113 protein-coding genes and 1 riboswitch (2 of these 114 only partly in view) are annotated in these 111,675 nt (G+C 69.5%); of the genes, 70 read left to right on the top strand and 43 right to left on the bottom strand.

The window, feature by feature from the left end; translation table 11 throughout:
• The 28 genes from AA0Y20_RS12125 to AA0Y20_RS11990 form a co-directional block, all read left to right on the top strand.
• A protein-coding gene (locus AA0Y20_RS12125; protein WP_412939448.1) for a hypothetical protein crosses the window boundary here: on the top strand, positions 1–560 show its 3' portion. It extends 349 nt beyond the left edge of the window; the window shows 560 of its 909 coding nt (coding positions 350–909); the start codon falls outside the window, past its left edge; it ends in the stop codon at positions 558–560.
• 58 nt (positions 561–618) lie between these two features.
• Positions 619–1,674: a DNA cytosine methyltransferase gene (locus AA0Y20_RS12120; RefSeq protein ID WP_412939447.1), complete on the top strand. Its 1,056-nt coding sequence runs from the start codon at positions 619–621 to the stop codon at positions 1,672–1,674.
• Positions 1,671–3,947: an ATP-binding protein gene (locus tag AA0Y20_RS12115; RefSeq protein WP_412939446.1), complete on the top strand. Its 2,277-nt coding sequence runs from the start codon at positions 1,671–1,673 to the stop codon at positions 3,945–3,947. Before AA0Y20_RS12120 ends, AA0Y20_RS12115 begins: the two co-directional genes overlap by 4 nt.
• A gap of 364 nt (positions 3,948–4,311) precedes the next feature.
• On the top strand, positions 4,312–4,608 hold the full coding sequence (locus AA0Y20_RS12110; protein ID WP_412939445.1) for an HNH endonuclease: 297 nt from the start codon (positions 4,312–4,314) through the stop codon (positions 4,606–4,608).
• A gap of 22 nt (positions 4,609–4,630) precedes the next feature.
• Entirely contained in the window at positions 4,631–4,882 is a 252-nt protein-coding gene (locus tag AA0Y20_RS12105) for a LysM peptidoglycan-binding domain-containing protein (RefSeq protein WP_412939444.1), read from the top strand.
• Positions 4,883–4,884: 2 nt separating this feature from the next.
• The gene (locus tag AA0Y20_RS12100) at positions 4,885–5,235 is read left to right on the top strand and encodes a hypothetical protein (RefSeq protein WP_412939443.1); all 351 of its coding nucleotides are present in this window, start codon (positions 4,885–4,887) and stop codon (positions 5,233–5,235) included.
• Between the two features lie 119 nt (positions 5,236–5,354).
• Positions 5,355–5,828, top strand: a complete 474-nt coding sequence (locus tag AA0Y20_RS12095; RefSeq protein ID WP_412939442.1) for a hypothetical protein — start codon at positions 5,355–5,357, stop codon at positions 5,826–5,828.
• A complete protein-coding gene (locus AA0Y20_RS12090; protein WP_413331569.1) occupies positions 5,770–7,323 on the top strand; it encodes a hypothetical protein in 1,554 nt (517 codons plus the stop codon). The genes AA0Y20_RS12095 and AA0Y20_RS12090 overlap by 59 nt, the downstream gene beginning before the upstream one ends.
• Entirely contained in the window at positions 7,316–9,187 is a 1,872-nt protein-coding gene (locus AA0Y20_RS12085) for a phage portal protein (protein WP_412939440.1), read from the top strand. Before AA0Y20_RS12090 ends, AA0Y20_RS12085 begins: the two co-directional genes overlap by 8 nt.
• Positions 9,188–9,195: 8 nt before the next feature.
• Entirely contained in the window at positions 9,196–9,786 is a 591-nt protein-coding gene (locus AA0Y20_RS12080) for an HK97 family phage prohead protease (RefSeq protein WP_412939439.1), read from the top strand.
• A gap of 60 nt (positions 9,787–9,846) precedes the next feature.
• Positions 9,847–11,076 carry a phage major capsid protein gene (locus AA0Y20_RS12075; RefSeq protein WP_412939438.1) on the top strand — a complete coding sequence of 410 codons (1,230 nt, stop codon included), beginning with the start codon at positions 9,847–9,849 and terminating at the stop codon, positions 11,074–11,076.
• 131 nt (positions 11,077–11,207) lie between these two features.
• Positions 11,208–11,792, top strand: coding sequence for a hypothetical protein (locus tag AA0Y20_RS12070; protein ID WP_412939437.1), 585 nt, complete (start codon positions 11,208–11,210; stop codon positions 11,790–11,792).
• Entirely contained in the window at positions 11,789–12,112 is a 324-nt protein-coding gene (locus AA0Y20_RS12065; protein WP_412939436.1) for a hypothetical protein, read from the top strand. Before AA0Y20_RS12070 ends, AA0Y20_RS12065 begins: the two co-directional genes overlap by 4 nt.
• A gap of 9 nt (positions 12,113–12,121) precedes the next feature.
• Positions 12,122–12,442 carry a hypothetical protein gene (locus tag AA0Y20_RS12060; RefSeq protein ID WP_412939435.1) on the top strand — a complete coding sequence of 107 codons (321 nt, stop codon included), beginning with the start codon at positions 12,122–12,124 and terminating at the stop codon, positions 12,440–12,442.
• On the top strand, positions 12,435–12,866 hold the full coding sequence (locus AA0Y20_RS12055) for a minor capsid protein (protein ID WP_412939434.1): 432 nt from the start codon (positions 12,435–12,437) through the stop codon (positions 12,864–12,866). Before AA0Y20_RS12060 ends, AA0Y20_RS12055 begins: the two co-directional genes overlap by 8 nt.
• Positions 12,851–13,612 carry a phage tail tube protein gene (locus tag AA0Y20_RS12050; RefSeq protein WP_412939433.1) on the top strand — a complete coding sequence of 254 codons (762 nt, stop codon included), beginning with the start codon at positions 12,851–12,853 and terminating at the stop codon, positions 13,610–13,612. The genes AA0Y20_RS12055 and AA0Y20_RS12050 overlap by 16 nt, the downstream gene beginning before the upstream one ends.
• Before the next feature lie 88 nt (positions 13,613–13,700).
• Positions 13,701–14,093 carry a hypothetical protein gene (locus AA0Y20_RS12045; RefSeq protein WP_412939432.1) on the top strand — a complete coding sequence of 131 codons (393 nt, stop codon included), beginning with the start codon at positions 13,701–13,703 and terminating at the stop codon, positions 14,091–14,093.
• A 137-nt stretch (positions 14,094–14,230) separates the two neighbouring features.
• The gene (locus tag AA0Y20_RS12040) at positions 14,231–14,410 is read left to right on the top strand and encodes a hypothetical protein (protein WP_412939431.1); all 180 of its coding nucleotides are present in this window, start codon (positions 14,231–14,233) and stop codon (positions 14,408–14,410) included.
• Positions 14,410–17,748 carry a phage tail tape measure protein gene (locus tag AA0Y20_RS12035; protein WP_412939430.1) on the top strand — a complete coding sequence of 1,113 codons (3,339 nt, stop codon included), beginning with the start codon at positions 14,410–14,412 and terminating at the stop codon, positions 17,746–17,748. The genes AA0Y20_RS12040 and AA0Y20_RS12035 overlap by 1 nt, the downstream gene beginning before the upstream one ends.
• Complete coding sequence (locus tag AA0Y20_RS12030; RefSeq protein ID WP_412939429.1) at positions 17,745–18,536, top strand: hypothetical protein; 792 nt, start codon at positions 17,745–17,747, stop codon at positions 18,534–18,536. Before AA0Y20_RS12035 ends, AA0Y20_RS12030 begins: the two co-directional genes overlap by 4 nt.
• 10 nt (positions 18,537–18,546) lie before the next feature.
• Positions 18,547–22,359, top strand: coding sequence for a hypothetical protein (locus AA0Y20_RS12025; protein WP_412939428.1), 3,813 nt, complete (start codon positions 18,547–18,549; stop codon positions 22,357–22,359).
• Positions 22,359–24,248 (top strand): DUF859 family phage minor structural protein, encoded by a 1,890-nt coding sequence (locus tag AA0Y20_RS12020; protein ID WP_412939427.1) that lies wholly within the window; start codon positions 22,359–22,361, stop codon positions 24,246–24,248. The genes AA0Y20_RS12025 and AA0Y20_RS12020 overlap by 1 nt, the downstream gene beginning before the upstream one ends.
• Before the next feature lie 8 nt (positions 24,249–24,256).
• Positions 24,257–24,493 (top strand): hypothetical protein, encoded by a 237-nt coding sequence (locus AA0Y20_RS12015; RefSeq protein WP_412939426.1) that lies wholly within the window; start codon positions 24,257–24,259, stop codon positions 24,491–24,493.
• Positions 24,493–24,828 carry a hypothetical protein gene (locus tag AA0Y20_RS12010; protein ID WP_412939425.1) on the top strand — a complete coding sequence of 112 codons (336 nt, stop codon included), beginning with the start codon at positions 24,493–24,495 and terminating at the stop codon, positions 24,826–24,828. Before AA0Y20_RS12015 ends, AA0Y20_RS12010 begins: the two co-directional genes overlap by 1 nt.
• Before the next feature lies 1 nt (position 24,829).
• A complete protein-coding gene (locus AA0Y20_RS12005) occupies positions 24,830–25,771 on the top strand; it encodes a M23 family metallopeptidase (protein ID WP_412939424.1) in 942 nt (313 codons plus the stop codon).
• Positions 25,771–26,136: a hypothetical protein gene (locus tag AA0Y20_RS12000; protein WP_307221859.1), complete on the top strand. Its 366-nt coding sequence runs from the start codon at positions 25,771–25,773 to the stop codon at positions 26,134–26,136. The genes AA0Y20_RS12005 and AA0Y20_RS12000 overlap by 1 nt, the downstream gene beginning before the upstream one ends.
• Complete coding sequence (locus AA0Y20_RS11995; protein ID WP_412939423.1) at positions 26,133–26,744, top strand: hypothetical protein; 612 nt, start codon at positions 26,133–26,135, stop codon at positions 26,742–26,744. Before AA0Y20_RS12000 ends, AA0Y20_RS11995 begins: the two co-directional genes overlap by 4 nt.
• 10 nt (positions 26,745–26,754) lie before the next feature.
• Entirely contained in the window at positions 26,755–27,288 is a 534-nt protein-coding gene (locus tag AA0Y20_RS11990) for a holin (protein WP_412939422.1), read from the top strand.
• Positions 27,289–27,446: 158 nt separating this feature from the next.
• On the opposite strand, the gene AA0Y20_RS11985 is transcribed toward AA0Y20_RS11990, so the two are convergent.
• Complete coding sequence (locus tag AA0Y20_RS11985; RefSeq protein WP_412939421.1) at positions 27,447–28,751, bottom strand: hypothetical protein; 1,305 nt, start codon at positions 28,749–28,751, stop codon at positions 27,447–27,449.
• A 609-nt stretch (positions 28,752–29,360) separates the two neighbouring features.
• On the bottom strand, positions 29,361–30,266 hold the full coding sequence (locus AA0Y20_RS11980; protein ID WP_412939420.1) for an EamA family transporter: 906 nt from the start codon (positions 30,264–30,266) through the stop codon (positions 29,361–29,363).
• 41 nt (positions 30,267–30,307) lie between these two features.
• On the opposite strand from AA0Y20_RS11980, the gene AA0Y20_RS11975 reads away from it, so the two are divergent.
• From AA0Y20_RS11975 to ilvA, 4 genes are all read left to right on the top strand, one after another.
• Complete coding sequence (locus AA0Y20_RS11975; protein WP_412939419.1) at positions 30,308–30,787, top strand: MarR family winged helix-turn-helix transcriptional regulator; 480 nt, start codon at positions 30,308–30,310, stop codon at positions 30,785–30,787.
• Between the two features lie 78 nt (positions 30,788–30,865).
• On the top strand, positions 30,866–31,432 hold the full coding sequence (locus tag AA0Y20_RS11970; RefSeq protein WP_412939418.1) for a LemA family protein: 567 nt from the start codon (positions 30,866–30,868) through the stop codon (positions 31,430–31,432).
• A 64-nt stretch (positions 31,433–31,496) separates the two neighbouring features.
• Positions 31,497–32,678 carry an AI-2E family transporter gene (locus AA0Y20_RS11965; RefSeq protein ID WP_412939417.1) on the top strand — a complete coding sequence of 394 codons (1,182 nt, stop codon included), beginning with the start codon at positions 31,497–31,499 and terminating at the stop codon, positions 32,676–32,678.
• Entirely contained in the window at positions 32,675–33,901 is a 1,227-nt protein-coding gene (ilvA, locus tag AA0Y20_RS11960) for a threonine ammonia-lyase (RefSeq protein WP_412939416.1), read from the top strand. The genes AA0Y20_RS11965 and ilvA overlap by 4 nt, the downstream gene beginning before the upstream one ends.
• Positions 33,902–33,925: 24 nt before the next feature.
• Here ilvA and greA read toward each other — a convergent pair whose 3' ends face one another.
• Together greA and AA0Y20_RS11950 are read right to left on the bottom strand one after the other, a co-directional pair.
• A complete protein-coding gene (gene greA, locus AA0Y20_RS11955) occupies positions 33,926–34,417 on the bottom strand; it encodes a transcription elongation factor GreA (protein WP_120262442.1) in 492 nt (163 codons plus the stop codon).
• An 84-nt stretch (positions 34,418–34,501) separates the two neighbouring features.
• Entirely contained in the window at positions 34,502–34,897 is a 396-nt protein-coding gene (locus tag AA0Y20_RS11950; protein WP_412939415.1) for a DUF4307 domain-containing protein, read from the bottom strand.
• A gap of 80 nt (positions 34,898–34,977) precedes the next feature.
• Here AA0Y20_RS11950 and AA0Y20_RS11945 point away from each other — a divergent pair, with 80 nt between their 5' ends.
• Positions 34,978–35,223, top strand: coding sequence for a hypothetical protein (locus AA0Y20_RS11945; protein ID WP_412939414.1), 246 nt, complete (start codon positions 34,978–34,980; stop codon positions 35,221–35,223).
• A gap of 15 nt (positions 35,224–35,238) precedes the next feature.
• On the opposite strand, the gene trhA is transcribed toward AA0Y20_RS11945, so the two are convergent.
• Positions 35,239–35,931 (bottom strand): PAQR family membrane homeostasis protein TrhA, encoded by a 693-nt coding sequence (gene trhA / locus AA0Y20_RS11940; RefSeq protein WP_412939762.1) that lies wholly within the window; start codon positions 35,929–35,931, stop codon positions 35,239–35,241.
• Between the two features lie 96 nt (positions 35,932–36,027).
• Between trhA and AA0Y20_RS11935 the strand changes: the two genes are divergently transcribed.
• Positions 36,028–36,804: an isoprenyl transferase gene (locus AA0Y20_RS11935; protein ID WP_412939413.1), complete on the top strand. Its 777-nt coding sequence runs from the start codon at positions 36,028–36,030 to the stop codon at positions 36,802–36,804.
• A gap of 192 nt (positions 36,805–36,996) precedes the next feature.
• Entirely contained in the window at positions 36,997–38,352 is a 1,356-nt protein-coding gene (locus AA0Y20_RS11930; protein ID WP_412939412.1) for a PhoH family protein, read from the top strand.
• A 45-nt stretch (positions 38,353–38,397) separates the two neighbouring features.
• Here the strand turns inward: AA0Y20_RS11930 and AA0Y20_RS11925 are convergent, their stop codons facing one another.
• Genes AA0Y20_RS11925 through xseA form a run of 7 tightly spaced genes read right to left on the bottom strand, consistent with a single transcriptional unit; the run spans position 38,398 to position 44,326 of the window.
• Complete coding sequence (locus AA0Y20_RS11925; RefSeq protein WP_412939411.1) at positions 38,398–39,051, bottom strand: response regulator transcription factor; 654 nt, start codon at positions 39,049–39,051, stop codon at positions 38,398–38,400.
• Complete coding sequence (locus tag AA0Y20_RS11920; RefSeq protein WP_412939410.1) at positions 39,048–40,022, bottom strand: sensor histidine kinase; 975 nt, start codon at positions 40,020–40,022, stop codon at positions 39,048–39,050. Before AA0Y20_RS11920 ends, AA0Y20_RS11925 begins: the two co-directional genes overlap by 4 nt.
• A gap of 10 nt (positions 40,023–40,032) precedes the next feature.
• Entirely contained in the window at positions 40,033–41,427 is a 1,395-nt protein-coding gene (locus AA0Y20_RS11915; RefSeq protein WP_412939409.1) for a class II fumarate hydratase, read from the bottom strand.
• Between the two features lie 29 nt (positions 41,428–41,456).
• A complete protein-coding gene (locus AA0Y20_RS11910; RefSeq protein ID WP_412939408.1) occupies positions 41,457–42,134 on the bottom strand; it encodes a carbonic anhydrase in 678 nt (225 codons plus the stop codon).
• On the bottom strand, positions 42,131–42,772 hold the full coding sequence (locus AA0Y20_RS11905) for a DUF4245 family protein (protein ID WP_412939407.1): 642 nt from the start codon (positions 42,770–42,772) through the stop codon (positions 42,131–42,133). Before AA0Y20_RS11905 ends, AA0Y20_RS11910 begins: the two co-directional genes overlap by 4 nt.
• The gene (locus tag AA0Y20_RS11900; protein ID WP_412939406.1) at positions 42,772–43,005 is read right to left on the bottom strand and encodes an exodeoxyribonuclease VII small subunit; all 234 of its coding nucleotides are present in this window, start codon (positions 43,003–43,005) and stop codon (positions 42,772–42,774) included. Before AA0Y20_RS11900 ends, AA0Y20_RS11905 begins: the two co-directional genes overlap by 1 nt.
• Before the next feature lie 10 nt (positions 43,006–43,015).
• Positions 43,016–44,326, bottom strand: a complete 1,311-nt coding sequence (xseA, locus tag AA0Y20_RS11895) for an exodeoxyribonuclease VII large subunit (RefSeq protein WP_412939405.1) — start codon at positions 44,324–44,326, stop codon at positions 43,016–43,018.
• 58 nt (positions 44,327–44,384) lie between these two features.
• On the opposite strand from xseA, the gene AA0Y20_RS11890 reads away from it, so the two are divergent.
• Entirely contained in the window at positions 44,385–45,446 is a 1,062-nt protein-coding gene (locus AA0Y20_RS11890) for a 4-hydroxy-3-methylbut-2-enyl diphosphate reductase (RefSeq protein WP_412939404.1), read from the top strand.
• Positions 45,443–46,024 (top strand): DUF6264 family protein, encoded by a 582-nt coding sequence (locus AA0Y20_RS11885; protein WP_412939403.1) that lies wholly within the window; start codon positions 45,443–45,445, stop codon positions 46,022–46,024. Before AA0Y20_RS11890 ends, AA0Y20_RS11885 begins: the two co-directional genes overlap by 4 nt.
• A 69-nt stretch (positions 46,025–46,093) precedes the next feature.
• Here the strand turns inward: AA0Y20_RS11885 and fbaA are convergent, their stop codons facing one another.
• The gene (gene fbaA / locus AA0Y20_RS11880) at positions 46,094–47,122 is read right to left on the bottom strand and encodes a class II fructose-bisphosphate aldolase (RefSeq protein ID WP_412939402.1); all 1,029 of its coding nucleotides are present in this window, start codon (positions 47,120–47,122) and stop codon (positions 46,094–46,096) included.
• A gap of 210 nt (positions 47,123–47,332) precedes the next feature.
• Between fbaA and glpX the strand changes: the two genes are divergently transcribed.
• Both glpX and AA0Y20_RS11870 read left to right on the top strand, forming a co-directional pair.
• Entirely contained in the window at positions 47,333–48,322 is a 990-nt protein-coding gene (gene glpX, locus AA0Y20_RS11875; RefSeq protein WP_412939401.1) for a class II fructose-bisphosphatase, read from the top strand.
• Between the two features lie 125 nt (positions 48,323–48,447).
• Positions 48,448–48,636 (top strand): UDP-N-acetylmuramyl pentapeptide phosphotransferase, encoded by a 189-nt coding sequence (locus AA0Y20_RS11870; RefSeq protein ID WP_412939400.1) that lies wholly within the window; start codon positions 48,448–48,450, stop codon positions 48,634–48,636.
• A 39-nt stretch (positions 48,637–48,675) separates the two neighbouring features.
• On the opposite strand, the gene AA0Y20_RS11865 is transcribed toward AA0Y20_RS11870, so the two are convergent.
• A complete protein-coding gene (locus tag AA0Y20_RS11865; RefSeq protein WP_412939399.1) occupies positions 48,676–49,923 on the bottom strand; it encodes a DNA recombination protein RmuC in 1,248 nt (415 codons plus the stop codon).
• A gap of 96 nt (positions 49,924–50,019) precedes the next feature.
• On the opposite strand from AA0Y20_RS11865, the gene AA0Y20_RS11860 reads away from it, so the two are divergent.
• Positions 50,020–50,685, top strand: coding sequence for a DUF6226 family protein (locus tag AA0Y20_RS11860; protein ID WP_412939398.1), 666 nt, complete (start codon positions 50,020–50,022; stop codon positions 50,683–50,685).
• Positions 50,686–50,880: 195 nt separating this feature from the next.
• On the opposite strand, the gene AA0Y20_RS11855 is transcribed toward AA0Y20_RS11860, so the two are convergent.
• Positions 50,881–52,371 carry a DUF222 domain-containing protein gene (locus tag AA0Y20_RS11855; RefSeq protein ID WP_412939397.1) on the bottom strand — a complete coding sequence of 497 codons (1,491 nt, stop codon included), beginning with the start codon at positions 52,369–52,371 and terminating at the stop codon, positions 50,881–50,883.
• 73 nt (positions 52,372–52,444) lie between these two features.
• Positions 52,445–53,041, bottom strand: coding sequence for an exonuclease domain-containing protein (locus AA0Y20_RS11850; protein ID WP_412939396.1), 597 nt, complete (start codon positions 53,039–53,041; stop codon positions 52,445–52,447).
• Between the two features lie 109 nt (positions 53,042–53,150).
• On the opposite strand from AA0Y20_RS11850, the gene ychF reads away from it, so the two are divergent.
• Positions 53,151–54,230, top strand: coding sequence for a redox-regulated ATPase YchF (gene ychF / locus AA0Y20_RS11845; protein WP_412939395.1), 1,080 nt, complete (start codon positions 53,151–53,153; stop codon positions 54,228–54,230).
• A gap of 1,085 nt (positions 54,231–55,315) precedes the next feature.
• A complete protein-coding gene (locus AA0Y20_RS11840; protein WP_412939394.1) occupies positions 55,316–55,855 on the top strand; it encodes a Dps family protein in 540 nt (179 codons plus the stop codon).
• Positions 55,856–55,942: 87 nt separating this feature from the next.
• Here the strand turns inward: AA0Y20_RS11840 and AA0Y20_RS11835 are convergent, their stop codons facing one another.
• Together AA0Y20_RS11835 and AA0Y20_RS11830 are read right to left on the bottom strand one after the other, a co-directional pair.
• Entirely contained in the window at positions 55,943–56,983 is a 1,041-nt protein-coding gene (locus tag AA0Y20_RS11835; protein ID WP_412939393.1) for a zinc-binding dehydrogenase, read from the bottom strand.
• Positions 56,984–57,047: 64 nt separating this feature from the next.
• Positions 57,048–57,407: a hypothetical protein gene (locus tag AA0Y20_RS11830; RefSeq protein ID WP_412939392.1), complete on the bottom strand. Its 360-nt coding sequence runs from the start codon at positions 57,405–57,407 to the stop codon at positions 57,048–57,050.
• 190 nt (positions 57,408–57,597) lie between these two features.
• On the opposite strand from AA0Y20_RS11830, the gene AA0Y20_RS11825 reads away from it, so the two are divergent.
• Positions 57,598–57,858: a hypothetical protein gene (locus tag AA0Y20_RS11825; protein ID WP_412939391.1), complete on the top strand. Its 261-nt coding sequence runs from the start codon at positions 57,598–57,600 to the stop codon at positions 57,856–57,858.
• 27 nt (positions 57,859–57,885) lie between these two features.
• On the opposite strand, the gene AA0Y20_RS11820 is transcribed toward AA0Y20_RS11825, so the two are convergent.
• Together AA0Y20_RS11820 and AA0Y20_RS11815 are read right to left on the bottom strand one after the other, a co-directional pair.
• The gene (locus AA0Y20_RS11820; RefSeq protein ID WP_412939390.1) at positions 57,886–58,011 is read right to left on the bottom strand and encodes a hypothetical protein; all 126 of its coding nucleotides are present in this window, start codon (positions 58,009–58,011) and stop codon (positions 57,886–57,888) included.
• A 238-nt stretch (positions 58,012–58,249) separates the two neighbouring features.
• Entirely contained in the window at positions 58,250–58,651 is a 402-nt protein-coding gene (locus AA0Y20_RS11815; RefSeq protein WP_412939389.1) for a glucose-6-phosphate dehydrogenase, read from the bottom strand.
• A gap of 167 nt (positions 58,652–58,818) precedes the next feature.
• Between AA0Y20_RS11815 and AA0Y20_RS11810 the strand changes: the two genes are divergently transcribed.
• On the top strand, positions 58,819–59,733 hold the full coding sequence (locus tag AA0Y20_RS11810; protein ID WP_412939388.1) for an alcohol dehydrogenase catalytic domain-containing protein: 915 nt from the start codon (positions 58,819–58,821) through the stop codon (positions 59,731–59,733).
• Between the two features lie 53 nt (positions 59,734–59,786).
• Here AA0Y20_RS11810 and AA0Y20_RS11805 read toward each other — a convergent pair whose 3' ends face one another.
• Entirely contained in the window at positions 59,787–60,335 is a 549-nt protein-coding gene (locus AA0Y20_RS11805; RefSeq protein WP_412939387.1) for a type 1 glutamine amidotransferase domain-containing protein, read from the bottom strand.
• An 89-nt stretch (positions 60,336–60,424) separates the two neighbouring features.
• On the opposite strand from AA0Y20_RS11805, the gene AA0Y20_RS11800 reads away from it, so the two are divergent.
• On the top strand, positions 60,425–60,550 hold the full coding sequence (locus AA0Y20_RS11800; RefSeq protein ID WP_258524557.1) for a hypothetical protein: 126 nt from the start codon (positions 60,425–60,427) through the stop codon (positions 60,548–60,550).
• An 87-nt stretch (positions 60,551–60,637) separates the two neighbouring features.
• Here AA0Y20_RS11800 and AA0Y20_RS11795 read toward each other — a convergent pair whose 3' ends face one another.
• From AA0Y20_RS11795 to AA0Y20_RS11765, 7 genes are all read right to left on the bottom strand, one after another.
• The gene (locus AA0Y20_RS11795; RefSeq protein WP_412939386.1) at positions 60,638–62,146 is read right to left on the bottom strand and encodes a DHA2 family efflux MFS transporter permease subunit; all 1,509 of its coding nucleotides are present in this window, start codon (positions 62,144–62,146) and stop codon (positions 60,638–60,640) included.
• A 144-nt stretch (positions 62,147–62,290) separates the two neighbouring features.
• The gene (locus AA0Y20_RS11790; RefSeq protein WP_412939385.1) at positions 62,291–63,247 is read right to left on the bottom strand and encodes a glycosyltransferase family 2 protein; all 957 of its coding nucleotides are present in this window, start codon (positions 63,245–63,247) and stop codon (positions 62,291–62,293) included.
• A complete protein-coding gene (locus AA0Y20_RS11785; RefSeq protein WP_412939384.1) occupies positions 63,244–64,374 on the bottom strand; it encodes a cysteine desulfurase family protein in 1,131 nt (376 codons plus the stop codon). Before AA0Y20_RS11785 ends, AA0Y20_RS11790 begins: the two co-directional genes overlap by 4 nt.
• Complete coding sequence (gene nadC / locus AA0Y20_RS11780; RefSeq protein ID WP_412939761.1) at positions 64,374–65,231, bottom strand: carboxylating nicotinate-nucleotide diphosphorylase; 858 nt, start codon at positions 65,229–65,231, stop codon at positions 64,374–64,376. The genes AA0Y20_RS11785 and nadC overlap by 1 nt, the downstream gene beginning before the upstream one ends.
• Positions 65,231–66,814, bottom strand: coding sequence for an L-aspartate oxidase (gene nadB / locus AA0Y20_RS11775; RefSeq protein ID WP_412939383.1), 1,584 nt, complete (start codon positions 66,812–66,814; stop codon positions 65,231–65,233). Before nadB ends, nadC begins: the two co-directional genes overlap by 1 nt.
• Positions 66,811–68,124: a quinolinate synthase NadA gene (gene nadA / locus AA0Y20_RS11770; RefSeq protein ID WP_412939382.1), complete on the bottom strand. Its 1,314-nt coding sequence runs from the start codon at positions 68,122–68,124 to the stop codon at positions 66,811–66,813. Before nadA ends, nadB begins: the two co-directional genes overlap by 4 nt.
• 10 nt (positions 68,125–68,134) lie before the next feature.
• Positions 68,135–68,830: an NUDIX hydrolase gene (locus tag AA0Y20_RS11765; RefSeq protein WP_412939381.1), complete on the bottom strand. Its 696-nt coding sequence runs from the start codon at positions 68,828–68,830 to the stop codon at positions 68,135–68,137.
• A gap of 108 nt (positions 68,831–68,938) precedes the next feature.
• Between AA0Y20_RS11765 and AA0Y20_RS11760 the strand changes: the two genes are divergently transcribed.
• The 4 genes from AA0Y20_RS11760 (at position 68,939) to gcvP (ending at position 74,791) form a co-directional block, all read left to right on the top strand.
• Positions 68,939–70,111, top strand: coding sequence for a MarP family serine protease (locus AA0Y20_RS11760; protein ID WP_412939380.1), 1,173 nt, complete (start codon positions 68,939–68,941; stop codon positions 70,109–70,111).
• A 75-nt stretch (positions 70,112–70,186) separates the two neighbouring features.
• A riboswitch (glycine riboswitch) is annotated at positions 70,187–70,278 on the top strand.
• A 141-nt stretch (positions 70,279–70,419) separates the two neighbouring features.
• Positions 70,420–71,535, top strand: coding sequence for a glycine cleavage system aminomethyltransferase GcvT (gene gcvT, locus AA0Y20_RS11755; protein WP_412939379.1), 1,116 nt, complete (start codon positions 70,420–70,422; stop codon positions 71,533–71,535).
• A complete protein-coding gene (gcvH, locus tag AA0Y20_RS11750; protein WP_412939378.1) occupies positions 71,532–71,915 on the top strand; it encodes a glycine cleavage system protein GcvH in 384 nt (127 codons plus the stop codon). The genes gcvT and gcvH overlap by 4 nt, the downstream gene beginning before the upstream one ends.
• Entirely contained in the window at positions 71,912–74,791 is a 2,880-nt protein-coding gene (gene gcvP, locus AA0Y20_RS11745; RefSeq protein ID WP_412939377.1) for an aminomethyl-transferring glycine dehydrogenase, read from the top strand. The genes gcvH and gcvP overlap by 4 nt, the downstream gene beginning before the upstream one ends.
• A gap of 97 nt (positions 74,792–74,888) precedes the next feature.
• Here the strand turns inward: gcvP and AA0Y20_RS11740 are convergent, their stop codons facing one another.
• Entirely contained in the window at positions 74,889–75,644 is a 756-nt protein-coding gene (locus AA0Y20_RS11740; protein WP_412939376.1) for a CPBP family intramembrane glutamic endopeptidase, read from the bottom strand.
• Between the two features lie 215 nt (positions 75,645–75,859).
• Between AA0Y20_RS11740 and AA0Y20_RS11735 the strand changes: the two genes are divergently transcribed.
• From AA0Y20_RS11735 to AA0Y20_RS11725, 3 genes are all read left to right on the top strand, one after another.
• Positions 75,860–77,662, top strand: coding sequence for an ABC transporter family substrate-binding protein (locus AA0Y20_RS11735; RefSeq protein ID WP_412939375.1), 1,803 nt, complete (start codon positions 75,860–75,862; stop codon positions 77,660–77,662).
• Positions 77,663–77,803: 141 nt separating this feature from the next.
• Complete coding sequence (locus AA0Y20_RS11730) at positions 77,804–79,348, top strand: ABC transporter permease (protein ID WP_412939760.1); 1,545 nt, start codon at positions 77,804–77,806, stop codon at positions 79,346–79,348.
• Positions 79,349–79,382: 34 nt separating this feature from the next.
• Positions 79,383–80,393 (top strand): ABC transporter permease, encoded by a 1,011-nt coding sequence (locus AA0Y20_RS11725; RefSeq protein ID WP_412939374.1) that lies wholly within the window; start codon positions 79,383–79,385, stop codon positions 80,391–80,393.
• 14 nt (positions 80,394–80,407) lie between these two features.
• Here the strand turns inward: AA0Y20_RS11725 and AA0Y20_RS11720 are convergent, their stop codons facing one another.
• Complete coding sequence (locus AA0Y20_RS11720) at positions 80,408–81,016, bottom strand: PH domain-containing protein (RefSeq protein WP_412939373.1); 609 nt, start codon at positions 81,014–81,016, stop codon at positions 80,408–80,410.
• Positions 81,017–81,078: 62 nt separating this feature from the next.
• Between AA0Y20_RS11720 and AA0Y20_RS11715 the strand changes: the two genes are divergently transcribed.
• Both AA0Y20_RS11715 and typA read left to right on the top strand, forming a co-directional pair.
• Positions 81,079–82,818, top strand: a complete 1,740-nt coding sequence (locus AA0Y20_RS11715) for a dipeptide ABC transporter ATP-binding protein (protein WP_412939372.1) — start codon at positions 81,079–81,081, stop codon at positions 82,816–82,818.
• 108 nt (positions 82,819–82,926) lie between these two features.
• The gene (typA, locus tag AA0Y20_RS11710) at positions 82,927–84,840 is read left to right on the top strand and encodes a translational GTPase TypA (RefSeq protein ID WP_412939371.1); all 1,914 of its coding nucleotides are present in this window, start codon (positions 82,927–82,929) and stop codon (positions 84,838–84,840) included.
• An 84-nt stretch (positions 84,841–84,924) separates the two neighbouring features.
• Here the strand turns inward: typA and AA0Y20_RS11705 are convergent, their stop codons facing one another.
• Complete coding sequence (locus AA0Y20_RS11705) at positions 84,925–85,266, bottom strand: DUF2200 domain-containing protein (RefSeq protein WP_412939370.1); 342 nt, start codon at positions 85,264–85,266, stop codon at positions 84,925–84,927.
• Between the two features lie 49 nt (positions 85,267–85,315).
• Between AA0Y20_RS11705 and AA0Y20_RS11700 the strand changes: the two genes are divergently transcribed.
• The 6 genes from AA0Y20_RS11700 (at position 85,316) to AA0Y20_RS11675 (ending at position 89,596) form a co-directional block, all read left to right on the top strand.
• Positions 85,316–86,041: an AzlC family ABC transporter permease gene (locus AA0Y20_RS11700; protein WP_412939369.1), complete on the top strand. Its 726-nt coding sequence runs from the start codon at positions 85,316–85,318 to the stop codon at positions 86,039–86,041.
• The gene (locus AA0Y20_RS11695; protein ID WP_412939368.1) at positions 86,038–86,352 is read left to right on the top strand and encodes an AzlD domain-containing protein; all 315 of its coding nucleotides are present in this window, start codon (positions 86,038–86,040) and stop codon (positions 86,350–86,352) included. Before AA0Y20_RS11700 ends, AA0Y20_RS11695 begins: the two co-directional genes overlap by 4 nt.
• Before the next feature lie 9 nt (positions 86,353–86,361).
• Positions 86,362–86,763, top strand: coding sequence for a histidinol dehydrogenase (locus tag AA0Y20_RS11690; RefSeq protein ID WP_412939367.1), 402 nt, complete (start codon positions 86,362–86,364; stop codon positions 86,761–86,763).
• A 9-nt stretch (positions 86,764–86,772) separates the two neighbouring features.
• Positions 86,773–87,099 (top strand): ferredoxin, encoded by a 327-nt coding sequence (fdxA, locus tag AA0Y20_RS11685; protein ID WP_094261453.1) that lies wholly within the window; start codon positions 86,773–86,775, stop codon positions 87,097–87,099.
• Entirely contained in the window at positions 87,096–88,202 is a 1,107-nt protein-coding gene (dapC, locus tag AA0Y20_RS11680; protein ID WP_412939366.1) for a succinyldiaminopimelate transaminase, read from the top strand. Before fdxA ends, dapC begins: the two co-directional genes overlap by 4 nt.
• A 101-nt stretch (positions 88,203–88,303) precedes the next feature.
• A complete protein-coding gene (locus tag AA0Y20_RS11675; RefSeq protein ID WP_412939365.1) occupies positions 88,304–89,596 on the top strand; it encodes a citrate synthase in 1,293 nt (430 codons plus the stop codon).
• A 734-nt stretch (positions 89,597–90,330) separates the two neighbouring features.
• Here the strand turns inward: AA0Y20_RS11675 and ppk2 are convergent.
• Positions 90,331–91,131 (bottom strand): polyphosphate kinase 2, encoded by an 801-nt coding sequence (gene ppk2 / locus AA0Y20_RS11670; protein ID WP_412939364.1) that lies wholly within the window; start codon positions 91,129–91,131, stop codon positions 90,331–90,333.
• A 92-nt stretch (positions 91,132–91,223) separates the two neighbouring features.
• On the opposite strand from ppk2, the gene AA0Y20_RS11665 reads away from it, so the two are divergent.
• Positions 91,224–92,831, top strand: coding sequence for an L-lactate permease (locus AA0Y20_RS11665; RefSeq protein WP_412939363.1), 1,608 nt, complete (start codon positions 91,224–91,226; stop codon positions 92,829–92,831).
• A gap of 51 nt (positions 92,832–92,882) precedes the next feature.
• On the opposite strand, the gene dapD is transcribed toward AA0Y20_RS11665, so the two are convergent.
• Complete coding sequence (gene dapD, locus AA0Y20_RS11660) at positions 92,883–93,833, bottom strand: 2,3,4,5-tetrahydropyridine-2,6-dicarboxylate N-succinyltransferase (RefSeq protein ID WP_412939362.1); 951 nt, start codon at positions 93,831–93,833, stop codon at positions 92,883–92,885.
• 44 nt (positions 93,834–93,877) lie between these two features.
• Between dapD and dapE the strand changes: the two genes are divergently transcribed.
• The 3 genes from dapE (at position 93,878) to AA0Y20_RS11645 (ending at position 96,416) form a co-directional block, all read left to right on the top strand.
• Positions 93,878–94,954, top strand: a complete 1,077-nt coding sequence (dapE, locus tag AA0Y20_RS11655; protein ID WP_412939361.1) for a succinyl-diaminopimelate desuccinylase — start codon at positions 93,878–93,880, stop codon at positions 94,952–94,954.
• Between the two features lie 10 nt (positions 94,955–94,964).
• Entirely contained in the window at positions 94,965–96,170 is a 1,206-nt protein-coding gene (locus AA0Y20_RS11650) for a hypothetical protein (protein ID WP_412939360.1), read from the top strand.
• Between the two features lie 72 nt (positions 96,171–96,242).
• Entirely contained in the window at positions 96,243–96,416 is a 174-nt protein-coding gene (locus AA0Y20_RS11645) for a DUF3117 domain-containing protein (protein ID WP_023950528.1), read from the top strand.
• Between the two features lie 69 nt (positions 96,417–96,485).
• On the opposite strand, the gene AA0Y20_RS11640 is transcribed toward AA0Y20_RS11645, so the two are convergent.
• The gene (locus AA0Y20_RS11640) at positions 96,486–97,121 is read right to left on the bottom strand and encodes an O-methyltransferase (RefSeq protein ID WP_412939359.1); all 636 of its coding nucleotides are present in this window, start codon (positions 97,119–97,121) and stop codon (positions 96,486–96,488) included.
• A 71-nt stretch (positions 97,122–97,192) separates the two neighbouring features.
• Between AA0Y20_RS11640 and AA0Y20_RS11635 the strand changes: the two genes are divergently transcribed.
• Complete coding sequence (locus AA0Y20_RS11635; protein ID WP_412939358.1) at positions 97,193–97,588, top strand: Sec-independent protein translocase TatB; 396 nt, start codon at positions 97,193–97,195, stop codon at positions 97,586–97,588.
• On the opposite strand, the gene AA0Y20_RS11630 is transcribed toward AA0Y20_RS11635, so the two are convergent.
• Genes AA0Y20_RS11630 through AA0Y20_RS11620 form a run of 3 tightly spaced genes read right to left on the bottom strand, consistent with a single transcriptional unit; the run spans position 97,589 to position 100,526 of the window.
• Positions 97,589–98,725, bottom strand: coding sequence for an Mrp/NBP35 family ATP-binding protein (locus AA0Y20_RS11630; RefSeq protein ID WP_412939357.1), 1,137 nt, complete (start codon positions 98,723–98,725; stop codon positions 97,589–97,591).
• Positions 98,722–99,255, bottom strand: a complete 534-nt coding sequence (locus tag AA0Y20_RS11625) for a DUF1003 domain-containing protein (RefSeq protein ID WP_412939356.1) — start codon at positions 99,253–99,255, stop codon at positions 98,722–98,724. The genes AA0Y20_RS11630 and AA0Y20_RS11625 overlap by 4 nt, the downstream gene beginning before the upstream one ends.
• Positions 99,255–100,526, bottom strand: coding sequence for a magnesium transporter MgtE N-terminal domain-containing protein (locus AA0Y20_RS11620; protein WP_412939355.1), 1,272 nt, complete (start codon positions 100,524–100,526; stop codon positions 99,255–99,257). The genes AA0Y20_RS11625 and AA0Y20_RS11620 overlap by 1 nt, the downstream gene beginning before the upstream one ends.
• A gap of 51 nt (positions 100,527–100,577) precedes the next feature.
• On the opposite strand from AA0Y20_RS11620, the gene AA0Y20_RS11615 reads away from it, so the two are divergent.
• Positions 100,578–101,306: a general stress protein gene (locus AA0Y20_RS11615; protein ID WP_412939354.1), complete on the top strand. Its 729-nt coding sequence runs from the start codon at positions 100,578–100,580 to the stop codon at positions 101,304–101,306.
• On the top strand, positions 101,303–101,974 hold the full coding sequence (locus AA0Y20_RS11610; RefSeq protein WP_412939353.1) for an alpha/beta family hydrolase: 672 nt from the start codon (positions 101,303–101,305) through the stop codon (positions 101,972–101,974). The genes AA0Y20_RS11615 and AA0Y20_RS11610 overlap by 4 nt, the downstream gene beginning before the upstream one ends.
• 16 nt (positions 101,975–101,990) lie before the next feature.
• Here AA0Y20_RS11610 and AA0Y20_RS11605 read toward each other — a convergent pair whose 3' ends face one another.
• The 3 genes from AA0Y20_RS11605 to AA0Y20_RS11595 all read right to left on the bottom strand — a co-directional run bounded on the left by AA0Y20_RS11605 (position 101,991) and on the right by AA0Y20_RS11595 (position 106,294).
• A complete protein-coding gene (locus AA0Y20_RS11605; RefSeq protein ID WP_412939759.1) occupies positions 101,991–103,712 on the bottom strand; it encodes a gamma-glutamyltransferase family protein in 1,722 nt (573 codons plus the stop codon).
• A gap of 62 nt (positions 103,713–103,774) precedes the next feature.
• Entirely contained in the window at positions 103,775–105,235 is a 1,461-nt protein-coding gene (locus tag AA0Y20_RS11600) for an aminopeptidase P family protein (protein WP_412939352.1), read from the bottom strand.
• Between the two features lie 39 nt (positions 105,236–105,274).
• Complete coding sequence (locus tag AA0Y20_RS11595) at positions 105,275–106,294, bottom strand: endonuclease/exonuclease/phosphatase family protein (protein ID WP_412939351.1); 1,020 nt, start codon at positions 106,292–106,294, stop codon at positions 105,275–105,277.
• 58 nt (positions 106,295–106,352) lie between these two features.
• Here AA0Y20_RS11595 and AA0Y20_RS11590 point away from each other — a divergent pair, with 58 nt between their 5' ends.
• The gene (locus AA0Y20_RS11590) at positions 106,353–107,231 is read left to right on the top strand and encodes a PHP domain-containing protein (protein ID WP_412939350.1); all 879 of its coding nucleotides are present in this window, start codon (positions 106,353–106,355) and stop codon (positions 107,229–107,231) included.
• 32 nt (positions 107,232–107,263) lie between these two features.
• On the opposite strand, the gene AA0Y20_RS11585 is transcribed toward AA0Y20_RS11590, so the two are convergent.
• A complete protein-coding gene (locus AA0Y20_RS11585; protein ID WP_412939349.1) occupies positions 107,264–108,745 on the bottom strand; it encodes a DEAD/DEAH box helicase in 1,482 nt (493 codons plus the stop codon).
• A gap of 130 nt (positions 108,746–108,875) precedes the next feature.
• Between AA0Y20_RS11585 and AA0Y20_RS11580 the strand changes: the two genes are divergently transcribed.
• Complete coding sequence (locus AA0Y20_RS11580) at positions 108,876–109,592, top strand: ferritin-like fold-containing protein (RefSeq protein ID WP_412939348.1); 717 nt, start codon at positions 108,876–108,878, stop codon at positions 109,590–109,592.
• Positions 109,593–109,625: 33 nt separating this feature from the next.
• Here the strand turns inward: AA0Y20_RS11580 and AA0Y20_RS11575 are convergent, their stop codons facing one another.
• Complete coding sequence (locus AA0Y20_RS11575) at positions 109,626–109,916, bottom strand: hypothetical protein (RefSeq protein WP_412939347.1); 291 nt, start codon at positions 109,914–109,916, stop codon at positions 109,626–109,628.
• 2 nt (positions 109,917–109,918) lie between these two features.
• Entirely contained in the window at positions 109,919–110,143 is a 225-nt protein-coding gene (locus AA0Y20_RS11570) for a DUF3107 domain-containing protein (RefSeq protein WP_412939346.1), read from the bottom strand.
• 140 nt (positions 110,144–110,283) lie between these two features.
• On the opposite strand from AA0Y20_RS11570, the gene AA0Y20_RS11565 reads away from it, so the two are divergent.
• Positions 110,284–111,675 carry the beginning of an ATP-dependent helicase gene (locus tag AA0Y20_RS11565; RefSeq protein WP_412939345.1) on the top strand. The gene runs 1,680 nt beyond the window's last position, so only the first 1,392 of its 3,072 coding nucleotides appear in the window; it begins with the start codon at positions 110,284–110,286; the stop codon falls past the right edge of the window.

Genomic DNA, 111,675 nt, shown 5'->3' with positions numbered 1-111,675 from the left:
TGATGCGATCGCTGCGGTCGTGGGCTGTGTTCGTGGACCCGCGGTCCGGCATCGTCGGCGGGATGCCCGCGGGCGCCGGCTCGCTCGCGGCGTACGACTACGCCCGCAGCTGCGCGAACGTCATCCTCGGCGACTTCGATCGCATCGCAAACCACGCCGGCGACGTGCAGCAGCTCGCCGAGGCCGTGCTCGTGCGGCATCCGGTCGACGGGGACGGCGTGCGCCCGTTCTGGTCGATCGTCGATGCGGTGAGCCGATACCGCCTCGAGCGGCCGGATGCCGCGCGCGTCGCGGACGCAGACACGGACGAGGAACTCGAGGTGTCGGCTGTAGTCGAGTGGCGTGACCGGCTGATCACGAGAGCGGAGGCCGTGAGCAAGGCATACGCGGGGTCTGAGTCAACGTTGCTTCGCTGGCGCAAGTCTGAGGGGCTCGTCCCACGCGCGATCACATCAGGCCCTCTGGGCCACGTCACCTGGTTCCGCGAGTCAGAGGTCCTGGCTATCAAGGAGGCGATGCGCAAGCGTGTGGGCGGTCGGCCCAGGAAAGGGCAGGGCTGACCAAACATCTCAGGTCGCTTCGTCGACGGCGGAGCGATGATCGAATACTGTGAGTGCTATGGTGACCGCCCCTGCCCAGATCAGCGCCGTCGACTTGTTTTGTGGGGCCGGGGGCCTTTCGCAGGGGCTGCAGGAGGCTGGAATCCTCGTGGTCGGCGGCGTTGACGTTGACCCCTCGTGCACCTATGCGTTCGAATCGAACATCGAGGCTCCGTTCATACTTCGTGACGTCCGGGAGGTGACCGGCGCCGATCTTGAATCACTGTGGATCCCAGGCACCGTTCGGATGCTCGCCGGGTGTGCGCCCTGTCAGCCGTTTTCGCCCTACCGGCGCGGCGTTGACACGTCTGCGGAGGAGCAGTGGCCACTCTTGCGCGAGTTCTCCCGTCTGGTCAGGGAGACCAATCCAGAGCTCGTCACCATGGAGAACGTGCCGCGGATTGGCACCGCAGCGGTGTTCGAAGAGTTCGTGCGGGATCTGAAGAGCTACGGGTACTCGGTCGACTGGCGCAGTTGCTATGGGCCGAAGTATGGGCTTCCGCAGCATCGTCGCCGTCTCGTCCTTCTGGCCTCGCGGCTCGGTCCGATCTCAGTGCCGGACGGGCCTCTCGACGAGGAGCACTACCGCACCGTTCGAGACGTGATCGGTGGGTTGCGACCCGTCGCCTCTGGTGGTGTTGATGAGAGTGACCCCCTGCACGTTGCGCGTAAGCTCTCCCCACTGAACAAGAAGCGCATCGCAGCTTCACGCCCTGGGGGTACCTGGGCAGACTGGCCCGAGGAGCTTCTCTCGCCCTGCCACCGCAAGGCGAGTGGGGCGTCATTCAAGAACGTGTATGCGCGGATGGAATGGGACGCGCCCTCACCGACGATCACCACCCTTGCTCACAACTTCGGGGCTGGCCGCTTTGGCCACCCCGAGCAGGACCGGTCCATCACTCTCCGGGAGGCGGCCCTACTACAGGGCTTCCCACCCGGATACCGCTTGGTGAGACCGGGGCAACGTGTCCTCATGTCCCACATCGGACGATTGATCGGGAACGCTGTGCCGCCGCCCATTGCCGCCGAAGTCGGTAAGGCCGCCATGCGCCACGTGGAAGAGGTCGCCGCATGATTGCCGCCGACGGCGCCGCCCAGGGGGCCGAGCCGCCAGAGGACACCACCTACAAGATGACAGTGGAGCTGTCCGTCTTGGAATCGCTCGGCATCAACCTCTATAGCAACGCCGCAGCCGTTCTCTCGGAGCTCGTCGCTAACGCTTATGACGCGGACGCCGGGAAGGTCAGTATCCGCTGGCAACCTGAGACCCAGCCAGACGGGTCCACCACCGGACTGATGCGAGTGATCGTGTCCGATGACGGAGCTGGGATGGGAGTCTCGGAGCTGAACAGACGCTTCTTGAAGGCCGGCTATAAGAAGCGAGAGAACGAGGGAACCGTCTCGCCACGCTGGGGCAGAGCTTTCATGGGCCGTAAGGGCATCGGCAAGCTCTCTGTTTTCTCGCTCGCGCGTGAAGTCGAGGTGTACAGCAAGCTCGAAGGAGGAGAGGCATGTGGCCTCCGAATCCGGGTTTCGGATTTGGAAGAGCGGATCAAGGCCGAGCGGGACTACTACCCCCAGCCGGTTCCGGTCCCTCCCGACTACGACCGACAGGGAACGACGCTCGTCCTCTCCGACCTCAAGAGCAAGCGCGCTGACCTGACCGCGTCCGCACTTCGGAAGCGGCTAGCTCGGCGCTTCGATGTGTTGGACGAGACACCGCCGGGCGCGGGCGGCTTCCAGATTCTCGTTAACGACAAACCGATCACCTGGGCGGACCGGCAGGAGCTGAAGAAGCTCCAGTTCATCTGGGAGTTCGGGAGCCAACAGCTTGAGGACAAGGTGCTTCCGCGCGGGATCCAGCGCTTCGTAATACCTTCGAGCTATGTGGACGAGGGCCGCGGGTGGCGTATCAAGGGGTGGTTCGGGACAACTGAGACCCCAACGGACCTAACTGACGACGACGAGGCTGGCTCCCTCAAGAACATCATCGTGTTGGCACGTAAGCGCCCGATTCAAGAGGGGATCATCGAGAAGCTCGACTTCAGTCGGCTTTTCGGCAATTACGTGACGGGGCAGGTGGAAGCAGACTTTCTCGATCTGGACGAAGAAGGTTACGACGATATCGCGACGAGCGACCGTCAGCGTCTGATTGAAGATGATGAGCGTGTAGTCGCACTGCAACGGTTCCTCCGCTCAGCGTTCGTGCGAGCGGCCGAGCAATGGAGTGAGGCGCGACCGAAGAAGGCATCGGTCAACGCACTGGATCGCTATCCGCGGCTCCAGGAGTGGATCACCGATCTCCCTCCGTGGCAGCAGGGCAGCGCGACAGCCATGGTTGGCACCATCGCTGGCTTGGAGCTCGAAGGAAAAAACGCGGAGTCCGATCGTGCGGCGCTGTTCCGTTCTGGCGTGCTCGCCTTCGCTCGAGTGGGACTGCGCAAATCTGCTGACGACCTCGAGAAGTTGAGTTCGGTGAACGCGGTGGACCTTCTCCCGCTGCTCGGTCAGCAAGACGTATACGAGGCGGGGTTGTGGGTGGACATCCTGCGATCGCGGATCGACGCAATCGAGAAGCTTCAGACGCTCACAGACGATGATGAGAAGGAACAGGTGCTGCAGCAGCACCTGTTTGATCACCTCTGGTTGCTTGATGCGTCCTGGGAGCGAGCTACCGGTAGCGAGACCATGGAGGAGAACCTGCGGAAGATCGCTTCGCCGCTCTTCGCGAAGGAACACTCGGATCTCGACGAGGAGATCACAGGGCGGATCGATATTCGTTACCGGACTCTGAACAACCGCCACGTCATCGTCGAGCTGAAGCGGTATGGGCTGACAGTTGACGCGAAAAAACTCGCGGACCAGGGCGCTAAGTACGCTCGTGCGCTTGCGAGCATCCTCGCCCAGCAGCAACGGCAGAACGAGATCCCCAACATCGAGGTGATCTTCGTGCTTGGGCGGAAGCCGGGGGATCGTGATCGCGTCGAATATATGCAGACCGAGGAGCAGTACTTCGCAAGCGAGTTCCAATCCTTCAACGGCAGCTTCCGGCTCTACGACGAGCTGGTTGACCGCGCCAGGAATCAGTATCAGCAGTACTTGGATGCGAGCACGCAAGCTCGAGCGCTCGACGAACTGATGGAAGTCCTTGACGAGAGGGTAGACGCAGGGGAAGACGTAGCGAGCGAGGTGACACCTGCGTCGGAGGTGCCCGTCGCGTCGGCATCGCCAAGAACGTCGATAGCGCGGGCGCCAGACCAAGCCGCAACGCCGGCGCAGGCACCCCGAGCGCTCCCTGGGCCGCCGCCAGCCATGGCGCCTCGACTCGGCAAGAACAACACGCCGTAGCGCGAGTCTAAACACTGGCGGAAATCGCGAGTAGGCTGTGCCTTGCACAAGAACTATGACCGGAAGCCTCACCCCGAGCGGGTGGGGCTTTCGGCGTTCTCGGGGTCGCGTTCGCCTCTCGCGCATCGGGCGCGACCCCGCCTGATCCTCGGGTCCGACTGGCCGGGATCTCGCCTCACCGTTCACGCGACGCTCGCACTTCCAGCCAGACGGCGCCCGGCCACCCTGCAGCGGTGGAGTCGAGGAGCGCTGATCATCTTGCATCGGGGGCGATCGCGGCCGCGTGAGGCGCAGACGTAACCGGCGAGCGCCCGAGTGTGGATGACCTCGAGCGTTCGCCGACAATCCTGCATCGGGGGATCGCATGGCTGCCGGCGTCCCGGGGCGCACGACTGCGGCCCATCGGAAGAACCGAGCTGACCTGAAGGCGCTCACCGCCGAGCACGGTCTGCCCTGCGCTCTCTGCGGTCAGCCGGTCGACACGACGCTGAAGCACACGGACAAGTGGGCGTTTGCGTACGACCACATCAAGTCGATCAAGGTCTATCCCGAGCTCGCCGACGATCCCTCGAACGGGCAGCCGTCGCACAAGATCTGCAACGAGAACAAGGGCGAAGGAGATCCGAAGCCCGGGCTCGGCGATCCGTCCGAAGTCTGGTGACCAACCACCGAGAGGAGCCATGATGGCGAACACTCAGAGCACGAAGCAGACCGCGACCGCGAACCGGCCGCCCTCTCCCGAGGACCGGGGCGCCGACCACGGCAACGAGACGCACGAGGTCAAGGAGGGGGAGACCCTCGACGACATCGCGAGCGCGCATAAGGTCGAGCCCCGCACCGTGCAGCGCCTGAACGGCATCAAGCGACCCGACCTCATCTGGCCCGGCATGGTGATCCGCATCCCTCGCCGAGAGCCGCACGAACCGAAGGGCTGAGCATGGACCGCTTCACCGCTGCTGGCCTGATCCTGCAGGCTGCGCTCCACGGGCACCACGTGCACGTAGTCGTGGCATCCGGCCACCAGGTGAGCGACGCGATCGGCGCGCTCACCCGGGCAGCCGACGACATCGCCCACCCCGCCGAGGTATCACGCCGCAACGGGGGTTCGTTCGTCCGCCTGCTCACTGGGGGATGCGTCACGGTCGAGAACGCTCACGCATCTGTCCGTGGTCGTTCGTTCGACTGGGTGTACCTGACCGAGGGGCTCGCCCGTTCCCTCTCCGACCGTCAGCTCGACGACCTGCGCATCAGTGTCGCCGCCGGCGCAGGCGACCTCGTCAGCGCCTGACCCGCACAGGGGTAGGGGGGTTCGATCCCTACCCCTGGGGGCTCCGCACACCGCCGGGGGTGATCTGTCCCCCTCCGCACGGTCGTGTCCCGTGTCCCGCCCCGTTGGAGGTGGTCGTGATGGCCATGACGCCCGAGGAGCGACGAGCGAAGGAGCGCGAGCGAAAGGCCCGGCAGCGCGCGGAAAAGCGCAAGGCTGCCGGGCTCGAGGCGCTCCCGCGGATCGGCCCCGGCGGGCGGGACACGGCCGGGACAGAAAACGGGACAGACGGCGGGACATCCGAGCCGCCGCTGATCTCGAACGAGCACGCGGCGCGCGCGTTCGTCGAGGCTCTGCAGGTGCCGCCGTCGGCGATGCCTCGTGTCGCGCTGCTCTACACCCTGGCCCGCGACCTCGACTCCGGCGCGGTGGCCCAGCGGTCCGCGATCGCGCAGCGCTACGACGAGACGATGGAGAAGCTCATCGCGGCCGCGAAGCCGCGTGAGCGCGACGAGCTCGACGATATGCGCCGCGCCTTCTACACGGGGAGCGTGGATGACATCGACGACGACCCGGAAGCGTCCCAGCGGCGCCCAGTCCGCAAGAAGGCGTAGCGCGCGGCCGCGGCGGGTGTACGGGCACACCGTCCCGCGTGTGTTCACCCCGCCGCGCCGCAAGCTCACGCCGCAGACGAGCGCCGGCTACGCAGCGGTGCATTTCGCCATGTGGCTGCACGTGCAGCTAGCTGGCACACGGTTCGCCGAGCTGGCTCCGAAGCTAAACCCGTGGCAGCGCTGGTTCCTGATCCACGCGCTCGAGCTGAACCCCGACGGGTCGTACCGGTTCAAGACGGTGCTGCTGTGGGTCGCTCGCCAGAACGGCAAGACGTTCATCGCGGCGCTGCTGATCCTGTTCCGCATGTTCGTTGACGGCGATGCACAGATCATCGGCGTTGCGCAGAAGCTCGCCACGGCAAAGAAGACGTGGGAGCACGCGCAGAACATCATCGACGCGATCCCGCGGCTGCAGCAGGAGCGCGGCGGATTCTCGAACACGAACGGCGAACTCTGGTTCGAGCTCACCGGCGGTCAGCGTTACTGGGTCGACTCGGCCGAAAACGGCGGCCGCGGTCTGACGTTCGACCTCGTGTTCGTCGACGAGATCCTCAAGCACAAGACGTTCAAGGCGTGGTCGGCGCTGTCGAAGACCACCGCCGCTCGTCGCCGCTCGCAGCTGATCGCCGCGTCGAACGCCGGTGACATGGAAGCGATCGTCCAGCGTCACCTGCACAAGATGGCGATGGATGCGATCGAGTCCGGCGACACCGAGACGAGGATCGGGTTGTTCTGGTGGTCGCCGCCGCCGGGGATGCCGCTGGACAGCGCCGAGGCGTGGGCGTACTCCAACCCGTCGATGAACTACAACCTCCCGCAGGAGAACCTCGCGGCGTACTGGGTGTCAGACCCCGCGCCCGTGTTCGCCTCCGAGGTCGGAAACGTGTTCGTCGACTCCGCCACCGGCGGCCCGTTCCAGCCGGGCAAGTGGGCGGCCGGGTTCGACCGCCTTTCCAAGCGTGCCGACGGCGCCCCGGTGTACATCTGCATCGAGGTCTCCCACAACCGCGAGATGGCCTACATCGGGTTCGCCGCTGAGCGCGCCGACGGTGCGGCGCACGTCGGCATCATGGCCAAGGCGCCCGGCACCGACTGGATCATCCCCTGGCTGACCTCGCCCGACCGGACGTTCACGCCGGCCGCGATCACGTTTCAGACCAACGGCGCCCCGGTGTCGTCCCTCGTCGCCGACTTCAAGGCCGCCGGCCTGGATGTCACCGAGTGGGGTGGCCCGGACCTCGGGCGCGCTACCGGCATGATCCTCGACGGCGTGAACCTCGGCCGCGTGTTCCACCGCGCACAGCCCGTGCTCGACGTGCCCGCCGGCGCCGCCGTGATGAAGGCGCTCGGAAACGCGTACGTGATCGACCGCATCAAGTCGCCGGGCGATGCCGCGCCGCTGTCCGCCGTCACCGGCGCGCACTGGCTGTTGAAGAACCCGCCGGAGGCTCCCGAGCCCCGCATCCGCACACTCAAGAGGAGGTCACGTGGCTAAGTTCACCGAGCGAGTCACCTCTGCGTGGTGCGCCCTCGTGCGTCGCGCGAACAGCCGGCTCCCGTCGCTGCGGGGTACCCGCACCTCGGCGGGCGTGAACGTCACGCCCGAGCAGTCGCTGCAGGTCATGGCCGTGCTCACCTCGGTGCGCCTGGTCGCCGAGGCGATCGCGACCCTGCCCGTCTCGGTCGTGGTGCGCCGCGGCCGAGACCGGGTCGCCCCGAGCCCGAAGTACCGCAAGCTCGTGAAGCTGCTCACGGTGCAGGCCAACCCGGTGCAAGACGCCGCCGAGTTCTGGCGCGTCGTGGTGACCTGGCTCCTCATCCGCGGCAACGCGTACGTGTTCGTCCAGCGCAACGGCGCCGGCGAGGTCGAAGCCCTGTGGCCGGTCCCGCCCACCGATGTGACCGTGCTGCGCACCCCGACGGGGCAGCTGGCCTACAAGCTCAACCACGACGGCCGCGAGACGTGGCTGCCGGTCGAAAAGGGCTACACCGCGACCGACCTCGAGATCCTGCACTACCGCTGGTTCGGCACCGGCCCCGAGGCGCTCTCGCCGATCGGGGTCGCCCGCCAGCAGGTCGGGATCTCCGTCGCCGCGACGTCGTACATCGGCGGGTTCTTCGAGCGCGACGCGACACCGGAGACAGTGCTCACCACGGCGAACAACCTCAGCGACAAGCAGTGGGAGCGCCTCGTCGCGCAGATGGAAGACCGGCACCAGGGGTTCGAAAACTCGCACCAGATCGCCGTCTTCGAGGGCGGCGCGAAGCTCGAGCGGGTGTCGCTGTCGCCGGCGGACGCGCAGTTCCTCGCGATCTACAAGCTCACCGAGGGCAAGATCGCGTCGATGTACGGCGTCCCGCCGCACAAGATCGGCGACCTCGAGCGCGCCACCTTCTCCAACATCGAGCACCTGAGCATTGAGTTCGTCCAGGACGCGCTGCTGCCTCCGATCACTCGCCTCGAGAAGGTCACGCAGCGGCTGTTCGACGACGAGGAGATGCGGCTGAAGTTCGACCCGAAGGGGCGGATGCGCGGCGACACCGCAGCGCAGACAGCGGCCTACGCTGCCGGCCGCCAGTGGGGGTTCTACTCCGCGAACGACATCCGGGCGATGGAGGACGAGCCGCCGATCGAGAATGGCGACGTCTACCTCGAGCCGGTCAACATGATCCCTGCCGGGTCGTCGCCGGTGCAGCGCGACGGGCTCCCGCCCGTCAGCATCCCGCAGCTGCAGCCCAAGCATTACCGCGCGCTCGAGCAGACCCGCCGCAGCGCCGTCGAAGACGCGCCCGCGTGGGTCACCCGCGTCGAGCGCACCCTCGCCGACTTCCTCGGCGACCAGCGCGAGCAGGTCGATGCGGCACCGTCGGACGAGGAACGGGCGGTGTGGGACGAGCTGCTCGCTGAGCAGCTGGCGCCGGTGCTCGCGGGCGTGGTGGGGGAGTTCGGGTCACGGCAGGCTGAGACCCGCGGCGACGTGTTCATCGCGGCGCAGGCGGCTCACTGGGTCGACGCGGTCGCGGCATCCGAGGCGCGAGCGTTCAACTTCGCCGCGATCCGCCTGCTCGACAAGATCGGCGACGTGACTGCGTTCGACGTGATGCTCGAGTCCGCCGCCGTCTGGGCGGGCCGCATCGTCACCCGCGGCGGCGCATTCGGACGCCACGAGGGTGCGGTGCAGACCGGCGCCACCGGCAAGCGGTGGCGTTCGGGCGACGACGGGATGCACGACACGATGCACGGCGAGACCGTCGCGATCGACGCGCCGTTCTCCAACGGCGCGCAGTGGCCGGGCGACCTCGCCGCCGGCGCCGACAACGCTGCAGGGTGCACCTGCGGCGAGGACTTCGACTACTAGGAGCAGACATGGAACGCACCTTCGAGCGCCGCGTCTTCCCGCTCACGGATATCCAAGTCCGCGCGGCGAACGACGACGAACGGCGCCTGCACTTCACCGGTCGGGCGGTCGTCTACGACCAGCTGTCCGAGGATCTCGGCGGCTGGCAGGAAGTCATCCGCCCGGGCGCTGCGACCCGCACCCTCGCGGGAACGCCGGACGTCCGGTTCCTGATCAACCACGACGCGAACCTGCTGCTCGCCCGCACGCGGTCGGGAACGCTGACCCTGTCCGAGGACAGCGACGGCGTGCTCGTCAACGCGGACATGGCCGACGTGTCCTACGCCCGAGACGCCGCGGTGTCGCTCGAGCGCGGCGACCTGTCGCAGATGTCGTTCGGGTTCTGGGTCGTCTCCGACAGCTGGTCGGGGAACCTCCACGAGGTCCGGGAATTTGACTTCGACGGCGGCGACGTCTCGGTGGTCACCTACCCGGCGTACACGCAGACCTCCGCCGAGCTGCGCGCGATGGCGAAGCGGCACCTCGCCGCCGAAACCGGCTACCCGCTGCAGCGCGCGAAGCACCGACTCAACGAACTCGAGCTGCTCTCGCAGCTCTGACACACACGTGCCCGTCCGCACGGTGCGGGACACCATCCAGAAAACGAAAGGGGAGCGGCTATGGCCACTTCTGTTCAGCTCCGCCAGGAGCGAGCTCGCACCGTCGAGGCGATGCGAGAGATCACCGACCGCGCCGAGGCCGAGAACCGGAACCTCACGGCCGAGGAGCGCACGTCCTACGACCGCGGCGAAACCGAGTTCCGCGACTACTCCGAGCGCATCGAGCGCCAGGAGGCGCAGGAGCGTCGCAACGCCCAGCAGGGCCAGACCATCGGCGGCGGCGGCGACGAGCTCGGCGGCACCGGCACCGAGGCCGAGCGCCGCTCGGCCGCGAAGCGCTCCGCGTTCCTGCGGTTCGTGCGCGGCGGCCACATGGCCCCCGAGCAGCGCGCGCTCGTCGAGAACGCCGCCGGTGAGATCCTCGTGCCCGAAGACCTCGAGGCCGAGATCATCCGTGAGGTGCCCAAGATCAGCGGCATCCGCCCGATCGCCGGGCAGCGCAACACCGGCTCCAACCGGGTGCGCCGCCGTTCGCTCGACGAGGTCTCGGTCGGCTGGGGCAAGCTCGAGACGAACGAGCAGGAGCTCACCGACTCGATGCCCGACACCCCCTCCGAGGAGTGGACCTACATCGAGGATCTCTACGGTCTGGCCAAGATCGGCGAGGACGAGCTCGACGACACCGACATCAACCTCGAGGCGTTCGTCCGCGACAGCTTCGCGCGCGCCGCGGCCGAGGCCGAAGACCAGGCGTTCACCATCGGCTCGGGCCACACCGCGCACATGCCCGTCGGCATCTTCTCGACCGCCGGCGGCGTCTCCGCTCGCGTGTCGGGTGCCAGCACCTACGCTGGCACCGGCGCGAACGGCTCGAACGTGCTGCTCGACGACCTGCTCGGGCTGATCTACGACGTGCCCGCGCAGTACCGCCGAAACGGCAGCTTCCTCATCCCGTCGACCACGGAGCTCTTCGTGTCGACGCTGAAGGACGCCGACGGCCGCTACCTGTGGCAGCCCTCGCTGCAGGCCGGCCGCCCGAACACGCTCAACGGCTACGCGATCCACAACCAGGAGAGCATCGACGGCATCGCCGCGAACAAGGCGATCGCCGCGTTCGGTGACTTCCAGGCCGGCTACCGCGTGTACGACCGCCTGGGCGTGACCGTGAAGCGCCTCGAGGAGCTCTACTCCGAAGAGGGCATGATCGGCTTCAAGTTCCGCAAGCGTGTCGGCGGCGACGTCGTCCGCCCGCAGGCGCTGAAGCTGCTCAAGACCAAGGCCGCCGCGTAAGCGACGCCCGAACGTCAGGCGGCCGGGAGTGACGCACCCGGCCGCCACCACCCCTCCGCGGCCACGCGTCGCACGGGCCCCGGCGACGCATCGTCGGCGACGCCCGCGACCCGACATGGGAGGAAACCCGCATGCCCGAGCAGTCCACCGAAGAGCAGCCGGACCTGCTGCTCAGCGCCGCCGAGATCCAGGCGGTCACCAACCGCGGCATGCCGACCGAGCTCGCCAAGGCGATCGCCGCTTTGGCGACAGACGCCGTCCGCGACTACTGCGGATGGCGCGTCGCGAAGACCGCGACCGAGACGATCACCCTCGCCTCCCGCGGCACCCGAACCATCTTCCTGCCCTCCCTGCACATCGTTTCCATCGACGCCGTCACCGAGAACGGTGTCACCGTCGCGGCCAGCGGAGGATACGACTGGGACGAGGCCGGCATCCTCCACCGAGTCGGCCGCCGTCGCTGGCAAGCCGGGCGCCGCACCGTCGAGGTCACCCTCACCCACGGGCACCCCCGATGCCCCGGCGGCATCGCCACCGCGATCGCATCCGCCGTCGCACGCGGCGCGTTCACACCCGCCGGCGGCCTCGTCTCCGAGGGAGCCCTCGGGCAGACCAACCAGTACGGCCGAACCGCCAGCGGCGCCGCCGTCGACATGGCCTTCACGCCCGAGGAGCTGCTGCGCCTGGATGCCCACCGGATCGGTGCGAGCCGATGACCCTGCCCGACCGGTTCACTCGACACACCGCGGTGGTCCGCGCCAAGCGCCGCGGCGGCGGCATGGGCGGAGGCGGCTACGCCGACCCTCGCACCATCGCCGCCTGGGTCGTCGACGAGCAACAGACCGTCATCGGCGCCGACGCGACCGAGGTGCTCTCGAGCACGCAAGTATCCGTCAGCCTCGACGAGCTGATCCCGCAGGGCTCGCTCGTGACGGTCTGGCAGGGGCAGCCGAACGAGCGCGAGGCGATCGTCACCGCGATCAGCGTGTTCCGGCACGAACGGCTGCCGTCGTTCCAGACGCTGCACCTGAAGTAGGAGGCGCCCGTGAAGATCCATGTGCCGCTGTTGTCAGCCGCCGAGCAGGGCGCCCAGGCGGGCCTGCGCGCCGGGATGAAGCAGATGCTCGAGGTCTCCAACGGCCTCGCCCCGAAGGATGACGAGGATCTCGTCGACTCCGGCGTCGTCCGCGTCGACGACCTCACCGGGCAAGTGTCCTACGACGCCGTGCACGCGCTCTGGCAGCACGAACGGCTCGACTTCATCCACGCCGACGGCGGACGAGCGAAGTACCTCGAGACGGCCGCCGAGATGGTCGATGTCGACGAGTTCATCGCCCGCGGGATCGGGGAGGCACTCGGTGGATGACAGCACCCTCACCCAGACGATCGCCGCTCTGCTCGGCGGAATCGGAGGCTGGGACTGGAACCCGAGCCCCGACGCCGAGTACGACCGCGACGCGGTCGTCATCCTGTACGGCCGCATTCAAGCCGAGCCCGACCAGCAGGTCGCGGTCCGCGTCTACTTCGCCGACGACGACGTCGAAACGCAGCTGAGCATCCGCCGGGTGCAGCTGCGCTTCCGCGGAGCGCGCGAGCACGTTGACGGCGCCGACCGTCTCGCCGACCAAGCGTTCGACGAGATCCACGGACTCTCCCGCGTGGGAGGGATCAGCGGCATCCGCCGCATCTCCATCGCCCAACTCGGGGCAGACACCAACAGCCGCGAAGAGCGGACCGACAACTACGAGATCACTCTCGACAACACGGAGGCATCATGGGCAATCGCGTAACCCTTCCCGCCGGAACGACGCTGGGTAAGGCGTCCGACTACGGCATCGACGTCAACCTCGGCACGCGCGCCGCGCCGAACTACCAGTCCATTCGCCGGATGAGCGGCTACGCGCCGACGTTCCCGGCGAGCACGGCGGACGTCGCCAGCTACGACAACCAGGGAGACCCCGACGAGGACGTCGACGGCCGCGGCTTCGCCGCGTCGTTCACGGTCCAGGGCAACCGCAGCGTGAGCACCGGCCTCTACCTGCCCGAGCTCGAGGCGCTGATCGCGGCATCCCGCGCCAAGGGTGAGGCGGCTGTGCTCGACGTGCGGTTCTACCACAAGCCCGCCGTCGGAGCACCGAACCCGAACGACGCCGGCCGCGCCGACGTCACCGTCGAGATCACCCGCGGCAACACCGGCAACACCGGGATCGAGTCGTTCTCGGTGTCGATCACCGGCAAGGGCGGCTTCGAGCCGATCACGAACCCGTGGACCGGCTGGGCGACCAACCCCGCCCCGAAGATCGCGTCGGTGACGCCGCCCAGCCGCGCCGCCGGCCAGCAGGTCACGATCACCGGATCGGGGTTCATGGGCGCGACCGACGTCAAGTTCGGCACCGCCTCGGCCTCGGCGTACACCGTCGTCAACGACAGCACGATCATCGCGGTCGTGCCCGCCGGGACCGCCGGCAACGTCAACGTCACGGTCGTGACGCCCGCCGGCACCTCGCCGAACGCGCCCTACACCCGGGGCGCCTGACACCGCGGCCGCGCAGCGCCCCGGGTAGGGAACCCCGCCCGGGGCGCTGCGCGCTCCCACCGCACACGACACGAACCGAGGAGACCCGTTGAGCGCCGTCGACTTCGCCGCCTGGGCGACCCCCGACCTCATCCTGACGTTGGGGCCGAAACGGTACGCCGTGAAACCCCCGAGCGTCGAGGAAAGCGCGCAGCTGCTCGCTGCCGCTGTCCGCGCCGAGATCAACCTCGGGCTGGTGCCCGGTCCGATGCCGGACGCGCTGCAGGAGATCCTCGATACGGTCGGTGCCTCCGAGCCCGCCCTCGGGCCGGTCTACGACCAGATGGTCGCCGACGGTGTCGACCCGGAGACGCTCGACCGGTTCTCCTACTACGCCACCTTCTACTGGGCCAAGGGCGCCGAGTACGCCGGGCGCATCGCCGAGCTGCTGTGGGGCCAAGGCTCCAACCAGGAGGGTGAGTCGGCCGCCCCAAAAGACTAGAGACGGCGGAGGACTGGGCGCCGTACGGCATCGGCGAGCCCGACGCCGACGGCTGGTATCCCCAGTATCGCCCCGTCCCCGAGGAGCAGCTCCCCGTTGCTACGCCGTCTGTCAAGACCAAGCCGATCGACGGTTCTGTGCTCGCCCTCGTCAGCAACTGGCGCGTCGTTGAGGCCGACCTCATCAAGGAGTACGGCCTCGACCTCTGGGACCCCGCCGTCCGAGCCCGCCCCTGGCCTGGCATCCGGGTACACATCTTCTCGCTGATCGACAGCCCCACGCGGCTGCGGGCAGCGCTCACCCTGGGAGGTGACTAATGGCCCTTCGCGCCGCAGAGGTCGAAGTCCTCGTTACCGCGAACGTCGACCAGGTCGCGAAGGCCGAGAAGACCATCAAGTCGACCGGCGAGCGGGTCGAGAAGAACCCCCTCAAGGTCGACGCCGACGCGAAGGGCGCGATCGCATCCGCCGACCGTGTCGAAGCAGCATTCGCTGCATCCTTCGCCGGCGCCGCGGGCGCGTCGAAGTCGACGTCGCAGCAGCTCGTGCGCGACTTCCTCGAGTCCGAGCGCGCCGGGAAGATGTCGGCCGACAAGATCCAGTCCGTCCTCACCAAGTCATACGGCGTCGCCGAGGACAAGGCGAAGGCGCTCGCGGACGCCGTCACCAACCCGATGCGGATGGAGATTCGCGAAGAGGGCGCCGTCGCCGCGGCAGAGCGCGTCGAGAAGGCCGCCAAGAAGGCCGTCTCTGAGGCCGCCGCCGGCCGCCTCGATCTCGACATCACCCGGGCAGAGAAGAGCGTCCAGCGCGTCCAGGAACGCATCGAGGGCCTGCAGGTGCGCGCGCTCGGCGGCCTGGACGTCACCGCGGACATCCGCCGCGCCGAGGCGCAGCTGTCCAAGCTCGAGCGCAACCTCAACGGCCTGACCTCCGCGCGTGAGCAGATCGAAGTTCTCGCTGTCGTCGAGCCCGCGATCAAGGACATCCAGCGCGTCGAGAAGGCCACCACACGAGTTGTGTCGCAGGACACCGCTCTGCGGATCAACGCCGAGGTGAAGGCCGCCGAGAACGCGATCGCCGACATCGAGCGCGAACTCGACTACCTGCGCGCCCTGCGTCCCACGGTCCAGGTCGAAGCAGACGTCGCTGCGGCCGAGGCGAAGCTCGACACTGCTCGCGCCGTCCTGAAGGATCTCGACGGCTCCCGAGCCGAGATGCTCGTCGACGTCAACGAGGGCGGCGCGAAGCAGAAGCTCGAGCACGTCGCCGACTTCGCACGCAATGCGGGCGAGCGCGGCGGAAAGTCGCTCACCGGTGGTCTCGACGCCGCCACCCGCGGAGCCGGCGAGAAGGTCGGCCAGGTGGTCGGTGGAGACATCGAGGAGACCCTCGTCTCCGCTCTCGCTGCCATCCCGGTAGCTGGCGGGATCGTCCTCGCCGGCGTCGCCATCGGCAAGGCCATCACCGGAGCGATCCAGGACGGCCTGGCCGTCGAGCAGCGAACCGACCGGCTCGAGGCGCTCACCGGCATCGACGAGGAATCAGCCGCCCGGTTCGCGCGAGCCGCGGGAGAGGCGTACGCCAGCGTCTTCGGCGAGTCGGTCGGTGCGAACATGAACACCGCTCGCATCGCGACGCAGCTCCAACTCATTGACCCGGACGCCACCACGCGCAACGCGCAGCTTGTCATCCAAGGACTCGCGGGTATTGCCGACGTTCTAGACGAGGACGTGCAGCCTGTGGCTCAGGCGGTCACGACACTCCTGCGGACCGGGCTCGCGAAGACCTCTCAGGAGGCGTTCGACCTCCTCGCCACGGGTGCTCGGAACGGCGTCGACCGGGGGCAGGATCTTCTCGATACCTTCATCGAGTACCCGACGGTCCTGCGGAAGTTGGGGCTGGAAGGGCCACAGGCTCTCGGGCTGCTGAATCAGGCGCTCGACGCCGGCGCGCGCAACAGCGACGTCGCGGCGGACGCTCTGAAGGAGTTTCAGATCCGCGCGACGGACGGGTCTAAGGCGAGCTCCGAGGGCTTCAAGCGGCTCGGGTTCGACGCGGAGGAGATGACGGCGAAGATCGCTGCTGGTGGGGACGGTGCGCGCGAGGGCCTGCAGCAGGTTCTCGACAAGCTCCGCGAGACGGAAGACCCTGTCGCGCGGAACGCCGCAGCCGTCGAACTCTTCGGGACGAAAGCCGAGGATCTCGGCGACGCCCTTTTCGCGATGGATCTGTCCAACGCAGTCGACCAGCTCGACGGGGTCGCGGGCTCCGCCCAGCGAATGTTCGACACTCTCGCGAGCAATGACGCGACGAAGATCGAGCAGGCGCAGCGAAGCATTGAGGTCGCGGCCGACGGCATCAAGGGAGCCCTTGCTGCCGCGTTCGCCGAGCCGCTTGCGGACGGGGCGGAGTGGATCGCGAGCAATCGCGGACCAGTGCTCCAGTTCTTCCGTGACCTCGTTAACGGAGCGCTCGATTTCGGCATCGCTGCCAACACGGCGGTCGGAGATTTCGTTTCGGGGCCGCTTGAGCAGATGGTCGAGGGCCTGAAGAATGCCCGACGGATCATCGCTCCGTTCGCCGACACCACGGAGATCGACGAGCTGCAGGACGCCATGCGCGCTTTCGGCGACAGCACGGACGCCGGGAACGACAAGCTCGAAGAGATGCGGAGCCGCTTCAACGACTTCATCGATCCGCAAATCGCGCTGCAGACCCTGAACGACCGCACGACCGACCTGGCCGCAGCCCTCGACGGTGTCACTGCTGCGCAGGACGGCAGTGCGGAGGCGGCGCAGGCGCTGCGCGATCAGGCGTCCGCTGCCGTCAACGCGCTCTACGCTCAGCAATCGGCCGCGGCTGCAGCCGGAGAAGAGCAGGGCGAGTTGAGCGAACGCTGGCGCAATGGTGCTGGTGCGTTGGCTGCGCAGCTGCAGGCGATGGGGCTCACCGAGGTGCAGGCCTGGGAACTCATCGCGGCCTACGCCGGCATCCCGGAGTCGGAGATCACCCAGATCACGTCGAACGCGCCCGACGAGCAGTCTAAGGTGCAGGCGTTGGTCGATCGGGTGAACTCGATCCCGAACGGCAGCACGCACATCTCGGCGAACACCGGCGCCGCGCTGGGCAGCATCGGGGCGGTCGTCACGGAGCTCAGCAAGGTGAAGGACAAGACCGTCACCGTCTCCGCGATCTCGAAGGTCGGGAACTTCGTTGGCCAGCTGCAGTCGATCTATGGCAAGCCGATGGCGCAGGGCGGTGTGCTCGAGTTCATGGCACAGGGCGGCGTCCGCGGCGGTGGGCTCAAGCCGATGGAGTCGCTCGCGCAGATGGTGCCTCCGAGCACGTGGCGTGTTGTCGGCGACCGGAGCGACGTGCCCGAGCTGTTCGCTCCACTGGACGGGTCGGCGCGTTCCTGGGCGCTGCTGCTCGAGGGGTTCCGGCGGATGCCGGGTTCCCCGCCGCAGATGATGGCGCAGGGGGGCATCACCGGGGGAGCGGTCGGCGGGCTCGATGCTCGTGCTTTCGCGGTGGAGCTGGGGCGGATCCTCGCCGAGCAGCCGCGGGTCCACATCACCGAGGTGAACCCCATTCACACCGACCCGGTCGCTGACCGGTTCACGGAGCAAAAAGAACGAGAGGCGGAGCTGTGACGTATCGACTCAACGGGGTCTCGCTCGAGGATGCGCGATTCGGTTGGGTCGTGCGGTCGCGGTCCAAACCGCTGGCGGATCTGTCGAACGCCTTGTCGTCTCTGCGCCGGCCGGGCCGCCACGGTGCGGTCTCGCCGGCGCCGGGCGTCCTGGACGTGCCGACGACGATGCTCGTCATCGAGACCCCGCGTGCCCACCTTCGCACCCTCGAGGCACTCGTGCGGGCCGGGGGCGTCCTCGACTCCACGTACGAGCCGGGGGAGAGCGTGGTCGAGTTCGTCTCGTGCTCGCCAAGCGGGCGCGGCGGCGCGGACAGCATCGTCGACCTCAGCGTCGTGTTCCGAGTCCCCGCGGCGTCAGCGCGAGGCCCGCTCGTCACCACGACGGCCGCCGCCTTGTCGGCTGCCTCCGTCGCCGTGAGCGGCCTGCTCTCCGGGCTCTCGCTCGAGGTGCAGGACGCGATGGTGCGCGTAAAGGGCGCGGTCACCGGCCTGCAGGTCACCGACAGCTCTGGGGCGTGGTTCATCTACACCGGACCCGTCACCGCATCGCAGTGGCTCCGGTTCGAGAGCGCGACCGGCCGCGCGTTCCTCACCACCACCGACACATGGACCGGCGGCACGGAAGTATCCGGCGCCGCGGACTTCGGCGGACCCCGGGGCACCTTCGAGATCGCGCCCGCGTGGTCGAACAGTCCCGCCGAGCGTGCCGGCGCCCTCACCGTTGCCACCGCCAGTCGCAGTAGCGCATCCGTCCAGGTGCGCGGACGGGCGGCGTACCTGATCTAAGGAGTTCCTCGTGCTCGACATCCGCCTCCGCCTCGCCAACGACGACGGCACCCCGGGGCGGGTGCTCGACACGATGGAGATCGCGTGGACGGGATACTCCGCTCAGTCGGTGAAGTTCACCGTGTCCGAGAAGACCTCGGAGAAGCTCGACGCGCCGTTCCTCGTGATCGTCGAGTACACGACGTCGGCGACCGGCCGGTGGAAGCGCGTCCCGCGTAACGACCTGTTCATCGTCGACGAGGACTCGGGCGACAGCGTCGACACCGACGGCGTGGTGAAGTTCACCGGCTCCTCGATGGTGCCGTGGCTCGCCGCGCGCTACCCGCTCTGGTGGCGCGACGGCGACTCCGTCGACGACCTCGAGCGCCGATACACCGACCGCACGCCTGGTTTCGTGCTGCGTGATCTGATTCAGGTCGCGCAGGCCGCGTCGGGGTGGGGCAGCCGCATTACGCTCGGCTTCACCGACTCGACCGACTCTGCGGGACAGCCGTGGAATCAGCGGGTATCGATGGCGTGGCCGCTGTTCACGACGCCGCTCAGCCGTGTGATGCAGACCCTCGCTGAGCAGGGCTACATGGAGTGGTGGTCCGAGGGCTACCAGCTCCGCGCCGCCAACCCCGGCACCGGCACCGACCGTTCCGACACCGTCACTCTCGGCGGCCCGGGTTTCTCTCGGGCGCCGGCGTCGCGGAAGTTCGACCCGGCGACGGCGATCGTCGTGCAGTACGAGCTCGGCTGGACCCACTTCAACAACACCGGCGCGGAAGGCCGCTTCGGGAACCTGTTCAAGGTCATGACGCAGCCGGGCGCGAAGACCCGCGACGTCGCCGAGAAGAACGTCCAGCCCGCCCTGGCGGAGTCCCGTGCGATGCAGGAGGAGCTGTCCTACGAGTGGGAGCTCTCCGGCGACGGCGTGCCCGTGCCGTGGGATTCGTTCCAGGTTGGCGACGTCGTCACCGCCCGCACGCGTCGCGGCAAGAAGGTGCTGCGCGTCATCGGGCTGGACGTGTCGAAGGACTCCAAGGGGCTCGTGAAGGCGACCGCGGTCGTCGGGTCGAAGCTCCTCAGCCTGCAGGCCAAGCTCGCGAAGCGCTCGGCCGCCGCGTCGGTCGGCCAGATCATCGGCGGCTCCGGCGTCGCACTGCCTCCCGCAGCGGCGCCGGCAAAGACCGCCCCGCTACCGCCTGCCGCGGTCCGTGTCGCGAGCAACGTCGGGTCATGGGGCGAGGACGGCTCCGAGCGGTCCACAGTCACGATCGCGTGGGATGCCGTCACGCAGGCGGTCGACGGGCTCGCCGTTGACATCGACACGTACGAGGTGTGGTCACGGCCGGTCAACGAACCGATGTCGCTCCTGACCCGCGCGACCGCGCTGTCGACGCCCGTCGCCACGTGGACGCCGGGGGAGAACCGGCTCATCGCGGTGCGGGCGCGCTCCCGCGCCGGGGTGTGGTCGCAGCTGTCCCCGGAGATCGGGGTGACGCCCGCCCGCCCTGTGTCGATCGTTCCGAAGGCGCCGACCGGGCTCGCGGTCGCATCCAACTCGGGTGCGTTCGCTTCCGATGGGACCGCGACAGCGACGGTTCGCCTCACGTGGGATGCGGTCACGCAGGCCACCGACGGTGGCCTGATTCAGGTCGCGGCGTACGAGGTTCTCGTCCAGGACGGGCAGGCATGGGCGCCGTTGCTCGAGACCACCACTCGTGAGGTCACGATCACCGTGCCCACGGGGAAGGCTCGCGGCTTCCGTGCGCGCGCCCGCACAGCTCTCGGGGTGTGGGGCGACCCGTCCGCGACCATAACGATCACCGGTGCCGCACCTGCCCATGTGACCACCGCAACGTCGGCGCCGTCTCTCACGACGGGCCTCGGCATGGTGCTGATCGGGTGGGACGGGAAGCTCTCAACCGGGGCGGCGGCGCCGTCGTCGCTCCAGCTGCTCTACGCCGAGACGGCGCCCGCTTCGACGGGACCGTGGACGCGTGTCGGTGTGCCCGCTCGCGGGGCCGGTCAGGTCGCGACGGTGCGCGGCACGGTCGGCGCCACGATGTTCGCTCGCCTCGTGTGGGTGGACACGCTGGGTCGCACGTCGGCTGCGTCGGCGTCCGCGTCGATCAAGGTCGCATCCGTCAGCTCGGGCGAGCTAGACCCGTTGATCGGTGAGGCTATTCAGAAGGCGCAGGGGGATGCTTCCAAGGCGATCGCCGATGCGCAGCGTGCCGCGCTCGACGCGGCAGGGAAGTCGCGGGTGTACTCGCAGCCGACCCCGCCGTCGCCCGCGGACCCGATCGGGCTGTGGTTCGACACCGACGATGGAAACAAGCCCTACGCCGGTGCGGGGGGTGTAGCCCGGGACTCGCTGGGCACGGCCGGCTCGCTGCTGACCACCCAGACCCACCCGGGCACGTTCGTGCGTTCGGACACTGCGGGCAAGGATGGCGGGGCGGGCACGCGGAACAGCAGCACCAGCACGGCGTTTGAGTACTTCCTCTCGGCCGGCGGCGTCGCTTCTCGCCAAGACGGCTACACCGTCGAAGCGTGGACGCGGATCGACACTGCAACGCAGCCCGCGCTCGCGGGAGTGGTCGTGGCGGGAGACGGGTCGACCGGTTACGCCGCGCTTCTCGACACCCGGAAGGGTTCGGGGACGACCGCTTCCCTGCAGATCAGGCGGCTGTCGAATGGGCTTGCGTCGGCGTCCGCGATCGGCAACGGTTTGCAGCTCGCAAACGGCGCTCCGGTGAACGGCGTCTGGTATCGACTGGTTGTCACCGTCACTGCGGCGACGATCACCGCTGAGGTGTTCAGCGACGCCGGCGTCTCGCTGGGGGTCCTGACGGTCTCCGCGACCGAGTACGCCGGAACGCAGGTCGGTCTCGCCAGCTACCGGCCGAGCACCTTCTCGGCCCTGGCCGTGGACACCACCCATTGGGTAGCGGTGCAGGATGCCGCTGTCCTCGACGCCGCACGCGCGGCTTCGGATGCTGCTGCCGCAGCGGCTGCAGCCCAGCGGCGCGCCGACTCCGCCTACACATCCGCGGCGGCGAAGAACGTCATCTGGAACGACACCGACGCGCCCACCGAGGGCGAGGCCGGTTCCCGCGACGGCGACATCTGGCAGGTGTGGTCGTCGCTGGGTGTGGGCGGGAAGCTGCTCGAGACGTGGCGGTGGACCGCGGGCAAGTGGGTGCGCGGTGAGCTCGATGAGAGCTACCTCCCGTTGGTGAACATCGGTGAGGGCACCTACGGGAAGCTCACCGGTATTCGCCTCGATGCCGAGAGCATCTGGGCGGAAGAGGCATGGCTCGACGTCATGCGCGGCGGGGTCGTCGAGACCTCGATGCTGACCTCGGGATTCGGGCAGAACCTCGACATCTCCGCGAACGGTGCGATCACCCTCATCGCCGGTCAGGTCTCGGATCAGGCGGCGGAGCTCTCGACTCAGCGGTCCGAGATCGACGGCGTCACCGATCAGGTGTCGTCGCTGGGCGGGCAGGTCGGTGAGGTCCGCTCGTCGGCGTCCGCCGCGGCCGTCGCCGCGGCAGCTGCTCAGGCAGCTGCGCGTGAGGCGCAGGACAAGGCCGACGGTCTCGCGGCGTACGTGCGGATCACGAGCGAAGGGCTCGAGGTCGGATCGCCGGGCGCGGCAACGGCGGTGAAGATCACGCCCTCGAACATGACGTTCAACGTGAACGGCGTGCCGGGGGCGTATCTCGACGCGGGGCAGTTCATCGCCCCGCGGTTCGTGGGTGAGGAGGTCGACTTGGCGAACGTCAAGATCCAGAAGCAGGGCACCCGCACCGTCGTGAAGGCGATCTGATGGCGTCCGCGAAGTTCTCGCGCCGCCCGAATATCGTCCTCGAGGTCACGATGGGGACGCGGTCCACGAGCATCCCGAACAACGATTCGTGGAACGCCGGCGAGCTGTGGCTCGTCAACACGAGCTCCTACTCGTACTACGGCGACGTCTCGTGGACCGTGAGCGTCGACGGCCAGCAGCGCTCGGGGTCCAGCCGCTACGACATCGGCCCGAACGGGCGGCAACGTCTGTGGGCCGATGGCTTCGCGGTCCGTCACAACGATGACGGCTCGAAGAATGTCGGATACTCGGCGTCGGCGAGTGGCGCGGACCTCGGTAGCGCCTCCGCGGGCGACTCCTACTGGGCGCCGCAGATCCCGCGGGTGTCGAGCATCACCATCCTCCCGTCGATGCACGATGTGCGGCCGGATCAGGTCACGACCCTGGTGATGAACCGGGCGTCGGACACCTTCCAGCACGACATCTACATGGACTGGGCGGGTCAGCGTGTCGGCCTTCGCGGCGGCGTCGCTGACCGGTGGGACTGGACGCCGGCGTGGTCGATGCTCGAGGCGATCCCCAACGACACCACCGCAGTGAGCACCCTCACCGCGTACACGCTGGATGCGAACCGGAACCAGATCGGCTCGACGCAACACAACTTCCGGCTGAACGTCCCGGCCTCGGTCATCCCCACCGTGGGGGCGATCACGGTGCAGGACGCGAACCCGGATGTGGTCGCGGCGGTCGGCGCGTTCGTGCAGGGTGAGTCCCTGCTGCGTGCCACCATTGACGGTCAAGGCGTCTACGGGTCGACCATCCGAGCGCGGCAGTTCACCGTGGACGGTGTCACGGCGGCGTCCGGCGGCACGGTCCCGCTGACAGCATCCGGCGATCGCGCGATCGGCGCGGCGGTGACCGACTCCCGCGGCCGCGTGGGAACGAAGACCGCGCTGGTCAGGGTGCTGCCCTACGCGCCACCGCAGGTCGACGGCACGATCCGCCGCGCCACCTCCACCGGCACGCCGGATGAGGACGCCGGCGCGCACCTCCGCATCGACCTCGCTGCGGCGGTGCAGTCGCTCAAGCCCGACACCGAGGAGAAGAACAGCCTCACGGTCCGGGTGTGGTCGCGTGAGCGCGGCGCGCAGACATGGACTGTGCGCAACGTCTTCACCCCGACCGGGCTCACGTACAACTCGTTCTTCCTCCTCTCCGGCGGTGCCGTTTTCGACATCACCAAGGCGTACGACGTGCGCGTGACGGTGACGGACAAACTCCGCACCGTCACGTGGGAGAAGACCGTCGCGACCGCGGACATCCTCATGGACTGGACACGCGACGGCGTCGGCGTCAAGAAGTACCGCAACCGCGGCGCTCTCGACGTCGGCGGCGACGGGTACTTCGACGGCGACCTCTTCTCGGGCGTCGGCGCGACCGTCGTCCTGCCGATCGGGTCGACCATCCTCTGGCCCGGGAAGGTCCTGCCCGGCCCCGGCTGGGCGTGGGAAGACGGCTCGGCGCTCTCGCGTACCCAATACCCCGTGCTATTCGCGCTCATCGGCATCGACTACGGCGCCGGGAACGGGTCGACGACGTTCAACCTGCCGAACACCAACGGCCGCGTGGTCGTCGGCTTCGACGCCTCGCAGACCGAGTTCAACACGGTCGGCAAGACCGGCGGTGCCAAGACGGTGACGCTCACCGAGGCGCAGATGCCCGCGCACTCACACGGGCAGGTCGTCACGGCCAACAGCGGAGGAACCGGCATCCGGCAGGACTACGACCTCGACAAGGACGGCCTGCAGGTCTACCCGCAGGGCGTGAACACGCTGTCGGCCGGTGGGGGTCAGGCGCACCCCAACCTGCAGCCGTACATCACGCAGCGCTACATCATCCGAATCGCATAGGAGCACCCATGAGCGACCCCATCATCCGAGCGATGCTCGAGGAGCAGGCCGCGTCTCTGCGAGCGTCGGCGGCACAGTTCGACATGAACCGTGCCGCCGCGCTCGCCTCGGCGCAGGACTACGCCGTGCAGGCCGGCGGCGCCCGCACCCAGGCGGCGAAGATCGAGGAATCCCTCGCCGCCTACGACGAAGCGTTCCCGCCGCCCACCGACGAGGTGGACCCCGAGTCCGGCGGGGCCGAGTGATGCGGCGGCTGACGATCGCGCACGAGCCGGCGCCGACGGACCCGGGCGCATTCCTGGACCCAACAGGTGCCGGCTACCGAATCACCGGCGACGGCACCGGACTCGACCAGATCGCCGCGTACGCGCGCGAGGTCGCGGCCGAGACCGCCGACCCGGTCGTGTACTTCGAGATCTTCTGGCCGTGGGAGACCGAAGAGGCGCAGTCGTGGGATGCCGTGCGCGTGGACACGACGAAGATCGAGGCCGCCGACCCGGCGGACTGGTGGATCGAGACGCTGCCGCCGTACGCCGAGCTCACCCACGAGCAGCGCGAGGCGCTGGGAATCGAGGTCTGACATGCCCACTCCACCCTCGACTGGTGAGGTCACGTCCCCGTACGGTCCCCGCACTCTGAACGTGCCCGGTGTCGGCCCGTTCCACTACGGCGCCGACCGCGGCGGCCAGGGCAACGTCTCACCCGAAGCCGGGGTGATCGCGTTCGCGCTCTACTCCGGCGTGTTCGGGAACATCATCGGCGTCCGCGCCGGCGACGTCGTCTGGAACATCGCCCACCACGCGCACCTCAACGGGCGCCGGCCCGGCCAGCGGGTCGCCGAGGGCGAGTACCTGGCACCGCTCGGGTTGACGGGGCTGGTGACCGGCCCGCACTCCCACACCGAGCGCCGGGTCGGTGGCCGGGACGCGATCCAGTCCGGCACCCACACCGACCCCGAACGGCACTACACCGCCCCGGCACCCGCCGGAGGCGGCGCAACACCCCTCAACCCCCAACCGAAGGAGTACGACGAGATGGCTTCCAAGCAGGAAATCAAGGACGCGGTCGCCGAGGTCGTCGGCGGCGTCAAGACCAACGAGCACTTCCTCATCTCGTACGCGTCGAACACGCACCGCAACGGCATCGTGCTCGCCGGGTTCGGGTACTGGCATCCGCTGTCGTTCGAGAAGTTCGATCACTTCAGCTGGCCCGGCAGCCGCAGCGCGCAGGGCCGCGGCCTGTTCTCGGGCCTCGAAGTGTTCACCCCGATCAACGACCGGGCGTGGGACATCCTGCGCGAGATCTGCCTGCAGGATGGCGACGCCGAGTACGTGCCGATCAGCTACGACAAGATCGCCGAGCTCGTTACGAAGGTCGACGTCAACGAGGCTTCGCTCGTCTCGCAGATCACACCGGTGGTCGCCGAGGCAGTCAAGGGCAGCGTCGGCACGCTCACCGACGCGACGATCAAGGTGCTCGTGAAGGCGCTGCTCGACGAGCAGTCGAAGCGGCTCGCGAGCTGATGGGGGAGGAGCTCCCGCCGTCGCTGTTCAAGATCCTGCGCGAAGACCTCTCAGCCACCCGGGCGGAGGTGAACAGCCGTCTCGACGGTCTCGCCTCGGGGATGGTCACGCAGGCGATGCTTGCTCAGGTCACCGCGAATCAGAAGGAGCGCGACGAGCGGCAGGATGCCCGGCTCCGCGACCTCGAGTCGAAGGAAGACGAGCGCAACCGTGAGGTGCGCCAGGTGACCGAGGATCTGCGCAAGCAACGCGCGCAGCAGATGTTCTCGTTCGCCCTGGCCGCCTTCGGTGCCGTGCTCTCAGTGATCGGAGGTGTCATCGTATGGACGGTCACATCGGGGCTTCAGCAGGTGGTCAGTCGATGAGCGGCATATCGACGCGGGCGTGGATCGCCGCGTACAAGGTGCTGGGCGCCATCATCGTGATGCTCGTGCTCGGCGCGATCGTCGCCGTCTCGTGGAACAACGCGCAGCTGCGCGCCGAGAACCAGGAGATGTATGCCGACCTGCAGGCGTCGCAGGCGAACGCGCAGGAGCTCTACGAGCAGCTGCTCACGCTCCCCGGCGTCGAACCCGACGGCGAAGACCCCGCCGAAGTCGCGCCCGTGACCGGCGAGCCCGGAGCCACCGGTGCTCGCGGACCCGCCGGGCTACGCGGCGCGAACGGCGACGACGGCGAGCCCGGCGCCGCCGGACCGCCCGGTCCGCAGGGGGCGCCGGGTGCGGCCGGACAAGACGGCAACAACGGCATGTCCGGCGCCGACGGCGCGCCCGGTCCCGCTGGCCCCCAGGGCGAGCCCGGACCGCCCGGAGTCCAAGGTGCTCCCGGCGAGACCGGATCGCCTGGACCCGCCGGGCCGACCTGCCCCGACGGCTACACCGCGAGGGAGTTCACGGTGCAGGTCATCGATCCCGAGACCGGACTCCCCACCACTCAACCGGCCGTGCTGTGCGCGCCCAACCCCACGACCTGAGGAGGTCACCATGAAGCTGTCCCGACTCACCGATGCGCTCTGGTGGAAGAGCGCCGCCACGCGCGCGCTCTACACCGCGATCGCGATCGCTCTGCCCTACCTCGGCGGCTCGCTGCTCACCGAGGTGCCCTGGACGTCCGTCATCTCGGCCGGCCTGCTCGGCGCGATCGCGTCCGTCGCGACCTCACTCGCGGGTCTACCCGAGGCTGACGGCGTCCACCTCCCGTGGTGGCTCGCCGCCGTCGAACGCACCGTGAAGACGTTCGGCCAGGCCCTCGCCGCGGGACTCGTCGGCCCCGTCCTGCTGACCGACGTCGACTGGCTCTTCGTCCTGCAGGCGGCAGCGATCGCCGCGCTCGTCTCCCTGCTGCGCCTCATCCTCGCAACCCTGCCCGCCGACCCGACCCCCGCGCTCGCGATCGTCGAGACCGCGCCGACGGTGAACGTGATCCGCACCTACGAGGCCGATCACGCGCCGCTCACCTCGCACGAGGTCGGTAGCGGGGCGCGGGCGTCCGGAGGCGATGCCTCGAGCACCGTCTGAGCATCGCCCGAAACCGCGCGCCCCGTCGTTCTTCCCCAAACGGGCGAGGACGCCGGGGCGCGATTCTTCGTTCTTCTGGGCTATGAGGGGAACAGAAGGCCAGTGACGGGCCGGCGGATGCCAGGTCCGGTGTTGCTACTGTCGAGTCGACGGCAGATTCATCGCGTGGATGCTCCGTGGACGAGAGCTCGCTTGGCGAGCCAGCGCACGAGCTCAATTTCTAGCCACATCGAGTTGCTCTCCTCGCTGGTCGGTAGGAGGAGTTCCACGCCTACCTCTTCGCCGCCAGCCTTCGTGTGGACGATTCGGTTGCGTACGCGATAGACGCGCTCGGCGACGTCACGGATCAGCTCGTCGTCATCGGCGTCGAGGCGCAGCGCTGACGTTCCTCGTATCGCGGACTTCGGCGCGAGGAGATGCGCTGAAAGCTGCTCATTCGACCGGATGAAGTCGCGCAACGCTTCAGGTGTGACGCAGTCTTCCAGGGTGTGACGCAACTGATCAAGCTCGCGCTTCAGGCCCGCGTGTGCCGCGCGCGTCGCCTCGATCAGGCCGTCGATTGCGGTGTCGTTTCTTAGATCAAAGCGTGGATCTTTGATCTGGGAGCGCAGTCTCTCGACGACCGCCCTGCGGGTGAAGGCGGAGAAGTAGAATTCTAGAACTTGGTAGAAGGCGAGGTACTGCAGCAGGGGCATGCCGAACGCCTTCGCTCCGTACCAGTAGAACGACATCGCCTCGGTGGAGTAGCGCAGTTGAGGGAACCTCGGTGGCACATCGGACGCAGTCACGCCAATGCCAGCGGGCCGTTCCGGTGTGCGCCGGCGTAGCTCAGCCCCAAGCCCGTGCTGCAGTTCAAGCTCGATCAAGAAATGTGCCACGAACTCCTCCAGCAGGATGTCCGCGCGCGGTCCCCTGGGGCCGTCTCTGTGCTTGACCTTGACGGTCACGTCGCCGTGGTACGGGAAGGTGGCCTCGAACATGGGGCTCGCGGGGGAGAGTTCGATGGTCACTTCGGCGTCTGCAACGACCAGGCGCCAGCCCTTCGGAGAAGTAGCATCCTCCGTCTCGGCATCAGGTGTCAGTGGACTGTCGTCGGTGATCTCGATTCCTGGAAGATCCCACGGCGTGCGGCGCGTGCTCATCGTGTTCACTGCCCGAGTGGAGATGGCGCTTTCGACTTCGCCGCTCTGCGTGTCGATGAGCGCTTGATACTTCGCCGATAGTCGGTAAGACTCGAACTGCTGGTCCAACATCCGGAGGACGGCCTGTGTGGTCCGCATGCGGATCGGACGGTGGCCAGATCCACTCGGGAAGTTCAAATCGAAGACCCACGGTACCTCGACCGATCCACTCTTGCGCGTCTGAGTCGCGTAGGTCCACCCCGCAGCCGTCGCCCGTTGCTCGAGATCCGCGAAGGCCTTTTTGGTCTTCTGGAACGAACCAGGGCCGCGTGGAAGGACCATGTTTCTCACGGGACGTGATGCAGAGGTTTTCGCGGGGAGTGGTGCAGAGGGTTCCATAGGGTCACATTACCGACGAGCACCTAAGGGGATGACGTAGCCGCCGTAAAATACGTGAGTGATTTCGTGATTGGGTTCCGCCTACTCCGGCCCAGCGGCTCTCTTGCCAGGCCGACATCGATAGTCTCTGGCGTATGAAACGACTCGGGGGAGCGGCGCTGATCGCCGCTGTGCTCATGCTCGCGGGGTGCGCGACGCCGGAACCGACACCGACGGTCACCGTCACGATGACCGAGACCCCTGCACCGGCTCCCACGGTGACAGTGACCGTCGCGCCGGCGGAAGCCGAGTCGGGCACCGCTACGCCGGACCGGGATGCCTTCGTGGCGGCGTTGGCAGCGATCGACCCTGGGCTCACGGTCAACGCGGATCGGGCCGTACGAGTGCCGACCAGGCTCGCGAGATCGTCGACGCCGCGCGCAGCTACCACTGCTGACGAACTCGCTGTTTACTCGCTGAATTGCCGCTCCTACTTCGAGTTACCGAGGGTTACTGTCAACCTGTTTCCGCCCGGTCAGTTAAGCAAAAGTAGCTTCCAGTAGAGAACGACCCTTATCGCTTCAGTGTGGGTTCGAGTCCCACCGGGGGTACGTGCGAGTCGCTCGGGCGTCGCCGAGCGACGGCTGCGGTCACCGAGACGAGCACCGTGACGAGACCGACGGTCTGCAGGATGCTCAGCGTCTCGCCGGCCACGAGCAGTCCGAGGAGAACCGCCACGATGGGGCTCAGCAATCCCAGGAAAGCGGGGAGGCGCGTCGGCAGCGCGTGCACGCCGCGGAACCACAGGAGGTAGGCCGCAGCCGTACCGATGAGCGTCAAGTAGGCATAGGCGCCGAGCTCGGGTGCGGTGGGCATCGCGTGCGGAGGCGGCTCGAACACCGCGGTGAGCACCGCGAGTAGGATCCCGCCCGCCACGAGCTGCCATGCCGTCATCGCGATCGGCGGCTGGCCGGACCCCCAGCGTTTGGTGAGCACCGTCCCGACGGCCATCGACACCGCGCCGCCGAGCGCCGCCGCCACGCCGACCGGGTCGAGCGCGGCGCCGCCCGGTGCGACGATCAGCGCGACTCCGATGACGCCGGCTGCTCCGGCGAGCACGGTCCCGATGGTCAGACGCTCCGAGAGGACCCACCAGCCGAGCGCGGCGACGATGAGCGGTTGGATGCCGCCGACGACGGCCGCGACGCCGCCGGGGAGCCGGTCGGCTGCGATGAACAGGCAGCCGAAGAAGACGGCGAAGTTGAGGGCGCCGAGTACCCACGAGCGCCACCACCACGACCCCGTGGGGAGCCGCCGCGCCACGAGGAGCAGGAGCAGCCCCGCCGGCAGCGCGCGCACGGTCGCGATCAGCAGCGGATGCCCGGGCGGGAGGAACGTGGTGGTGGACAGGTACGTGGTGCCCCAGACCATGGGGGCGATCGCGGTCGACAGGACGAGAGAAGTCCGATTGCTAAGCACTTAGCCAATATAGCTCAGTGCTTAGCTAGTAGGATCGGGGCATGGACCACGTAGACCGGATCCTTCAGCAATGGGTGCGTGAGAGGCCCGGCCTCGACGTGAGCCCGATGGCGGTGATCGGGCGACTCGGGCGGGCCGCGGCATCCGTCGATCTGCATCTGGCCGCCACCTTCGCGCGCCACGGGATCGACGCGGCGACCTTCGACGTCCTCGCGACGCTCACTCGGCAGGGTGAGCCGTACGAGCTGACGCCCGCCGCGCTGGCGGCCGACGCCATGATCACCTCCAGCGCCGTCGCGCAGCGGCTGAACCGGCTCGAAGGGCTGGGCTACGTGAGCCGGCATTCCGACCCGGCAGACGGCCGCGGGAAGATCGTCCGGCTGACCGCGCAGGGGCGTGACGTCGTCGATCGCGTCCTGCCGGATCATCTGGAGACCGAGCGGATGCTGCTCGCGCCGCTCTCGGAGAGGGAGCAGTCTCAGCTCGCCGAGCTCCTGTCCCGGCTCGCCCCGGGTGGGTAGTACCTGCGAGTTCGCGCGCGCGGCGGATTTCGGCGGACACGCGCTGGTTAGACTGGTCCCGGAGAGAGGGGACATGCAATGGAGTGGCTGATCCCGGTCATCGTCGTCGTCGCACTGCTTGCCGTCGTGTGCATCTATCTGTGGGCGACGTACAACTCGCTCGTGGCGCTGAACGTCCGTGTCGACGAAGCGTGGAGCGACATCACGGTTCAGCTGAAGCGCCGCGCCGATCTCCTCCCCAACCTCATCGACACGGTTCGGGGCTATGCCGCGCACGAGAAGGCGGTCTTCGAGAACGTCACTCGCGCGCGCGCCGAGATCCTCTCGGCGAGCGGCCCCGCCGAGGCGGGAGTCGCGGAGGGGCACGTCCAGCAGGCGCTGAAGTCGCTCTTCGCGGTTGCCGAGGCCTACCCTCAGCTGCAGGCGAGCCAGAACTTCCTGCAGCTCCAGCAGGCCCTGGTCGACACCGAGGACAAGATCCAGGCATCGCGTCGCTTCTACAACGGCGGCGTCCGCGAGCTGAACACGAAGATCAAGGTGTTCCCCAATAACCTCTTCGCCCGCAGCCTCGGGTTCACCGAGCGCGAGTTCTTCGAGGTCGAGAACGGGGCGGCCATCGCCGAGCCCCCGCGCGTCCAGTTCTGAGCACCCGCTCTGAGACCGCGGCAGACGGTCGGGAGGGTCCGTGCCGGAGTCCTAGACTGACGTGATGAGCGACGACAAGGTCGGGCGATCGTTCTTCGACGCCCTGCGCACCCGCACCGTTGCCACCGAGACGTCGGCGGGCATCCCGCGCGGCCTGCGCCTCGCGACGGCATACGCGTGGCGGCTGCTCGTGGTCGCGGCTGCCGTCGGGGTCGCCATCTGGATCATCATCCAGCTGAAGCTCCTCGTCATCCCGTTGCTCATCGCGATCCTGATCGCGGCGCTGCTCTGGCCGGGTCTGCTCTGGATGCTGGAGCACCGGGTGCCGCGCTGGGCGGCGATCGTGCTGAGCGTGCTCGCGACGATCGCCGTCATCTCGGGCCTGCTCTGGCTCGCGATCTGGCAGATCAGCCGGCAGTGGGCGTCGGTCCAGGCGCGCACGGTCGAAGCGGTCGGTCAGCTCCGGCAGTACCTCATCGACGGCCCCCTCCACCTCACCTCGACCGAGATCGACGGTCTGCTTCAGCAGGGCTGGGGCTTCCTGGAACAGCAGGCGTCGTTGCTGTGGTCGGGCGCTCTCGCCATCGGGTCGACCGTGGGCCATGTCGCGACCGGCGCCCTGCTCGTGCTCTTCATCCTGCTGTGCATCCTCGCCGACGGCGGACGCATCTGGCGCTGGGTCGTCCGGCTCTTCCCGCGTCAGGCCCGCCCCGCCGTCGACGGCGCCGGCCGGACCGGCTGGCGCACCGTCGTGACCTACGCCCGCACGCAGCTGCTCGTCGCGACGATCGACGCGACCGGCATCGGCCTGGGCGCCCTGTTCCTCGGCGTGCCCTTGGCCGCTCCCATCGCCGTTCTCGTCTTCCTCGGAGCGTTCATCCCCTTCGTCGGCGCCGTGGTCACGGGGGCACTCGCCGTCTTCCTCGCGCTCGTCTACAACGGCCCCTGGATCGCGCTCTGGATGCTCGTGATCGTGCTCGGCGTCCAGCAGCTCGAGGGCCACATCCTGCAGCCGCTGCTGATGGGCTCCGCCGTGAAGGTCCACCCGCTCGCCGTCGTCATCGTCGTCGCCGGCGGAGCGATGATCGCCGGCATCCCGGGCGCATTGTTCGCCGTGCCACTGGCCGCATTCGTCAACGTCGTCGTGCTCTACATATCGCGACGATCGTGGGAGACCGGGGTCGCGCCGCGGCCCGATGAGATGATCTGGAGCACTGTGCCCCGAGACCGGAGGAAGAACGCATGACCGGACCCACTCCGGCCGATCTCGACGCAGCAGCAGCCGTGCTCGACGGCGTCGTCACCCGCACGCCGATGGAGTACTCCGAGCACCTCTCGGACGTCCTGGGCGTGCCCGTGCACCTGAAGCTCGAGAACCTCCAGCGCACCGGATCGTTCAAGATCCGAGGTGCGACATACCGCCTGTCCCGTCTGACGGAGGAAGAACGCGCACGTGGTGTCGTCGCGGCGTCCGCCGGGAACCACGCGCAGGGCGTCGCGCTCGCGGCGCAGAAGCTCGGGATCCGCGCGACGATCTTCATGCCTCTGGGCGTTCCCGTCCCCAAGCTGCTCGCCACGCGCGGGTACGGTGCCGACGTCGTGCTCGAGGGTGCGACGGTCGAGACGCCGTTGCGGCTCGCGGCGGAGTTCGCCGAGCGGACGGGCGCGGTGCTCATCCACCCGTTCGATCACCCCGACGTCATCACGGGCCAGGGGACTCTCGGACTCGAGCTCGTGGAACAGGTGCCCGACATCGAGACGCTCGTCATCCCGATCGGAGGGGGCGGCCTCATCGCGGGTGTCGCCGCGGCCGTGAAGGGGCGCGCAGCCGCTGAGGGGCGCCGCGTGCGCGTCATCGGTGTGCAGGCCGAGAATGCCGCGGCGTATCCGTCGTCGCTGGCCGCGGGGATGCCGCTGGCGGTCGAGACCACCCCCACCATCGCCGATGGCATCGCGGTCGCGCGTCCGGGCGACGAGACGTTCGCCGTCATCCGCGAGCTCGTCGATGAGGTCGTCACCGTCTCGGACGACGACATCGCGCGTGCGCTGCTGGTGCTCCTCGAGCGTGCGAAGCAGGTCGTCGAGCCGGCAGGAGCCGCCGGGGTCGCGGCCATTCTCGCGGGCAAGGTCACGGCGTCGGGACCGACGGTCGCGGTCCTCTCCGGGGGGAACATCGATCCGTTGCTGCTGCAGCGGGTCGTGTCGCACGGCCTCGCCGCATCCGGTCGCTACATGACTCTGCAGATCCCGTTGCCCGATCGTCCCGGTCAGCTGGCCCGGGTCTCGGAGCTGCTGTCGGTAGCGGGAGCGAACGTCATCGAGGTGCTGCACACCCGCCACGGGCAGGGTCTGCAGATCAGCGAGGTCATCCTCCAGCTGAGCGTCGAGACGCGGGGTGAAGAGCACCGCGCTCAGGTCATCGCGATCCTTCAGGATGCCGGCTTCGCGCCGAGGGTCGTCGCCGATTGACGACCGCCGGCGCGAAGCGCGCGCTCACTGTCCCGAGTAGGTCTCGACCTTGACGATCTCGACCGAGATCTCGCGGCCGTTGGGCGCCGTGTAGGAGGTCTTCTCGCCCTCCTTGAGGCCGAGGATCGCTTCGCCGAGCGGCGAGGCCTCGCTGTAGACGTCGAGCTCGGAGCCGGCCGCGATCTCGCGGCTGCCCAGGAGGAAGACCTCTTCGCCGCCTGCGACGAGAGCGGTGACGACGGTGCCTGAGAGGACGGTGCCGTCGGACTCGGGCGCCTCGCCGACGGTCGCGTCCTTGAGGAGCTGCTGGAGGGTGCGGATCCGCGCCTCCTGCTTGCCCTGCTCGTCCTTCGCGGCGTGGTAGCCGCCGTTCTCCTTCAGGTCGCCTTCCTCGCGAGCGGCCTCGATGCGCTTGGCGATCTCCTCGCGGCCGGTCGTCGAGAGGTGTTCGAGCTCCGCGACGAGACGGTCGTAGGCGTCCTGCGTGAGGAAGGTGACGGGAGCGTCGTTCGACATGTGATCTCCTTGGACTGGCGCGGCGCACAGCCGCCTATGGCGAACGCCCCGGCATACGACCGGGGCGCACAAGAAACACCTAGACTACGGGATCCAGCAAGAGGTCACCAAACCGTTCGTGGCGAGGGCCACGGTCGGGATCGTCTCGGTGAACGCCCGCGAGACGCCGTCGGCCGCGGGGTACTCGACGACGCGCCATCCGACGACCCCGTGCTCGGTGTCCTGTGCCTCGAGCGCGCACGCCAGTGGTTTGTCCCGTGCGCCGCTGACCTGGAACGACACGACGACGGAGTGCTCGTCGATCACCTGGAAGCCGGTCGCATCGGTGTCGACGGAGTTGATGGCCCCCGTGACGGTGGTCCACGCCACGAGTCCGAGGACGGCTGCGCCGAAGACGCCCGCGACCGCGATCAGGATGCGGCGCGATCGCTTCTCGCGCGTCCGACCGTAGCGCTGGTCGAGCTTGAGCTGCGTCGTCATGATGGCGGTCTCCGGGGCGGTTCTGACGGGATTAGGCTGGTGATTCCAGGCTAAGCGCTCATCGCGCAGATCGAGGAACCATGAACTCCCTACTGTGGCTCACGTCGGCGGCGACACCGATTCCCGAGATCACGGTCGACCCCACATCGGTCACCCCCGGACCGTGGGGCTTCGGAGCCATCGTGGTTCTGACGATCGCCGTCGTGCTCCTTCTGCTCGACATGCTGCGACGCGTTCGCCGCGGCCGGTACCGTGCAGAGGTTCGCGAGCAGCTCGACGAAGAGGATGCCGCCGCGCGCGGCGATCGGGACGCCGACACGCGCTGACCGGCCACGTTGGCCTCAGCCCGCGTGGTACGCGGGCTGGAGGGCGATGAGCAGGCATGCCGTCCAGTGGCAGAGGAACGCCAGGACGGTGCAGACGTGGAAGATCTCGTGGAAGCCGAAGTGGCCGGGCCACGGGTTCGGCTTCTTCAGCGCGTAGACGACCGCTCCGCCGCTGTAGAGCAGACCGCCGATGATCACGAGCACCATCATGGCGGCGTTGGCCTGGAAGAGCGGCACGATGTACATCACGGCGGCCCAGCCCAGCGCGAGGTAGAGCGCGACGTAGAGCCAGCGCGGCGCGTGTATCCAGAACACGCGGAAGAAGATCCCGGCGATCGCGCCACCCCAGACCAGCGACAGCAGGAGCACCGTCTGCTCGGTGGGGAGGGCGAGTACGGCCAAGGGCGTGTACGTGCCCGCGATCAGCAGGAGGATGTTCGCATGGTCGATGCGCTTGAGGATCGCCTTCGTACGCGGCTTCCAGTCGAACCGGTGGTAGAGCGCGGAGTTGCCGAAGAGCAGCAGCGACGTCGTCATGAACACGGCGCTCGCCCACTTCGCGGGCGCGCCCTGTGCTAGCACGATCAGGACGATTCCGGCAGCGATCGCGACGGGAAAGGTCGCCGCGTGGATCCAGCCGCGCCACGACGGGCGGAGCTCGACCTGCGCGCTGGCGGCAGCGGCATCCAACAGGGGAAGCTGGGGCATCTCGACGCCCTCATCGGGTGCGGGTCGGGTCACAATACGAGGGTACGCGCCGCCATATGCCAGCGTTCACATGATGGCTGGGAGTAGCGTAGGGGAGTGGCTGCGAACCGCGGAAGAGGACCCCTCTATCGACTGTATGCGTCCCGGCTGCGCCGGCACCTGACGCCGGAGACGGTTCCCCACCATGTCGCGATGATGATCGACGGCAATCGGCGATGGGCGCGGCAGGCCGGCTTTCCGACGCCCGCAGAGGGACACCGCGCCGGCGCCGCGAAGATGCACGAGTTCCTCCGTTGGTGCGATGAACTCGGCATCCGCGTCGTGTCGCTGTACCTGCTCTCGCACGACAACCTCGCCAAGCGCGACTCGGACGAGCTCGCCGACCTGCTCGAGATCATCGCCGAGCTCGCCGACACGCTCTCGAGTGAGCCGGGTTGGCGGGTACAGCATGTCGGCCGTGCGGCCCAGCTTCCCGACGACCTCGCCCGCGTTCTCGCCAAAGCGGAGGACCGGACGCGCGAGAACACCGGTCTCCACGTCAATCTCGCGGTCGGCTACGGCGGACGGGGCGAGATCGTCGACGCCGTGCGGAGCATCATCACGAGCCACCATGAGCGCGGCGGCTCGATGGAGGAGCTCGCGGAGAGCCTGACGCCCGAGCAGATCGGCGAGCACTTGTACACGGGCGGACAGGCCGACCCCGACCTCGTCATCCGCACGTCGGGCGAGCAGCGCCTGAGCGACTTCCTGCTCTGGCAGTCCGCGCACAGCGAGTTCTATTTCGTCGAGGCGCTCGGCCCGGACCTGCGCGAGGTGGACTTCCTGCGTGCCATCCGCGACTTCGCGACGCGCGATCGCCGTTTCGGCGGCTGACGCGTCGGGTCCGCAACGCAGAGTTCACCGTCCCGAAACGTTCGCGGGCGTGTCGGTTTCGTCCGCTGCCGGTCCGCCGCCGTACTGTCATCGCAACGGGCACGGCGCCCGTTCGAGTCGGCCTTCTCACGACTCGTGACCCACGGTCGACTCGTGTTAATCGGGTGAGACACCCGAGGCGGGGAGTGGGTTGTGGCCGCACGAGCAACAGAGCAGCAGCGTCGCGTCATCCACGGCGGAGGTGACGAGCTCGATCAGGAGCTGCGCACCTACGTCCTGGACACGTCGGTCCTGCTGAGCGATCCGCGAGCGTTGTTCCGTTTCGCCGAGCATTCGGTCGTCGTTCCCGTCGTAGTCGTCACCGAACTGGAGGGAAAGCGTCACGATCCCGAGATCGGCTACTTCGCGCGCCAGGCGCTCCGCCACCTCGACGACCTGCGGGTCGAGCACGGCCGGCTCGACTTCCCCGTCCCCGTCGGCGAGGGCGGCACTCTGCGGGTCGAGCTGACGAACACCGATCCGTCGGTGCTGCCGGCCGGGATGCGGCTCGGTGACAACGACACGCGCATCCTCGCCGTCGCGATGCACCTCGCTCAGGAAGGCCAGCCGGTCACGGTCGTGTCGAAGGACCTGCCGATGCGGGTCAAGGCGGCCTCGCTCGGTATCAGCGCGGAGGAGTACCTCGCCGAGCAGGCCGTGGACTCCGGGTGGACCGGTATCGCGAACATCGATCTCTCGGGCGACGAGATGAGCGACCTCTACGAGAGCGAGATCGCGACGAGCGACGAGGTTCGCGGGGTGCCGGTGAACACGGGGCTCGTGATCCATTCCGAGCGCGGATCGGCGCTCGGGCGCGTCACCGGCCCCGGATCCTTCCGGCTCGTGCGCGGTGATCGTGACGTCTTCGGGCTGCACGGACGCTCCGCCGAGCAGCGCATCGCGATCGATCTTCTGCTCGACCCCGAGGTCGGGATCGTCTCGCTCGGTGGCCGCGCCGGTACCGGCAAGTCGGCGCTCGCGCTGTGCGCAGCCCTGGAGTCCGTGCTCGAACGGCAGCAGCAGCGGAAGATCATCGTGTTCCGCCCGCTGTTCGCCGTCGGCGGTCAGGAGCTCGGCTACCTGCCCGGCGACGCCCAGGAGAAGATGAACCCCTGGGGTCAGGCCATCTTCGACACCCTCGGCTCGGTCGTCTCCGGAAACGTCGTCGAAGAGATCATCGCGCGCGGTCTACTCGAGGTGCTGCCGCTGACCCACATCCGCGGCCGTTCGCTCCACGACGCGTTCGTGATCGTCGACGAGGCTCAGTCTCTCGAACGCAACGTGCTGCTCACGGTCCTCAGCCGTATCGGACAGAACTCCCGGGTCGTGCTCACGCACGATGTCGGCCAGCGCGACAACCTCCGGGTCGGGCGGCACGACGGCATCGCCTCCGTCATCGAGACGCTCAAGGGACACGACCTCTTCGGGCACGTGACGCTCACGCGCTCGGAGCGGTCGGCGATCGCGGCTCTCGTGACCGATCTGCTCGAGGCGGGCGAGCTCAGCTGAGAGCGGACCGGGGCCGGCTCCGCGTCTTCGGGACCGGGGCCGGCCTCAGTCCCAGCGGTAGCCCTCGCCGCGGACCGTCACGATCCGCGACGCGCCGACCTTGCCCCGCAGGTAGCGCACGTAGACGTCGACAACGTTGGAGCCCGGGTCGAAATCGAGCTCCCAGACCCGGCTGAGCAGGGTCTCACGACTGAGGACCTCCCCGGCATGGCGGAGGAACTGCTCGGCGAGGGCGAACTCGCGCGCCGAGAGGTCGATGTCGCGGCCGTCGACCGTGGCGCGCCGGGTCAGCATGTCGAGACTCACACCGTCGCGGGTGATGACGGTCGCCGGACCGGGACTCTCGCGCAACCGCGACCGCACCCGGGCGAGGAGCTCGGCCACGACGAACGGTTTCGGCACGTAGTCGCTCGCGCCGGCGTCCAGACCCTCGACCGTGTCGCTCGTGCCGCTGCGTGCCGTCAGCATGATGACGGGCACGGACGAGCCCGAGGCGCGGATGCGGCGCAACACATCGAACCCGTCGATGCCGGGAAGCCCCACGTCGAGGATGACGAGGTCGATCTGGTCCGTCTCGAGCAGCTCGAGCGCTGTCTCGCCGTCCTCTGCGACGACGGGCTCCAGATCGTCGGTGCGCAGGGCGCGCTCGAGGAGGGCGATGATGTGAGGCTCGTCGTCGACGAGCAGGACGCGGGTCATCCGATCTCCTTGCGCTGGAGGACGACTTCTCCCGCACGCACCGGCGCCGGCAGGCGCAGGGTCGAGCGAAGCGGGATGGTGATGGTGAAGGTCGCGCCGCCGCCGGCGGTCTCCGTGACGGTGCAGGAACCTCCGTGGCCTTTGGCGATGGCGTCGACGATCGCGAGACCGAGCCCGGATCCGCCCGCGGAGCGGCGACGGCCGCCGCGGTCGAAGCGGCGGAAGATCCGATGCCGTGCCGCCGGGGGGATGCCGGGGCCGTGGTCGCGCACCCAGAGGTGGAAGGCGCCGGCGTAGACGCCGCTCCCGAGTTCGATGGCTGTGCCGACGGGGGTGTGCTTCGCCGCGTTGTCGGCGAGCTGCAGCCATGCCTGCAGCAGGCGGTCGGCATCGCCGTGGATGATCCCGCGCTGCGTCGCTTCGACCGCCCATTCGTGGCCCGGGATGACGGTGACGAGGTCGACGACGCGCTGGGTCAGGCTCTCGATGTCCACCTCGTCCATGGTGAAACGTTCGCCTTCGACGGACGCGAGGAGATCGATGTCACCGATGAGGCGGGTCATCCGGTCGAGCTCGCTGATCGCGATCTCGCGGACGGCATCGACATCGGCCGGGTCGGTCGCGTCGACGAGCTCGAGGTGGCCGCGCACGATGGCGATCGGAGTCTTGAGCTCGTGACGGACGTCGTCAAGCAGTCGTCGCTGCGACTCGACCGCGGCGTCGAAGGCGTCCTGCGCGGCCGCCTCGCGTCGCGGCGTGGCCAGGAGAGGCCAGCCGACGAGCCACAGTGTCGCGAGAGTGCCCGCGCCGACGACGGCGAAGACGAGGACTGCCGCCCAGGGGAGCTCCGCTTCGAGCAGCAGGAAGACCAGCAGCGACCCGATCGCGGCGACGACGAAGCCGGCGCACACGATCACCAGGACGATCCCCAGGATGCGTGCGCGCCGGGCTTCCGACCGCGACGGGTTCACCCTCCGATTATCAACCAGGGTGCGTCATCGAGAGCAGGTCGAGCTTCTCGTCCAGCTGTGCCTCGGTCAGCTCGCCCCGCTCGACGTAACCCAGGTCGATCACCGCCTCGCGGACCGTGATGCCCTTGGCGACGGAGTGCTTCGCGATCTTCGCCGCTGCCTCGTACCCGATGAGCTTGTTCAAGGGGGTGACGATCGACGGCGACATCCCCGCGAATGCCGCGGCGCGCTCGACGTTGGCCTGAAGACCGGCCACCGTCTTGTCGGCGAGGACCCGAACGGCGTTCGACAGCAGGCGGATCGACTCGAGGAGCGCCGTGCCCATGACCGGGATGGCGACGTTCAGCTCGAACGAGCCCGAGGCACCCGCCCACGCGACGGTCGCGTCGTTGCCGATCACCCGAGCCGACACCATCAGCACGGCTTCGGGGACGACCGGGTTGACCTTGCCGGGCATGATCGACGAGCCGGGCTGGAGGTCGGGGATGTGGAGCTCGCCGAGACCGGTGTTCGGGCCGGACCCCATCCAGCGGATGTCGTTGTTGATCTTCGTCAGCGACACCGCGATGGTGCGCAGAGCGCCGGACGCCTCGACGAGGCCGTCGCGGTTCGCCTGGGCCTCGAAGTGGTCCTTGGCCTCGCTGATCGGCAGCTCGGTCTCGGCCGCGAGCAGCTCGATGACTTTCTGCGGGAAGCCGAGCGGCGTGTTGATGCCGGTCCCGACGGCGGTGCCGCCGAGGGGGACCTCGCCGACCCGGGGGAGCACGGCCTGGACCCGCTCGATGCCGAGGCGCATCTGGCGGGCGTACCCGCCGAACTCCTGCCCGAGGGTGACCGGAGTGGCGTCCATGAGGTGGGTGCGGCCGGACTTCACGACGTCCTTCCACTCCTCGGCCTTGGTCTCGAATGCCACCGCGAGGTGGTCGAGCGACGGGATGAGGTCGTCGATGAGCGCCTGCGTGACCGCGATGTGCACCGACGTCGGGAACACATCGTTCGACGACTGCGACGCGTTGACGTGGTCGTTCGGGTGCACCGTGCTGCCCAGGGCGCGGGTCGCGAGGGTCGCGAGCACCTCGTTCATGTTCATGTTCGACGACGTGCCGGAGCCGGTCTGGTAGGTGTCGACGGGGAAGTGGGCGTCGTAGCGGCCGGTGACGACCTCGTCGGCAGCCCCGGCGATGGCGTCGGCGATGGCCGGGTCGAGGGTGCCGAGCGCCTTGTTCGCGAGAGCGGCGGCCTTCTTGATCCGCGCGAGCGCGGCGATCTGGCTCGACTCGAGCCCCGAGCCCGAGATCGGGAAGTTCTCGACCGCGCGCTGGGTCTGCGCGGCGTAGAGGGCGTCCTTCGGGACGCGGACCTCTCCCATGGTGTCGTGCTCGATGCGGTACTCGATGTCGGTCACGTCGTTGTTCCTCTCTCGGTGGGATGTCGTCAGGATGCGGCGTCGTCGTGGACGTCGCCGAGGATGATGGAGGGCTCGGCAGCGCCCTCGCCGAGCCGGTAGTTCGCGCCGACGATCGCGAGGCGGCCCTCGGCGACGGCGGTGCTGATGAGCTCGGATGCGTGCAGCAGCTGGCCGACCGTGTCGCGCAGGTGCTCGCGGCCGACGATCTCGGCGTCGACGTTCTCGGCGGTGACGCCGGCATCGGCGCCGGCGCGCAGGACGCGGCGCACAGCGGGCACGATGGGGGAGATCTGGCGCCAGATCAGCGGTGGAAGCGGGGGAGCGTCGACGCCCGTGCTGTCGATCGCCGCGCGCACGGCCCCGCACGCGTCGTGGGCGAGCACGACGATGAGCGGGACGTTGAGCACGGCGACGGCGTACTCGAGGCTGCCGACGACGGAGTCGGAGATGACCTGACCGGCGTTGCGGATCACGAAGAGGTCGCCGAGGCCCTCGTCGAAGATGATCTCCGCGGCGAGGCGTGAGTCGGAGCAACCGAAGAGCGCGGCGCGGGGTGTCTGCGAACCGGCGATCTCATGGCGGCGTTCGACGTCCTGCCGGGGGTGGCGCGGGGTGCCTTCCACGAATCGGATGTTGCCCGCGCGCATCTCGTCCCAGGCTTCCTGGGGCGTGGGGGATGCCGGAGCGGTCTCGGTCGACGTCATGGTGTGTCCTCCTGCAGTTCGACGATCTGGGTCGCGAGACCGCGCGCAGCGGTGCGCACCGTCTCGGCGTCGATGGTCCCGCCGCCGTAGACGAGGATCGTGTCGGATCCCGCTCGGGTCGTCAGGGCGTAGGAGATGTTCCCGGCCCGCGCGGGGTCGGGGATCTCGAAGACCTCCCACGAGACGCCGTCGATCGTCTCCGTCGAGGTCGTCCGCGACCCGCTGATCTGGCGGGACGCCCATCCGGCGTCGGCGTCGAACGCCTGCTGCACGTTGACGTACCCGCTGGCGGGCGCGTAGACGATCTCCCAGGTCTGGACATCGTCACCGGCGAGCTCGGCCTTGTTGACGCGCCACGCTTCGGGCACGTCGGGGGCCACGAGCTGCCGGCCGATGCCGGAGCCGACGTCGGCCGCGACCGCGGCGACATCGATGGCGGGCTGCTCGGGGACCGAGCCACGAGGCACCGCGAAGACGATGACGGCGACGACCGCGATCGTGACGATGAGGGCGGCGAGCAGGTTACGCACGTTCTGGCTCGAGCGGTAGACCTGCGACGACGCCGCCTTGCGGGCGGCTGTCTCGTCGGGCGTCTCGGGCCGCCCGAGCTCGGCGACGACCCGCGGGCCCTTGGCCATCACGCGTCTTCCGCGCGGGTGGCGCGCGCTTCGTCGAGCCGGCGCTTGGCGCCGAGCAGCCATTCCTCGCACCGCGCGGCGAGCTGCTCGCCGCGCGTCCACAGGGCGAGCGACTGCTCGAGGGTCGGCGCCCCCTGCTCCAGCTCGGCTACCACGCGGACGAGTTCGTCGCGCGCCTGTTCGAAGCTGAGGGTCTCGACGTCGGCGGAGAGCCCTTCGGCCGGCGGAGTCATGTCAGCCATTCTAGGACGGGTCCACCGGAGCGCCTGCCGCATCCACAGGTGGAGCGCCGTCGTCGACGACGCCCTCCGACCGGGCCGCGAACGCGCCGCGGCCGACGGTGACGGTGACGTGTGAGCCCGCCGGGGCCTGAGCAGCGTCCCGGACGATGACGCCGGCATCGAGATGCGCGATCGCGTAGCCGCGATCGAGCGTGGCTCCCGGCGACAGCGCGCGGAGAGTCGCGCGGAGCCTCGCGGCCTCATGCCCGGCGCTGTCCATACGCCGCGTCACGATGTCGCGCCCGCGAGCCGTGAGGACGTGCAGCTCGTGGGCGCGGGTCGTCATGAGCGACTCGGGGTTGCGGAGCACCGGCCGCGATCGCAGCTGTTCGAGCTGCGCGAGGTCGTGCGCGACCCGCTGCGTCAGCCGGGTGCGGGCGCGGCTGCGCAACTGCTCGACGAGCGCGCGCTGCTCCACGACGTCGGGCACGACGCGCTTGGCGGCGTCGGTCGGTGTCGAGGCTCGCAGATCCGCGACGTCGTCGAGGAGCGGATGGTCGTTCTCGTGGCCGATCGCCGAGACCACCGGAGTGGTCGCCGCGGCCACCGCGCGCAGCAGCCGCTCGTCGCTGAAGCCGAGGAGCGTCTGCGGGTCTCCGCCGCCGCGCGCGATGACGATCACGTCGACCTCGGGATCGGCGTCGAGCGTGCGCAGCGCTGCGATCGTCTCGGGCACGCACCGGTCGCCCTGCACGGCAGCGTGGACCGTGCGGAACGCGACGTGGGGCCACCGGAGCTCGGCGTTGCGGTGCACATCGCGCTCGGCATCGCTGCGCTCACCGGTGATGAGGCCGATGGTGTGTGGGAGGAAGGGCAGGGCCTTCTTACGGGACGGGTCGAAGAGCCCTTCCGCCCGGAGCTGCGCGCGCAGCCGCTCGAGCTGGACGAGCTGATCGCCGAGCCCCGTCGGTCGCATGGCGGAGACGGTGAAGGAGAAGTCCCCCGACTTCACGAAGTAGTCGCTCTTGACGCACGCGACGACGCGGTCGCCGACCTGCGGGCTCGAGCCGAGGCGCTGGAGGGTGCTCGACCAGAGTCGGAACGACAGCGCGGCATCCGCTTCGGCGTCTTTCAGGCGGCCGAACACGTGACCGCCGCGCAGATTCCACGACGTGATCTCGCCCTCGACCCAGACGGCGTTCCAACGCTGCACGAAGTCGCGGATGGTCTCGTTGAGCCGGGAGATCGACGTCGGCGTCTGCGGCGAGGAATCGCGGGGGTGGACGGCATCCGGCGGCGGCGTCTGATCGGGCGCGGTCTCGAACGACGGCATGGGGCTCCTCACGGCCGGTTCCGAGCGGCCGGCAGGATGCGCCTCGTAGAATCGAGGAGTGAGCACTCCCGCCGTCCGGCTGCCCGTTCCCCGCGTGCCGGGGCGTCACGGCCGTCTTCAGGATATCCCCGTGGGCGCCGCCAAGCGGGTGCTGCTCGCCGCGCCGCGCGGGTACTGCGCCGGCGTCGACCGGGCTGTCGTGGCGGTCGAGAAGGCGCTCGAACGGTTCGGTGCTCCCGTGTACGTGCGCAAGCAGATCGTCCACAACATCCATGTCGTGCGTGAGCTCGAGGAACGCGGTGCCGTCTTCGTCGACGAGGTCGACGCTGTTCCCGCGGGCGCCCACGTCGTCTTCAGCGCCCACGGCGTGTCGCCGGCCGTCGTCTCCGCCGCCTCCGACCGCGGCCTCCAGGCGATCGACGCGACGTGTCCGCTCGTGACCAAGGTGCACCGCGAGGCGGTCCGGTTCGCCCGCGACGACCGCGAGATCCTGCTGATCGGCCACGAAGGCCACGAAGAGGTCGAGGGGACCGCGGGCGAGGCTCCCGAGCACATCACGATCGTCACTTCTCCCGAGCACGCCGACACCGTCGAGGTGCGCGACCCGTCGCGCGTCGTGTGGCTGTCGCAGACGACGCTCTCGGTCGACGAGACGATGGAGACCGTGCGGCGGCTCCGCACCCGGTTCCCCGAGCTGCAGGATCCGCCGTCGGACGACATCTGCTACGCGACCCAGAACCGCCAGGTCGCGATCAAGAAGATCGCCGCCGAGACCGACCTCGTGATCGTCGTCGGGTCGGCGAACTCGTCGAACAGCGTGAGGCTCGTCGAGGTCGCGCTCGAGTACGGCGCCCGCGCCGCCTACCGTGTCGACTACGCCGACGAGATCCGCCAGGAGTGGCTCGACGGTGTCCGCACGGTCGGTGTCACGAGCGGTGCCTCGGTTCCCGAGGTGCTGGTGCAGCAGGTGCTCGCGAGCCTGGCCGATGCCGGCTACGCAGACGTCGACGAGATCCGCACCGCGGAGGAGGACCTGATGTTCTCGCTGCCGAGAGAGCTGCGAACCGACGCGGCGGGCAAGCAGGACGCACGGGCACGCGGCGGACGGGGCCGGTCATGAGCGATCAGGAGCGTCCGCGCCCGCAGTACGGCGAATACGCCACGCCCGAGGAGCAGCGCGCCCGGATCGCGGCACTCGGCGGGGAAGCGCCGCACCCCGATGTGGTCGAGACGGCCCAGGTGCCGGCCGGCTCCGCGGCATCCGGGCCCCACGAGTCCGCACGGCAGCAACTCCCCACGCCACGCCCGACCACGTCGGCTGCGCGCCCGTCACGACTCGCTGACCGGATCATCACGGTCGCCCTGCTCGCGTACGGCCTGGTCACGGTGCTCGGCGCCATTCCGCAGCTGGTCGACTTCACGGGGTTCGCGCAGACGTGGATGGACATGGCCGGCATCAACGGCACGCTCGCCGATCCTGCGGGCGGCCGCGCCTGGGGCATCGCCGCCGCCGTCGTCTACGGCGCCGGCTGGCTGCTGACCGCGGGCCTGGCGTGGTGGTCGCTGTCGTTGCGACGGCTGTCGTGGTGGATCCCGCTCGTCGGCGCCATCGTCACATTCATCATCGTGAGCCTGCTGCTGGCGGCTCCGTTGCTGTCCAACCCGGGTGTGCTGGACGGGCTGACCACGCGGCCCTGACCCGGCCGACGACGAAGAACGGCGCCCCGCGGACGGATCCGCGGGGCGCCGTTTCTGGTGTGTCGGCGGTCAGCTCTGCGACTGGCCGTACGAGCCGAGCTGCTTGGTCGCCTCGACGACGCGAGCGGCCATCGCCGACTCGGCCTTCTTGCCCCATGCGCGCGGGTCGTAGGCCTTCTTGTTGCCGACCTCGCCGTCGACCTTCAGGACGCCGTCGTAGTTCTGGAACATGAACCCGGCGACCGAGCGCGTGAACGCGTACTGCGTGTCGGTGTCGATGTTCATCTTCACGACGCCGTTCGCGACCGCGAGCGCGATCTCCTCGTCGGTCGAGCCGCTGCCGCCGTGGAAGACGAGGTCGAGCGGCTTCTCGCCCGTGCCGAACTTCGAGGCGATGCCGGCCTGGATCTCGCCGAGCAGCTCGGGCTTGAGCTTGACGTTGCCGGGCTTGTAGACGCCGTGGACGTTGCCGAACGTGAGCGCGGCGATCCAGCGGCCCTGGTCACCGAGGCCGAGGGCCTCGACGACCTGCGAGACGTCACCGGTCGTGGTGTACAGGGCGTCGTTCGAGCCCTCGTGCTGAACGCCGTCCTCTTCGCCGCCGACGACGCCGATCTCGACCTCGAGGATCGCGCGGATCGCCTTGATGCGGGGCAGGAGCTCCTTGGCGATCTCGATGTTCTCGGCGAGCGGCACGGCCGACCCGTCCCACATGTGCGACTGGAAGATCGGCTGACCGCCGTCGGCGACAGCCTCTTCCGATGCCGAGATGAGCGGCAGCAGGAAGTCGTCGAGAGCCGGCTTCGGGCAGTGGTCGGTGTGGAGCGCGACCGTGACGGGGTAGTTCTTGGCGACCTCGTGAGCGAACTTCGCGAAGGCGAGCGCGCCGGTCGCGCGGCCCTTGACGGTGTGGCCGGCGAAGTAGTCGGCGCCACCGGTCGTGACCTGGATGATGCCGTCGGAGCCGGCCTCGGTCAGGCCCTGGAGGACGGCGTTGATGGACTGCGAGCTGGCAGCGTTGATGGCGGGGTAGGCGAAACCACCGGCCTTCGCGCGATCCAGCATCTCTGCGTACTGTTCGGGGGTGGCGATGGGCATGAAAGCTCCTCAAATCGGCGGTGTTACCAAGCCCACTTTATCGAAGGCCGCTCCGTCGTCCGGCGGCGCGGCCGGAGAAACGGCGCGGCTTGTTGCTCGGCACGCGCGATGCGGCCCGAGGGCACGATTTTGATAAGAATCACGATTCCTTCATCGGGGCGCGGGTGAAAACGCGCTGTCTTCACCGGTCGCCGACCTATGCTGTGCCCCATGGTGAGTTTGACCGCCGACATGAGTCCGCTGCATCCCGACCGAAACCTCGCACTCGAACTCGTGCGCGCGACCGAGGCGGCCGCGATCCGCTCGGTGCCGTTCATCGGTCGGGGTCAGAAGGAGCTCGCCGACGGGGCTGCGGTCGATGCGATGCGCGCGTTCCTCACGACGGTCAACTTCGACGGCGTGATCGTCATCGGCGAGGGCGAGAAGGATGCCGCTCCGATGCTCTTCAACGGCGAGAAGGTCGGCACCGGTCGCGGTCCGCAGGCCGACATCGCGGTCGACCCGATCGACGGAACGACGCTCACCGCGGAGGGACGCAACAACGCGCTCTCGGTCATCGCGGTGGCCGACCGGGGCGCCATGCTCGATGCCTCGTCGGTCTTCTACATGGACAAGCTCGTCACGGGCCCGGCGGGCGTCGGCGTCGTCGACATCCGGCTGCCGATCGCCGAGAACATCCGGCGGCTCGCGAAGGCTCTCGGCAAGCCGGTCGACGAGCTGGTGGTCTCGGTCCTGAACCGCCCGCGTCACGCGCAGCTGATCCAGGAGATCCGGGATGCCGGTGCGGGAACGCGACTCATGAGCGACGGCGACGTGGCGGGCGGCATCAACGCCGCACGGCACAACGCCCGGACCGACATGTGCGTCGGCGTCGGCGGCAGCCCGGAGGGCACCGTCACGGCATGCGCGATCAAGGCCCTCGGCGGTCACATCCAGGGCCGGTTGTGGGCGCGCGACGACGACGAGAAGCAGCGCGGCATCGACGCGGGGCTCAGCCTCGACGGCCATGTGTACGAAGCGGACGACCTCGTTCGCGGCAAGAACACGATCTTCGTCGCGACCGGTGTGACCAACGGTGAGCTCGTCGGGGGTGTCCGGCGGGAGGGCGACTACGTCTACACCGAGAGCGTCGTGCTGCGCGGCGCGTCGGGGACGCTCCGTCGGATCTCCTCGGAGCACCTCACCTCGAAGTGGCTCTGACCCCGGGAGGGTAACTATCACGACACGACTGCGTGTCAACCACTGATGCTCCCAGCAAGGCTCTGTCACAATGGGCCTCGGTATCAACGGCGATGACCACCCTCACGTCAGCACCCGGGAGAGCCATGTCGATGACAGCAAACAACCCGCCGACCGGTCAGGTCGCGGTGACGATCGACCCCGCGCGACGTCCGGACGTGCTGCTGCGTCGGCGCCACCCGGAGGGGCACCAGATCAGCGCGTGGTGGATGATCGGCGCGTTCGTCGCCGTCTCCGTCGCCGTGGTCGGCCTCGTCAACATGTTCCCCGCCTGAGCAAGCCCCTCCTTTCACTTCCCTCGGCGCGGGGCGGCGTCACAGTCGTTCGCGCAGCTCGCCTACGTCTGCGCTGAGCAGCTCGGGAGCCGTCGTCATCCGCGTCGACGTCTCGATGGGTGCGGGTGCGTTGGTCGCTTCGAGCCTCGTCTCATCGATCCCCGGGAACTTCCGTGCCGTCACGAGCACCCTGCTCTCGAGCGTTCCGACGAACTTGTTGTACGACTCGACAGTCCGCTCGATAGCTCGCCGCAGGTCGGCCGCGTGCGAGGCGAGTCCGCCGAGACGCTGATACAGCTCGTTGCCGAGGTCGAACAGTCGCCGCGCCTCGTCGGAGACGTCCTGCTGTGTCCACGTGTAGGCCACGGTCTTCAGCACCGCCCACAGGTTGACCGGTGACGCGAGCGCGACGCGGCGGCTGAACGCGTAGTCGAGCAGAGCGGGGTCTTCGTCGAGGGCGGCGGCGAGAAGCGACTCGCTCGGGATGAAGCACACGACGAATTCGGGACTCGAGCTCAGGCCCTGCCAGTAGGCCTTCTTCGCGAGCGCGTCGACGTGCGCCCGGACCGCTTTGACGTGCGCGGTCAGCAACGCCTTGCGGCGCCGGGCGTCGTCGCCCTGCGCCGTGACAGGGATAGAGCTGGCCTCGAGGTAGGAGTCGAGGGGCACCTTCGCATCGACCGCGAGAGCCTTGTCGCCCGGCAGCCGGACGATCAGGTCGGGTCGCCCCGCGCCGCTGTCTGACGAGATGCTCGACTGAAGTTCGAAGTCGACGTACCGCGTCAGCCCCGCGGACTCGACGATGCGTCGGAGCTGCGTTTCGCCCCACACCCCGCGCGCGGCGCTCGATCGCAGGGCACCGGCGAGCGACTCGGTCGTCGACCGCAGCGCCTCGTCGGTCTCGCGGCCGAGCCGCAGCTGCTCCGCGACCGAACCGAACTGCTCGCTGCGTTCGCGTTCGAGGAGCTCGACCTTGGCCTGCATCGCCTGCAACGACTCCTGGACGGGCACGAGGGCGCGCAGCACCGCTTGCTCGCGGCGGTCGCGTTCGTCTCGGGCGGCCTGGTCGAGTCGTGCCTGGGTTCCCATCTCGCGCTGCAGCTCGCGCTGTCGCTCGAGATGCTCGGCGTGGGCGTCGCGCTCGGCCTCCGCGACCGCCGCACGAGCCTCGAGCCGGGCGCGGTCGGCGGCTCCGTCGCGCGACGCGCGAGCGGAGCCCGCGAACCACCCGCCTGCGGCTGCGATCGCGGCGACGACGATGAGAAGGAAGACGAGAGGGGCGTCCATGTGTCCAGGATGCCGGGTGGTTCCGACATCGCTCGGAGGCGGCGTTCGGCGCGGCGCTCGCGGGCCTCGTGGGGGTGGGTGCGGGAGGATGCCGGAATGAGCGATTACGTGCGGCCCGAGATCGATACGCCGGTGTTCCGCGACGCGGAGGGAAGAGTCATCGAGTACGGCAACCGCTGGCCGGGGTCACCGCCCGAAGACACGTACTCGGTCGACACACATCCCGAGCGGTTCGCGCCGTTGCATGCCGTCGCCGACGCTCTCGTCGCCCACCTGCGCGCCACATACGACGTCATGGTCGACGAGGGGGTCGAGGTCGCCGCGGATCTGAACGTGCCCAGGTTCTCGGAGGTGATACGGGCCGTGCGCCTGCGGCCGGCCGACCCGCGATGCGCGATCGTGACCGTCGTCTTCGACGTGTATCCGGGTGTGTCGGTGCACTCGGGACTGCTGCACGACGCCCACTATCCGCATTGCGGGTGCGATGCGTGCGACGAGGAGTGGGAGGCTGTCGCGACGGAGCTGGAGCGGTACATCTTCGCTGTCGTGACCGGCAACTTCCGAGAGGCTGTCGTGCCGGGGGCGGAGCTCCCGATCCAGCACTCGTTCACGTTCCCCGAGGGTGCTTCGTCGAGCCAGTCGCGGGCGGAGGGCTTTCCTGCGGAGCGTGTCGCGAAGGCGCAGGGCGTTTTCCGCGACGAGCCGGACGGATGGGCGCCCTGGCCGCGCGCGCACGCGTACTCTGTCGGCGGCGGCCGGTAGACGCCCTCTGCCGGCGGTGCGCAGGACGTCGTCGGCTCTCGAGCACGCAGGCGTCCTCGGTCGGCGGTGACGAGGACGTCCTCGGCGATGCCTAGCGGGGCACCCACCACGGTCGTGGTGACAAGCAGACAAAAGGGTCGCGCATCCGCTTCGCGCGGTCGCATGCGTCGATGCCGGCGCGGTCGCGGGCATCGCTCAGAACGGTGGGTCACCCCGGCCCGGTGGGTCCGCGGTCGTGAATGCGACGAGGGGTGGTGGTGCGTCTTCGCGGTAGACCCGCCCGGTCGGTGATGTCCACACGAGTGTTCCGCCCGGGAGTTGTCGTACCTGCCATCTCGTGTGGTGTTTGACGTCGTGGTGTCGTTTGCAGAGGTTCGCGAGGTTGCATACGTGCGTTGGTCCGCCGTGGGATGCGGCGATGGTGTGGTCGAGTTCGCAGCGGATGGCGGGTTGTCGGCATCCGGGGAACCGGCAGTGCCGGTCCCTCGCCCGCAACAGTCGGACCATGGCGGCGGTGGGCCGGTACGTGTCGCATTCGAGCACCGTGCCGGTGACGGGGTGGGTGAGCAGTCGGTCCCATGAGGTCGCGTCACCGGCGAGTTCGCGTGCGGTGGTGGCGTCGATGGGGGAGCGGCCAGCGAGGTCGGCTGGCCCCTCGTCCTCACCCATCAGGGTCAGCGCCGACACGGCGACTTGCACGTGCGCGCGGATCGCGCCGAGCGTCCCGTCCCCGTCGCCGGTCGCGGTGGGGTCGAGCGCGGGCGAACCGGCGAGGAGGAGGTCGGAGAACACATCGGCGCGGACCTGATCGATCGTGCGCGTGTCACCGACGAACGACGACCCGTCGGCGCCCGCGTGGTCGATCAGGCCGTCGGTGCCGGGTGAACCGGCCATCCCGCCCAGGGGCGCCGCGTCGCCGGAGGCATCGCTGCCGAGCAGCGTGCGCACGCCGTCAGCGGCCGCCGTGCCCGTGCCCGCAGCGTCGGTCCCCCCGGTCTCTGCGCCCGCGGCGTCAGCCTGGGCCCGTGCGTTGATGATCTCGCGCGCCTGCCGGGTGAGCCGGTCGGCGATCCCGTCCGCGATGACGGTCGGCAAGGTCGCGATCAGGTCCGACATCCCGTCCGGGCCCGCCTGCACGCGCACGCACCGCCCCGCAGCGGCCTCCTCGTGTCGTTCGGTAAAGGACCGCGGGTGCATCCGCTCCGCGATCATCCGCAACGCCTCCCGCACCCGGTTCGGCGTCTCGCCCTCGCACCGTTCGACCGCGATCCGTTCGAAATCCTCGCGATCCTCCGCTGGCACGAGGCATCCGACCTCCTGGATCACCCGCACATGGCCCCGGACGATGCGTCCGTCCTCCCAGGCGGCCATCGTCACCGGGTAGTTCTCGACCAGATCTCGGGCTTCATCGATCCGCCGCTGCAACGTCCGATCGGTTGCGACGAACACTCCGGCGAGTTCCGCGGCGATGCCACGCAGTGCCATCTCCTGCGCCCTGACCTTCTCCGACGCGCTTGCAGACTGCGATTCGGCCAGCCGACCGGCCGCAGCCAGGAGCCGAACCTCGCGCACGTGCGCCGCCCGTATGGCATCCGCTACGTCGTCGGCATCCGCGACCAGCTGAGCGAGGGCGTCGACGTCACCGTCGCTGCCCATCCCGCTGCCGAGTCCGTCATTCGAATGCATGTTCGAATCATGTCACGGACCTCCGACATCGCTCCGTAACTGTCCCCAGGCCCGAGACCGGCGGGCGGTTCTGTCAGGCCGGGCTGAGGATCGACGTGCCGATGTGCTCGTGCTCGGGCACGCGCACTCCCAGCAGCATCGCGAGCTCGACGAGGTCGTCGGCACCGGCTCGACGAGCCGCGTCGATGGTGATGTGAGCGCAGGCCAGCGCATCTGCCAGAGCGTCGTGGTGTGCGAAGTCGAGGAATCCGACTGCTGCGGCCACGAGTGGCAGCCGGTAGGAATCGAGCTGATAGGTCTTGCGTGCGAGCTGCACGCTGCACACCGAGCGGATCGCCGGGAGCGCGGCATCCGTCGCCTCGCAAGCGCGCCGCAACACGGCCATGTCGAAGCCGGCATTGTGGGCCACGAGCACGTCGTCGCCGATGAAGTCGAGCAGGCGTGGAAGTTGGGCGACCCAGCCGGGTGCGCCCTCCACGGCGTCGGCCGTGATGCCGTGGATCGAGACGTTGATGTCGAAGAAGCGGTCGTGGCCGGACGGCGGGCGGATCAGCCAGCCGTCGGAGGCGACGACCTCACCGTCGCGAACGCGAACCAGGCCGACAGAGCACGCGGATGCACTTGAGGAGTTCGCCGTCTCGAAGTCGATCGCGGTGAAGTCCAGTGCCACGGAATAAGAGTCACCCGTGTCCGGAGCACGGGAAAGGAGGCGCGCCGCCGAGCCGGGCGATCCGAATCCGTCGGGGGTGGTGTCGGCCAGCCACGTAGACTGGATGCCCGTGGCTCTCACCATCGGAATCGTAGGACTGCCCAACGTCGGCAAGTCGACCCTCTTCAACGCCCTGACCAAGAACCAGGTTCTCGCAGCGAACTACCCGTTCGCGACGATCGAGCCGAACGTCGGCGTGGTGAACCTCCCCGACCCGCGCCTGAAGGTGCTGGCCGAGATCTTCCACTCCGAGCGCATCCTCCCGGCCGCCGTGTCGTTCGTCGACATCGCCGGGATCGTGCGCGGCGCGTCGGAGGGTGAGGGGCTGGGCAACCAGTTCCTCGCGAACATCCGCGAGGCCGACGCCATCGCGCAGGTCGTCCGCGGCTTCGCGGACGACGACGTCGTGCACGTCGAGGGCGCCGTGAACCCCCAGAACGACATGGAGACGATCAACGCCGAGCTGCAGCTCGCCGACCTCCAGACTCTCGAGAAGGCGATCACGCGCTACGAGAAGGAAGTTCGCGGCAAGAAGCTCGATCCTTCCGTGCTCGAGTCCGCCAAGGCGGCTCAGGATGCTCTTCAGCGAGGCGAGCTGCTGTCGGGAGCCGACTCCAAGATCGACCTCGCGCCCATCAAGGAGCTCGGCCTGCTGACGGCCAAGCCGTTCATCTTCGTCTTCAACGTCGACGAGGCCGTTCTCACGGATGACGCGCGCAAGGCGGAGCTCGCGGCGCTCGTCGCACCCGCGCAGGCGGTGTTCCTCGACGCGAAGATCGAGTCGGAGCTGATCGACCTCGACCCCGAGGAAGCCGCCGAGCTGCTCGCCTCGACCGGGCAGGACGAGTCGGGCCTCGACCAGCTCGCGCGCATCGGATTCGACACGCTGGGCCTCCAGACCTACCTCACGGCGGGTCCGAAGGAGGCGCGCGCCTGGACGATCGGCAAGGGCTGGAAGGCTCCCCAGGCGGCCGGCGTGATCCACACCGACTTCGAGAAGGGCTTCATCAAGGCGGAGGTGATCTCGTTCGAGGACCTCGTCGCGACGGGCTCCGTCGCGGAGGCCCGCGCGAAGGGCAAGGCGCGCCTCGAGGGCAAGGACTACGTCATGCAGGACGGCGACGTCGTGGAGTTCCGCTTCAACGTCTGACGGGAGCGTGTCGCTTCGATTGCCGAGCACTCTCGCGCCCGCGGTACGGTAACCCCGTGCCAACGATCGTGCCCGAACGGACAATCGACTCACTGTTCGCTTTCGAGGCCATTTCTGCGCTGCCGACTGCGCGGATATTCTCGCCTGCCAACAATGCGGGGAGCGGGACACCCGATCACGTCATCTCCGTGCCGCAAGGGTCATTCGTGTTCGAACTCAAGACGTTGTCACGTGCGGCGCGCGCAGGGTCACCGTGGTACGTGGATGTTCCACGCACTCAATTGAGCAACTATGCGGCGTCTGCACCCAGAACCATCTACGTGCTGCCGGCGGAGCCATCTATCCCGAGTCGACCCTGGCTACGGAGGTGCAAGGTTGACCCTGACCTGAAGGGACGCTGCAAGGCGTGCTACGCGTCCCGCAGCTCGACCGATGCGGTCTCTCGTCGGCGATGGGCAGGATTGGACCCGAGGTGGCAGGCGCAGCCGCCGCAGACTCAACTGCAGCCGTGGTTTAGTCACTGGGCATGGTGTCTTCCCGCTACGTCACTGCAAGCGCAGCTCAGCGGACTTCCTGGGGTTAGCGGCAATGCCGGATCGTGGTTCGTACCCGCGCAGGATGCGGCCTTGCAGAGCCGCCCGGGCGCGATTCGGCTCTGTCACCTCCTCGACGCTCTTTCCGCGGCAGGCGGGTTGACGACTCCGTACCCGAACGGACCCCGATCGGCTGGACCGGGTGCTGGAGCAAACTTCGCGTCGACCCACATGTCAACCGGCGAGTCAGGGTCAGCCGGGAATGGCCCCCGCCGACATCCCAAAGCTGACGGCGCAAACGTCGTGGATCTCGGAATGCTCGTGTGGACCGAGGCCGCCGAAGTAAAGCTGCCCGAGGGAGCGCGACCGACCGTCATTTCCCCGCCCGGCGAGGGCTGACGCGCTTCGCGGCTCGCGAGGCGACGGTGCACGTCGAAAGCCGCCAACTTCTGAACGTCCCGTTACCAGCCCTCGCGCGATCCATCAACCGGTGGGCGCCTCGGTCCGGCCCTGCCTAGCGTGGATGTCATCTCGACTCGAGGAGGCAACACTATGGCCACGAACACCACCACCACGCGCAACAAGCGCCGCGCTTCAGGCGCCGGTCTGACGAACGAGCAGAACGCCGAGAGCGGTTTCCGCGCTTCGCAGAAGCTCAGCGAGAACACCCAGAAGGTGCTCGTCGACCTCATCGAGCTGTCGCTCCAGGGCAAGCAGGCACACTGGAACGTCGTCGGTCGCAACTTCCGCGACACCCACCTGCAGCTCGATGAGATCATCGACGCCGCCCGCGAGTTCGCCGACACGGTCGCCGAGCGCATGCGTGCGCTCCACGCCCTCCCGGATGGCCGCAGCGACACCGTCGCCGAGACGACGACGCTGCCGGAGTTCCCGCAGGGCGAGATCGACACCGCCGAGGTCATCGATCTGATCACCGAGCGCCTCGAAGCGACGATCGGCACCTGCCGCGACGTTCACGACGAGGTCGACGACGAAGACCCGACGACTGCCGACATCCTGCACTCGATCCTCGAGCGTCTCGAGCAGCTCGCCTGGATGGTCAGCGCCGAGAACCGCAAGCCCCAGGCCTGAACCCCGGCGGCTGCCGGACATACCCCGGCGCCGAAGACCCCGCCTTCGACCTTCGTGTCGGGGCGGGGTCTTCGTGTGCCGCGCGCGTCAGGCCAGCTGCGGGTCGATCATGGTCATGCCCGCGGCGGGCGCACTGTCCATCTCGGGCAGCAGGCGCGCGCCTTCCGCCAGCCCGACCACCCGTTGCACGAGGTCCTGCGGGCGCAGGCTGCCGTCACTGATCAGCGCCATCATCCCGGGATAGTCCACGGCCGCCATGCCGTGGCTGCCGAGCAGATCGAGCTCCCAGGCGATGACGCGCGCCAGGGGAGCAGTACTGCGGCCGGATGCCGAGGGGAGCAGCCCGATCTGAACGTGGCGTCCCCGCCGCCGCAGGCTCAAGATCGCATCGGATGCCGTCTGCTCGCTGCCGACGGCATCGACCGAGACATGGCTGCCGCCTCCGGTCAGCTCGTGGACGAGTGCCGGGATGTCGCGACCGTCGGCAGCGAGAACATGCTCCGCTCCGAGGTCCGTCGCCGTCTGCAACGCCGCCGGCGACCGGTCGACCGCGATCACCCGCGCCCCCAACGCCTGTGCGATCATCACGGCGCTCAGACCGACGCCGCCCGCGCCGACGATCGTGATCCATTCGCCGCCGCTCAGCGCTGCGCGCGAGATCAGCGCGCGGTACGCCGTGGCGAAGCGGCATCCGAGCGCCGCTGCGGCCTCGAACGAGACACCGTCCGGAATGCCGACGAGGTTGATATCGGCAGCGGGTACGACCACGCGCTCGGCGAACGACCCGGCGTAGGTAAAGCCCGGTTGCCGCTGGTTCGGACAGACCTGGGCATCGCCCCGGACGCACCACTCGCATTGACCGCAGCCGATGACGAACGGCGTGGTGACGCGATCACCGATCTGCCAACCCTCGACATCCGTCCCGACGTCGGAGATGACGCCCGAGAACTCGTGTCCCGGTATGTGCGGCAGAGCGATGTCTTCGTGTCCTGCCCAGGCATGCCAGTCGCTCCGGCAGAGACCGGTGGCGCGCACCGTCACGACCACGCCGTCGGCGGGCACAGGGGGATCGGCCACCTCGCGGACCGACACGGGTCCGCGGATGCTGTCCATGACCATCGCTCGCACGATCGGTCACGCTACGGCATCCCGACGACACGCGCCGGACATCGCCGGAGTGTGACCTGAGATGTCAGGCGTCGCGGAAGCCCTCGAGGTCGGGGTCCCACTGCGCGGGGGGCTCGTCCTCGACGGCGTACAGGTGGGTTCCCTCGGAGCGCTGCGGATAGCTCTCGTGCATCCGTAGGTCTTCGGCGCCGTCGGAGAAGTCGGGCTCGTCGGCATCCCAGTCGACGGGCGCCGACAGCACGTCGTTGCCGACCCCGATCACGAGCTCCGCTTCGTCGATACGGCCGTCGCCTTCGAGCACGATCGGAATCCGCACGGCTTCGGCACGCCCGAAGTTGGCCACGGCGGCCGTGAGCTCGACGAGTGCCTCCGCAACGTCATCCGTTGTGATCACCGTGTCGCCCGCGTACGTGATTCTTCTCATGTCCCCACTGTGTCGTCTCCGACCGCCGGGTGACTCGTACTTGCGCCTGCGAGAGGCATCGGATAGAGCGGAGGCGGCGTGGATCATCGCACGCGGCTGGTGCCTGGTCAACGCGCGTGACCCACGCGCCGTCCGCGCCTAGCGTGGGCGCCAGCGCCGGGTTCGGCGTGCCGACAGCGAGGGAGACGTCATGAGCCAGCAGGACCCGGCGGTCGAGCAGGAGCCGCTCTCCGAGCCGGAGGCAGTGCGCAAGGACATGCGCTACAGCCCGGCGAGCGACACCGAGACGCGCGAGAAGCAGGAGGAGGCGCCGACCAGTCCAGATGCCGACGTCGATGACGACCTCGTACGAGCCCGGCCGGGCACCGGAGGCCCCGATGACGTCGGTGACGTCGACGTTCCCGCCGAGGACCTCAATCTGCCGTGGCGTGACGACGAGGCCGGAGCCTGACGACGCTCCGGACCGGCCGGCGGGAAGTCAGTTCCAGCCGACGGTGTTGAACCATTCCGCGCGTGCGGCGCCTTCGGTGGCATCCGCCTCGCCGCGGAACGCGTCGTGTCGGGCGAGGCGGCCGTCGCGCACCTGGACGAAGGCGGTGCACACGGGACAGAGGGCGCGCCCGCCGGGAAAGCCGCTCGCCAGGACCGGCGCTGCTTCTGCGGGTCGACCGCTGCCAGTGCATCGGGGCGGGTCCGCTTGCGCGTCGGACCACATCTGCGAGGTCCCGATGCGGTTGTGCAGGCCGGCGTGCCCGAGCGGACGTGTGCACAGCGCCGACCCGCGGCGCGAACGGCACCACCGTGCTGTCGGATAGTCCGCCGGCGCCTGCTCGCTCACTCGATCAGATCCGGATGCCGCAGATGCCGCACTCGCCCGCAGCCGAGACCTCGACGAAGCAGTCCGGGCACATCGCCCGGACGACGTCGGAGGGCGCGGGTGCTTTCGGGGTCCGTGCGGCGCTCGTGCGGGCCGCGGCACGACGAGCCGGGGCCGGACGCGTGGCCGCGACAACAGCAGGTTGCTTTCGCTCCGGCACGTGCGCCTCGCAGTAGAAGCGCACGAAACCGCCGTGGTTCGTCGGGTGACGATGTTTCACGGCCCACAGGTGGTCGCGGTCGTGGGCTCCGGCGTCGGCCGGGCATGCGGCGCATCGGGCGGGATCACCCGGCATGACGTCGGCAACGCGGTAGGGCGTCTCGTAGGTGAGGCGATCGCGCCAATCGGCCGAGTCGACGATTCTCATGGTGGTCCTCTCCGGCACTCGCGCGCCGGATTCCAGCGTACCCGCGGCCGTGGCGAGGCGGTCCGCCCACGAGCGGGTGAACATTCGGCGAACGGGGGTGCGGCGCCGGGTCGGAGGCCACGACCCTTTGCGACAGTGAGGGAGTCACCACCGGCGAGAGGGCTCGAATGGCTACGGCGACCCCGGCACCGGTGGACGTGCTCCTGCGTCCGGCCGCATTGGCTCGTGCCTGGATGGGTCCCGGCCGCGACCAGGAGACGATCGCGGTCCCCGGCGTCGTGCTCGGACCGGGGGAGGTGCTGGTGCGCATCGACCTCGTCACCATCACCGAGGACGACCTCGCCATCACCGACGGCGACGAGCAGTGCCCGGTGCCGACGGTTCTCGGCCGCGAGTTCGTCGGACGAGTCGCCGCACTCGGCGGCACGGTCGCAGCAGCAGACGGCATCCCACTCGAGCTCGGTGAGCGCGTCGTGAGCGCGGCACGACCTCACGAGCGCATCGGCGCCCATCGCGAGCTCGTGGGCGGGTTCGCGACGCACGTCCACCTCACGGCGGGCACGACGATCGTCCGGGTGGGCGAGGCGCTGCCCGCCTGCATCCTCGCTCCGGTTCCCGGCATGGTCGCGCGTGCAGCCGCGACCCTGCGGCTGATTGCGGCGGCTGCCGACCCCGAGGAACTCGTCGTGACGATCGCGGGTGCCGGGGCCGATCCGCTCGTCCTGGCCGCGATGGTCGCCGAGGCGGGCGGTCGGCCACGTCTGGCGTCATCCGATCCGAGGGTGCGTGCCCGCGCACAGCGTTTCGGCGCGGTGCTCGCGCCGACGCACCTGCCGGACACGGACCTGACCGCGCGCCTCTTGACGGCCCGGGCCGCCACGACTGACCAGATCGTGCATCCGGGGGAGCCGACGCCCGCCGACCTCGGAGCGGCGGTCAGATTCATGCGAGCCCCCGGTACCCGTCGGTACCCGTTCGCCGACCTCGTGACGGCGCCGCTGCCCCTCGACCGTCTCGACGACGCGATCGAGCTCGCACGGGCCGGCCGTGACCTCCGCGTGGCGATCGCCCCCGGAGCGTGAGCTCGCGGGGGCGATCGGATGCCGCGGCGCGGCGCGGCGGCGTGGGGCCGGGATCAGACGGTCTGACCCGCGTGCTTGCCCTCCTCGATCTCCTCGATCACCTTCGCGTTGAACGCGGGAAGGTCATCGGGCGTTCGACTCGAGACCAGGCCCTGATCGACGACGACCTCTTCGTCGACCCACGTCGCGCCCGCGTTCACGAGATCGGTGCGCAGGCTCGGGAAGCTCGTCAGCGTGCGTCCGCCGAGGACGTCGGCCTCCGTGAGGATCCACGCCGCGTGGCAGATGGCGCCGACCGGCTTGTGCTGCTCGAAGAAGGAACGCGCGAAGTCCACCGCGTTCGCGTCGAGCCGGAGATTGTCGGCGTTGACGACGCCGCCCGGCAGGACGAGGGCGTCGTACTCATCGGCTTCGGCATCGGAGGTCACGACGTCGACCTTCTGCGAGTGGCCGTTCTTGCCGGTGATCTCGCCGGCTTCGGGAGCAACGAGAACCACCGTCGCGCCCGCGTCGGAGACGGCCTGCCACGGCGAGGTCAGCTCGCTGTCCTCGAAGCCGTCGGTTGCCAGGAATGCGATCTTCTTGCCATCGAGAGTGCTCATGCGGCCGACGCTACGCGCCGCTCGCGGACGCTGCGACGCGCTTGACAGGCTCGGCGACCCATGGTCCCCTGCGGGGTTACGATGGCGATATGTCCACAGCATCCACGCCCCAGCCTCAGACACTGCAGCCGGTTCCCGATGAGAAGAACCTGCTGGTCACCGCGAACGACGACGCAGGCTCGTGCTGCGGCGGAGGATGCTGCTCGACGTCCTGAACGTTGCCTCCAGGGGTACGACGAAGCCGCCGGTGCATGATGCACACGGCGGCTTCGTCGTGTCTGCTCGGCGGGGCCGATGACGGGTCAGTGCCCAGCGGGAGCGCCCTCCGGGCTGTCGGCCGGCTTGCGGATGAGGAAGGCGCCGATGATCAGCGGCGACGCGATGATCGCGGCGACGAGGAAGGCGGCGCGCGCACCCGCTGCACCCGCGGCCGTGGTTCCCGGATCGATCGCTCCGGCCTCGGCAGCCGCCATGACGGTGATGAGGAGCGCGATGCCTGCGGCGCCCGCGACCTGCTGCACGGTCGAGACGATCGCGCTGCCGTACGAGTAGAACCGCGGCTGGAGCGAACCGAGTGATGCCGTGAACAGCGGCGTGAACGACATCGCCAGCCCGAGTGAGAGCAGGGTCTGCAGCGACAGCAGCAGCCAGACCGACGTGTTCTCGGTGAGCGTCGTGAACGTCCACAGGATGCCGGTGACGATCACGGCGCCGGGAACGAGGAGCACCCGCGTGCCCCAGCGGTCGTAGATGCGGCCGATGAACGGGCCCGCGATACCCATCGCGAGCGAGCCCGGAAGAACGACGAGCCCGGATTCCAGAGCGGAGAGTCCGAGGACGTTCTGCATGTACAGCGGCAGCAGCGTGATGGCCCCGAAGAACGCCATCGACATGACCGCCAGCTGAGCGACCGACAGGGAGAAGTTGGCCGAGCGGAACACGCGCAGGTCGAGGAGCGCCTTGTCGGAGCGCTGCAGCGAGAGCTGACGCCAGACGAACGCGCCCAGCGAGAGGACGCCGACGGTGAGAGCGATGATCAACGGCAGGTTGGACACCGGAGCGGCAGCGGCGGCATCCCCGCCCCCGTGACCGCCGGCGCCGATCTGGCTCAGACCGAACACGAGACCGCCGAAGCCGAATGCCGAGAGCACGACGGAGAGGACGTCGAGGGGAGCGCGGCGCGTCTCGCCGAGGTTGTGGATCCATCGGACGCCGATTGCCAGCGAGATGAGGGCGATGGGAAGGACGACGCCGAAGATCCAGCGCCAGCTGAGGGTGTCGAGGAGGAACCCGGACAGGGTCGGCCCGATGGCCGGGGCGAGCGACATGACGATGCTGACGCGTCCCATCATGCGGCCCCGTGCGTGCGGCGGTACGACGGTCATGAGCGTCGTCATCAGTAGCGGCATCATGATCGCCGTGCCCGACGCCTGAACGACGCGCGCGACCAGGAGGAACTCGAAGCTCTGCGCCAGGACGGCGATGAGCGTGCCGGTCGAGAACAGGCTCATGGCGGCGGTGAACACCGCTCGCGTCGTCAGACGCTGCAGCAGGAACCCGGTGATCGGGATGACGACCGCCATCGTGAGCATGAAGGCGGTCGTGAGCCACTGCGCCGCGACGGCCGTGATCTGGAAGTCGTCGATCAGGTGGGGGATCGCGACGCCCATCGTGGTCTCGTTGAGGATGGCCACGAATGCGGCGACCAGGAGGAGCCATATCACCCGGTTCGCCTCGGCCGTGACGACGGTGGGCACAGCGGGCGGCACGGTCGACGTGGATGCGGTGGTGGACGACGGCGCGACGGCCATGGGCAACTCCTCGGTCGGATGATCGGTCGTCACCCGAGGGCGGACTCCGCAGGGCCAACGCCCCGACGGGACGATTATTCCCGGCACCACCGACACGGCGCCAGCGTTCGCGGGCGGACGGCCGGCGTTCCGGCGCGACGGGGATCACCAGAGACGGGCGATGTCCCACAGTTCGGTCGTCGCGGGGTCCGACGCGCGGTGTCCCGGCGCGCGCTCCTGGAAGTCGCGGACGAGCTGGCCGACGCGGCGGCGGTACTCGGCATCGGGATGGGTCGCGGCGATGCGCACGAGCGGTGGGACGTCCATGTCGAGCACGAGCCGGACGCGCGCGGCAGCGGCGGAACGTGCATCGGCCGCGTCCAGCACAGCGAGTCCCGAACGCAATGCGTCGAGATAGTCGGCGAGCACCGGCAACTGGGCGCGGTGCTGGGTGATCGACGACCCGTCCGCCCGTTCGCGCCACTGCACCACGACGTCGGGGATCACGTCGAAGGCCCGTGCCCGCGTGTACATCTGCTGCGCGACGAGCTGATCCTCGTAGAGGCGGTTCTCGGGGAAGCGCAGGCGGTGGCGGCGCCAGAACTCGATGCGGCTCGCCTTCGACCAGGCGACGATGTTGCCCGAGGCCTCGGGATGATCGGCGAGCGTGACGCCCGTTCGCGCCGGCTGCGTGGATGCCGCCACCCACGGCTGAACGGGTCCGGGGACGTAGCCCTCGTCGGTCGGCCGCAGGCGAACGTACGCCCCGACGACGAAGTCGGAGCCCGATCCGTCGAGCGTGCTCACCCATCGTTCGAGTGCGTCGGGGGAGAGGACGTCGTCGGCGTCGAGGAACGCGACGACGGGTGTCTCGACCAGGTCGAGGCCGGCGTTCCGCGCGGCGCCCAGCCCTACGGGACGGCGGTGCGAGACGAGCCGGAAGCGCTCGTCGGACGATGCCGCATCGGCGAAGACCCGGCCGGTGGCATCACGTGACCCGTCATCGATGAGGACAGCCGTCCATTCGACGAGGGTCTGAGCGCGCAGCGAGGCCAGCGCGTCCTCGGCGTACGGCGCGACGTCGCGTCCGGGAACGATGACGGTGACGACGGGCGAGCTCACGACCCCGATCGTACTGCCGCGACGGCGTCCGCCACGGCGCGCGCGAGTGCCGCCGCATCGGGCGGCGCGGCGCGGTCGAAGCTGAACCTGATGGCGGTGCGGGCATCATCGGCATCCCGACCCATGGCGGTCAGCACGTGAGACGGCTCATCGTGGCCGGCGGCACAGGCGGACCCGCTGCTCGTGACCACGCCGCGGCGTTCGAGCTCGAGCAGGACGGCCTCGCCCGAGGTCGCCGAGAACGTGAACGAGGCGAGGCCCGGGAGCCTTCGGGTGGGGTCGCCCGTCACGTGCGCGCCGGTCACCGTGTCGAGGACGCGGCGCGTGAACGCATCGCGTGCGGCGGTGGCGCGCGCGACGGCACCGGGACGGTCGCGCTCGGCGAGCTCCAGCGCGACGGCGAGGCCGACTGCTCCGGCGACGTTCTGAGTGCCCGAGCGTCGGCCGCGCTCCTGGCCGCCGCCGTGCAGCACGGGCTCGAGCGGGATGCGTCCGCGCACGGCGAGGAGTCCGATGCCCTGAGGCGCGCCGATCTTGTGGCCGGCGATCGACAGCGCCGACGCTCCGGTGCCGGCGAGAGGGAGCCAGCCGGCGGCCTGGACCGCGTCGACGTGCACCGGCACCGACGCGGCGGCGCGCACGATCCCGGCGACGTCCTGGACCGTTCCGACCTCGTTGTTGGCGTATCCGACACTGACCACGACGGTGTCGTCGCGCAGGGCGCGCGCGACGCTGTCGGGATCGACGTGCCCCTCGTCGTCCACGGGGAGGATGTCGATGTCGTAACCGTGGATGCGCTGGAGGTATCGGCACACCGCGAGCACAGAGTCGTGCTCCACGGCGGTTGTGACGATGTGCCCCGGGCTCCGCCCGCGGGCCCCGATGGCGATGCCCGCGATCGCGAGGTTGTTCGCCTCGGTTCCCCCGGAGGTGAAGACGATGTCACCCGCGCGCATGGCGAGGACGGCGGCGACCCGACGTCGCGCGTCCTCGAGGGCTCCCGCGATGTCCTCGCCCACCGTATGGACGCTGGACGGGTTGCCGAAGCGTCCGGTGAGGAAAGGCGCCATCGCCTCGAGCACCTCTCGGCGCACCGGCCCTCCCGCGGCGTGGTCGAGGTAGAGCATCAGCGCGTGTCGACGACGAGATCGAGCCCGAGGTCGAGCGCGGGGGCGGAGTGCGTGAGGGCGCCGACCGAGATCACGTCGACGCCGGTCTCGGCGATCGCCCGCACGGTGTCGAGCGAGACGCCGCCCGACGCCTCGACGGTTGCGCGCTCGCCGATGAGGTCGACGCCGCGGCGGAGGTCGTCGAGCGAGAAGTTGTCGAGCATGATCGTGTCGACGCCCGCCGCGAGCACGGGCGCGATCTGATCGACGCGATCGACCTCCACCTCGACGTGGGTCGTGTGGGGAAGGCGGGCCTTCGCCCGTCGCAGAGCCTCCGTCAACGGAGTGCCGTCGGCGGTGATGATGCCGAGATGGTTGTCCTTGAGCATCACGGCGTCCGACAGCGAGTACCGGTGGTTGTGACCGCCGCCGTCCCGCACGGCCTGACGTTCGAGCGCACGCAGCCCGGGCGTCGTCTTCCGGGTGTCGACGATCCGAGCCCGCGTGCCGGCGACCGCATCGACGTACCGACGAGTCAGCGTGGCGATCCCCGACATGCGCTGGGCGAAGTTCAGCCCGACGCGCTCGGATGTCAGTACAGCCCGGGCGGGGCCCCGCACGGTCGCGAGGGTGTCGCCGGGTGCGATCCGCGAGCCGTCCGCGACGGTGATCTCGACGTCGCAGCCGTCGTCGGTGAGAGTGAACGCGGCAGCGAACACCTCGATGCCGCTGAGGATGCCGTCCACGCGCGAGACGAGCGCAGCCGTGGCATAGGCGGACGCGGGCACGAAGGCACTGCTGGTGAGATCGCCCCACGGGGCGTCCTCGTCGAGAGCGGGGCCGACGACGGCGGCGATCTGGCGGGCAGTGAGCATCATGCGACCTTCTCGGGGAGGATGGCCGGCATGCCGGCGGCACCGGGGACCGGCGTGGCGGAAACGGCGGGGAGGTCATCGCGACGGTGATGTGCGCCGATCGACCGGCTGCGCGCGAGGGCGGCCGACGCGACGGCGCGAGCCACCAGCATGAGGTTCGCGTCCTCGTGCTCGCGGCGGGTTCGCGGCAGCTCGCGGGCGCTCGCCCACGCGTCGAGGACGGCGAGCGCGAAGGCGAGCCCGTCGGCGTCGCGGTCGAGTCCGACGTGCTGCCACATGAGCGACTGGAGCGCTTCGCGGCTGAACGCCCCGGTTCCGGGCGACGGGGTGTGATCGCTCGACCTCTCCGGCGATGTTCGGCCCGACGACCCAGCGCTCACCGCGGCCGGCTCCGTCCGCGGCGAGCCGCTCACGAGCGCGTCGGCGGCACGGATACCGAACACGACGGCCTCGAGCAGCGAGTTCGATGCCAGACGGTTCGCCCCGTGCGCGCCGGTGCGTGCGACCTCCCCCACCGCGAAAAGGCCGTCGACGTCGGTACGGCCGTCGAGATCGGTCGCGACGCCGCCCATCATGTAATGAGCCGCCGGCGTGACGGGCACGGGGCGCCGGGACCAGTCCCATCCGCGAGCGCGGACCGCTCCGTCGATCGTGGGGAACCGGCGGGCGAGGAATGCCGCGGTCTCCGACGGCGTCTCGCGGAGTCGCGTCGCGTCGAGCAGCACCGGCCGCCCGGCCTGAGCCGCCATCGCCGACGCGATCGCGCGGGCCACGACGTCTCGCGGAGCGAGCTCGGCGTCGGGGTGCGCCTCGACGCAGAAGCGGTTCCCTCGCTCGTCGATCAGCACCGCGCCCTCGCCGCGCACCGCCTCCGACACCAGCGTGCCGTCGGTCAGGGCCGTCGGGTGGAACTGCACGAACTCCAGGTCGGCGACCCGCGCCCCGGCGCGCAGGGCGAGAGCGATCCCGTCGGCGGTCGCCACCGCGGGGTTCGTCGTGTGCGCGTAGAGCTGTCCGGCCCCGCCGGTGGCGAGGACCACCACGTCGGCCGGCAGCGTCTCCGCGCGGCCGCCCGAGAGCACCCGGACGCCGCGCACCGCGCCGCCGTCGACGACGAGCTCGGTGACGAACGTGTCGGTACGGATCGTCACCGGCGCGCGATCGAGCGCCCGGTTCAGCGCGCGCTGGATCGCGGCCCCGGTCGCGTCACCGCCGGCGTGCAGGATCCGGGGTACGCGGTGGGCTCCCTCCAGGCCGCGCCGCAACGCGCCGCTCTCATCGCGGTCGAACGAGACCCCGACCGATTCGAGAGCCGCGACGGCGTCCGCCCCGGCCGACGCGAGTGCGAGCACCGCGGCGCGCTCGCCGAGGCCCGCGCCGGCGAGCAGCGTGTCCTCCGCATGCGCGCGCACCGAATCGCCCGTGGCGGTCACCGCCGCGATGCCCCCCTGCGCGTAGGCGGTGTTCCCGTCGCCGAGCGCGCCTTTCGTGACGAGGACGACGTCGCATCCGGCGTGGGCGGCCCGCAGCGCGCACATGCCGCCGGCTGCGCCGGAGCCGACGACGATCACGCGGCGGGTCACGGCCGTGCCGCCAGCATCCGTTCGAGGGCGGCCCGCGCGGGAACTGCGACGTCGTCGGAGACCCGGATGCGGTTGGGTGTGCGCCCCGCCCGCAGCTCGTCGAGCCCCCACGCCAGATAGCCGGGGTGGATGCGGTACATGGTCGAGCAGGGGCACACGACGGGGTCGAGGCAGAAGATGCGGTGCTGTGGATACTGTGCCGCGAGCCGCTGGACGAGGTTGATCTCGGTGCCCACCGCGAAGACCGTGGGCTCCGTCGCGCCGTCGATCGCGCGGCGGATGTACTCCGTCGATCCCGCCTCGTCGGCGGCGTCGACGACCGCCATCGGGCACTCGGGGTGGACGATGACTCGCACCCCGGGGTTCTCCGCGCGGGCCCGCTCGATCTGGTCGACGGTGAACCGGCGATGCACGGAGCAGAACCCGTGCCAGAGCACGACCCGTGCGTCGCGCAGAGCCGCCTCGTCGTTGCCGCCGAGGGGGCGCCGCGGGTTCCACATCGGCATCCGTTCGAGGGCGACGCCCATCGCCTTCGCCGTGTTGCGGCCGAGATGCTGATCGGGGAAGAACAGCACGCGCCGCCCTCGCGCGAAGGCCCACTCGAGCACCGTCCGGGCATTCGACGAGGTGCACACGATTCCGCCGTGGCGACCCACGAAGCCCTTGATCGCGGCAGAGGAGTTCATGTACGTGACGGGAACGACAGGGAGCAGACCCTCGTCGTCCGGCGCGTCGAGGTCGCCGTAGATCTCTTCGAGCTGCTCCCAGCATTCCTCGACCTCGTCGATCGAGGCCATGTCGGCCATGGAGCATCCGGCCGCGAGGTTCGGGAGGATGACCGCCTGGTCGGGTTGGGAGAGCAGGTCTGCGGTCTCGGCCATGAAATGCACGCCGCAGAAGACGATCGCCTCCGCTTCGGGGTGAGCCTTCGCAGCCTCGGCGAGCTGGAACGAGTCGCCCACGTAGTCGGCATGCCGGACCACCTCCTCGCGCTGGTAGAAGTGGCCCAGCACGACGACACGGTCGCCGAGGGCGGCCTTCGCGTCGGAGATCCGGTCGTGCAGCTCGGCCTCGTCGGCGGTGCGGTAGTACTCGGGGAGCTCGCCCTGGCGCGGTGTACCCGTCGGGATGACGTCGCCCATCGACGATCCGGGGCCGTACCCGGGCCGCGTGTCGAAGCTCCACGGCCCCGCGGCGAGGTCGGTGTTGCACGTCTCGTTCGTCGACGCGCCGGTGACGATCGCCTGGATCCCGTGGTCGACGCTCGGATCGATCGGTCGCGGCGACAGCGTGAGCGGAGAGGTGGTCATGCGCGTTCCTTCATCGGGGGAGCGGCCCGCGGTCGGCGAGCTCGACGTCGTGGTTGTAGCGGTAGAGACGGGCAGGCCGGTGGCTGCCGGTACGGAACTCCCGGGTCGGGATGAGGGTGCCCGACCCCTCGACCTGACGGCGGAAGTTGGCCGGGTCGAGTCGCTTGCCGCCGATCGCCTCGTACACCTCGCGGAGGTCGGCGAGGGTGAACAGATCGGGGAGGAGGCCGTGCGCGATCCGGCTGTAGCCGACCTTGTTGCGCAATCGCCACAGGGCGTACTCGACGATGCTCCCGTGGTCGAATGCCAGCTCGGGCAGATCGGCGGTGTCGAACCACGCCACGTTCTCGTCTTCGGGAAGCGGCGTCGATGCGACGTCTTCGCGCACGAGCGCCCAGTAGACGATCGACACGACACGACCGGGGGAGCGGCCGACGTCGCCGAAGACGTAGAGCTGCTCGAGGTAGCTCGGGGCGAGCGCGGTGGTCTCGGCGAGAGTCCGGGATGCCGCGGCCTCGAGGTTCTCCGACACGTCGAGCCAACCGCCGGGCAGAGCCCACTGACCGGCATGCGGATCACGCGTGCGGCGCACGAGCGGGAGGACCACGGAGGGTAGATCGCCACCGCCGTGTCGAAGGCTGAAGATGACGGTCGACACGGCGACCCGGATGCCGTCCCGGTGTGCGCTATCGGTGCTTCGTGTCATTGTGACCCTAACTGCTTGAGCCGATCTTATAGTCACCTCGACACGAACGGCAAAACGGAGGTCTCACAGCGGAGCGCCGTACGCTGAGACCCTTCCCGAGGAGGTCCTGTGCTGCTGGTCGACGTCATCGTCGTGATTCTCCTCGTCGGGTTCTTCGCCATCGGCGTCACCCGGGGGCTCGTCGCGATCGCAGGATCGCTCGCCGGGCTCGTCGTCGGCTCCCTCCTGGCCGTCTGGGCAGTGCCGCTCATCGCGCCCGGCGTCGCCGACTGGGAGTATCGATCGCTCGTGCTCGCCGTCTGCGCCATCGCGATCATCGCGCTCTGCACCGCGCTCGGCACAGCGGTCGGGGCCGCCCTGCGCCGCGGTGTCGACCGGGCCAAGCTGCGCATCCTCGACCGCATCCTGGGAGCAGGTGGAGCCACCGTCGCCGGCGGACTCGTTCTCCTGCTCGGCGCCGGCGCGGTCACCGCGAGCGGCATGCCGGTCGTCTCCACCGCGGTCGCCTCGTCAAGGGTGCTCTCGTTCATCGACGGTCTCACTCCCGACCCGGTCGACAGCGCGCTCGCCGAGGTCCGCGGGTTCGTCGTCGACGAGGGCATCCCGCGCATCGGAGAGCTGCTGCGCCCCGAGGTCGCTCCGACCGCACCAGCCGTGGCGCTCGATGATCCCGAGCTGCAGCGTGCCGCGGCATCCGTCGCCCGCATCAGCGGCACCGCGTATGCCTGCGGCGTCTCGATGACCGGGTCCGGCTTCGTCGCCGCCGACGATCTCATCGTCACCAACGCCCATGTCGTGGCGGGCGTCGACACTCCCGTCGTCGAGCTTCCGGGCCGCGACGCGCGCGAGGGCCGCGTGGTCTACTTCGACCCCATCGACGACCTCGCCGTCATCTCCGTCGCCGACCTCGGTGCCACGCCCCTGCCGGTCGTCCCGCCGGTCGCGGCCGGCGCCGCCGTCGCGGTGCAGGGGTACCCGCTGGGTGGTCCCTTCACGAGCGGTGCCGCCTTCGTCCTCTCGGTGGGTTCGGCCCCCGTTCCCGACATCTACGACCAGTCCAGCACGCCGCGGGAGATCTACGCACTCGACGCCGACGTCCGCCCGGGCAACTCGGGCGGGCCGCTGCTGACCGAGGCCGGTGAGGTCGCCGGTGTCGTGTTCGCGCGCGGGGCCGAGGACGAGAGGCGGGGGTACGCGATGACGACGACGGAGCTTCTGCCGGTGCTCGCCGGCGTCTCCGCGGATGCACCGGCGGTGCAGGCCGGGAGCTGCACGCGCTGATCGGCGTTCATCGAGAGGCGTCTGCGGGGCCTTGCGCGTGACGCTATGCTGATCGCGCAACTGAAGACAGGCCGCATGACGCACGCGGGAGAGCCCCGGAGAAATCCGGGCACCGAAGGAGCAAGCCTCCCCGCCAATCTCTCAGGTCCGCGTACCGCGCGCGTCCGGCCGCTCTGGAAAGCGATCCCCTCGGGGATCCGCCGACGGTGAAAGCCGGGCTCGCCCCGGTGAAACTCTCAGGCCCAAGACAGAGGGGGAGTTCCGGGTGCCGCAGCCGTGGCAGCCGCCCGCCCGCAACGGGAGAACTCATGTCAGATCCCCGCTCCACCGTCCTGCATCATCGTCACGCTGCGCTCGGCGCTTCCTTCACCGACTTCGGCGGCTGGCTCATGCCCGTCCGCTACACGTCCGACCTCGCCGAGCACCACGCCGTCCGCACTGCCGCCGGCCTGTTTGACATCTCGCACATGGCCGAGTTCGAGGTCACCGGGTCGGTCGCCGGCGAATGCCTCGACGTCGCACTCGCGGGCACCGTCTCGGCGATGCCGGTCGGCAAGGCCAAGTACTCGCTCGTCCTCGCGGCCGACGGCGGCATCGTCGACGACGTCATCGTGTACCGCCTCGGCGGCGAGCGCTTCCTGATCATCGCGAACGCGGGCAACCGTGCCGAGGTCTGGGAAGCCCTTGAACAGCGCGCCGAGGGGTGGGACGTCGAGGTGCGCGACCTCACCGACGAGTACGCGCTCCTGGCCGTCCAGGGGCCGGCGGCGCTGTCGGTGCTCGAGGCCACTCCTGGCCTGACGACGACCGGCGTCGCGCTGGCCGACACGAAGTACTACGCGTGGGCCTCCGGTGAGTTCGCAGGCGAGCCCCTGCTCCTCGCGCGCACCGGCTACACCGGTGAGGACGGCTTCGAGCTGATGGTCCCGATCGGCGCGGCCGAGGCGCTCTGGGACGCGCTGCTGGCCGCGGGTGCGCCCCACGGGCTCGTCCCGGCCGGGCTCGCCTCACGCGACACGCTCCGACTCGAAGCCGGGATGCCGCTGTACGGGCACGAGCTCTTGCGGGCCGTCACCCCCGCGCAGGCCGGCCTCGGCCGAGTCGTCGCGATGGACAAGCCGGAGTTCGTCGGGCGCGAGGCGCTGTCGTCTCGCGCCGCCGACGCCGACGCACGGGTCCTCGTCGGCCTTGTCTCGGCCGGGCGTCGCGCCGGCCGAGCGGGCTACGCCGTGCTCGGCCCCGACGGCGAGCGCGTCGGGGAGGTCACGAGCGGCGCGCTGAGCCCGACGCTGGGGCATCCGATCGCGATGGCCTACGTCGCCCCCGAACACGCCGCGCCGGGCACCGAGCTCGGGCTCGATGTGCGCGGCACCCGCATTCCCGCCACCGTCACCACGCTGCCGTTCTACCGGAGGAAGAAATGACCGATCTCGCCGCCCTGAAGTACACCGCCGAGCACGAGTGGGTCGACCTCTCGGGCACCACCGCGACCGTCGGCATCACCGACTACGCCGCCGAGAAGCTGGGCGACGTCGTGTTCGTCGACCTCCCCGCTGTCGGAACCGCCGTGACCGCCGACGCCGTCTGCGGCGAGATCGAGTCGACGAAGTCGGTCGGCGAGCTCTACGCGCCGCTCAGCGGAACGATCGTGGAGATCAACGAGGCCGTCGTTGACGACCCATCGCTCGTCAACGCCGGGCCGTTCGGCGAGGGCTGGCTCGTCCGCATCGAGATCGATCCCGCCGACGCGGACGCTCTGCTCGACCGCGCCGCTTACGTCGAGCTCACCGGCGGGGACCGATGACCTCGGCTTTCGCCGCCCGTCACATCGGCACCGACGGCACCGCCCAGCAGCGGATGCTGGACGTCCTCGGCTACCCCGACGTCGATGCGTTGCTCGCGCGAGCCGTGCCCGCGGCGATCCAGGTCGACGCGCTTCCCGACAGCGTCATCCCGCCCGCGGCCGCGGAGCACGAGGCCCTCGCAGAGCTGCGCGAGCTGGCATCGCGCAACCGGGTGGCGCGGTCCATGATCGGGCTGGGGTACTACGACACGTTCACCCCTGCCGTGATCCAGCGGAACGTGCTCGAGAACCCCTCCTGGTACACCGCGTACACGCCCTACCAGCCCGAGATCTCGCAGGGTCGGCTCGAGGCGCTCATCAACTTCCAGACCATGGTCACCGACCTCACGGGTCTCGCCACGGCGAACGCGTCGATGCTCGACGAGGCCACGGCGGTCGTCGAGGGCATGCTCGTGGCCCGACGTGCCTCGAAGTCGCGCAGCGACGTGTTCCTCGTCGACGCCGATGCGCTCCCGCAGACCAAGGCCCTGCTCCGACACCGTGCCGAGGCGCTCGGCATCGAGCTGCGCGAGGTCGATTTCGCCGGCGACCCGGACGCCGCTCGCTCCGACGACCCGGTCTTCGGCGCGTTCGTGCAGTACCCCGGCGCCTCCGGTCGCGTGTGGGATCCCAGCGCGATCATCGGCGAGGTGCAGGCGGCGGGGGGTCTCGTCGTCGTCGCCGCGGATCTCCTCGCGCTGACGCTGCTCCGTTCGCCCGGGTCGCTCGGAGCCGATGTGGCCGTCGGGACGACTCAGCGGTTCGGCGTGCCGATGGGCTTCGGTGGACCGCACGCCGGCTATATGGCGGTACGCGCCGGTCTCGAGCGCCAGCTGCCCGGTCGTCTCGTCGGCGTCTCGGTCGACGCGGCGGGAGCCCCCGCATACCGGCTGTCGCTGCAGACCCGCGAGCAGCACATCCGACGGGAGAAGGCGACCTCGAACATCTGCACCGCCCAGGTGCTGCTGGCGGTCATGGCCTCGATGTACGCCGTCTACCACGGCCCCGACGGACTGCGCGGCATCGCTCAGGCGGCGGCCGGCCACGCGGCGCTGCTCGCCGAGTGGCTGACGGATGCCGGCGCCGAGGTCGCGCACCAGCACTTCTTCGACACCCTGACCGTCCGGGTACCGGGTCGGGCCGCCGCGGTCGTCGCGGCCGCACGCGAGCTCGGCTACCAGCTCTGGCACCGCGACGGCGACACGGTCGGCGTCTCGGTCGACGAGACGACGACCACGACCGACCTGCACCGGATCGCGCAGGCGTTCGGCGGACCCGACCAGCGCGCGTTCGCCTTCGTCGCCGGTCGGGCGTGGCCGGAGCGGCACGCGCTGCCCGGACTGCTGCGCGAGGACGAGTACCTCACGCATCCGGTCTTCAACAGCCACCACTCCGAGACGGCGATGATGCGCTACCTCAAGCGCCTCGCCGACCGCGACTACGCGCTCGACCGTGGGATGATCCCGCTCGGCTCGTGCACGATGAAGCTGAACGCCGCGACCGAGATGGCCGCCGTGACGTGGCCGGAGTTCGCGCGTGTGCATCCGTTCGCGCCCGCGGACGACGTCCGGGGATACCTCGAGCTCGTCGACCAGCTCGAGTCCTGGCTCGCCGAGGTGACCGGCTACGACGCCGTCTCGCTGCAGCCCAACGCCGGTTCGCAGGGCGAGCTCGCGGGGCTCCTCGCGATCCGCGGGTACCACCGGTCGCGCGGCGACCTCGATCGAACCGTCTGCCTCATCCCGTCGTCGGCGCACGGCACGAACGCCGCGTCGGCCGTGCTGGCGGGGATGCGCGTCGTCGTCGTGGCCTGCGACGAGGCGGGCAACGTCGACCTCGACGACCTGCGCGCGAAGATCGAGCAGCATGCCGCGGCCCTGTCGGCGTTGATGATCACCTATCCGTCGACCCATGGGGTGTACGAGCACGAGGTGCTCGCCATCACCGAGGCCGTGCACGATGCCGGCGGCCAGGTGTACGTCGACGGCGCGAACCTCAACGCGCTCCTCGGTTTCGCGCGCTTCGGCGACCTCGGCGGCGACGTCTCGCACCTCAACCTGCACAAGACGTTCGCGATCCCGCACGGCGGCGGCGGCCCGGGCGTCGGTCCCGTGGCCGCGAAGGCGCACCTCGCGCCCTTCCTCCCGTCGCATCCGTTCGCGCAGCGCGCGGAGCATGCGGGCGGTCTCGTCTTCGACGGCGGCCCGATCTCTGCGGCGCCCTTCGGCTCGGCATCCATCCTCCCGATCTCGTGGGCGTACGTTCGGATGCTGGGTGCTCGCGGTCTCCGCGCGGCGACGGGCGCAGCGGTGCTGGCGGCGAACTACGTCGCGGTGCGTCTGCGCGAGCACTACCCGGTGCTGTACGCGGGGGAAGGCGGACTCGTCGCGCACGAGTGCATCCTCGACCTCCGCCCGCTGCGCGAGCGCACCGGTGTCACGGTCGACGACGTCGCGAAGCGGCTGATCGACTACGGGTTCCACGCGCCGACGATGTCGTTCCCGGTGGCGGGCACGCTCATGGTCGAGCCGACCGAGTCGGAGGACCTCGCCGAGATCGACCGCTTCATCGAGGCGATGATCGCCATCCGTGCCGAAGCCGACCGCGTCGCGGCGGGGGAGTGGCCCGCCGACGACAACCCGCTCGTCGGTGCCCCGCACACGGCGGAGGCGGCGGTCGCGTCGGAGTGGTCGCACGCCTACACGCGCGAGGAAGCGGTCTACCCCGTCCGGTCGCTCGTTCGCGGCAAGTACTGGCCCCCGGTGCGACGCATCGACCAGGCCTACGGCGATCGCAATCTCGTGTGCGCCTGCCCGCCGCCGGAGGCATTCGCCTGACGCCGTCCGGCGTTGCGAGAACGCACCCTCTCGCCGAGCACGCACCATCTACCGTGCGTGCTCGGCGCAGGGTTACGTTCTCGGCGACCGCGGTGTCTCAGAAGACGCCGGGCCACCATGCCGCGGCGAGCGGGTAGCCGATGAAGGCGATGACGTCGATCACGACGTGCGCGATCACCAGCGGCATGACCCGACCCCAGCGGTGGTACACCCACCCGAACACCACGCCCATGGCGACGTTGCCGAAGATCGGACCGACGCCCTGATACGCGTGGTACATCCCGCGCAGGGCGGCGGTCGACAGGATGATGGCCCACGTGCTCCACCCGAGACGGCGGAGCCGGTCGAAGAGGTACCCGATGAAGATGACCTCTTCGGTGAGACCTGCGCGCAGCGCGGCGAGAGCGAGCAGCAGGATGGCGGTCCACCCGCCGTCGAGGGGCGCGGCGCCGACCTGGACGGTGATCCCGAGCGCACGCCCGAGAGCGTAGAGCCCGAGTCCCGGTACTCCGACGAGAGCGACGAGCAGGATGCCGGCACCGGCATCCCTCCCGAACATCCGGAAATCCAATCCGATGCGGCGCAGCGCCGAACGGCCGGGCTCCCAGAGGAAATAGATCGCCAACGCGACGGGTGCGAGGTTGAAGAGGTTCGAGGAGACCTGCGAGACGACCGACCAGGGGTCCACGGTCGCCGCGCCGGGATTCAGCGACGTCGACTGATCCCCGAGACTCACGGGGCTCGTCACCGCCTGCAGGAAGGACAGGGCGGAGAAGAACGCCGACCGACCGACCGAGAGCGCCAGGACGATGGCGATCTCCCACCACAGTCGGGTCCGTGACACGTGCGTCATCTGTCCTCCTCGAGCCGCGGAAGCGGCGGATGCCAGGTCTGGCGGCGCCCGCCCGTGCAAACTGCTTCGATGATCGCGCGTCCGGTTAAGGATATGTAACGTTTACCCAACCAGTTTTGACCAACGTCTGACCGCTACTTATCGTCTTGGTATCCGCGGCGGTCGATCGTTAACCGGTCTGCCCACCCGCACCCATCCCTTGCACAGGAGGAAATGTGTCTGGAAACACCCGGCGTTCACGCGCCATCACGGCAGGGGCGGGTGTCGCGATCGCGGCTCTGGCGCTTGCCGGCTGCACCACAGCACCCAACGATGACAACGCCGACTCGGGCGGCGGCGACGGCGGCACGATCACGATCGCCACGACCAACGCCTTCACGTCGTTCAACGGCGACACCCCCGAGGCGAACCTCGACACCAACGGGATGGTCGGCTACCTGACCGGTGTGAGCGGCGGACTGGGCCTGGGTGGTTTCCAGCGTCTCGACGCCGACTACAGCGTCATCCCTAACACCGACTTCGGCACCTACGAGACCGTGTCCGAAGACCCGCTGACGGTGAAGTACACCATCAACGAGGGTCTCACGTGGTCCGACGGCGAGCCGATCAACGCCGACGACATGCTCGTCAACTGGGCGATCTCGTCGGGCTACTACGACGACGCCGTCCTCGACCCCGCCACGGGTGAGGTCACCAACGGCGGCACGCAGTACTTCAGCCTCGCAGGCAGCACCGCGGGTCTCGACACCACGTCGTTCCCCGAGATCGGCGACGACAACATGTCGATGACGATCACGTACGGCACGCCGTTCGTCGACTACGAGCTCGTCAACCCGATCGGCAAGCCGGCTCACGTCCTCGCCGAGAAGGCAGGCGTCTCCGAGGCCGACTTCATCGAGCTGCTCAAGACACTGCCCGAGGGCAACGTCGACGCTCCCGCGGCTCCGAACGAGACCCTGAAGGCCGCGGCCGACTTCTGGAACACGGGCTACAACGTCACGGCCATGCCGACCGACGAGAGCCTGCTGGTCGCGAGCGGCCCGTTCATCGTCACGGACTTCGTTCCCGAGTCGAGCATCACGCTCGGCAAGAACCCGGAGTACAAGGGCGAGATGAGCCCCGACTACGACCAGCTCGTGATCCGCTTCATCGGCGACTCGAACGCTCAGGTCACCGCTCTGCAGAACGGCGAGGTCCAGGCGATCCAGCCGCAGCCGTCCGCCGACACGCTGACGGCACTCGAGAACGCCAACGCGACCGTCCACACGGGTGACCAGCTCGCGTACGACCACCTCGACCTGAGCTTTGGCGGCGTCTTCGCCGACTCGAACGTTCGTGAGGCGTTCCTCAAGACGATCCCGCGTCAGCAGATCCTCGAGTCGATCGTCACGCCGGTCAACCCCGAGGCCGAGGTCCTGAACTCGCAGATCTTCCTGCCCACCGACGGTGCTCAGTACGAGACGGCCGTCGCGGCGAGCGGATACGACGCGTTCACCGAGCCCGACATCGAGGGCGCCAAGGCGCTGCTCGCCGGTGCGACCCCGACCGTGCGCATCCTCTACAACACCAACAACCCGAACCGTGTCGACTCGTTCCGTGCGATCCAGCAGTCGGCTCAGGAGGCAGGCTTCGTGATCGAGGACGCCGGCTCGCCCGACTGGGGCTCGCTCCTCGGCAGCGGCAGCTACGACGCGTCGATCTTCGGTTGGGTCTCGCCGGGTGCCGGTAACGCCGCGCTCCCGCAGATCTTCAAGACCAACGGTGGTGGAAACTACAACAACTACTCCAACACCACGGTCGACGGCCTCGTCGACGAGAGCCAGGTGACGGTTGACGCCGATCGCCTCGCCGAGATCAAGGTCGAGATCGACACCGAGACCGCGAAGGACTTCTACGGTCTGCCGCTGTTCCAGTCGCCGGGCCTGTTCGCCGACAACGGTACGGTCACGGGCGTGACCTACTTCGGCGGCCAGACCGGAATCGTCTGGAACGCGCAGGAGTGGAAGCTCGCGGGCTGACAGCTGAACGGCTGACACCCGGTTAACCTGGAGGGCGCCGGAGTCGACATGGCTCCGGCGCCCCGCCATGTCCGCTACCGCGGACACCATCATCCGCCGCGCTACCGCGCGGCGACCACCAACAGAAGGAAGATCCCCGCGATGGTCGGATTCGTCCTCAGGCGTATCGCCGTCTCGATCCTGGTCCTGCTCGCAGCGTCGTTCATCATGTACGTGCTGTCCGCCAACGCCGGCGACCCCCTGCAGGACCTCCGCGAGTCGAGCGCCCCGAACCGAGACCAGCTGATCGCGGCCCGCGTCGCCGCTCTCGACCTCGACACGCCGGTGCCGCTGCGATACTTCCTCTGGCTCGGGGGAGCGGCGCAGTGCCTCATCCCCTTCGCGGGATCTTGCGACCTGGGAACGACGATCTCCAACGCCAAGGTCCTCGACATCCTCCCCACCGCGATGATCTCCACCGTGCAGCTCGTCACGGTGTCGCTGATCGTCGCGATCCTCCTCGGCATCGCGGTCGGCATCATCACGGCCCTCCGCCAGTACAGCGGTTTCGACTTCTCGGTCACGCTGCTCAGCTTCTTCCTCTACTCGCTGCCTTCGTTCCTCATCGCCGTCCTCCTGAAGGAGTTCGTCGCGCTGGGCTTCAACGACTTCCTGCAGTCCGAGACGAACATCCCGATCGGCGTGATCATCGCCATCACGGTCGTCAGTGCCTTCGTGTGGCAGGCGGCCGTCGGAGGCGCGCTGAAGCGACGGCTGGTCACCGCCGGCATCTCGGGAGCCGCGACCGCAGCGCTCCTGGTCTACTTCGACCTCACGAACTGGTTCCGCAACCCCGGCTTCGGCCCCGTCGGCATCCTGCTGCTCACGGTGGGCGTCGCCGTCCTCACCACGGCCCTCGTGGCCGGACTCGAGAACCGCCGCGCGCTCATCGTCGCCGGTGTGAACGGCCTCATCGGCTACATCTGCTACTTCGCGCTTCAGGGCCTGCTCGACATCTCGTCGTTCGGCACGCTGGTGATCCTGGCCTTGGCCGCCGTCGCGGTCGGCCTGCTGACCGGCTGGCTCCTCGGCGGTCCGGACCGCGGCCAGGCGATGCGCATCGGCGTCATCGTCGCGGTGCTCGTCGGCGCGTTCATCGTGCTCGACCGCTTCATGCAGTCCTGGCCGCAGTACACCTCGAACCCGCGGATCAACAACCGCCCGATCGCCACCGTGGGCGCTTCGACCCCCGGCTTCACGGGCGATGTCTGGCTCACGGGTATCGACACGTTCACCCACCTGCTGCTGCCGACGATCGCGCTGCTCCTCATCTCCTTCGCCGGCTACACCCGCTACGCACGTTCCGGTCTGCTCGAGGTGATGGGTCAGGACTACATCCGCACGGCTCGCGCGAAGGGCCTGTCGGAGCGGACCGTCGTCATGCGGCACGCGCTCCGGAACATGCTGATCCCGATCGCCACGCTCGTCGCCACCGACGTCGGCGCGCTGCTCGGCGGCGCGGTCATCACCGAGCGCGTCTTCGCCATCAGCGGCATGGGATCGCTGTTCGTCTCCTCGCTGCAGCGCATCGACGTGAACCCGATCATGGGGTACTTCCTCGTCATCGCCTTCACCGCGATCCTGTTCAACTTCCTCGCGGACCTCGCCTACGCGGCGCTGGATCCCCGCGTCCGGGTCGCCGCGTGAGCGCCTCGACCCCTCGTAACCCGGAGGACATCCGATGAGCCAGATGATGCCCGAGCCCGTCGAGGCTCCCGCCGCAGCGCCGACCGCCGACGACACCGTCGGCGTCAGCCAGGGGCGCCTGATCCTGCGGCGCTTCCTCGCGAACAAGGTGGCGGTCGTGTCCGGCATCCTGTTCCTGATCGTCGTCGCCTTCTCCATGAGCGCGATCGGGATCGGCCCGATCCCCGGCTGGTGGAAGCACGACTACACGACGCTGAGTCCCGCGACGGCGGGCGGCGCGCCGACCCTCTCGGTCGTTCCCGAATGGCTGGGCGGCGAGGGCATCCACCTCGGCGAGCACCCCTTCGGTCAGAGCCGCATCGGCATCGACTACTTCGCGATGACGATGCGCGGCGTGCAGAACTCGGTCATCGTGATGCTCGTCATCGGCCTCGGCGGCACGATCATCGGCACCGTCATCGGTGCCGTGGCGGGGTACTACCGCGGCATCGTCGACTCGATCCTCATGCGCATCACCGACGTCTTCATCGTGATCCCCGCCCTCGTCATCGGCGCGATCGTCGGTCGCGCGACCGGCGGCCTCGGCGTCTGGCTGCTTGCGGCCTTCCTCGCCCTCGTGTCGTGGATGGTGATCGCGCGTCTCGTGCGCGCCGAGTTCCTGAGCCTCCGCGAGCGCGAGTTCGTCGAGGCGGCCCGTGTCGCGGGCGCCAGCGACATCCGCATCATCTTCAAGCACATCCTGCCGAACGCGATCGGCGTCGTCATCGTCGCGGCGACGCTCCTGGCTGCCGCCGCCATCCTTCTCGAGACGGCGTTGAGCTACCTGCAGCTCGGCGTGCGCCCGCCGGACGTGTCGCTCGGGCTGATCATCTCCGACAACCAGTCGGCGTTCCAGACCCGTCCGTGGCTCTTCTGGTGGCCTGCGACGTTCATCGTGCTGCTGGCGCTGCTCGTCAACTTCGTCGGCGACGGTCTGCGCGATGCGTTCGACCCCCGGCAGAAGCGGTTCTCGCGCCGCCGCACCAAGGAGCGGGCATCCTCGTGATGCGCCCCGCGACGTCAGAGCAGGAGCACGCCGCCGATGAGAGCCGTGGCTCCCAGCACCACGGCGAGTATCGCGCCGGTGCGGGGCGTTCGCTGGACGGAGAGCTGATCGGCGCGGCCCGGCTCGATGACGCCGCTGTCGCGCAGCCGCTCCCATCGGCCGCGGACGAGTTCGGCGGCACGGCCGGAGTCGGTGCCGGGGAGGTCGCCCGGACGGATGCCCTCGCCGGCGCCGAGTCGGTCGAGGCGTCGCTTCTCGGAACGCGTCGCCCGGAAAGCGGTCAGCTGGCCGGGGGCGGGAGCTCCCGTAGCACGGATGCGTCGTGCCGGCGTGTGCAGGGTCAGCGCGTAGGCCGTGTCGACATGGATCAGTGCGCCCCACGGGATGCGATGCTCGACCAGAACGTTGTCGACCTGCACGCCCGCCTCGTCCACGCGGATGCACGGCGCCCACAGCAGGGCCCAGACCAGGGCCGCGCCGCCGGCAGCCGCCACCGGGACGCCCGCCAGCAGCGGGAGAGCGCCCGGGCTGAACAGCGCGGCCGCCGCAGCGGCGCCGAGCGCCGTCCACAGCAGGATGCTGAGCACCTTGTTGAACGTGGACCGGAACGTGACCGCCTGCATCCGCTTATTCTTTCATCCGTTGCCGCCGCGCCCCGGCGGACCGAGCCGCGAAGGATCGCGTCATGAGCACTCCCACCGACACCACCGTCCCCGCCCTGGAGATGGTCGACGTCAGCGTCGACTTCGCCGTCGACGGCTACTGGGTTCCCGCCGCCAAGCACCTCGACTACTCGATCTCGCGTGGTCAGGTGGTCGCTGTCGTCGGTGAGTCCGGGTCGGGCAAGAGCGCGAGCTCGATGGCCATCCTCGACCTCCTGCCCATCAACAGCCGAGTTCGGGGCACGATCAAGGTCAACGGCCGCGATGTCACGAACCTGAGCCCGCGGCAGCTGCGCCAGCTTCGCGGCTCGGAGGTCGCCGCGATCTTCCAGGAGCCGATGACGGCGCTGAACCCGGTGCTCACGGTGGGCTTCCAGATCATCGAAGCCATCCGCGCGCACACGTCGAAGAGCCCCAGCGAGGCCAAGGCGCGCGCGCTCGAGCTCCTCGGCATGGTCGGTCTGCCCGACCCCGAGAAGGCTTTCGCCTCTTACCCGCACCAGCTTTCGGGCGGCCAGCGCCAGCGTGCCATGATCGCGCAGGCGATCTGCCTCGACCCTGCTCTTCTCATCGCCGACGAGCCCACGACGGCTCTCGACGTCACGGTGCAGGCCGAGATCCTCGATCTGCTGCGCGACCTGCGCGACCGGCTCCAGTCGGCCGTGCTGCTCATCACCCACGACATGGGCGTCGTCGCCGACCTCGCCGACTGGATCGTCGTGATGAAGGACGGCGAGGTCGTCGAGCAGGGGAGCGTCTCGCAGGTGCTCGGAGACCCGCAGGCGGCCTACACGCGCGAGCTGCTCGCCGCCGTTCCGCGCCTCGGTCAGGGCGGCGAGGGTGACGAGACGGTCGACGTCGTCGAGGCGCTGGCCAGCGTCGTCGAGGAGCACACGCCCGCCGTCGCGATCGATCCGGCTGCCGCGCCGCGCATCGAGGCCCCCGTTCTGTCGCTCGAGAACGTGTCGATCGAGTACGGCAAGCGTGGTCGCGTCGCGGCCTTCCGCGCTGTCGACGACGTGTCTCTCGACATCGCGGAAGGCGAGATCGTCGGACTCGTCGGCGAATCGGGCTCCGGCAAGTCGACGATCGGCCGGGCGGCGATCGGCCTGCAGCCGATCGCCGAGGGAAAGCTCGTCGTCGACGGCATCGACATCAGCGGCGGCGACCGCAAGATCATCCGGTCGCTGCGCCGCAAAGTCGGCATCGTGTTCCAGGACCCCTCGTCGTCGCTCAACCCGCGCCTTCCGATCGGCGAGAGCATCGGCGAACCCATGCTGCTGGCAGGGGAGGCGAAGGGCTCAGCGCTCGACAAGCGGGTCGAGACCCTGCTCGACGACGTGCGCCTGCCGCGCTCGTACCGCAACCGGTACCCGCACGAGCTGTCGGGCGGTCAGAAGCAGCGCGTCGGCATCGCCCGAGCGCTCGCCCTGAAGCCGCGCCTGCTCGTGGCGGATGAGCCGACGAGCGCTCTCGACGTCTCGGTCCAGGCACGCGTGCTCGAGCTGCTGAGCGAGCTGCAGGAGGAGTACCACTTCGCCTGCCTGTTCATCAGCCACGACCTCGCGGTCGTCGACGCAATGGCCGACCGCATCGTCGTGCTCTACCACGGCCAGATCGCCGAGCAGGGCACGCGGGACGAGATCCTCCGCGCGCCGAAGGAGGCGTACACCCAGCGTCTCATCGCGGCCATCCCGGTGCCCGATCCCGCTGAGCAGGCCGCCCGGCGCGCGATCCGGCGACAGATCCTCGACGCATCCTGAGGTCCCGTCCCGGACCTCTCGCAGGCGCCCCGCGAACTCGCAGGGCGCCTGCGTTAAACTGTCCCGTCGGCATCCCGGCGTTTTCCCTTCATCCTGAGGACCCTCTTCATGGCGCACGCCCTTCGTCCTGACCTCCGCAACGTCGCGATCGTCGCGCACGTCGACCACGGCAAGACGACGCTCGTCGATGCCATGCTCCGCCAGACCGGCTCGTTCGGAGACCACGCGCACGTCGAGGAACGTGCCATGGACTCCAACGATCTCGAGCGCGAGAAGGGCATCACGATCCTCGCGAAGAACACGGCGATCACCTACAACGGCATCCACAGCGACGTGCCCGTGACGATCAACGTCATCGACACTCCGGGTCACGCCGACTTCGGCGGCGAGGTCGAGCGCGGGTTGTCGATGGTCGACGGCGTCGTGCTGCTCGTCGACGCATCCGAGGGCCCGCTCCCGCAGACGCGCTTCGTGCTGCGCAAGGCGCTCGAGGCGAAGCTCCCCGTCATCCTGCTCGTCAACAAGACCGACCGTCCCGACGCCCGCATCGCCGAGGTCGAGGAAGAGGCGCACGATCTGCTCCTCGGTCTGGCCGGCGATCTCGCCGACGACGTCCCCGATCTCGACGTCGACGCGCTGCTCGATGTCCCCGTGGTCTACGCGTCGGGTCGCGCCGGCGCCGCCTCGCGCAACCGTCCCGGCAACGGCGAGCTGCCCGACAACGACGACCTCGAGCCGCTGTTCGAGGCGATCCTCGAGCACGTCCCGGCTCCCTCCTACGACGACGAGGCTCCGCTGCAGGCGTGGGTCACGAACCTCGACTCGAGCCCGTTCCTCGGTCGCCTCGCCCTGCTGCGTGTCTTCAACGGCACGCTCAAGAAGGGCCAGACCGTCGCCTGGGTGCGTGCCGACGGCACCACGAGCAATGCGCGCGTCACCGAGCTCTTGAAGACCCGGGCGCTCGAGCGCTTCCCGGCCGAGGACGCCGGCCCCGGTGACATCGTCGCGATCGCGGGCTTCCCCGACATCACGATCGGCGAGACCATCGCCGACCCCGACGACGTCCGGCCGCTCAAGGCGATCACGGTCGACGACCCCGCCATTTCGATGACGATCGGCACGAACACCTCGCCGCTCATGGGCAAGGTCAAGGGCCACAAGCTGACGGCGCGCATGGTGAAGGACCGGCTCGACCGCGAGCTCATCGGCAACGTCTCGCTCAAGGTCGTCGACATCGGACGTCCCGACGCGTGGGAGGTTCAGGGACGCGGCGAGCTCGCCCTGGCGATCCTCGTCGAGAACATGCGCCGCGAGGGCTTCGAGCTCACGGTCGGCAAGCCGCAGGTCGTCACCAAGCGCGGCGAGGACGGCAAGCTGAAGGAGCCGTTCGAGCACCTCACCATCGACGCGCCCGAAGAGCACCTCGGTGCGATCACGCAGCTCATGGCCGCACGCAAGGGCCGCATGGACGGCATGTCGAACCACGGCACCGGGTGGGTGCGCATGGAGTTCGTCGTCCCCTCCCGCGGCCTGATCGGTTTCCGCAGCGAGTTCCTGACGATCACGCGCGGCACCGGCATCGCCAACGCGATCTCGCACGGCTACGACGACTGGGCGGGCTCGATCACAACTCGCCAGAACGGCTCGATCGTCGCTGACCGCTCGGGCGTCGTGACCCCCTTCGCGATGATCGCCCTGCAGGAGCGCATGAGCTTCTTCGTGCAGCCCACCGAAGAGGTCTACGAGGGCATGGTCATCGGCGAGAACTCGCGCGCCGACGACATGGACGTCAACATCACCAAGGAGAAGAAGCTCACGAACATGCGTTCGTCGACCTCCGACTCCTTCGAGTCGATGACGCCCCCGCGCGTGCTCACGCTGGAGGAGTCGCTCGAGTTCGCCCGTGACGACGAATGCGTCGAGGTCACGCCCGAGAAGGTGCGCATCCGCAAGGTCGTGCTCGCGGCGACCGACCGCGCCCGCGCCACTGCTCGCCTCAAGCGTCAGGACGCCAACGCCTGATCTCGGGTTCAGCCTGCAACACCCGCGACCCCGGAGTGCCGTTCACGGCCTCCGGGGTCGCGGCGTCGGTGCCCAGGGCAGCGCTCAGCCCCGCAGAATGCGCGACATCTGCTTGCCGCGCGCAACCTCGTCGACCAACTTGTCGAGGTAACGGATCCGCTGCATCAGCGGGTCGTCGATCTCTTCGACCCGGATGCCGCAGATGAGGCCGGTGATCTTCGTGGCCTCGGGGTTCAGATGCGCCGCGGCGAAGAAGTCCTCGAACGTCGTCCCGGTGGCCAGATGGGTCTCGAGCTCTGATTGCGAGAAGCCCGTGAGCCAGCGCGTCACCTCGTCGACGTCGGCGCGCGTCCGGCCTTTCCGCTCCGCCTTGGCCACGTAGTGGACGTAGACCGACGCGACACTCATCGTGAACACGCGACTCATTCCGTCAGGGTATCCGGCGTCGGCAGGACGGGTCGATAACATCGGAGCGATGGAGCAGGATGCCGCGACACGGCGCGCGTGGCGCGATGGGATCGGCGTGGCGGTGGCGACGAGCGCTTACGGCGTGTCGTTCGGGGCGCTGGGCGTCGCCGCGGGCCTCGACGTCTGGCAGACGTGCGTGCTGAGCCTCCTGATGTTCACGGGCGGCTCGCAGTTCGCCTTCGTCGGAGTCATCGCGACCGGCGGGTGGGCGGCCCTTCCCGCGGCGATCGCCTCCGCGGCGCTTCTGGGCGTGCGCAACGTGGCCTACGGTCTCCGCATGGCGCCGATCGTCGGCGGGAGCATCGGTCGGCGGCTGAGCGCGTTCCCGTTCACGATCGACGAGTCGACGGCCGTCGCCCTCGCGCAGTCCGGCGCCCGCGCACGGCGGATCGGCTTCTGGGTGACCGGGGTGGGCATCTACGTCGGATGGAACCTCTTCACCCTTCTCGGAGCCCTGCTCGGCGACATCCTCGGCGATCCGCGTGCCTACGGCCTCGACGCGGCCGCGGCGGCGGCGTTCCTCGCGCTGCTGTGGCCCCGCCTCCGCCGGCTCGAGGCGGTCGTCGTCGGGGTGGCCGCCGGTGTCGTCGCCGGCGTAGCGACGCCCCTCACGATGCCCGGCATTCCCGTGCTCATCGCCGGCGTCGTGGCCATCGTGGTCGCGGCCGTCCTGCCGGGCCGCCGATCGCCCGGCGCGGAGGCCGAGCTGTCGAAGGCGGGGGAGGCGCCATGACCCCGTGGACCGGCATCCTCGTGGCGTCGATCATCTGCGTCGCACTGAAGGCCCTGGGCTATCTGCTCCCGCCGCGGTGGTTCGACGGCGACCGCGCGCAGCGCATCATCGATCAACTGACGATTGCTCTGCTGTCGGCGCTCGTCGTCGTTCAGACGATCGGCGCCGGCACCGCGATCGTCGTCGATGCGCGCGTCCCGGCGGTCGCTGCTGCTGCTGTCCTGCTCGCGCTGCGCGCGCCGTTCCTCGTCGTCGTGGCCGCGGCGGCCCTCGTGGCGGCGGCGCTCCGCGCGTGGGGGTGGGCCGCCTAGACTGGGCCGGTGACTCAGACATGGTCCCGCGTGGCGGGGTGGCTCGTCGCGGCGATCGCGGGAGCCGTCTACGGCGTCGCCGGGACCATCACTCAGGCGTATGTGTGGGGCGTCCTTCCCGTCGGGTTGATCGTCGCCATCGCGGGCGTGACGGGCCTCGTCGCCGGACTGCGACTGCTCACGAGCGACCGGTGGGCCGCGCTGTCGTGCGGGCTCGGCGCCCTCATCGCCACCATCGTCTTCTCCGGCCGCGGGCCGGGCGGTTCGGTCGTCGTCCCGGCTCCGCCGGAAGGGCAGCTGAGCACGGGCCTCATCTGGACGTTCGCGCTGCCGGTCATGGTCGCCGTCGTCGTCGGTTGGCCCTCGTTCGCGGGGGCGCGCCCGGCGGCCGCCCGCGATCGCACGAACTAGACTCGTCGTGTGACTTATGTGATCGCCCTCCCGTGCGTGGACGTGAAGGACCGCGCGTGCATCGACGAGTGCCCCGTGGACTGCATCTACGAGGGCGAGCGCTCGCTCTACATCCACCCGGACGAGTGCGTCGACTGCGGCGCGTGCGAGCCGGTGTGCCCCGTCGAGGCGATCTACTACGAAGACGACCTTCCCGCCGAGTGGCAGGACTACTACACCGCGAACGTCGAGTTCTTCGACGATCTCGGGTCTCCGGGAGGCGCCGCGAAGGTCGGTGTCATCGCGAAGGACCACCCCCTCGTGGCCGCGCTGCCGCCGCAGGGGGAGGGGCATTGAGCGTCCACGACCTCGCTGACTACCCCTGGGACGCGGTCGCGCCGTACGCCGAGAAGGCGCGCCGCCACCCCGACGGGATCGTCGACCTGTCGATCGGTTCGCCGGTCGACCCGACGCCCGAGGTCGTGGCGCAGGCCCTGCGCGCCGCCACCGACGCGCACGCCTACCCGCAGACCGTCGGCACACCGGCGCTGCGCGAGGCGATCGTCGACTGGTACGAGCGTCGCCGCGGCGTCGCCGGGCTGACCCCCGCCAATGTCCTCCCGACCATCGGGTCGAAAGAGCTCGTGGCACTGCTGCCCCTCCTGCTGGGCCTGGGAGCGGGGGATGTCGTCGTCCACCCGCGCGCCGCATACCCGACCTACGAGGTGGGAGCGCGCCTGGTCGGTGCGACGCCGGTGGCCGCAGACGACCACGTGGACTTCCCGGAGGGCACGCGGCTGGTGTGGGTGAACTCGCCCGGCAACCCCGACGGGCGCGTGCTGGATGTCGCGGAGCTGCGGGGGATCGTCGCCCGCGCGCGCGAGCTCGGCGCCGTCGTGGTCTCGGACGAGTGCTACGCCGAGCTGGGCTGGGACGGCCCCTGGGCCCAGCAGACGGTGCCCAGCATCCTCGACCCGCGCGTGAGCGACGGTGACGTCTCGGGCCTGCTCTCGGTGTACTCGCTGAGCAAGCAGTCGAATCTCGCAGGGTATCGAGCCGCGTTCCTCGCCGGAGACGCGACGATCGTGGCCGCGCTGCTCACGGCTCGGAAGCATCTGGGGCTCATGCTTCCGCTTCCCGTCCAGCAGGCGATGGTCGCCGCGCTCCACGACGACGAGCATGTCGCGCGCCAGAAGGACCTGTACCGCCGCCGCCGCGACGTCTTGCGTCCGGCACTCGAACGCGCGGGGTTCCGGATCGATCACAGCGAGGCCGGACTCTATCTCTGGGCCACCGCGGGCGAGGACGCCTGGCAGACCCTCGGTCGGCTGGCCGAGCGCGGCATCCTCGCGGGCCCGGGGCACTTCTATGGGACGCACTTCCCGCAGCACGTGCGCTTCTCCCTCACGGCGTCGCAGGAGCGGATCGAAGCCGCCGCGGCACGCCTCTCGGATTCGTAGGGTTTCTCCTACCGATCCGCTGATCCTTTGGCGTCGTACGGAGTAGGCCCGCGCGCCCGATAGGCTGTAGAGACCGCACCGGACGATCGCAAGGAGGCTTCGTGGACGACACGGGCACCCCGCAGAAGGCCACCGTCACCATCGGTGACCGCACCGCAGAATTGCCGGTGCTGCATGGAACCGACGGAGTTCCGAGCGTCGACTTCTCGACGTTCACGAAGCAGACGGGCCACACGAGCCTCGACTACGGATTCGTCAACACCGCGGCGACGCGGTCTGCCATCACCTACATCGACGGCGATCAGGGCATCCTGCGCTATCGCGGTTACCCGATCGAGCAGATCGCCAAGCACTCGACGTACCTCGAGGTGGCCTGGCTTCTGCTCTACGGCGACCTGCCGACGGCCGACGAGCTCGCCGACTTCGACGACCGCATCCGTCGTCACACGCTCCTGCACGAAGACCTCAAGCGCTTCTTCTCCTCGCTGCCGCACACCGCGCACCCGATGTCGGTGCTGTCGGCGGCGACGGCAGCCCTGTCGACGTACTACGAGGACCAGTCCGACCCCAACAACCCCGAGCACGTCGAGCTGAACACCATCCGACTGCTCGCGAAGCTTCCGGTTATCGCGGCGTACGCGCACAAGAAGAGCGTCGGGCAGGCCTTCCTGTATCCCGACAACTCGCTGAGCTTCGTCGACAACTTCCTGCGCCTGAACTTCGGCGTGCTGGCAGAGACCTACGAGGTCAACCCCGTCGTCTCGCGAGCCCTCGAGCGCCTCCTCATCCTTCATGAGGACCACGAGCAGAACGCCTCGACCTCGACGGTGCGTCTGGTCGGCTCGACCGGTGCGAACCAGTTCTCGTCGATCTCGGCGGGCATCAACGCGCTCTACGGGCCGCTTCACGGCGGCGCGAACGAGGCCGTGCTCGACATGCTCGCGCGCATCCGCGACTCCGGCGAAAGCGTCGAGCGGTTCGTCGCACGCGTGAAGAACAAGGAAGACGGCGTGAAGCTCATGGGCTTCGGGCACCGGGTCTATAAGAACTACGACCCCCGTGCGAAGCTCGTCAAGGAATCGGCCGACGAGGTGCTGAACGAGCTCGGCGTCGTCGACCCGCTCCTCGACCTCGCGAAGGAGCTCGAGGAGATCGCTCTCAGCGACGACTACTTCCGCGAGCGCCGCCTGTACCCGAACGTCGACTTCTACACGGGCGTCATCTACAAGGCGATGGGTTTCCCGACCCGCATGTTCACCCCGCTGTTCGCGATCGGGCGTCTCCCCGGCTGGCTCGCCCACTGGCGCGAGATGCAGAACGATCCGCAGACCAAGATCGGGCGCCCGCAGCAGCTGTACATCGGCTCGGCGGAACGGGACTACCCCACGTCCTGAGCTGAGCCGTTCGGCTCAACTCGGCCGAACGGCTGTGCCGGCCAGTTGCTCGGCCCGCGCCGACGGCTGATCCGGGCTGCCGAGCCGGGCTGAGTGCTGGCCCGCGCAGGCGGCTGATCACTTCGTCTGCGTACGGTCTCCGTGACGCCGCGCTGTGCGGGGCGGAGCTCGTGTTGCGCCGTGTCTCCGGCCGGATCCTCGTCCCGTCGACAGGCTCCCCGCCCCTTTGCCGCGTCCTGGGTGGTCCGATCGGTGGTTCAGCCTGTTGGCGGGACATCGGCGGCCCGGCAGCTGCGGCTGGGGCGACCCTGCTGCATGTGTCGGCGGCATCCCCGTCATCCTGTCCCGTCGACAGGCTGGCTGCCCCTTCGCGGCGTCCTGGGCGGTCCGGTCGGTGGTTCAGCCTGTTGGCGGGACGCGGCGGCCCGGCAGGTGCGGCTGGGGCGTTGCGGCGGCATGTGTCGGCGGCAGGCCCGCCGCCCTGTCCCGTCGACAGGCTGGATGGGTTGAACCACTGCCCGCCGGGGCGCCTGACGCGTGTGAGCCTGTCGACGGCACGGCACGGCACGGCACGGCACGGCACGGCACGGCACGGCACGGGACGGGACGGACCTCGGGCAGGGAAGCCCGGGACGGCGAGCTTCGGCTCGCCACGGACGCGCGCGAACCGCGATCCGTGCCGCCCCTATCAGCCCGGCGGGGCCGGGCGGCGAGCAAGCGGGCGGGCGGGCGCGTCAGTCCTCGAGTAGCGTCGCCGCGTAGTCGGGAACGTAGCCGTCGAGCTGCTGGGGCGGCCGGTCGTATCCTCCGGACGGCGGACGCGGCGGAATCTCGATCTCAGGCCTCTCGACGACTTCATAGGGGATCTGTCCGAGCAGGTGGTGGATCATGTTGATCCGGCCCCGACGCTTGTCCTCGTTGTCGACCTCGTGCCAGCGGGCCTCCGGAATGTCCGTGTGCACGAACATCGTGTCCTTCGCTCGCGAGTAGTCCTCCCACTTGGTGATGGAGAGGACATCGTTGGGGGACAGCTTCCAGCGCCGCATCGGATCTTCGTTCCGCGACCGGAACCGCTTCTCCTGCTCGACGTCCGAGACGCTGAACCAGTACTTGAGCAACAGGATGCCGTCCTCGACGAGCATCCGCTCGAAGATCGGTGCCTGGTGCAGGAAGCGGTGGTACTCATCGCTGGTGCAATAGCCCATGACGCGCTCGACTCCGGCACGGTTGTACCACGACCGATCCATGAGGACGATCTCGCCCGCGGCGGGCAGGTGCGCGGCGTATCGCTGGAAGTACCACTGGGAGCGCTCGCGCTCGGTAGGGGCCGGCAGCGCGACGATGCGCGCGACGCGTGGATTGAGGTACTCGGCGACGCGTTTGATCGTCGAGCCCTTGCCCGCGGCATCCCGTCCCTCGAAGATGACGACGATCCGCGCTCCGGTCGTCTGGACCCAGGCCTGCATGTCGACGAGCTGCGCCTGAAGCCGTCGAAGCTCGGTTTCGTAGACCTTCTTGGGCAATCGATCTGACATCGGGCCACCTCCTGACGCGAGCATACGCCCCCTCGCGCGGGCCTCCGCGGCGGTCTAGGGTGGGCCGCGACGGACGATCAGGGGAGCGACGGATGTGGCAGCAGTCGACGGATCCGCTGGGCTCGCTCGCGCTGTCGGCGTTGGTCGCCGCGATTCCGATCGTCGTATTCCTTGTCGCGCTCGTGGGTCTGCGGCTGAGCGGCATCCTCGCCGGTGCGATCGCTCTCGTCGCGCAGCTGCTCGTCGCCGCCTTCGGCTTCGGGATGCCGTTCACCGCTGTCGGTGGTGCGGGCCTCCTCGGTCTGCTCACCGCGATCTGGCCGATCGCGTACATCATCGTCATGGCCGTGTGGCTCTACAAACTCGCCGTGGCGAGCGGCCGCTTTGACGTGATCCGCTCGTCGATCGGCGGGATCTCGACGGATCAGCGCATCCAGGTGCTGCTCATCAGCTTCGCGTTCGGCGCCTTTCTCGAAGGCGCCGCCGGTTTCGGCGTGCCCATCGCGATCTGCGCGGCGCTTCTGGTGCAGCTCGGGTTCCGTCCGCTGCGCGCCGCCATGATCTCGCTGGTCGCCAACGCTGCGGCCGGGGCATACGGTGCCATCGGCATCCCGGTCATCGTGGGCGCCCAGGTCAGCGGCCTCGAGGTGCAGGAGCTCTCTCGGGCGATGGTGCTCGTCCTCCAGCCGCTCACCCTTCTCATCCCGTTCCTGCTGGTGATCATCCTCGACGGCATTCGAGGCCTGCGGGAGACCTGGCCCGCGACGCTGCTGGTGACGATCGTGTTCAGCGGCGTCCAGGCCGGGGTGCTGTGGTTCCTCGGGCCCGAGCTGGCAGACCTGGGCGCCGGCCTCGCGGCGATGATCGCGCTCTTCCTCCTCGGCCGGGTGTGGCAACCTCGGCGCATCCATCGCGAGGTCGGCGCACCCGACCCGGAGCCGTATCAGGCCGGGCTGCGTCAGGTCGTGGCGGCGTGGAGCCCGTTCTACATCCTGACGGCGGTGATCCTGGTGTGGAGCCTTCCGGTCTTCAAGAACCTCTTCGCCGCGGGGGGACCGTTGTCGGCGCTCGTCGTCGCGGTTCCGATGCCGGGGCTCACGAGGAGCGTGACGACCCCCGACGGCGATGTCGTGACGGCGGCATGGAGCTTCACCCCGATCAATGCGACCGGAACCGCCATCCTCCTGGCGGTGATCGTGTCGTTCCTGACGACGCCCCGACTCCGTGCCGCCGACCTGGGGCTGACGTTGGCCGCGACCGTCCGAGAACTGTGGCGCGCCTTGCTGCTGATCGCGATCATCCTCGTCCTCGCGAACATCGCCAACTATTCGGGGGGTTCGGCCTCGATGGGCACGGCGCTAGCCGCGGTGGGGCCGCTCTTCCCGCTGCTCGCACCCGTCATCGGGTGGATCGGGGTCTTCCTCACCGGGTCGGTCGTGAACAACAACACGCTGTTCGCACCGTTGCAGGTCGCGACCGCCGAGCAGATCGCCGTCGATCCGGCGCTGCTCGTCGCAGCGAACACCGCCGGCGGCACCGCGGCCAAGGTCATCTCGCCTCAGTCAATCGCCATCGCGGCGGGGGCGGTCGGACTCGCGGGCCGTGAGTCCGAGATCCTGCGGGCATCGCTGTGGTACAGCCTCGGCATGCTCGCCGTCGTCTGCCTGTGGGGCGGCCTGCTGTCGGTGCTCCTGATCTGAGCGGCGGATTCGCGGCTCGGATCGGCTCAGATCAGAAGCACCGCGTCGAGATCAGGCGTGCAGGGCTTCGTTGAGCGTGACGCCGACGCCCGCGCGCCGAACGGCTTCGACGGCACCGGTGAGGGAGTTGCGGCGGAACAGGATGCCGTCTCGACCGGAGAGCTCGGCTCCCTTGACGCTCGGACGTGCGCCCGACGCGGTGGCAGGCTCGTCGGCGAGCACGATCTTCGATCCCGCGGTGACGTAGAGCCCCGCTTCGACGACGCAGTCGTCTCCGAGCGAGATGCCGATGCCTGCGTTGGCGCCGAGCAGGGTGCGGCGTCCGATCGACACCCGGTGCGCGCCACCTCCGGAAAGGGTGCCCATGATCGACGCACCACCTCCGATGTCGCTGCCATCGCCGACGACGACGCCCTGCGAGATGCGTCCTTCGACCATCGAGGCGCCCAGGGTGCCGGCGTTGAAGTTGACGAACCCTTCGTGCATCACGGTCGTTCCCGGAGCCAGGTGAGCGCCGAGGCGCACACGCGAGGCGTCGGCGATGCGCACGCCCGGGGGAGTGACGTAGTCGAGCAGCCGCGGGAACTTGTCGAGGCTGTGCACCTGGATGCCGTCGCGCTGCAGCAGCGGGCGACGGCGGGTCGCCTCGTCGGGATGCATCGGACCAGCAGTCGTCCACGCGACGATCGGGAGGTGCCCGAAGATCCCGTCGAGGTTGACCGTGTTCGGCGCCGCGAGGCCGTGCGAGAGGACGTGCAAACGCAGGTACGCATCGGGGGTCGACGCCGGCGCGGCATCGAGGTCGATCGAGACGGTGACGGCTTCGACCGTCACTCCGCGTCGCTCATCGTCTGCTGCGAGCGGCGCCCACGTGACCATCGCGGCTGCGGAATCCGCCGCCGCGGGCGTGCCGAGGGCCGGTTCCGGGAACCAGGTGTCGAGTGTCGTGCCGTCGCTGCTCGAGGTCGCGAGTCCCACGCCCCATGCCCACCGTTCGCTCATGCCTCCAGATTATCGGTGCCGCCGTCGCCGTTAGAATCGGCGGCATGCCTGAGCTCGATCTGACCGTGTCCAGCGCCGATCTGACCCGGGCCGTCTGCGACATCCCGAGCGTGTCGGACGACGAGACGACCCTCGCCGATGCCATCTTCGCGGCCGTGTCGCCCCTCGCCCACCTCGAGGTCGTCCGCGACGGTGACACGATCGTCGCCCGAACGCAGCTCGGCCGATCGCAGCGGGTCGTGATCGCCGGTCACATCGACACCGTCCCCATCAACGCGAACCTCCCCGTGCGCGAGGTCGTCGAAGACGGCGAGGAGTTCCTGTGGGGGAGAGGGACCGTCGACATGAAGGCGGGTGTCGCTGTGCAGCTGAAGCTCGCGGCGGAGCTCGTCGATCCTCGGGTCGACATCACGTGGATGTGGTACGACCACGAGGAGGTCGCGGCCGAGCTCAACGGCTTGACGCGGCTGGCGGCCAACCGCCCGGATCTGTTCGCCGGTGACTTCGCGATCCTCGGCGAGCCGTCGAACGGGCAGGTGGAGGGCGGGTGCAACGGCAACCTGCGCGCGATCGTTCGCACCCACGGGGTGCGCTCTCACAGCGCCCGCGCCTGGATCGGCGACAACGCGATCCACCACGCCGCTCCGATCCTGCAGCGTCTCGCAGAGCACACCCCCGCCGACGTCGAGGTGGAGGGGCTCGTTTACCGCGAGGGCCTGAACGCCGTCCGGATCTCCGGCGGCATCGCCGGAAACGTGATCCCGGACCTGTGCGAGGTCGAGGTCAACTATCGATTCGCGCCGAGCCGCACGCCTGACGAGGCGGTCGAGATCGTGCGTGAGTTCTTCGCGGGCTTCGAGGTCGAGGTCGTCGACCTCGCGGGCGGCGCGCGCCCCGGGCTCGACGCGCCCCTTGCCCAGGAGTTCGTGACTGCCGTCGGCGCCGAACCGCGCCCCAAGTACGGCTGGACGGATGTCGCGCGGTTCTCGGCGCTCGGCGTGCCGGCCGTCAACTACGGTCCCGGCGACCCGTCGCTCGCTCATCACGACGAGGAGCGGGTGCCGGTCGCGCAGATCCACGCCGTCGAGGAGGGCCTGCGCACGTGGCTCTCGAGTCGCTGACCATCAACGCATGAGATTGCTGCGTCGCGCCGCGGTCGCGCTGCCCCCTGCCGCCGCGATCGCGCTCGTCTACCTCGTCTCGCGCGCGGTGACGACGGCTTTTCTGATCAGCGCCGCCGAACTGAGCGGCCCGCAGTCGCGGTTCGGTGCCGATGCGACGCTCGGCAGTCTCACGATGGGGTGGGATGCGCAGTGGTACTGGCTGATCGCATTCAGCGGATATCCCGCCGAGCTCCCGCTCGACGCCGCCGGGCACGTCGCCCAGAACGCGTGGGCTTTCATGCCGGTGTATCCCGTCATCACCGGTGCCGTGGGCTGGGTCGCCGGGGGCTTCCCGGTCGCGGCGCCGCTGGTCTCGGCCGCCGCCGGGTACCTCGCCTGTCTCGTCCTGTTTGCCCTGCTGCGGCGGCGAATCGGCCGGGCCGCGGCGATTTGGGCGGTGGCCTTCTTCAGCTTCGCGGGCCCGATGGCGGCGCTGTTCCAGCTCGGCTATGCAGAAGCGCTCTTCCAGCTCTGGCTGCTCCTCGGCCTGCTCGCGGTGGAGCGCCGCCGCTGGTGGTGGCTGTACCTCTGGATCCCGCTGATGGCCTTCACCCGGCCGGGCGTCCTCGCCTTCTCGCTCATGCTCGCGCTCTACGGACTCTGGCGCTGGTCGCGGCGACGGCTCGACGAGCTGCGGCCGCGTGAGATCGGCCACATCGTGGCCAACGGGATGCTCGCCGCGGTCTGCGGTTTCGCCTGGCCCGTCATCACCGGTCTCGTCACCGGAGCGCCCGACGCCTACCTGCAGACCGAGCTCGCCTGGCGACGATCGTGGATCGGCGATCACGGCGGCTTCGTGCCTTTCGAGGGCACGGTTCAAGCGGCCGTCCTGTGGTCCGGCATCTGGGGCGTGCCCGCTGTCGTGTGCCTCGCCGGTCTGACGGCGATCGTGGCCCTCGTGACGCTGCTGATCGTCGCCGATCGTCGGGTGCGGCGGCTGGGGATGCCGATCCGGCTCTGGTCCGGCGCATACCTGCTCTACCTGCTCGCGGTGTTCTTCCCGCAGTCGAGCACCTTCCGGCTGCTCGTCCCCCTCTCGCCGCTCTGGGGTGCCCTCGCGCTGCCCCGTTCGCGCTGGTGGCGGGTCGGTGTGCTGCTGCTGGGGATGGCCGCGCAATGGTGGTGGATCTACGCGATGTATGCCCTCGGCAGCACCTTCGCTCAGATTCCCTGAGGTGGCGTCCGCGCCGTGCCTGCGTCGCACGATAAACTCTTCAGGTAGTCCTCATGACGAAAGGGAGCCGCGATGGCAGCCATGAAGCCGCGAACCGGAGACGGACCGATGGAGGCCGTGAAGGAGGGGCGCCTGATCATCGTGCGTGTCCCCCTCGAAGGCGGAGGGCGTCTGGTCGTCTCGGTCAATGATGAAGAGGCCAAGGAACTCCACAGCGTGCTGAGCGGAGTCGTCGGCGCCGCCTGACGACGATGCCACCGGAAACGGCCGGTCCCGACGGGGCCGGCCGTTTCGTGTCGATGGACGTGGTCGCCCTCAGGCGGACGCCGCCGTCGTGAGCTGCAGGAGTCCTTCGCCGACGATCGAGAGGGCGCCGAGCACGGCGGGAGACGACTGCGTCTCGTGGATGAGGGAGCGATACGCGCGGGTGACCTCGTCGCGACGGACGGGGTCGGCGACGGCTCCGCCGGCCAGCACCCGGGGAACGAGCACCATTCCGCCCGGCCTGACGAGCCGCAGGCCGTGCTCGACGTACTCGATGACGCCGTCGGCATCCGCATCGACGAGCACGATGTCGTACGACGCCTCGTTCATGCGGGGAAGCACATCGGCCGCGCGGCCCGTGATGAAGCGCGCCCGTGCCGGCGGGATCCTCGCTTCGGTGAACGACTGCCGTGCGACGGCGAGATGCTCGGGTTCGATGTCGATCGTCGTCAGCGTGGCACGCGGCGACCCGTGCAGGAGCCAGAGGGCGGACACGCCGCCGCCGGTGCCGATCTCGACGATGTTGAGAGCGCCCGTCGCTGCGGCGAGGACGGCGCACTGCGCACCCACCGGAGGACTGATCGGGGCCGCGCCGATCTCGAGGGCGTGTGCACGCGCGCGAGCGATGTGCTCGGGCTCCACCGTCGCCTCCATCGCGAACCTGCGGATCGCTTCCTGATCACCCATTCGTTCCTCCTGGCTCCAGCGTAGGCGTGCGCATGGCTCCGGCTGCTGAGGCGCACGGGTAATCTGGGGTCATGTTCTTCGGCCTAGACGGGGACAAGCTCATCCTCATCGGGGTCGCCGCTGTCCTGCTCCTCGGACCCGAGCGCCTTCCGCAGCTCGCCGAGATGCTCGCGCGGTTCACGGTGCGGGCCCGCGACTGGGTCAACGGCGCGAAGGACCGCGTCAAAGACGAGATGGGCGAGGACTTCTCCGACGTCGAGTGGCGCAAGCTCGACCCCCGACAGTACGACCCGCGGCGGATCATCCGCGACGCCCTTCTCGAGGACGCGCCCGTCCCGACCGTGCGTGCGGCCGCGGCAGGCGCCGCCATCAGCACGGCGACCGCCGTGGGAATGGATGCCGCGGGCGAAGCGGCCATGCGATTCGAGCGCGGAGCTGTCGTCCCGTTCGACGACGAGGCGACCTGATCAGCCGACCCGCAGCGGCAGCGGGCGACCGCTGAGCTTGCGCCCGCCGTGCGCGATGCGCTCCGCGATGCGGGAGATCTCCGCAGCGGCAGGGTCGTCCGGGTGCGCGACGACGACGGGAACTCCGCTGTCGGCGTCACTGCGCAACACCGGGCTGAGCGGCACGGAGCCGAGCATCGGCACCGGCTGATCGGCCGACAGCGCGTCCGCGACCCGCGTCCCGCCGCCGCTGCCGAAGAGGTCGAGGGACGTCCCGTCGGGAAGCATCATCGCCGACATGTTCTCGATCACCCCGATGACCCGCTGGCCCGTCTGCCGAGCGACCAGGCCGCTGCGCACGGCGACATCGGCCGCGGCGGTCTGCGGAGTCGTGACGACGACGACGTCGGCGTGGGGGAGCAGCTGGCCGACGCTGATGGCGACGTCGCCGGTTCCGGGGGGCATATCGATGAGGAGCACGTCGATGTCACCGAAGAACACGTCGGTGAGGAACTGCGAGACGGTGCGGTGCAACATCGGTCCGCGCCAGGCGACGGCACCGGGGGTCTTCTGATCGCGGGGGAGGAACATGCCGATCGAGATCGTGCGCACGTCGTGGGCGATCGGCGGGATCATGAGGCCGTCGATACGCGTGGGCTGCGGCGGCAGGCCGTCTGCGTCGACGAGACCGAGCAGCGCGGGAATGGAGAACCCGTGCACGTCCGCGTCGACGAGCCCGACGGCGAGGCCGCGTCGGGCGAGCGCGACGGCGAGGTTGGCGGTGAGCGTCGATTTGCCGACGCCGCCCTTGCCGCTCGTGATGGCGATGACGCGCGTGAGCGAATCGGGGCCGAACGGGTTGTCGCGGGCCGCTCTGCCGCCGCGCAGACGCTCCGTCAGCGCTGCACGCTCCGTCGGCGTCATGACGCCGACGTCGACAGACACGCTCTCGATGCCCGGCGCCGACAGCGCCGCGTTCCGGACGTCGCGCTCGATCCGATCGGCCGCGGGGCAGCCGACGATCGTCAGGGCGATGCCGACGCGAGCGTGGCCGTCGTCGACGGTGATGTCGCGCACCATGTCGAGCTCGCCGAGGGGCTTGCGCAGCTCCGGGTCGCGCACCGCCGCGACGGCTGCGCGGACGGCGTCCGCCGTCATCGCGGGTCCGGCCGCTCGTCGGACTCGAGGCGGTCGAGTGCCGTCCGCAGCTCGGCGCGCAGCGTCTCCTTCGTCACGAGTCCGTCGGTCAGGTCCGAGATCGCCATGCGCAGCGCGACGACCTCGCGGGCGAGGTACTCGGTGTCGGCGAGGTTGCGCTCCGCGCGCTGACGGTCCTGCTCGATCTGCACCCGGTCGCGGTCGTCCTGACGGTTCTGCGCGAGCAGGATCAGAGGTGCGGCGTACGAAGCCTGAAGCGACAGCATCAGTGTCAGTGCCGTGAACCCGTTGGCCGCCGAGTCGAATCGGAGCGAGACGGGCATCAGCGTGTTCCAGGCGAGCCAGGCCGCGCAGAAGAGCGAGAGCGCGACGAGGAAGCCCGGGGTGCCCATCGCCCGTGCGATCCACTCGGTGAAGCGGCCGAAGCGATCGCGCGACGGTTGCGACGTGCGCTGGCCGAGCACACCGCTGACTCCGCTGCGGCGACCGCGGGGGGCCTCGAGCGAGGGCGTCTTCGACGAGCGGGGCATCAGCGACGTCCCCGCATCGCCGCGGCGTCCTGCGGCTCGACGTCCTGCGACCGCCAGTCGTCGGGAAGAAGGTGATCGAGCACGTCGTCGACGCTCACGACGCCGACGAGTCGGCGGGCCTGGTCGACGACGGGAACGGAGACGAGGTTGTAGCTGGCGAGCATGCGCGCCACCTCCGCCGCGGACGACGAGGCGGCGACCGGATCGACCGTGTCGTCGATGATCGCGCCGAGCCGCTCGTGCGGGGGGTAGCGCAGCATCCGCTGGAAGTGCACTGTTCCCAGAAGCCGGCCCGTCGGCGTCTCGTACGGCGGCAGCGTCACGAAGACGGATGCTGCGAGCGCAGGGTGCAGCTCGTGCCGGCGGATGAGTGCGAGCGCCTCGGCCACCGTCGCCTCGGCCGACAGCACGATCGGATCGCTCGTCATCAGACCGCCCGCCGTGTCGGGGCCGTACTCGAGCAGTGCGCGGACGTCCTCGGCCTCTTCGGGCTCCATGAGGTCGAGGAGCTGCTCGATGCGTCCCTCGGGCAGCTGACCGAGGAGGTCTGCGGCGTCGTCGGGTTCCATCGCGTCGAGGATGTCGGCCGCGCGCTCGTCGCCGAGTCGCTCGAGGATGTGCACCTGCTCGTCCTCGGGCATCTCCTCGAGAGCGTCCGCGAGCCGGTCGTCGGGGAGCTCCTCGGCCACCTCGAGCAGCCGCTCCTCGGGAAGATCGAGCAGCGTGTTCGCGAGGTCTGCGGGCTTGAGCTCCGAGTAGGTCGCCACCAGCTGCTCGGCCGACTGCGCGGTCCCTGCGGACTGGTCTTCGCGGACATCGCCCCACGAGGCGAACGTCGTCGGACCTTTCGCGAACGGCGAGGCGCTCGTCTTGGGCCTGCGGAGGAACAGCTGCCCGATGTCCCATTCGCCGAGCCGGTTGCGCTCGATCGCGACATCCTCGATCACGGCACCTCCCGATCCGTCGCGGAGATACACCTTGCGTCCCAGGAGCTCGGCCATGACGCGCACCTCGCCGCCGCGCTGCTGGAACCGCCGGACGTTGATGAGGCCGGTCGTGATGACCTGTCCGGTCGCGATCGAGGTCACCCGGCCGATGGAGAGGAACACATTGCGCCGGCCCGGGATCTCGACGACGAGGCCGATGACGCGCGGAGGGTCCGATTTGCGGAAGATGACGACCACGTCGCGGACTTTGCCGAGACGGTCGCCGGCGGGATCGAACACGACGCACCCGACCAGGCGCGCGACGAAAACCCTCTGCGTACTCACCGCTCCAGCGTAGTCGGCGACCGCCGAGGCGGCCCGTGACAGAATGACGGAATGAGCATGATGGGCGGGACGCCCGCGATCACGGGTGAGAAGGTCGCCGAGTACGCCTCGTACGAGGCCGCGCAGAAAGCGGTGTCGACACTCATCTCGGCCGACATCCCGGCCCGTGAGATCGCGATCGTCGGCTACGGCCTCCGGTCGGTCGAGACCGTGACCGGTCGGCTCGGCTACGCGACCGCGGCGCGCACGGGCGCGATCAACGGCGTCCTCCTGGGCTTGATCTTCTCGCTCATCTTCGTCTTCGGCACACCGGATGCCGCTATCCAGCTCTTCCTCGGGGTGATGCTCGTCGGCGTCGCGATCGGCATGATGATGAGCCTCGTGATGTTCGCCCTCGTACGCCGTCGGCGCGATTTCGCCTCCGTCACGCAGGTCGTCGCCGAGCACTACGAGGTCACGGTGCAGGCGGGCAGCATCCACCGCGCTCGGGGCGCGCTGAACGTCACCCCGGCACGTCCGGCCGCGCCCGCCACTCCCGTCCCGGATGGACCGCCCCGTTACGGGGAACGCATCGACCCCGCGCCCGCTCCATCGGGCGATCGACCCGCCCCCGGCCCCGCGGCCCCCGTCGACACGCCCGCGCCGCCGACAGGAGCCTCCGAGCCCGGAGGCGCGGGCGCACCGCTGCCGCCTGCCGTAGGACCGGTACCCGGTGGCGAGGCACCCGGTCCCCAGGCTCCGGGCACACCCGAGCCCCCGGCGATCGACCCGCAGCGATGATCGACGCGGTCCCGGTCGATCTCGCCTCCGGGACCGTCGAGCTGCCGCTGCTGCACGACCGCTCCGATGACGCTCGTGCGGTGATGCTTCTCGCTCACGGAGCGGGAGCCGGGCCGGAGCATCCGTTCCTCGCCGGTTTCGCACGAGCCGCCGCGGCGTCGGGGATGAGCGTCATCCGCTTCCCGTTCCCGTACGTGCTGGCGGGCCGCAGGCTCCCCGGGCCTGCACGCGACGCCGTCGATTCCTGGGTCGCGGTGTTCCGCGCGGCCGTCGACGCGCATCCCGGTGCGCCCATCGTGGCGGCCGGGAAGTCGTACGGCGGCCGTATGGCGTCGATGGCCGCTGCCGCCGACGCGATCGATCCGGCACTCCTGATCTACCTCGGGTACCCGCTCCACGCGCCCGGCAGACCCGACCGCCCGCGCGCCGCGCACCTGCCCGCGGTCGCAGCGCCGCAGGTGTTCGTGTCGGGGACCCGAGACCCGTTCGTCGAACCGGTCGCCGATCTCGAGGCGGTCGTCGACACGTGCGTGGACGCCGAGCTGCTATGGGTGGAGGGCGCACGCCATTCGTTCGAAGTCGCGGGGCGGAAACGCGACGCCGACGAGATCGGCGTCCGCACGGCCGAACTGGTCGTACCGACGGCGCTGGGCCGCCTGTTCGATTGACGGTGGTCGTCCGAGATCACCGGCCGGCTGCGTAGCCCTGCATCCCGCGCGGGTTCGCGGCGGCCCAGAGCAGTCCGCGGGAACGATCGATGCCGACGGCGGAGAGGCGTCCGAGGGCCCACGGACCGACCTGCGTCACGTCGTGCCCCCGCGACCGGAGGCCGGCGGCGACCTCTTCGCCGAGGCGATCCTCCATCACCACTCCCGCCGGAGTCCAGGTCCGGGGCCAGAAGGAATCGATCATCGCCGTCGTGTGCAGCGTGGGCGCGTCGATCGCCGCCTGGGCGTCCCAGCCTCCCACGAGCATCCGGAGCAGCATCGGCAGCTGCCACTGGTCCTGCTGGTCGCCACCGGGCGTCCCCATCGCGATGTCGGTGCGGTCTCCCGTCATCACGAGTGTCGGCGAGAGCGTCGTGCGGGGGCGCGCGCCCGGGCGCAACGCGGCCGGGGACGTCTCGTCGAGCCAGGTCATCTGCAAGCGGGTGCCCAGTGCGAAACCGAGCTCGGGGATCGTGGGAGAGGACTGCAGCCAGCCGCCGGACGGCGTCACCGAGATGATGTTGCCCCAGCGGTCGACGACATCGATGTGGCAGGTGTCGCCTCGCGTGTCGCCCGCCCGACCGACCGTCGGTTCGCCCGTACCGGCGACGCTGGTGCCGTCCGGATGCACGAGCGGGGGGCGATACGGGGCACGATCCGAGAGGGAGCCCGGGCGCCATTCGTGCGATGCCTCCGGCGCCAGCTGTGCGCGCCGCTCGGTCAGGAAGGCGGGGCTGAGGATCTCGGCGACGGCGCTGTCATCGCCGAAGTGCGCGTCACGGTCGGCGAGGGCGAGCTTGAGTGCCTCGATGATCGTGTGAGCACCCTCGGGCGTGGCAGGGTCGATGCGATCGTCGGGGAGCGGGTCGAGCAGCGCGAGCGCCTCGAGCAGCGCCGGTCCCTGCGTCCACGCCCCCGCCTTGACGACCCGACGTCCGCGGAAGACGGTCGTCAGGGGTTCCTCGTAGCCGGCGGAGAAGGCCGCGAAGTCGTCCGCGGTGATGACCCCCGCGTGGCGGCCGCCTGTGGAATGGCGGTGGGGTCGTGCGACGAACGCCTCGGTGGCGCGGGCGACCGAGCCGGTCTGCCACTCCGAACGTGCCGCCTCGATGCGGTCGCGTCGGCTGTCGGCGGAGTGTCCCGCCTGAGCCAGGCTCTCCAGCACCCGCGCGAGTGCGGGGTTGCGGAACACGTCGCCGGCCCGGGGAACGCGGCCACCGGGCAGCCAGAGGTCGGCTGAGGTGTGCCATTCGTCGCGGAAGAGCGGGGCGACACGCTCGATCGTGGCCGCGGCCGATGCGAGCAGCGGATGGCCGTCGCGGGCATAGCCGATCGCGAAGTCGAGGACGTCGGCGAGCTCCCACGTGCCGTAGTCGCGGAGCAGCACCAGCCATGCGTCGACCGCGCCCGGCACTGCGGCTGCCAATGCTCCCGCGCCCGGAACGGTGTCGAGGCCCTCGGAGCGGTAGTGCTCGATCGTCGCCCGTTGCGGCGCGGGTCCCTGTCCCATCAGCACCCGGGGCGATTCGTCGCTCGCGGCATGGAAGAGCCCGACGAGGTCGCCGCCCGGACCGTTCAGGTGGGGTTCCACGACCTGCAGGACGAAACCGCCCGCGACGGCGGCGTCGAAGGCATTGCCGCCACGCTCGAGAACGGCCTGCGCCGTGCCGGTCGCAAGCCAGTGGGTGGCGGCGGCCATGCCGAAGGTGCCCGTCAGCAGCGGGCGCGTCCTCTGCGCGGGAGGGGTCGAGAACGAGCCGCTCACGAGGTCGAGCGCGCGATCCAGGCCTCGACCTCGTCCGCCGTGCGCGGGATGTCGGCCGACAGGTTGACCGGGCCGCTCTCGGTCATCAGGATGTCGTCCTCGATGCGGACGCCGATGCCGCGATACTCCTCGGGCACGGTGAGATCGTCGATCTGGAAGTACAGGCCGGGCTCGATCGTGAACACCATCCCGGGCTCGAGAACGCCGTCGTAGTACATCTCTCGGCGCGCCTGTGCACAGTCGTGCACATCGATGCCCAGATGGTGGCTCGTGCCGTGCACCATGTAACGCCGGTGCTGACCTCCGCGGTCGGCATCGAGCGCCTCGTCCGCCGTCACGGGGAGCAGCCCCCACTCGGCGACGCGGGCGGCGATGACCGACATGGCCGCCTCGTGGATCGAGCGGAACGTCACGCCGGGCCGAGCAGCCGCGAACGCGGTGTCGGCGGCCTCGCGCACCGTCTCGTAGATGCGTCGCTGGATCTCGGTGAACCGGCCGGAGACGGGAATCGTGCGCGTGATGTCCGCCGTGTAGAGGCTGTCGATCTCGACGCCCGCGTCGATCAGGATCAGATCACCGGGCACCACCGGCCCGTCGTTGCGGGTCCAGTGCAGGTAGCAGGCGTGCGGGCCCGACGCGGCGATCGTGTCGTAGCCTTCGCCGTTGCCGTCCGTCCGCGCCCGCAGGTGGAAGAGGCCTTCGACGACACGCTCGCCCCGAGGCGTGGCGACGATACGGGGGAGGTCCGAGACGATGTCGTCGAAGCCGCGGGCGGTCGCGGCGACAGCGAGACGCATCTGCTCGACTTCGTACTCGTCCTTCGTGAGGCGAAGCTCCGACACCGCACGGGTCAGGTCGGGGTCGGCTTCGAGCACGAGGTCGTCCGCGCGCAGCTCCACGTCGGCCAGGTGGGCGGTCGCGATGCCGAGGTCGACGGCGACGTCGTCGAGCGCGGGTCGCGGCCCGATCCAGAACTCTCCGACCGCGGCGTCGGCGTAGAACTCCGGCGTCGTCCGGTCGGCACGGTCGCGGAGGTAGAGAGTGACGTCGTGCCCCGCGGCGGTGGGCTCGAAGACGAGCACCGAGTCTGGCACGGCGTCGCTGCCCCAACCCGTCAGGTGCGAGAAGGCGGAGTGCGCCCGGAACGGGTAGTCCGTGTCGTTCGAACGCTGCTTCAGCGACCCCGCCGGGATGACGAGGCGGCGGCCACGGAACTCGCGGGACAGCCGCTCGCGCCGCTCGGCGGCGAACTGAGCCGCCTCGCGAGTTGCCGGTGACGCCTCCACGCGCGGTGCCCATCCCTGCGAGATGGTGTCGAGGAAGCCCTGCGGGAACGGCTGGCGGCGGTTGGTGTTCTCGGCGGGGGCCTCGGACACGGTCGTCTCGGTGCTGGTCTTCTCGGCGCCGGTCTTCTCGGTGCCGGTCGTGTCGGTTCCCGCGGTCTGGCTCGTGCTCATGGCTCCAGTCTCGCATCCGCCACGGTCCGTCGGCACGGTTCAGCGCCGCGTGTACTGCACCACCAGGGGACGATGGTCGCTGCCCGAGTCATCGAGAGATGAAATGACGACGGACCCTTCAGGCTGCCACGATGCGGTCGCCATGATGTGGTCGATCGGTGCGCCCAGCGGAGCCGGCACGTCCGTCGGCCAGGTGCCGATCCCGCCGTTGCCGGTGGCCCGCGCGGCGTCATGGCAGCGCCCGAGGTCGGCGTCGTCGACTCCGAGACGTGCCATGTGGTCGAGCGTCGCGTTGAAGTCGCCCGCCATGATGACGTCATCCGACGCGCATTGGTCTGCCAGCCACTGGAGGTCGCTGCGCCAGCTCGCCATCTCGTCGGGACGCGGGGCGACCGCGTGCACGGCCACGACCACCGGTCCGTCACCGTCGACGGGCATGGCTACGGCACTCGGGACGATCGTCGTGTTGCTCGTTCCCGCGGCCTCGGATTCGATGACCGAGTACTCGCCGAGCTCGGGCGAGATCAGGAGCGCCGTGGAGTTGGCATCCCAGCTGTCCGGGCCCTCATAGCTGTCGACGTGGGCCCACATCGGGCGTCCGCGCTCACGCATCGCGACGGCGACCGCGCGCCCGGTGTCCATCGTCGTCTCGGGCAGTGCCACGATGTCGGCCTGCATGGCCACCGCGGTCTCGGCGATGGTCTCGGCGTCCGTCGCCGGGCCGGCGGTGTTCCAGGTCATGACCCGGATGCTGTCGTCCGTCTTCGGCGGCAGCGTCTCGGCGCCGAGCCCGCGGACCGCGAGCGTGCCGGCCCCGCCCACCGCGGCGACGAGCGAGACGAGAGTCACCCAGAGGCAGAACGCGCGGATGCGGCGCCCCAGCGAGAGGAGGAGGAAGAGGAGGCCGATGCCGACGAACGCGCCGATCAGCAGCGGGCGCAGAGCGACGAGCTGGGCGAAGGGGAACTCCCGCTCGAGTCGGAGCAGCTCGGGCCAGGTGACCACGACGGCAGCCGCTGCGAACAGGGCCACCACGAGGGCTCCGAACACGCGCTTCACGCCTCGACTCTATGAGAGCGAGCCTGGACGATCGCCGGGCACGGCTACGCTGTGGAGGATGGGAACGGCAGAGCGCGCACGGGGCTTCCGCGGGCCCAGCGACCTGCATCTGCACTCGATCCGATCAGACGGCACGGAACCGCCCGCAGGCGTCGTGCAGGCTGCGCATCATGCCGGGTTGCGGACGATCGCGCTGACCGACCACGACACGACCGCTGGGTGGGCGGAGGCCGCCGAGGCGACCGCGTCGCTCGACATGACGTTCCTGCCCGGCATGGAGCTCAGCGCGCGGCACGAATGGCGGACGGTCCATCTGCTCGCCTATCTCTTCGACCCGGATCACCCGCGGCTGCGTGCCGAGATGGAGCGCATCCGCGAGGACCGGGTCGGCCGCGCCGAGCGGATCGTCCGGAGCATCGCGCGCTCGCACGACCTGACGTGGGACGACGTGCTCGCGCAGACGGGTGCGGGCGCGACGGTGGGGAGGCCGCACATCGCGGACGCCCTCGTCGCGCGGGGGCTCGCTGCCGACCGTGCGGCCGCGTTCGCCGGCATCCTGCATCCCAGTCAGGGGCACTTCACCCCGCACTACGCGCCCGACCCCGTCGCCGCCGTCGAGCTCGTCGTCGCAGCCGGGGGAGTACCCATCCTGGCGCACCCGTCGCCGAGCGGACGCGAGCGGATGATGCCCCCCGCCGTGCTCCGTGAGCTCGTCGCACACGGCCTCGCCGGCTTCGAGGTGGAGCACCGGGAGAACACGGCGGACGGCAAGCGCGCCCTGCGCGCGATCGCCGCCGACCTCGACCTGATCGTGACGGGCTCGAGCGACTACCACGGTCTCGGGAAGCCCAATCAGCCGGGCGAGAACACCACCGACGACGAGATGGTCGAGCGGATCATCGCCCGCGGAAGCGGAACGGCGCCCGTCTACGCATAGACGGGCGCCGTTCCGGGCGCCGGACCCGGCTCTCAGCCGGCGGCGGGAGGGGTGCTCGCCGAGCCCCCGGAACCGCCGCGGCGACGACGTCGCCGGCGAGGCGAGGTCTTGCCGTCGCGGTGCTCGGCACCGCCGCCGTCGTGTGTGCCGGCGCCGGCATCGGCCGATTCGGGTGACGTCCCCCCGGTGGCGGCGGCTGTGGCGGTGGCGGTGGCGGTGGCCGTAGGAGCGCCGTCACCCGAACCGCGCGAGCGGCGACGGCGCGGACGCTTGGCGTCGCCTTCGGCCGCGCCGGACGGGACCGTCTTCACGCTCTGGGTCGTGGGCAGCTTGCGCAGTCGTCCCTTGCTTCCCGCGGGGATGTTCAGATCCTCGAAGAGGTGCGGGCTCGACGAGTAGGTCTCGACCGGCTCGGGCTGACCGAACTCGAGCGCCCGGTTGATGAGCGCCCACTTGTGCAGGTCCTCCCAGTCGACGAAGGTCACGGCGACACCGGTGTTGCCGGCTCGACCGGTCCGACCCGCGCGGTGCAGGTAGGTCTTCTCGTCGTCGGGGATGGTGTGGTTGATGACGTGCGTGACGTCGTTGACGTCGATACCGCGGGCGGCCACGTCAGTGGCGATCAGCACGTCCTTCTTGCCGGCCTTGAACGCGGCCATGGAGCGCTCGCGCGCCTCCTGGCTCATGTCGCCGTGCACGGCGGCGGCGTTGAAGCCGCGGTCGCCCAGCTCGTCGACGAGCTTCTGGGCGGCCCGCTTCGTCCGCGTGAAGATGACGGCCTTCTCGCGCCCCTCGGCCTGCAGGATGCGGGCGATGACCTCGTCCTTGTCGAGCGAGTGCGCGCGGTAGACGAGGTGCTTGATGTTCGCCTGCGTGAGTCCCTCGTCGGGGTCGTTGGCGCGCATGTGGATGGGGTTCGACATGAAGCGACGCGCGAGGGCGACGATCGGGCCGGGCATGGTCGCCGAGAACAGCTGCGTGTGACGGACCGCGGGCACTTTCGAGAAGATCTTCTCGATGTCGGCGAGGAAGCCGAGGTCGAGCATCTTGTCGGCCTCGTCGAGCACGACCTCGGTCGCGTTCGACAGGTCGAGGAGCCGCTGGCCCGCGAGGTCGATCAGGCGGCCCGGGGTGCCGACGACGATCTGGGCGCCGGCCTTGAGCTGGTCGATCTGCCCCTCGTAGGCCTTGCCGCCGTAGATCGCCACGACGCTCGTCGAGCGGTTGCGCGTGAGCATGTCCATGTCCTCGAAGACCTGGACGGCGAGCTCACGCGTGGGGACGACGATCAGCGCCTTGACGCCGGGTGCGGGGTCGAGTCCCAGACGCTGAACGACGGGGATGCCGAACCCGAAGGTCTTGCCGGTTCCCGTCTTGGCCTGGCCGATGATGTCCTGGCCGGGAAGGCCCAGCGGGATCGTCTGCTCCTGGATGGGGAAGGCATCGACGATGCCCTTCTCGGCGAGAGCGTCGACGATGTCCTGATCGACGCCGAGATCAGCGAATGTGGTCATGGATGACGTGCCTGTCTGGCGGTGAGAAGCCGCCGGTGATGGGAGTCCACGCCCTTCACTCAGCCACAGGCGCGGGGCCCCGGTCCGATGCCGGGGCGCGTCCAGCCTACCGCGACCCTAGGCTGGAGCCGTGGTGAGCTGGTTCTTCAAGCGCAAGCGTCCCGTCGGCCGCACCCTGCGGCTGCGATCCCGAGGGGACTACGGCGATGTCCGTCGTGTCGACTTCGAGGAGCTGGCTCCCGACGTCGACACCTTCCTCGGTCAGGCCGCGTATCTGCAGCTCGGCTACTTCGAGACTCTGAGCGACCTCATCGCGTCGACCCCCGAGCTCTCGCAGAAGGAGTCCCTGTCGCTCGCAGCGGGCACGGCGTTGCTCAAACACCGCGAGCTCGTCGGCGTGATCCGTGATCGTGGCGCCGATCCGCTCGAGCTGATGCTGCCGTTCCGCGAGCCGCTCGACGCGTTCCGCCGCGCGACCCACGGCGCCCGACCGCTCGAGACGATGCTCTCGGTGCATCTGACCGCCGGGATGCTGGACGACTTCTACCTCGCGCTGTCCGCGAGCTACGGCGACACGGGTCGTCAGGTCGCAGTCATCCTGCGGGCTCACGACGACCGCAGCGCCCTGGTGCGCATCATCACGGACGCGATCGCCGCCGACGAGCAGTGGCGGGGGCTGCTGTCGCTGTGGGGGCGACGGCTCGTCGGCGATACGTTGCTGATCGCACGCGCTGCACTGCGCTCGACGTCGCTCGAGCCCGCCAACGAGAAGCGGGTCGAGCCCACTTACGCGGACGTCATGGCGGCGCACTCGCGCCGAATGGCGGCGATGGGCCTCGAAGCCTGAGGGGCCCTGCCCGCGAAGCGGGTCTCGTGCCGGTCAGGCGATGCGCAGGCGCCGGCGTTCTTCGGCGTCCGCTCGCGCCCGCGTGCGGGTCACCAGCACGAGGACGGCGGGGACGACGACAGCCGGTGCTGCGATCGACGCCACCCAGATGACCGGGTTGTCGAACGCGAGCCCGGCCCAGGTCAGGATCGTCCACACGACGCCGCCGATGACAGCCCCGAGGACAGGCGCCACTGCGGCGCCCCGCGCTTCGCGCCCGCGGACGAGGAACTCGGCCGCGAGCCCGATCGCGGCCCCGAGGATGAGCGCCAGGACGATCTGCACGATCAGGCCACGAAGCCCACGCGGCGCGTCTGGTCGGTTCCGACCTCGACGAAGGCGATGCCGGCGGTCGGGACGATGTAGGAGCTTCCCTTCGCGTCGGTCAGCTCGACGAACGGAGCGCCGGAGGCGAGGGCTTCGGAGACGGTCGCGCGAACCGCGTCCGCCGACTCGTCGGACTCGAGGCTGAGCTCGCGGCCGGTGTTCGCGATGCCGATACGGATCTCCACGGATTCATCCTCCTCCGCGCCCGTGCCTCGGGCGCTCTTCGACTCTACGACACCGCCCGGGCGGGGATGCCGGTGCGGTCACGCCCTGGGCGAACGCTCGCGGTGAACCGATGTCGGCGGCGCCGGATAGCGTGGAATGCATGGGTCAGCTCTCCGTCGGCATCACGCCCGACGCCGCTCAGTCGCGCGTGCTGACCCTCCCCGCCGAGGCGAGCGCCGTGGTCGTCGGCGCGCCCGGAACCGGGAAGACCCGGACCATCGTCGAGCGGGTGCGTCGACTCGTCACCGACGGCATCGACCCCGACACGCTCCTCGTCCTCACCGCCACCCGTCAGGCGGCGACCGATCTGCGCGACGATCTGGGCGTCGCCGTGGGGGTGGCGACGGCAGGGCCCCTGGCCCGGTCGCTGCCGGCGTTCGCGTTCCAGATCGTGCGCGCCGACGCGGTGCGACGCGGCGTCGAGCCGCCCCGGCTGCTGACCGGTGGCGACGAGGACGCGCTCATCCGCGACCTCCTCGCGGGCGATGCCGAGGACGAGCGCGACGGACGCACGCGGTGGCCGGCCGAGCTGCCCGCACATGTTCGCGACTCGCGCGGTTTCCGCGCGGAGCTCCGAGCGTTCATCGCCGAGTGCACGGCAGCGGGCATCGATCACCGGGCCCTCGCCGCGCGCGCGTCGCGCGAGGGGCGGGCAGCGTGGCAGGCGGTGGCGTCGTTCATGGGGGAGTACTTCGCGGTTCGCGACGCCATGCGCGGCGCCCATCGCGATGCGGCCGGCCTCATCCGTGAAGCCGTCGAGCTCGTATCCCGGCAAGGGATCCCGCAACTGCGGGTGGCGCTGGTCGACGATGCGCAGGAACTGACCGCCGGTGGCGTCGACCTCCTCGAGGCATGCCGTGACCGGGGCATCGCCGTCGTCGCCTTCGGCGATCCCGACGTGGGGTCGGGCGCGTTCCGCGGAGCGACGCCGGAGAACTTCGCCCGGCTCGCCGCGGGCGGCGACGTGCTGATCCTCGACACCGTGCATCGCGCCGAGGGGCGCCATGCTCCGCTCGTGTCAGCGGTCACGGCGCGCATCGGCGCGGTCGGTCTGGTCGCCCATCGCCAGGTGCCGAATCCGGACGCCCCGGCGACGGGTGTCCGCGCGCTGGCGCTGCGGTCGCGATCGGAGGAGTTCGACGCCGTGGCGCGCCTTCTCCGCGACCGGCATGTGCATCACGGGGTGCCGTGGGAGGCGTGTGCCGTCATCGCCCACGACAGTCGGCAGGTGACCGCGCTCGAGGCCGAGCTGGCGGCGCGCGACGTGCCGACGGCGACGTCCGGCGCCGGAACCTCGCTCGGCGATTCGCCGGTGGTGCGCGACCTCCTGCGCCTCGTCGATCTGGCGGCGAGGCCGGGCGACACGTGGGAGCGTGACGAGGTCATCGCGGCTCTGTCGGGGGCGGGGCTCGACGCGGTCGATCAGCGCCGACTGCGCGCGGCACTCCGCCAGGCGTTCCCGCCCGAAGAGGGCGAGACGGTGTCGGCCTGG

It is taken from the genome of Microbacterium pratiae (assembly GCF_047302165.1).
In the GTDB taxonomy this organism is placed as follows: Bacteria; Actinomycetota; Actinomycetes; order Actinomycetales; family Microbacteriaceae; genus Microbacterium.
The sequence above is the reverse complement of the archived record's forward strand: the minus strand, read 5'-3'. Positions and strand labels throughout refer to the sequence as shown.

Coding starts and splice junctions, on each gene's coding strand:
- AA0Y20_RS12120 (WP_412939447.1), top strand. CDS start 619: ATGGTGACCGCCCCTGCCCAGATCAGCGCCGTCGACTTGTTTTGTGGG.
- AA0Y20_RS12115 (WP_412939446.1), top strand. CDS start 1,671: ATGATTGCCGCCGACGGCGCCGCCCAGGGGGCCGAGCCGCCAGAGGAC.
- AA0Y20_RS12110 (WP_412939445.1), top strand. CDS start 4,312: ATGGCTGCCGGCGTCCCGGGGCGCACGACTGCGGCCCATCGGAAGAAC.
- AA0Y20_RS12105 (WP_412939444.1), top strand. CDS start 4,631: ATGGCGAACACTCAGAGCACGAAGCAGACCGCGACCGCGAACCGGCCG.
- AA0Y20_RS12100 (WP_412939443.1), top strand. CDS start 4,885: ATGGACCGCTTCACCGCTGCTGGCCTGATCCTGCAGGCTGCGCTCCAC.
- AA0Y20_RS12095 (WP_412939442.1), top strand. CDS start 5,355: ATGGCCATGACGCCCGAGGAGCGACGAGCGAAGGAGCGCGAGCGAAAG.
- AA0Y20_RS12090 (WP_413331569.1), top strand. CDS start 5,770: ATGACATCGACGACGACCCGGAAGCGTCCCAGCGGCGCCCAGTCCGCA.
- AA0Y20_RS12080 (WP_412939439.1), top strand. CDS start 9,196: ATGGAACGCACCTTCGAGCGCCGCGTCTTCCCGCTCACGGATATCCAA.
- AA0Y20_RS12075 (WP_412939438.1), top strand. CDS start 9,847: ATGGCCACTTCTGTTCAGCTCCGCCAGGAGCGAGCTCGCACCGTCGAG.
- AA0Y20_RS12070 (WP_412939437.1), top strand. CDS start 11,208: ATGCCCGAGCAGTCCACCGAAGAGCAGCCGGACCTGCTGCTCAGCGCC.
- AA0Y20_RS12065 (WP_412939436.1), top strand. CDS start 11,789: ATGACCCTGCCCGACCGGTTCACTCGACACACCGCGGTGGTCCGCGCC.
- AA0Y20_RS12050 (WP_412939433.1), top strand. CDS start 12,851: ATGGGCAATCGCGTAACCCTTCCCGCCGGAACGACGCTGGGTAAGGCG.
- AA0Y20_RS12035 (WP_412939430.1), top strand. CDS start 14,410: ATGGCCCTTCGCGCCGCAGAGGTCGAAGTCCTCGTTACCGCGAACGTC.
- AA0Y20_RS12020 (WP_412939427.1), top strand. CDS start 22,359: ATGGCGTCCGCGAAGTTCTCGCGCCGCCCGAATATCGTCCTCGAGGTC.
- AA0Y20_RS12015 (WP_412939426.1), top strand. CDS start 24,257: ATGAGCGACCCCATCATCCGAGCGATGCTCGAGGAGCAGGCCGCGTCT.
- AA0Y20_RS12010 (WP_412939425.1), top strand. CDS start 24,493: ATGCGGCGGCTGACGATCGCGCACGAGCCGGCGCCGACGGACCCGGGC.
- AA0Y20_RS12005 (WP_412939424.1), top strand. CDS start 24,830: ATGCCCACTCCACCCTCGACTGGTGAGGTCACGTCCCCGTACGGTCCC.
- AA0Y20_RS12000 (WP_307221859.1), top strand. CDS start 25,771: ATGGGGGAGGAGCTCCCGCCGTCGCTGTTCAAGATCCTGCGCGAAGAC.
- AA0Y20_RS11995 (WP_412939423.1), top strand. CDS start 26,133: ATGAGCGGCATATCGACGCGGGCGTGGATCGCCGCGTACAAGGTGCTG.
- AA0Y20_RS11990 (WP_412939422.1), top strand. CDS start 26,755: ATGAAGCTGTCCCGACTCACCGATGCGCTCTGGTGGAAGAGCGCCGCC.
- AA0Y20_RS11985 (WP_412939421.1), bottom strand. CDS start 28,751: ATGGTCCTTCCACGCGGCCCTGGTTCGTTCCAGAAGACCAAAAAGGCC.
- AA0Y20_RS11975 (WP_412939419.1), top strand. CDS start 30,308: ATGGACCACGTAGACCGGATCCTTCAGCAATGGGTGCGTGAGAGGCCC.
- AA0Y20_RS11970 (WP_412939418.1), top strand. CDS start 30,866: ATGGAGTGGCTGATCCCGGTCATCGTCGTCGTCGCACTGCTTGCCGTC.
- AA0Y20_RS11965 (WP_412939417.1), top strand. CDS start 31,497: ATGAGCGACGACAAGGTCGGGCGATCGTTCTTCGACGCCCTGCGCACC.
- ilvA (WP_412939416.1), top strand. CDS start 32,675: ATGACCGGACCCACTCCGGCCGATCTCGACGCAGCAGCAGCCGTGCTC.
- greA (WP_120262442.1), bottom strand. CDS start 34,417: ATGTCGAACGACGCTCCCGTCACCTTCCTCACGCAGGACGCCTACGAC.
- AA0Y20_RS11950 (WP_412939415.1), bottom strand. CDS start 34,897: ATGACGACGCAGCTCAAGCTCGACCAGCGCTACGGTCGGACGCGCGAG.
- AA0Y20_RS11945 (WP_412939414.1), top strand. CDS start 34,978: ATGAACTCCCTACTGTGGCTCACGTCGGCGGCGACACCGATTCCCGAG.
- trhA (WP_412939762.1), bottom strand. CDS start 35,931: ATGCCCCAGCTTCCCCTGTTGGATGCCGCTGCCGCCAGCGCGCAGGTC.
- AA0Y20_RS11925 (WP_412939411.1), bottom strand. CDS start 39,051: ATGACCCGCGTCCTGCTCGTCGACGACGAGCCTCACATCATCGCCCTC.
- AA0Y20_RS11910 (WP_412939408.1), bottom strand. CDS start 42,134: ATGACGTCGACCGAGACCGCTCCGGCATCCCCCACGCCCCAGGAAGCC.
- AA0Y20_RS11905 (WP_412939407.1), bottom strand. CDS start 42,772: ATGGCCAAGGGCCCGCGGGTCGTCGCCGAGCTCGGGCGGCCCGAGACG.
- AA0Y20_RS11900 (WP_412939406.1), bottom strand. CDS start 43,005: ATGACTCCGCCGGCCGAAGGGCTCTCCGCCGACGTCGAGACCCTCAGC.
- xseA (WP_412939405.1), bottom strand. CDS start 44,326: ATGCCGTCGTTCGAGACCGCGCCCGATCAGACGCCGCCGCCGGATGCC.
- AA0Y20_RS11885 (WP_412939403.1), top strand. CDS start 45,443: ATGAGCGATCAGGAGCGTCCGCGCCCGCAGTACGGCGAATACGCCACG.
- fbaA (WP_412939402.1), bottom strand. CDS start 47,122: ATGCCCATCGCCACCCCCGAACAGTACGCAGAGATGCTGGATCGCGCG.
- glpX (WP_412939401.1), top strand. CDS start 47,333: ATGGTGAGTTTGACCGCCGACATGAGTCCGCTGCATCCCGACCGAAAC.
- AA0Y20_RS11870 (WP_412939400.1), top strand. CDS start 48,448: ATGTCGATGACAGCAAACAACCCGCCGACCGGTCAGGTCGCGGTGACG.
- AA0Y20_RS11865 (WP_412939399.1), bottom strand. CDS start 49,923: ATGGACGCCCCTCTCGTCTTCCTTCTCATCGTCGTCGCCGCGATCGCA.
- AA0Y20_RS11860 (WP_412939398.1), top strand. CDS start 50,020: ATGAGCGATTACGTGCGGCCCGAGATCGATACGCCGGTGTTCCGCGAC.
- AA0Y20_RS11855 (WP_412939397.1), bottom strand. CDS start 52,371: ATGCATTCGAATGACGGACTCGGCAGCGGGATGGGCAGCGACGGTGAC.
- AA0Y20_RS11840 (WP_412939394.1), top strand. CDS start 55,316: ATGGCCACGAACACCACCACCACGCGCAACAAGCGCCGCGCTTCAGGC.
- AA0Y20_RS11830 (WP_412939392.1), bottom strand. CDS start 57,407: ATGAGAAGAATCACGTACGCGGGCGACACGGTGATCACAACGGATGAC.
- AA0Y20_RS11825 (WP_412939391.1), top strand. CDS start 57,598: ATGAGCCAGCAGGACCCGGCGGTCGAGCAGGAGCCGCTCTCCGAGCCG.
- AA0Y20_RS11815 (WP_412939389.1), bottom strand. CDS start 58,651: ATGAGAATCGTCGACTCGGCCGATTGGCGCGATCGCCTCACCTACGAG.
- AA0Y20_RS11810 (WP_412939388.1), top strand. CDS start 58,819: ATGGCTACGGCGACCCCGGCACCGGTGGACGTGCTCCTGCGTCCGGCC.
- AA0Y20_RS11805 (WP_412939387.1), bottom strand. CDS start 60,335: ATGAGCACTCTCGATGGCAAGAAGATCGCATTCCTGGCAACCGACGGC.
- AA0Y20_RS11800 (WP_258524557.1), top strand. CDS start 60,425: ATGTCCACAGCATCCACGCCCCAGCCTCAGACACTGCAGCCGGTTCCC.
- AA0Y20_RS11795 (WP_412939386.1), bottom strand. CDS start 62,146: ATGGCCGTCGCGCCGTCGTCCACCACCGCATCCACGTCGACCGTGCCG.
- AA0Y20_RS11785 (WP_412939384.1), bottom strand. CDS start 64,374: ATGCTCTACCTCGACCACGCCGCGGGAGGGCCGGTGCGCCGAGAGGTG.
- nadC (WP_412939761.1), bottom strand. CDS start 65,231: ATGCTCACTGCCCGCCAGATCGCCGCCGTCGTCGGCCCCGCTCTCGAC.
- nadA (WP_412939382.1), bottom strand. CDS start 68,124: ATGACCACCTCTCCGCTCACGCTGTCGCCGCGACCGATCGATCCGAGC.
- AA0Y20_RS11765 (WP_412939381.1), bottom strand. CDS start 68,830: ATGACACGAAGCACCGATAGCGCACACCGGGACGGCATCCGGGTCGCC.
- gcvT (WP_412939379.1), top strand. CDS start 70,420: ATGTCAGATCCCCGCTCCACCGTCCTGCATCATCGTCACGCTGCGCTC.
- gcvH (WP_412939378.1), top strand. CDS start 71,532: ATGACCGATCTCGCCGCCCTGAAGTACACCGCCGAGCACGAGTGGGTC.
- gcvP (WP_412939377.1), top strand. CDS start 71,912: ATGACCTCGGCTTTCGCCGCCCGTCACATCGGCACCGACGGCACCGCC.
- AA0Y20_RS11740 (WP_412939376.1), bottom strand. CDS start 75,644: ATGACGCACGTGTCACGGACCCGACTGTGGTGGGAGATCGCCATCGTC.
- AA0Y20_RS11730 (WP_412939760.1), top strand. CDS start 77,804: ATGGTCGGATTCGTCCTCAGGCGTATCGCCGTCTCGATCCTGGTCCTG.
- AA0Y20_RS11725 (WP_412939374.1), top strand. CDS start 79,383: ATGAGCCAGATGATGCCCGAGCCCGTCGAGGCTCCCGCCGCAGCGCCG.
- AA0Y20_RS11720 (WP_412939373.1), bottom strand. CDS start 81,016: ATGCAGGCGGTCACGTTCCGGTCCACGTTCAACAAGGTGCTCAGCATC.
- AA0Y20_RS11715 (WP_412939372.1), top strand. CDS start 81,079: ATGAGCACTCCCACCGACACCACCGTCCCCGCCCTGGAGATGGTCGAC.
- typA (WP_412939371.1), top strand. CDS start 82,927: ATGGCGCACGCCCTTCGTCCTGACCTCCGCAACGTCGCGATCGTCGCG.
- AA0Y20_RS11705 (WP_412939370.1), bottom strand. CDS start 85,266: ATGAGTCGCGTGTTCACGATGAGTGTCGCGTCGGTCTACGTCCACTAC.
- AA0Y20_RS11700 (WP_412939369.1), top strand. CDS start 85,316: ATGGAGCAGGATGCCGCGACACGGCGCGCGTGGCGCGATGGGATCGGC.
- AA0Y20_RS11695 (WP_412939368.1), top strand. CDS start 86,038: ATGACCCCGTGGACCGGCATCCTCGTGGCGTCGATCATCTGCGTCGCA.
- ppk2 (WP_412939364.1), bottom strand. CDS start 91,131: ATGTCAGATCGATTGCCCAAGAAGGTCTACGAAACCGAGCTTCGACGG.
- AA0Y20_RS11665 (WP_412939363.1), top strand. CDS start 91,224: ATGTGGCAGCAGTCGACGGATCCGCTGGGCTCGCTCGCGCTGTCGGCG.
- dapD (WP_412939362.1), bottom strand. CDS start 93,833: ATGAGCGAACGGTGGGCATGGGGCGTGGGACTCGCGACCTCGAGCAGC.
- dapE (WP_412939361.1), top strand. CDS start 93,878: ATGCCTGAGCTCGATCTGACCGTGTCCAGCGCCGATCTGACCCGGGCC.
- AA0Y20_RS11650 (WP_412939360.1), top strand. CDS start 94,965: ATGAGATTGCTGCGTCGCGCCGCGGTCGCGCTGCCCCCTGCCGCCGCG.
- AA0Y20_RS11645 (WP_023950528.1), top strand. CDS start 96,243: ATGGCAGCCATGAAGCCGCGAACCGGAGACGGACCGATGGAGGCCGTG.
- AA0Y20_RS11640 (WP_412939359.1), bottom strand. CDS start 97,121: ATGGGTGATCAGGAAGCGATCCGCAGGTTCGCGATGGAGGCGACGGTG.
- AA0Y20_RS11635 (WP_412939358.1), top strand. CDS start 97,193: ATGTTCTTCGGCCTAGACGGGGACAAGCTCATCCTCATCGGGGTCGCC.
- AA0Y20_RS11630 (WP_412939357.1), bottom strand. CDS start 98,725: ATGACGGCGGACGCCGTCCGCGCAGCCGTCGCGGCGGTGCGCGACCCG.
- AA0Y20_RS11625 (WP_412939356.1), bottom strand. CDS start 99,255: ATGCCCCGCTCGTCGAAGACGCCCTCGCTCGAGGCCCCCCGCGGTCGC.
- AA0Y20_RS11615 (WP_412939354.1), top strand. CDS start 100,578: ATGAGCATGATGGGCGGGACGCCCGCGATCACGGGTGAGAAGGTCGCC.
- AA0Y20_RS11610 (WP_412939353.1), top strand. CDS start 101,303: ATGATCGACGCGGTCCCGGTCGATCTCGCCTCCGGGACCGTCGAGCTG.
- AA0Y20_RS11605 (WP_412939759.1), bottom strand. CDS start 103,712: ATGGCCGCCGCCACCCACTGGCTTGCGACCGGCACGGCGCAGGCCGTT.
- AA0Y20_RS11600 (WP_412939352.1), bottom strand. CDS start 105,235: ATGAGCACGAGCCAGACCGCGGGAACCGACACGACCGGCACCGAGAAG.
- AA0Y20_RS11590 (WP_412939350.1), top strand. CDS start 106,353: ATGGGAACGGCAGAGCGCGCACGGGGCTTCCGCGGGCCCAGCGACCTG.
- AA0Y20_RS11585 (WP_412939349.1), bottom strand. CDS start 108,745: ATGACCACATTCGCTGATCTCGGCGTCGATCAGGACATCGTCGACGCT.